Raw genomic sequence first — 111,140 nt, 5'->3', positions numbered from 1 at the left:
TGCAGATCAGCAGCTCCATCAGGTTGTCGTTGGCCGGGAAGCTGGTGGGCTGCACCACGAACACGTCCTCGCCGCGCACGTTCTCGTGGATTTCGACGAAGATCTCCTCGTCCGCAAAGCGGCGCACGCTGGCATCGGTCAGCGGCACTTCCAGATAGGCGGCAATCGCGCGGGCCAGCGGCAGGTTGGCGTTGCCGGACATGATCTTCATGGGAAACGGGCCTCTTGGTCGGGTCGCAACGGGCGTAGGATTCGCAGAGGCAGGCTCTAGCCAAGCGTCACGCGATTGCAACCTGCGCCCGGTTCCCGCTTGGGGATAGGAATGCCGGTTCGGCTTTTCCGGGGGTGGCTCACCTTGGCCGCGCTGCGGCGGCCCCATACTCGAACCCAAGCGCCCTGGGGGATATCACCTGGGCGGCAAGGGGAAACGGGGCCGCAATGTCGACAGCCAGCAGCCAGGGCACGACCGCGCAGCCGGACCTGCGGGTGATCATGCCCGTGTTCAACGACTGGGAATCGGCCGAGCGCCTGCTGGCCGATATCGATGCCGAATTTGCCGGCGATGACGTAACCATCGAAGCGATCCTGGTGGACGACGGATCGATCCAGCGTCCGCCCGCCAGCCTCGCCGCAGGCCAGCGGATTCGTCGCGTCACCTGCCTGAAGCTGGGCACCAACGTGGGTCACCAGCGCGCCATTGCCATCGGCCTGGCCGACGCATCGCGCAGCGCCACCAGCGGGCACCATGGCCTCCCCAACTGGGCTACCACGGTGCTGGGCTTTGCCATCGTCATCTCGTTCCAGGCGCTGATGATGCCGATCCTGATGGTCTTCATGCTGCTGAACGCGCGCGGCCAGATCCAGCCGCCGCCGGAGCGGGTGGTGCTGGATTACCTGGCCGAACGGATCGAGCTGGCCGGCCCGGCGGCAACCCCCGCGCCCGTCCCCGCCTCGGCCGCCTGAGAACTCTCAGCCCAGGCGGTGTTCCGCCTGGACCCAGCGCACCGTTCCGCTGGAAGCGCGCATCACCACGCTGTGCGTACAGTGGACCATGGTCCCGTCGGCCCGGCGGCGCTGGCTGACGCCGCGCAGCAGCGAGCCATCGGTCACCCCGGTGGCGGCAAAGATGCAGTCGCCCCGCGCCAGGTCGTCCAGCCGGTAGATGCGCTCGCTGTCGGTGATGCCGCAGTCGAAGGCGCGCCGCCGGTCGGCCTCGTGGCGGAACATCAGGCGGCCCTCGAACTGCCCGCCGGTGCAGCGCAGCGCAGCCGCCGCCAGCACGCCTTCGGGCGCGCCGCCGCTGCCCATGTAGAGGTCCACCCCGGTGGCCGGATCGGTGGTGGCGATCACTGCGGCAATGTCGCCATCGGGCAGCAACTGGATGCCGCAGCCCATGGCCCGCAGCCGGCCGATCAGTTCGGCATGGCGCGGCCGGTCAAGCACGCAGACCATCAGGTCTGCCGGCGCGACGCCCTTGGCTGCGGCCAGCGCGGTGACGTTCTCCTCCGGGCTGTTCGCCAGGCTGACCACGCCCTCCGGATAGCCCGGGCCGACGGCGATCTTTTCCATGTAGATGTCGGGCGCGTTGAGCAGGCAGCCGTGGCCGGCGATGGCCAGCACGGCCAGGGCATTGGCCCCGGCCTTGGCGGTGATGGTGGTGCCTTCCAGCGGATCGACCGCGATATCCAGTGCCGGGCCCTTCCCCGCCCCCAGCTTCTCGCCCACGTAGAGCATCGGCGCATGGTCGCGCTCGCCCTCGCCGATCACCACGGTGCCGGTGATGGCGAGGCGGTCGAAAGCGGCGCGCATGGCAGAGACAGCGGCCTCGTCGGCGGCGGTCTCGTCACCCCGGCCCACCAGCCGCGCGGCAGCGGTCGCGGCGGCCTCGGTCACGCGGACCAGCTCCATCACCAGCACCCGGTCGAGCGGGGAGCGCTCGTCCCGAACCTGCGCCTCTTCACCCTCATTCATCGGCAATTCACTCCCGCCCACGAAGGGTGCGGGGCTTAGGACGGGGATGTTGCAATGTCGATACGGTTGGCCTTCGGCACACTGCTGACCGCCCTTGCGCTACTGGTCCCCGCCGATCCCGCCGCCGCGCAGGATGCCACCTACGGTCCGGCCGATGAACGCGAGGCGAGCCCGGCACAGCAGGCCACCAGCCCCTATCTTGCAGGGCGCAGGCGCGAGCGGCCGCGCGAATGCGACCAGGCCAACCCCGATCCCGACACGATCGTGGTCTGCCGCGAATGGGAGGACGGCGAGCGCTATACCTTCGACAGCCCCGTGGAAGCCGACATCGGCGTGACCGGCAGCGGCGTGCCGCGCGCGCCGGACGTGTTCGGGATGCCGCCGTGCAGTTCCTACACCGTGTGCGTCGGCGGGCTGGGCAGCGTGCCGCCGCCCGCGATCATGGTAGACTTCAGCGAACTGCCCGAAACCCCGCCCGATTCCGAGGCCGCGCGGCTGTACGACGGGCCGGTGGCAGAGGGGGAAGCGAAGATCGAGGAACCTTAACCGATCAGGCGCATCACGAGCGGCGGCTCGCTGATCGAAGGCGAGCCTTCGAGCAGTTGCAACGCCGCGCTCACCGCGCTTTCCGGGCCTTCATGGCTGACGATGGCGACCAGCACCGATTCGGACTCTGGGCCACCCTCCTCAGCCCGGCCCTGCTGGATCAGGCTCTCGATGCTGACCCCGGCATCGCGCATGGCGGCGGTGATCTCGGCCAGCACGCCGGGCCGGTCAGCCACGACAAAACGCATGTAGGCGCGGGCCTTGCGGTGGCCGGCATCGGCGGGGGCAGCAGCGCTCAGCATGCCCACCGGCACGCCGAAGGCCGGGGTGGCATTGCCGCGGGCGATATCGATCAGGTCGGCCACCACGGCGCTGGCGGTGGGACCATCGCCCGCGCCGCGCCCCACGAACAGCAGGCGGCCCACGTGGTTGCCTTCGGCCACCACGGCATTGGTGGGGCCGTCTACGGATGCCAGCGGGTGGCTCTTGGCCACCAGCACCGGGGCCACGCGCTGGAACAGGCGGCCATCGGCCTGCAGCTCGGCCTGGCCGACCAGGCGGATCTTGTGGCCCAGCGCGTCGGCCTGCGCGATATCCGCCGCACGGATGCGGGTGATGCCGGAAATGTCGAGCGCGGCAAAATCCACCGCCGTGCCAAAGGCCAGCGCCGCCAGGATGGCCAGCTTGTGGGCCGCGTCCACGCCCTCGATGTCGAACGCCGGGTCGGCCTCGGCATAGCCCAGGTCCTGCGCCGCCTTCAGCACCACGCCGAAGTCAGCGCCGGTCGATTCCATCTGGCTGAGGATGTAGTTGCAGGTGCCGTTGAGGATGCCGAACACGCGGTCGATCCGGTTGGCGGCAGCGCCCTCGCCCAGCCCCTTGATCACCGGAATGCCCCCGGCCACCGCCGCTTCGTACTTCAGCGCCGCGCCGTGCTGTTCGGCCAGCGCCGCCAGCTCCATGCCGTGGTGCGCGATCATCGCCTTGTTGGCGGTGACCAGTTGCTTGCCGCCAGCCAGCGCGGTGCGCGCCAGGGTCAGCGCGGGGCCATCGCTGCCGCCGACCAGTTCCACCACCACGTCCACGTCATCGCGGGTGGCCAGCGCGGTCATGTCGTCTTCCCAGGCGAAGGCGGACAGGTCCACGCCCCGGTCCTTGGTGCGGTTGCGGGCGCTGACAGCGACCACCTCGATCGGGCGGCCGGCGCGCGCGGTCACCAGCGCGTGGTTCTCGGCCAGCAGGCGGACCACGCCCGCGCCCACGGTACCCAGGCCCGCAAGGGCGATGCGAAGCGGTGCAGTCATGAAAGTCCCCGTCCGGCTAGAATCCTGCCGGCGCACCTAGATGGTGCGGGCGCAATTGCCAAGCTCGCGGCGGACGAAGGCATAGTCTTCCCGCGCCCGGGTGCGCGAAGCGGGATCGCTCTGCAGGAAGGCGCTCTCGGGCAGCGAATCGGGCAGGCGGCAGGCGAGCGCGAACCACTCCAGCGTCTCGGGCTGCGGCGGGCGGGCCGACTGGTCGACGATCTCGCTCCACGAGACGCCCCAGGCGGGCGGCATGCCCGGGCGGCGCACCACGCTGAGCGAAACCGGCTGGCCACCCTGCGTGGCCAGGAACACCTGGGTCTCCGATTCGCCCGCCAGGTTGCCGGGCACCGAGATCGCCTCGCGCACGCCTTCGATCACCGGCGGGACAGTGCTCTGCACCAGTTGCGTCAGCACGGTGCGCAGGCGCTGTTCCAGCAGCGGATCGGCCACCTGCATGGCCCCGCGCCCCACCAGCACCAACTCGCCCGGGCGGCCGGGCACACGGTTGGCGAACAGCAGGTACACGCCGCGCTTCAGGTTGGGCCGGCGGCCGCGCGCGTCAAGCGGCACATCGGTCAGGAAGGCGCTGTTCTCGCCCACCGGCCCGGCCCCGGCCAGCAGGGCCTGTGTACGCGCTTGCAGGTAGAGCCGCGCGTGGCCCGGCGCCAGGCCCGGCGCGCGCTCTACCGGAACATTGCGCTGGTCGCGGATCTCCACCCGCAGCACCAGCTCGCTCGCCTGCGCCAGGCTCACCAGGTCGGCATAGGTCAGCGGATCGGGCGCCGGGGTTGCCGCCGGGGCAGCCGGCGCGTTCCGGTCACGGAACATGCCCGCCGGATCGTTGGCATCGCGTTGCTGCGCCGTGGCGGGTTGCGCCAGCCATGCAAGCGCTGCCATGATCGCCCCGGCGGATCGCCAGGAGAGATTCGCCGGGGGGGAGATTCGTACCTTTGGAGCCATGGCTCGATCCTCGGAAATACGCCGAATTGCGATTGGGCAATGTCACATTTCGACGCACAATGCAGCCGCAAAGGGGGCCACGGGACGTGAATCGTATCTGAACGGACAAAGCGGATTGCCCACACGTTAGTGTGTCGTTAAGACCCGGCCCGAACGGGTCTGCTGCCATAACACAACAGGCGGTCCCGGGAACGAGGGGTGCGCTGGACCGGTATCCCCCTCAGGCCGCTCTTGAAATTCGGGGTGGACAAATCTTCGCTGCGGCAGGCAGACTCCCCGGTCTGCAATCTGCCGCGATGGCCGGACATCGTCCGGCGAATGGAAATGGAGTGATGGGACTGGATGGCTTACGCTGACCAAGAGATGAGCGGCAGTCGGATTGTTTCGATTGTCATCGTTGCCCTCATCCACCTTGTGATTGGGTACCTGCTGGTGACCGGCCTCGCCATAAGCGCGGTCAAGGAGGTCGTGCAGCGGGTGACCACGGTGGATGTGACTGAGCCGGAACCCGAAGAAGAGGAACCGCCGCCACCGCCGCCGGACCAGGAAGTGGCTCCGCCGCCGCCCGTGGCTCCGCCGGCACCGATCAACATTGCCCCGGCCCCGCCGCCGATCCGCACCGTGGACAGCATCCCGCCGCCCGCACCGCCGGCTCGCATCGTGCCGCCGCCGGCCCCGCCGGCCCCTCCCGCCGCACCGCCGCCGCCCTCGCGGGCCCGTGCCGCGCAGCGTGATGGCCAGAACCGCTGGGCCGCCCGCATCCAGAGCAACTACCCCCGTCGCGCCGTCCAGCGCGAGATCGAGGGCAACGTTGGCGTGGCCGTGACGGTGGGCCCCGACGGGCGCGTGACCGCCTGTTCGGTGACCGCCAGCTCGGGCTCGGAAGATCTCGACCAGGCAGCTTGCGAGGGCATGCAGCGCTATGCCCGCTACGAGCCTGCGCTGGACGATGCCGGCAACCCCACCTCCGGGCGCGATTCGATGACCATCGTCTATCGCCTGGGCGAATGATTTTTCACCTATTTACCTGATCTCTAAGAGAGGACGTTTCGCATGTTTATTGACCTTCTTGCCGCTGGCGCGGCCGGCGCTGAAGAAATCCAGAACCAGTTCGGCTTCAAGGAAGCCATGGAACAGGGCGGCCCCGTCGCCTGGACCATTCTGGCCATCCTGGTGATCCAGTCGGTCGGTTCGTTCTACATCATGATCACCAAGTGGATCGAGCAGAACAAGATCATGAAGCAGTATGCCGCCGGCCGCGCCAACTTCTGGCGTTCGGGCAGCATCTCGGAAGGTGCCGGCAAGTTCGAGAAGAACAGCGCCTGGCGCCAGCTGGTGGACGACGCCCTGACCGCCGAATCGCAGCACAAGCAGATGACCGACAGCCTGGAAGCCCATGACTGGCTGCACGGCACGCTGGCCCGTTCGGAAAGCGCCATCAACTCGAAGCTGGCTTCGGGCCTGCCGTTCCTCGCCACCGTGGGCGCCACCGCGCCGTTCGTGGGTCTGCTCGGCACCGTGGTCGGCATCTACCGCGCCATGATCGGTATCGCCATCGCCGGCTCGGCCCAGATCGACAAGGTCGCCGGCCCGGTGGGTGAAGCACTGATCATGACCGCCATCGGCCTGCTGGTCGCCGTGCCGGCCGTGTTCGCCTACAACTACCTGCAGAACCGCAACAAGAAGATCGCTGCCATGCTGTCGGGCTTCTCGGTGGAACTGCTGGCCAACCTGGCTTCGAACGGCGCGATCAAGCCGACGGTTGCCCCGGCCAAGGCTGCTGCCCCGGCCGCTCCGGCCAAGCCGGCCCCGAAGGCCTGAGGCTGATCTGGTTCATCGGCGGGGCCCGGCCATTGGCCAGCCCCGCCGCCAACCCAGCCAGCCCCATTTGAAACAGGACAAGTAACATGGCCATTGCATTGGGCGGAGACGGCGACGAAAAGCCGATGTCCGACATCAACACGACCCCGCTGGTGGACGTGATGCTGGTGCTGCTGATCATCTTCATCATCGCCGTTCCGGTGGCGATCCAGACGGTCGAGGAACTGAAGATCCCGATCATCCGGTCGATCGAATCGGACAACAAGGTGGAGAACCTCCTGATCACCATCACCACCACCGACGACGCCGGACTTGAGCCGGGGTTTACGGACACGGCCTATGCGGGCGCGTCGCGCAACGGTGAATGCCGGGTGTTCTTCAACAACGTGACCCCGGTGGACTCGCAGGAACTGTACGACAAGGCGTTCCAGCGGCTGGACCAGCTCGTGAAGCGCGCCGGCGGTGCCGAAGCCATGATGGCGAACCCGGACCTTATCCCGCAGGTTCACATCCGTGGTGACGTAAACGCCCCGTGGCGCTGCGTTGCCGGCACCATCTACAACATCCAGGCGGCCGGTTATCCCACGGTCGGCTTCATCTCGAACCCGATCGATCCGGGCAACTAAGCCCCGGTCGGATCGAGATAGTCTGAGGAGTAACACAACATGGCAATGTCAGGCGGCAGCGACGATGGCGAGCCGATGATGGAAATGAACACCACGCCGTTGATCGACGTGCTGCTCGTGCTCCTCATCTGCTTCATCATGTCCATCCCGATTGCTACCCACGCGGTCAACATCGACCTGCCCGCGCCGAGCCCGCCCCCGCTGGTTCCTCCGCCCGATCCCGTGATCAACAAGGTGGTGATCACCCCGGGTGGCGAGATCCTGTGGAACGGCAATCCCGTCAACCAGGGCGGTCTGGTCTACCAGCTGCAGCAGACGCTGACCTACTCGGTCGAGCCGGAACTGCAGTTCGAGCCGGAAGCCCAGGCCAGCTACGAGATCTCGTCGCAGGTGCTCAACATCATCAAGAGCTCGGGCGTGACCAAGTTCGGCTTCGTGGGTAACGAGCGGTATCGCCAGTTCGGCAAGTAAGCCTTCACCGGCTTTTCGCTGACAGCAAGATCAAGGGGCGGGTAACACCGCCCCTTTTTCTTTGGGCGGAAGGCGGCGTGGGGAGAACGGCACCAAGGCCCCGTCCCCGGCCTCATGCACAAGAGCGATGGTCCTTCCTCGGCAAGCCAGGAGGCCATCCAGGCTTGCCGCGGCGCTGCCCACCACCAGCGCCGCGTGCCTCCAACGCCTTCCCAACTTGTGGACTTGACAAAGCGCCTGGGTGGTGATGTTATCTTGTTACCTGTTGCACAAGACGGCAGGATCCGAGAGGAGGCATCGCCATGACTGTCCAGGCCCTTCCCCAACCCGTCCGCCGTTTCCGCCGCCCCTATCCGGCCTATCGCGCCGATGCCTACGGTGCCGCTGCCAGCAAGCCGATGATGGAGATGAACACCACCCCGCTGATCGACGTGCTGCTGGTGCTGCTGGTCATGCTGATCCTGGCAGTGCCGATCGCCACCCACCAGACGCCGGTGGACCTGCCGCAGGACGGCACATCGGTCAGCCGGGTGGAGCAGGTGAGCCTGACCGTCGATGCCGCCGGCCAGCCGTACTGGGATGGCCAGCCGGTCGACAGTGCCACCCTGCGCCAGCGCCTTGCCCGGGTGGCGGCGCAGGCCGAGCAGCCGGTGGTCGGCTTCGAGCCCGACCCGCAGGCCAGCTATAACGCGGTGGTCCACGTGATCGCGTTGACGGGCGAGGAGCGGATCGAAAATCTGGCCTTTATCGGCAACGAGCAGTTCCGCCAGTTCGGCAAGTGACCAGCCCGCCATCCCGAAGGCGGCGGCTGCGCCACGCCGTCGCCGTCTTCGATCATGGCCAGCCGATAAGGCGTATACAAATGGGTCCGCTCGCTGGTGTTCTGCTGCTGGCGATGGCGCTGGTTGCCGCAACCGACAAAACACCCACGCACACCCTGATGGTCAACCTGCCGCCGCCGAGCATACTCGACCATCAAGAGCGCCTGGCATTGGCCAGAACGCCCGTGATCCGGCTTTCGGTTACTGCTTATGGTGTCGTGCGATCGAATGGCATCCGGGTCTTGCCGGAAGAACTGGAAGACAGGCTGGACGAAACGCTGTCCCAACCTTTCGAACCCTTCATTGTCTTCGATCCCGATCCTGACGCGCCTTATGCCATGACCCTGTTGACCCTCGCGACAGTGGTCGAAAAGGTGGGCAGCAACCGGCGCTTCTGCTTCGGCGAACTCGAGCGCTTCAGGACCTACGAAGACCTGACGCCACGCCCCCGCGCGGTGAACCACCCGGGCGGCCTGCCCAGTGGCTGTGCGGATCCCAGCTGGGTGGAATAACCTTCAAACCCGCATCGCTGCCGCGCTCAGGCTCTCCGCCTCCAGCAACAGCTCCTCGTCTGCCGCGCCTTGCGGCACCGCCTCGCGCCCGATCATCACCAGCACCGGCACGGCCAGCGGGCTGACCCGGTCGAGCACCACGTGTTCCACACGCTGCGCGCTCGTCTCCAGCACCTGCGCCAAGCGGTCCATGTCAGTCAGCTTGGATCGCGCGTCGGCCCAGGCGGCCTCGATCAGCACGTGGTCGGGCTCGTACTTGCGCAGCACGTCATAGATCAGGTCGGTGCTGAAGGTGACTTGCCTGCCGCTCTTCTTCTTGCCGGGATGCTGGCGTTCCACCAGCCCGCCGATCACCGCCACCTCGCGGAACGCGCGGCGCAGCAGGTAGCTGTCCTGCACCCAGTCGACGAATTCCTCGGCCAGGATCGTCGGGCTGAGCAAGGGCCGGGGGTCCTCCACCGGCTTCAGGCCCCACACGGCCAGCGAATAGTCGTTGGCCACGAAGCCGCCCGGCATCAGCCCGGCATCCTCCATCCGCTTGGTCAGCAGCATCCCCAGCGACTGGTTGGCGTTCCACCCGCAGAAGGTGTAGTAGACCGTGTAGTGCACCCCGCCGTGGGGGAAGCTTTCCACCAGCAGGTTATCCGGCCCGGGCAGTTTCGAGCGCCAGTCCTGCACCTCCAGCCATTCGCGCACCTCGTCCGGCAGGCGGGCCCAGCCGGCGCGATCGACCAGCAGGGCGCGCACGCGGTCGGCCAGGTGGGTGGTCAGCGGCAGGCGCAGGCCGCCATAGCTGGGGATCATCGCCGCCTTGCTGCTGGCGCGGACGACCAGTTCCATGTCCTTCACGCTTTCCACCTCCAGGCCGAGGCCGGCAAACTGGAAGGTATCGCCAGGACGCAAGCTGGCGGCAAAGCGCTCCTCCACCTTGCCCAGCGACCTGCCGTTGCGAAAGCGCACGGTGAGCATCTCCGAATCGACGATGATCCCCGCGTTCATCCGGTGGCGCGTGGCCTGGTCAGGGTGGGCCAGCCGCCACACCCCTTCCCGGTCACGCACGATGCGGCGGAACCGGTCATAGGCCTTCAGCGCATAACCACCGGTGGCCACGAAGTTGAGCACGCGGGCCCACACGCCTTCGTCCAGCCACGAATAGGCGAGCGTGGAGCGCACCTCGGCCAGCAGCGCCTGTTCGTGGAACGGCGCGGCGCAGGCGCAGGCCATGAGGTGCTGGGCCAGCACGTCCAGCGCACCGGGGCGGAAGTCCTCGCCATCGCGCTGCCCGGCGTCCACCGCATCCTTGGCCGCCAGCGCCTCCAGGAATTCGAAGCGGTTGCCCGGCACCAGCAGCGCCTTGCTTGACTGGTCGAGCCGGTGGTTGGCGCGGCCCACGCGCTGGAGCAGGCGGCTGGAGCCCTTGGGCGCCCCCATCTGCACCACCAGGTCGATATCGCCCCAATCCACCCCCAAGTCCAGGCTGGCCGTGGCCACCAGCGCCCGCAGTTCGCCCCGCGCCATGGCCCCCTCCACCTTGCGCCGGCTTTCCGCAGAGAGCGAACCGTGGTGGACGCCAATCGGCAGGTTATCCTCGTTCACGTCCCACAATTGCTGGAACACGTATTCGGCCAGGAAGCGGGTGTTGGTGAAGACCAGCGTGGTCTTGTTGGCCTTGATCCGCTCGTAAAGCTGCGGGATCGCCCAGCTTGCCGCATGGCCGCCCCAGGGAACGCGGGCATCCTCGGCCTCAAGGATCTCCACCAGCGGCTCGGCTCCCGGCTCGCCCTCCACCAGCGTCACCGAATCGATCTCGCCATCGGGAGCCAGCCAGGCGCAGAAGCCTGCCGGATCGGCCAGCGTGGCGGACAGGGCCACGCGCTGCATGGCGGGCGCAATGGTCTGCAGGCGGGCCAGCGACAGGGCCAGCAGGTCGCCGCGCTTCTGGGTGGCGAAGGCGTGCACCTCGTCCACCACCACGCGCTTCAGGGTGCGGAACAGGTCCACACTGTCCGGGAAGCTGAGCAGCAGGCTGAGGCTTTCGGGCGTGGTCAGCAGCACGCTCGGCGGCCGGGCGCGCTGGCGCTTCTTGCGATCGGACGGGGTATCGCCGCTGCGCGTTTCCACCGTGACCGGCAGCCCCATGGCTTCCACCGGGGCGATCAGGTTGCGCTGCACATCGTGCGCCAGCGCCTTCAGCGGCGAGACGTAGAGCGTGTGCAGCCCTTCAGGCAAGGGCGCACCCTGCAGCACCGACGGGCAGAAGGCAGCGAGTGTGGGCAGAAACCCGGCCAGCGTCTTGCCCGCGCCGGTATCGGCCACCAGCAGCGCGTGCTGGCCCCCTTCGGCGGCGGCCATCATGTCCAGCTGATGGCGACGGATGGTCCAGCCGCGCCCTGCAAACCAGTGGGCGATCTCCGAGGGAACCCATGCAGCTCGAACGGGGGGGGCGGCGGCCATGGCTCAGAGATAGGGGGGCCAGACCCCCGCCACAACGGCGCGGGCGATCAGTTCACGCGTGGCGGCGGCCCTTCGCCCTGCGGCAAGTCCTGTGCCACCACGTGCTGGGTGCGGTTCTCGTGCGGGAAGCGGACCAGCAGCATCAGCACCACCATCGCGCCCCACAGCCCGGCCAGCAGCAGGTACATCAGCACCGGGTGGCCCGCCCCGGCGGTGGCCGCGGCAAGGCTGGCCCCCAGCGGGCGGCCGAAGTTGCCCAGCGCCATGAACACGGTGAACTGGGTGGCCGCCACCTTCAGGTCGCACATCCGCATCGACAGCGTGATGCCGCAGACGAAATAGACCATGGCGAACAGGTCCAGCGTCACCTGCGTGGTCATCAGGAACCAGGTCTCGCTCCACAAGTGGGGCAGCAGGGCCATCGCCAGGATCACCGCCGCACCGCCTGCCAAGGCAAAGATCAACGCCCGCTGCGCCCCGATCCGGGCGACCAGCGGCCCGCCGACGATCATGGCAAAGACACCGGAAATCAGGCTCTGGATCGAGCTGAAGCTGCTGTAATCGGTGGCGCTCCACCCGGCCCGTTCCTGGAACATCACCGGATGGAAGCTTTCAAAGGCACCCGCATGGAGCGAGCGGACCAGCAGGATCGGGATCAGGCACAGGCTGAGCGGCACGACCATCGCCTTGAAGCTGGCTTTCAGCAGCGGCCACCATGCTTCCACCTGCACCGCCAGGTTGTGCGGATGCGCACGCCCCGCAGTCCATGGCAGGCGGCGCTCGCCCTCGCGCTCGCGCAGCATCACGCCGAACAGCATCACGGCCGCCGGGATCACCGCACCCACGGCCAGGCACCCGGTGATGCCCGACAGCTCCAGCAGCCAGCCGCCGCCCGCCATGCTGGCCGACATGCCCAGCAGTTGCGCCCCGCCCATGATGCCGCCGGCCTTGGCGCGCTCATCCTCGGGCATGATGTCCACCGCCAGGCTGTCGATGCCCACGTCCTGGAAAGTCACCGCCACGTTGGCGCAGAACGCCAGGGCAGAAAGCACCGCCACGTCCAGCGGCAGCGGAGCGATCAGCGCACCCGCCAGCAGGGCCAGCACCAGCAGGCTCTGCGCGCCGATGATCCACACCCGGCGGCGGCCCATTGGCAGGAAGGTATAGCGATCGATGATGAAGCCGTTCACCAGCTTCAGCGACCACGGCAGGCTGGCCATGCCGACCACGGCGGCCACCTGCGTGGTATCGGCCCCGTTCGCCGCCATCCACGCGGGGATGGCATAGACGAACAGGCCGATGGGAAAGCCTTGCGTGAAGTAGAACACCAGCAGGGTGACGATCCGCAGCAGCGGGCTGCGCGTGAGGATCAGGCCCGAAGTTGCGCCCCTTGCCGCCGTGCTTGCCATGCCGTGCCCCTGCCCGTTGATGTCCGGGGCAGAGTGTGAACGAGCGCGGGGATTTGTCCAGCGCCCGCGATCGACCCTTACGCTATTCGGCGAAGGACGGGGTGGCATCCATCAGCGCGTATTCAAGATCCTCCGCCGCCACGCCCAGCCACTGGGCCAGCAGCTTGCGCTGGTTGGGCGTAAGGTCGGCATAATTGCGCTGACGGGGCAGATCCGCCATGGCCGCGTCCAGTTCGGCCTGGATCGATCCCATCTGGCCCATGGCTTCGGGCATCATACGCATCATCGTGCCCGCCAGCCGCGGGTCGCTGGCCATCTGGTAGGACTGGCGGGCATAGGCCGCGCCCGATGGGGTGGCGAAAAAGGCATCGATATCGGCCAGTTGCGCCTCGCTGAAATGGATCGCGTAAAGCTCGGCAATCGCCTGGCGGACCACCGGCTCCACCGCCTGCATCACCCGGCCCATCGCCTGTTCGGTAAATTCCCGGCTGCGCGTTTCACGCTCGCGCCAGGCGGGATCCAGCAGGTCGGCGATGCGGGTTGCCTGCTGGTCGGTGATGGCGTCAGTGTCGACGGAGAAAACACCCACCCGGCGGCTGATGACATCCCGCGCACTGGGCTCGCCATCGGTGCCAATGATCGCGCCGAACATGCCGCCCATCATGCCATCCATCATGCTGCCCAGCGATCCGGCTGGCACGACCTTGTCGGCGAGGGCCATGGCCAGCGGCAGGCGGGCCTGCTCCTCGGCAGTGAGCGGCGGGGGTGGAGCGAACAGTCCGGCCATCGCCTCGCCGAAGCCGGCCAGACCGGCATCGCTGTCCTGCGCTAGCGCGGCCGCCGGCGTCAGCGCCAGGATCACCGCTGTCAGTGCTGCCTTGAATCCCGCCATTTCAGCCCCCTTTGCCAGGAGGCGATTAATGCCCTGCCTGCGGCCCCCGCTCAAGCCCGCTGGCGGCCAGCTGGTCATCGATCTGCTTCAGCAGCCGGTCCAGGCCTTCCTGGGTATCGCTTTCGGCACGGGCGACCAGCACATCCTGCGTGTTGCTGGCGCGCAGCAGCCACCAGCCGTCCTTGCTGGTCACGCGCACGCCATCGGTGCCGTCGACCTGGTCGGGGCTGTTGGCAAGGCGGGCCTTCACCTCCTCGATCGCGGCAAACTTGCGGCTCTCGTCCACCTGGAAGCGCAGTTCGGGCGTGTTGAGCATGGCCGGCATCTCGCCGCGCAACTGCGTGACCGTCTTGCCCAGGCGGGCAGCGGCGGCGATCAGGCGAATCCCGGCATAGAGCGCGTCGTCGAAGCCATAGTAGCCATCGGCAAAGAACACGTGGCCGCTCATTTCGCCGGCAAGAGGCGAGGAAGCCTCCTTCATTTTGGACTTAATCAGCGAGTGCCCGGTCTTCCACATCAGCGGCTTGCCGCCGTGTGCGGTGACATGGTCGAACAGCGCGCGGCTGGCCTTCACATCGGCGATGATCGTCGCCCCCGGAGTTCTACTTAAGAGTTCTTCCGCATAGATCATCAGCAGCTGATCGCCCCAGATGATGCGGCCTTCGCCGTCGATTGCGCCGATGCGGTCGCCATCGCCGTCGAAAGCAACTCCGAAATCGAGGGACTTTGCGGAGACAAGGCTTCGCAAATCCTCAAGGTTTTCGGGGACAGTCGGATCAGGGTGATGATTGGGAAAATGACCATCAACGGCAGTGTACAGCAAGTGGTGTTCGCCGGGCAGGCGGGCCGCCAGCTTCTCCAGCGCGGGGCCGGCCGCGCCGTTGCCCGCGTCCCAGCCCACCTTGAGACGGGCCAGGACCTCGGGATCGATCCCGTCCAGGCCCTGCAGCAGCCGGTCGACATAGGCATCGATGATATCTACGTGCTCGGTCCCGCCGACACCGCTGTCCCAGTCGCCCGCCGCCGCCATCTCGCCCAGCTTCAGGATGTCGGCGCCGAAGAACGGTCGCCCCTGAAATACCATCTTGAAGCCGTTATAATCGGGGGGATTGTGGCTGCCGGTTATCTGAATGCCGCCCTGCACGTCTTCGGCTGAGGCTTCGGCATAATAGAGCATGGGCGTGGCCCCCAGGCCGATGCAGCGCACATCCACCCCGGTGGAGGTCAGCCCTTCCACCAGCGCATGTTCCAGCATCGGACTGGATACGCGGCCGTCATAGCCGACAACCACCTTGTTGCCGCCTGCCCGGCGCACCAGCGTGCCGAAGCCCTTGCCGATAGCGCGGGCATCGTCCGCACCCAGGGTTTTGCCGATGATCCCGCGGATGTCGTATTCGCGAAGGACGGTGGAATCGAAGGTGTGTGTCATCATCATCCCGGTCTTTGGCGCCGGAAGGTTACCGGCGCGTGGCTTTTCTGCACGCCAGCGATCAGCGATCGCCCGGCAACTCGTTCAGCAGCAGGTCGCGCGCGGCATTGGCCTCGTGGACCTGGCTGTTGGTGCCACCCTTGTCGGGGTGGACCAGGGCCACCAGCCGCCGGTGCGCCAGCACGATCTCGTCGCGCCCCGCCCGCGCATCGACACCCAGCAGGCTGCGGGCCTTCAGCACCGCCTGCTGGCGAGTGGAGACCTTCGGCTGCCACGGCCAGCGTCCGGTTATCATCCTGAATAACAGGCATATCACCCCGGCGGCGAACAGCAAACGGGTCATGGTTCAGGCGGTTCCCTCTGCCGCCAGCACCCGTTGCGGGGCGGCCTTGGGCACCACCAGGTTGAGCTGGGCGACCAGGCTGCGCAGTTCCTGCCGGGCGACCAGGTGGCTGGTGCCCAGTTCGCCCAGGTGGCCCTTGTCCAGCAGGGTCAGCCCGCTGGGGAACAGCTCGCGATAGATCACGCGTTCGGACAGGCCCTGGGCCACGCGGAAGCCCACCCGCTTGCTCAGTTCGCCCAGCGCCTGGTCAAGCCGGCGCTGGTTGCGGGCATCGGTGTGGCCGGTGCGGTTCCTGACCACCACCCAGTCCATCTGCCGGCGCTGCTGCTCGATCGTGGCGCGGCTGCGCTTCAGGCGCGCCTCCCAGATCAGTTCGGCATAGAAGCTGAGGCGGCGGACCTTGAAGCTTTCCGCGTCCACCTGCCCGATCAGGTCGAAATCGACGAAGCTGTCGTTCATCGGGGTGACCAGGGTATCGGCCTCGGTCGCCACGTGGCGGGCGAACGGATCATCACGGCCCGGGGTGTCGAAGATCAGGAAATCGGCGTTGCGGGCGAGGCGTATGGCCTGCTCCTCCAGCTCCTCTACCGTGGTGCCGCGGAACACCTCGCACACCGGGCCGGGCAGTTCGATCTTGCGGCGGGCGCGGGTTTCCTCGCGGTTCTCGATATAGCGGTGCATGGTCGCCTGCCGGGTATCGAGGTCGATCGCGGCCACCCGCGCGCCCTGGTAGGCGAGCGCCACGGCCACGTGCACCGCGGTGGTGCTCTTGCCGGTGCCGCCCTTCTCGTTGGCGAAGACGATGCGCTGGGCCGCATGGGGCGCGGAAAGGCTGGTCACGATCAGGCGGGCTTTCTCTGGCTGGCGAATGCGCTAAGGCGGCTGGGTTCGAACAGCATCTCTATCGGAGCCGGGCGCGCGTGCAAACCGTCAACACCCTCAATGCCCTGCGCGAAGCTGTGGATGACCTGCGCCGTTCGAGGGGCAGCGTGGCGCTGGTCCCCACCATGGGCGCGTTGCATGAAGGGCACCTGAGTCTGGTGCGCGAAGCGCAGGCCCGTGCGGATCACGTGGTCGTCTCGATCTTCGTCAACCCGCGCCAGTTCGGCCCCAAGGAGGACCTGGCCGCCTATCCACGCCAGCTTGCCGCCGACCAGGCGCGGCTGGAGGAAGCCGGGGTGGCCCTGCTGTGGGCGCCCACGGTCGATGTCATGTATCCTGAAGGGTTTGCCACCAGCGTCAGCGTGGAGCGGCTGACCGAGGGGTTGTGCGGCGCGGTGCGCCCGGGGCACTTCGCCGGGGTGGCCACCGTGGTGCTGAAGCTGTTCAACCAGGTGCGGCCCGATCTGGCAGTTTTCGGCGAGAAGGACTGGCAGCAACTGGCCGTGATCCGCCGTTTTGCGGCTGACCTCAACCTAACTTTCCCCGGTGTGGAAAACATCCTTGGCGCCCCGATCGTGCGCGAAGCGGACGGCCTGGCGATGTCCAGCCGCAACGCCTACCTTTCGGCAGACGAGCGGGCAATTGCCGGCCTGCTCAACCGCCTGATGGCCAAGGCCATCGGCTATATCGAGGGCGGCGAAGATGTGGGGCCGGTGCTGGCCGGCCTGGAATACGAGATCGTCGCCGCCGGCTTCTCCTCGGTCGACTATGCCGTGCTGGCCGATGCCGCCAGCCTGGAGCCGCTCGACACCGCGCCCAAGGCCCCCGCCCGCCTGCTGGTGGCCGCGCGGCTGGGCACCACCCGCCTGATCGACAACATGCCCGTGGGAGAGAGCGCCGCATGACCGAGGACGATTTCCGCAGCTATGTGGCGGCCTTCAACGCCAATGACTTTGCCGGCTTCGGCCGCTTCTACGCCGATGACGTGGTGTTCGAACTGGGCGGATCGAAGCGCATCGTGGGGCGCGACAACATCCTCGCCTTTTACCGGCAGGTGAAGGCGCACATCACCGAAGTGGTCACCCCGCTGGAGGTGATCGTTACCCCCACCCGCGTAGCCATGTACTGCCGCACCACCTTCGATACCTTTGCCGACTGGCCCGATTTCGAGATCTGGCCGACCATGGCGGGCGACCACCGAGAAGTGGAGACGATCGCCATGTACGAAGTGGTGGACGGGCGCTTCACCCACATCCGCGGGGCCCGGTTCAAGCCTTAGGGTTTCTCGCCTTAATAGTTCACCGTGACGGTGACCGTGTCGGAATAGCTGTCGGGCTGGACGTTGGTGTTGGGCACGCTGGCAAACACCGCATAATCCTGGTTGCCGCCGGTGCCCGTGCCGCCCACGCCGTTGCCCACGCTGGTCACCGTCGCGGTGTTGCCCCAGGCGGCTCCGCTACCGCTGTTGCGCCGCAACTGGTAACCCACCGTATCGGTGTTGCTTCCCGTCCCCTGCATCATCCCCGCGCCGCCCATGTTGCCGTTGGATGGCAGCAGGCCGATATTGTAGGCCGTGCCCGTGGGGCAGACCACGCGGATCGTGGTCGATCCCGGCGCGGGCGTGGAGCCTGCCACGACCGATCCCAGGCTGGCATTGGCCAGCGCATCCACCGTGCAGGCGTTGATCTTGGTGGCGGTGACCGGCAGGGTGAAATCGAGGCCCGAATTGCCCTGCCGGCTGGCCTGGCAATTGTTACCGCCGTTGTTCGCGATGCCCAGCAGGGTATTGTAGAAGAAAGCCTGGTAATTGCCTGCGGGCGATGACTGTGCAGCAGGAATGCGGCCGTAGAAGCTGAACGACCCCGTCACCGTGTTGCCGATGCCCGCGCCGATGGTGACCGACTGGGTCAGCGGCGTGCTCGCGGTCCAGATCGTGGTCGTTGCCGCGTTGCTGTAGAGATTGAAGGCCATGGTGCTCGACCCGTTCAGCAGTTGCGGCTGGCTGGCGGTGCCGGGCCAGCTTGGCGTTCCCAGCCGCAGGCACAGGACGAAACTGTTGGTGAAGGTATCATAGCCGGTGCAGGTCCAGTTGACGGTGCCCGTAGCCGTGCTGCCGCTCCCAAACGCGAGGCCCGAATTGACCACCGAGCAGACAGCCCCGGCCTTTGCCTCGCCCGGCGCCACGGCCGAGATTACCGGCGCGGCCATCAACAGGGCGCACAGGCGCAGCAGCAGCGCCACGGACAGCGTCAGGCCTTTCATTCACCCTCCCTGCGGCACACCTGCCGCCCCAGCACCCCGCCCGGGGCATCCGCCATGCTGTCCGGCAGGCGCACGGTGCAACGCCCTGCCTCTCCCGCCAGCGTCACCGTGGCCCCGGCAATCGCCCGTTCGATATAGAGCTGGCCGCCGAAGCCAACCATCAGCGGCGTGGCTTCGTCCCCGGCCGTGGTGCCCATGGTGCCCACTGGCAGTTCGGCCCCGGCCTCGTCCACCAGCGACAGCAACACCGCACTGCTGCGGACAATGGCGAAGCTGACCGCCACCCCGGCGCCTTGGGTGGGCACGGCCTCCTGGTCGAGCGAAGCCACGGTCAGTTCGGCGGGCAGGTTGGCGGCATCGATCGTGACGCGGTTGGCCTGGTAGGGGTTGAGGCCGGTGACCAGCAGCTTGCCCTTGCCATTGGTGCGCCCCACGGGCCGGTTGTGCACCAGCACCGGCACATCGGCCACGCCAGCCGTTTCGACCACGGCGAACCCGTCATAGACCTTGCGTGAGGCATAGACATCGCCCCCCAGCGCCACCAGCGCGCCCGAGGCCCCGGCATAGCCCGATGCCCGCCCGCCGGTCAGCCGCGCCCCGGCGGTCACCTGCCCCAGCCGGCCCAGGTGGTCCACCTGCCCGGCGGCCTGCACGCGGCTGCCGTCATAGGCGGTGTCGAGGGCCCAGGCAGTGCCGCCATCGGTCGGCAGCGAGCGGCGATAGCTGAGCGCGGCACTGGTCCGCCGCAGCCCGCTTTGCAGGTTGGCGGACACGTGGTCGCGGTCGTTCGGAACGTAGCTGACGGTCAGGAAAACGCCCCGCGCCGAACCGGGGCGCAGGCCCATGTTGCCCGTCAGGCTCAGCGCCAGGTTGCTGCCCAGCGTGTGCTGCCAGCTGGCGCTAAGGAAGGTCTCGCGCGGCTCGCCCGGATTGCGCTGGCGGATCAGGCTGGCGTTGAAAAAGCCAAGGCTCTCCGCGTTGTAGCCCGCATTCAGCACTTCGCGCGAACGCTGGCTGGTGGCGCCTTCCAACGTTGGCAAGTCGGCAAAACTGCCGCTGGCACGCTGCGCGCTGGCGGAAATGGTGAAGTTGGTATCGGTCCAGGAATAGCCGACCTCGCCGCGCAGGCCGGTCTTCCCGTCGTTGCGGCTGGCCGCCAGTGAGCCGGTCACCACCCCGCCAAAGGGCAGCAGCACCGTGGCTCCGGCCCCGCCGTTGACCAGGCCTGCGCCGCCCTCGCCATGGGCTTCCAGCGTCACGAAGTTCGACAGGCCCCGGCGCAGCGAGGCGGACAGCACCGGATCGCCGGCATAGGCGAACGAGCGGATGCCATAGTCGCGCCGCACCGTGCCCAGTTCCACCGCCCAGTCGGTCAGCCCACCGCGCAGCAGCAGCGGGGTATCGTAGAACGGCACGCTCAGCGTGGTTACCTGGCCCAGCGCATCGGTCACCACCAGTTGCGCCGTGCCCGCCCCGCTGATCTGGTTGCCGCCAGCCCCCAGCTCGAAGGGACCGGGAGCAACCGAACCCGAATAGCGCTTCAGCCCCTCGATATAGAGATCCACGGTGGAAGGCAGCGTGGCCTCGCCGAAGAAAGTGGGGATCGGCGCGGTGACCAGGTAGGGCTGCAGGGCAAAGTCCGTGCCCACGCGCACACCGCCCAGCCGCGTGGGGCGCGACCAGCTTGTGCTGCGGGTGAGGATGTCGCCGGCCCGCACGGTCAGCCGCCGCTCGGGCATCGACCACGAGAGCGTGCTGTCCAGCCGCCGCAGGCGGGCCTGCCCAAGGGCAAGCGCGCGCGAGTTGTACACGCCGGTCGATTCCAGCAGCACGTTGCCGGAAAAGGCCCGCAATTCGCCGAACCCGTCAAAGGCCAGCCGGCCGCCGGCGTAATTGGCATAGATGTCATAGTTAAGCAGCGCCCCGGTGGCGCTCTGGGCCACCGGCATGTCCTGCGCACTGGTGTTGAGGCGGTGGGTGCCCACGTCCAGCCTGGCCAGATCAACGTGCACGGCGAGGCGCTGGGCCGCCGCGTCATAGGCCATGCCGCTACCCAGTTCCTGGTCCAGCAGCAGCAGCGGATCGGTGGCGGGGTCGGCGGCCGATTCCAGCTTCAAGCCCATCTCGCGCAGCACGCTGAAATTGGCCCACAGGCGGTTATCGATCAGGCGGAAGGGCAACAGGCCACGGTTCACGCCGTTCACTTCGACATCGAGGATCAGCATGGCCTCCGCCGGAACTGCGGTCCGCAGGGCGGTGACCGGCGGCAGCGCCGATGCGGCCAGCGCGAGGCCGGGCTCAGCCTCGTCCCGGGCCTGGGCGGCACCGGGCGCGGTAGCCAGAAGGATCAGGGCAAGCCTACTGGCCCGAAGAGGCCAGTGCGACCGGCGCAACGACCCGCGAGCCATTGACCGATACCTCTACAGTGCCACCGGAAACGGCAGCGGAATTGAGCACGAAGTGACGCTGCTGGCCCGGCAGGACATAGCCGACGAGACCTCCCCCCAGGTCCGAGCGGGTACCGCCAGCGGCAACCAGCGACAGGTCGGCCAGTTGGGCGCGGACCTGCCCGGTATTGGCCACGACCAGCGCGGAACCTTCGCTGCCCTGCTCGATTCGCCAGGTGAGAACGGGGTCCAGCTCGGCACAGGCAGGCGTGGTCAGGTAGACCGGCACCGAGAACCTCAGCACGTATTGCAGGCCATCGCCGGCCTGCCGTTCGGCAGCGGGCAACTCGTCCACGACGATGCGGAACGTCTGCTCGCACGGCGCGGCGGGATCGGCGGCAGCGGCCGTGCGGACCAGCCGCACCACCTGCTGCGCGCCAGCCGGAATGGAGACGAACGGCGGACTGGCCACCAGATCGGTGGTTTCGGCCAGCACGTCCTCGCCGTTGTCCTGGCTCCAGCGGAACACGCGCACCTGGGCGCGCAAGGCTTCGCCGCCTTCATTGGTCAGCCAGACGGTTCCCGACCGTTCGGGAATCGTCACCGAGACCGGGGCCACCTGCAAACCTTCGGCCTGGGCGATGCCGGGAAGCATCGCCCAGGCCGAGAGGGTCAGCGCCACGCGGTGGAGGGAACGCGAGGCAGACATCGGATCAGTAGTTCACCGTGACGGTGACCGTGTCCGAATAGGTATCCGGCGCATAGTTGGCGCTGGCGGCCGTCGCATAGACGGTCAGCGTCTGGTCGGCGCCGGTGCCGGTGCCGGTCACGCCGTTGGAGCTGGTGTTGCCCCACACGGTTCCGCTCATGCCCGAGGCCGAGCGAAGCTGGTAGGGCACCGTGTCCGGGCTGGCGCCGACCGGGTCGAGCGAGCCGGCGCCGCCGGTATTGCCGTTCGACGGCGACAGGTTGACGCGATAGGGCACGGTGTTGGAGCACTTTACCGTGATGTCGCTGCTGGCCCCCAGGTCCGTCGCGGTCGACTGGTGCGTGCCCAGGTCGATGTCTGACGACGAGGCGTCGACCGAGCAGGCGGCGGTGATGGTCACGGAGACATCGAAGGTGTCGGTGGCCGTGGCGGCATTGGCGGCCGAAGCGCCGAAGGCGCCCGCGGCGACCGCAACCAGCAGGGCAGCCCGCTGAGCAATCTTGAACATGATACGTATCCCCAAATCAAAGTTACCCCTGTGGTAACCACAAGCGGCCTAGCGGTCCGGTCGCCAAGATTTGGTTAACGCAGCATGCCCCCACATATGTGAGGATGCCCCTATTTTCACCCCGAACTGATGGTTAACAGGCGCTCTCTGGCCGGACTGGTGACGCACTTCGACGGGTGTATCATGGCAAATAATACGGAAGGCCGACCGACCATAAGAGTGATGTAAACTTAGGGGACTTGCGCCACCAGGCAAACCTGCTCAGGCATTCGATAGCCCGCCGAACTCCTGATGCGCCTTCTGCCCCCAGCGGGTGCCTGCGTCGGGATCGCGTAGGCAGAGGAAAGGCCAAGCCCGATTTGTCGGCTGGTAAATTTTTGCGCCTCACGCGCCGATCAGGGGCGCTACCATAAATGGGTCAGCGGGGGCGCGTCACCAATTGCGGGGTGGTCCGCGCCGCATCGGGCGAAGAGAATCGTCGGGTAGTCTGCTGCGCGCCCGTCATCGTCTTCACGGGCCTTGCTGCGTAGAAAATAGCGACCACGAGGCTTCGGCAAGTAAGAAGCCAGCCCTCTGGCGCCTGATGGTGATCGCACCGTGCCCCCTTGGGTGGCCACTCCACCTCAAAGAGCAGCCCGATAGGCCCGCCCGGCCGCCGAAGCCGACCTGTGCTACCTGTAAGTCCAACACAGGGGCCTATCCGGACTCTCATCAGGAAGGAGGTGGAGCGGGTAGCGGGAATCGAACCCGCATAGCCAGCTTGGAAGGCTGGAGCTTTACCACTAAGCTATACCCGCCCAGGTGCCGAATTCGGGCAGAAGCGGCGCTTGCCATTGCCGGGGTGCCCTCGTCAAGCGGTAGCGCGCCGTGGCGGTGCTTGACCGCTCAGTGGCCGGCGAATTCCATTACCGCATCGGCGGCTACGCCCGCTGAACGCAGGGCAGCCGCGCCGCCGAGTTCAGGCAGGTCGATCACGAACAGCGCGGTATCGACGAGGCCGCCGGCCCGCCGCAGCAGGCTGGCGGCGGCAAGGGCGGTGCCGCCCGTGGCGATCAGGTCGTCGACCAGCAGCACGCGGCCACCCTGTGGGACCAGCGTGGGATCGATCTCGATCGTGGCCGCGCCGTATTCCAGTGCATAGTCCTCGCTGATTGTCTCTACAGGCAGCTTGCCGGCCTTGCGCACCGGAATGAAACCGGTGCCGAGCTGCATGGCCAGCGCCGCGCCGAAGATGAAGCCGCGCGCCTCGATCCCCGCAACGGCAGCGACATCAGGGGACGCGAGGTCCGCCAGATGCGCAACAGCCGAGGCGAGGCCCCGGCTGTCGGCAATCAGCGTGGTGATATCGCGGAACTGGATCCCGGCAATCGGGAAGTCCGGCACCGTGCGGACCAGCGACCTGAGCTCCTCGCGGGTCATGTCGCTGCTGCGCACAGCCGTCAGTCGTCGCGGCGGGTCTTGAGCTGCGACCAGACCGACTTCTTGGCGAGGTAGGCCAGGATCGTCAGGAAGATGAGGAAGCCCATGACCATCCAGCCCAGCCGCACGCGGTCCACCAGCGAAGGCTCGGCGGTCCAGGTGAGGAAGGCAGCCACGTCGGCCGACATCTGCTGCACGGTCGCCTCGGTACCGTCGTCATAGGTCACCTGCCCTGCGGTGTGCAGCGGCGGGGCCATGGCCAGGTTCAGGTTGGCGAACCACGGGTTGAAGTGCAGGCCCGTGCCCGGCATCGAATCCGGGAACGCCTGGGCCAGCGTTTCACCCTCTTCGTTGGTGTAGCTGTTCGGGTCACGATAGCCGGTCAGCAGCGAGTAGACGTAGGCGGTGCCGTGATGGCGGGCCTTGGTCATCAGCGAGAGATCCGGCGGGATGGCGTTGTTGTTCGCCGCAGCGGCTGCCGTGTTGTTGGCATAGGGCGCGGGGAAATAGTCGGTCGGCAGGCCGGGGCGCAGGTTCGCCTCGCCGGTCACCGGATCGATCCCCGGCACCTGCCAGGCGGCGGCTTCCGCCTTCACCTGGGCTTCGGAGTAGCCGAGCTGCTCCAGGTCGCGGAAGGCGACATGGTTCATCGAGTGGCAGGCGCTGCACACTTCCTTGTACACCTTGTAGCCGCGCTGCAGCTGGGCAACGTCCCACTGCGGGGCCAGGCCGTCGAAGGTGTAGCCGCCGGTGGGCAGGTGCGCTTCCATATGGAAGGCGTGCTCGGCCGTTTCCTCGGTCGGTTCCGTGAAGAAAGTGTAGGCGCCGGTCACGAAGGCCAGCAGCGCCACGAAGGCGAAAACCAGGCCGGTCAGAATTCCAACAAGGCGGATCATGATCTTGTCTTTCCCCTTAACCCGCGTCTCAAGCCGCCGAACCGGCAGGCAGAGCAGCCTTGTCGTCAGCACCCAGCACCGCCTCGGTAATCGAGAAGGGCAACGGTTCCGGCCGTTCGATCGACGAAATGATCGGCAGGATGACGAGGAAGTGCAGGAAGTAATAGGCCGTGGCGATCTGGCTGAGCATCACATAGGGCTCCTCCGCCGCGGCGCCGCCGAGGTAGAACAGCAGCGCCATGTCGGCCACCAGCACCCAGAAGAACTTGCGGAACAGCGGGCGGTAGTGGCCGCTGCGCACCGGGCTCTTGTCCAGCCAGGGCAGGAAGAACCACACCAGGATGGCCGCGAACATCGCCAGCACGCCCCACAGCTTGGCCGGCAGGATGAAGTCGAAGGTGAAGGCGCGCAGGATCGCGTAGAACGGCCAGAAGTACCATTCGGGCACGATGTGCGCCGGAGTGGAGAGCGGGTTGGCCGGGATGTAGTTGTCCGGGTGGCCCAGCGCGTTCGGCATGAAGAATACGAAGGCGCAGTAGATCACCAGGAACACCGCCAGCCCGAAACCGTCCTTCGCCGTGTAGTACGGGTGGAAGGGCACGGTGTCGCTCTCGGTCTTCACTTCCACGCCGGTCGGGTTCGACGAGCCGGGGATGTGCAGTGCCCAGATGTGCAGGATCACCACACCGGCAATCACGAAGGGCAGCAGGAAGTGCAGCGAGAAGAAGCGGTTGAGCGCGGCGTTATCCGGCGCATAGCCGCCCAGCAGCCAGATCTGCAGCGGTTCGCCCACCAGCGGGATCGCGCCGAACAGGCCGGTGATCACCTTGGCACCCCAGAAGCTCATCTGGCCCCAGGGCAGCACATAGCCCATGAAGGCGGTGGCCATCATCAGCAGGAAGATGGTCACGCCGATCAGCCAGATCATCTCGCGCGGGGCCTTGTACGAGCTGTAGAAGAAGCCGCGGAAAATGTGCAGGTAGACCACCACGAAGAAGGCCGAGGCGCCGTTGGCGTGGGCATAGCGCATCAGCCAGCCCCAGTTGACGTCGCGCATGATGTGCTCGACCGAATCGAAGGCGACGCCCGCGTTGGCGGCATAGTGCATCGCCAGGATCACGCCGGTGACGATCTGCAGCACCAGGCAGAAGCCCGCCAGCACCCCGAAATTCCAGGCATAGGACAGGTTGCGCGGCACCGGATAGCCGGCACCCACGGCGTTGTAGACGAGGCGCGGCAGGGGCAGCTTCTCGTCAAGGAACTTCGTCACCGCATTGGTGGGTTCGTATTGCTTGGCCCAGGGGAAGCTCATCTCTTCTCTCTCTCGCCTCAGCCGATCACGATCGTGGTGTCGGAGGTGAATTCGTAATCCGGAACCACCAGGTTCGTCGGGGCCGGGCCCTTGCGGATGCGCGCGGCGGTATCATAGTGCGAACCGTGGCAGGGGCAGAAGTACCCGCCGAATTCGCCCTTTACCTCGCCCTCGCCCGCGCCCAGCGGCACGCAGCCCAGGTGGGTGCAGACGCCCATGGTGACCAGGATGTTCTCCTTGCCGGGCTTGGTCCGCTCGGCCAGGGTCTGCGGATCGCGCAGGTCGCCCACGTCCACCGCCTCGGCGGCGGTCATCTCTTCCGGCGTCAGGTTGCGCACGAAGACCGGCTGCTTGCGGAACACCGCCTTCACGGCCTGGCCCGGCTCGATTGCGGAAATGTCCAGCTCGGTGGTGCTTTCGGCCAGCACGTCCTTGGACGGGGCCATCTGGCTGACCAGCGGGATGAGGACGAAGATCGCCCCGGTGCCGGCTGCGGCCGTTGCAGCGATTTCGATGAAGTCGCGGCGGCGCACGCCGCCTTCGGCCACCTGTTCCGTATGCGCGGTATCAGTGGTGCTTGCCATTATCCTGCCTTGCTGGCCCCGATCTGCCGGTTTGACCATGGGGACGAACGCCCGTGGCCGAACCTCAAAAAGACTAAAGACAAGCCGCGAACCCCTGAATCCACCCCTTGGGACGAGAACGTGGGGGCGGCGACTTGGCGCGGCTGATAGACGAGCAAAACGCCCCTGCCAACCCGCCTTTTGGCCCTTAGGCTGCCCCTGCGGAAATGGCCATGCCGTCGGGGCACTTTTCCGGACCGATTCTACAGCGAAATAAGCGCAAATTGGCGGCCATAGGTCGGCTCGGCCCGGTGGGTGGCGCGCCGGAAGGAATGGAAGCGGCCTGCCCCTGCATAGGTATCGAGCGCCAGGTCCTCGACCTGTCCCACGCCCGCTTCGCCCAGGCGGGCGACAACATAGGCCGGCAGGTCGAACTGCCAGTGGCCGGTGCGGCCGGGGGTGAAGAAGCGCGCATTCTCCGGTGCGCCGTGAAGCAGGCGGGCGTGGAAGCCCTCGTCCACCTCGTAACTGGGGCGGGCGATGGTGGGGCCGACCACGGCGACGATGCTGGCGGGGCTGGCCCCCAGGGCCACCATGGCCGCCACGGTCGCCTCCAGCACGCCGCCGACCGCACCGCGCCAGCCGGCATGGGCCGCGCCGATCACGCCCGCCGTCGTGTCGGCCAGCAAGACGGGCGCGCAATCGGCCGTGCGGATGGCCAGCGCCAGGCCGGGCGTGGCGGTGACCAGGGCATCGGCTTCCGGCGGATCGCCGGCAAAGGGCTCGCTGACAGTCACCGCCAGTGCCGAATGGACCTGCTTCAGGAACACCGGCCCCGCCCGGTGCGGCACCAGGTCGAAGGCCTCGGCATCGCTTTGCGCGGCGTCGAGAAAGCCGTGCGCCACGCCATCCAGCGCCGCGCTGCGAATCACCTCACCCCCCATGTCAGCCAAGGCTGCGGCCCACCTGCTCGGCGGTGTCGCGCGACAGGCCGGGGGTGGCAGCAATCCGCTCCAGCTCGGCGCGCATCAGCGCGGCGCGCCTGGGCTCGATCCGCCGCCAGCGGCCCAGCGGCGGCACAAAGCGCGCCGCAGTCTGCGGGTTGACCGGATCGAGCGCGATGATCAGGTCGGCCAGCATGCGGTAGCCCTCGCCATCCTCGGCGTGGAAGGCCGCGGGGTTGGCCGCGAAGACCATGTACAGGCTGCGCACGCGGTTGGGGTTCTTCAGGTTGAAGTCCGGATGGGTGGCCAGCGCCTTGACGTGCTCGATCGCGTGGGGGTGGAGCGAGCCCGCCTGCAGGCCGAACCACTTGTCCACCACCAGCGGGTTGGAGCGATAGCGCTGGTAGAAGTCGAGCAGCTTGTGCGTGCGCTGCGGGCCTTTCAGCCCGGCCAGCACCATCAGCGCGCCCTGCCGGTCGGTCATGGTATCTGCGGCATCGTATTGTGCGGCGGCCATCTGTTCGGCGAGGTCCGGGTTGCCTTCCGCCAGGTAGACCAGCGCCTGCGTCTTCACCTTGCGCGCCCCGCGTGCGGCGGCGTTGAGGCCGCCGGGCACCGCGCTGGCGCGCTGGTGCAGGGCCACGAATTCACCCTCCAGCGCCCTGGCCAGCGCGCCGCGCAGGGCCTGACGCTCGTGATGGATCGTGCCGGGATCGGCAATCAGCATCTGTTCGGCGATATAGGTCTGGCTGGGCAGGATCAGCAGCTCGCCGCGCATCAGGTCATCCAGCGCGGGATCGGCGATCACCGCAGCCAGCGCCCCGGCAATGGCGGCGCGGCCGGCGTCGCGCTCGGACGCCGACAGCTTGCCGTCAACCACGTCCTTCAGGTGGCCGACCACCAGTTCCTGCATCGCCTCGTAACGGGCGAAGGGATCGTCGTCGCGCGCGGCCAGGAACACCAGGTCCTCCACCGGGGCGGCGTGCTCGATGGAGACCGGCGCGGTGAAGCCGCGGTTGATCGACAGCACGGGCCGCGTGGCAAAGCCGGGGAAGCTGAAGCTCTGCTGCGCCCGGTCCAGCACCACCAGTTGCTCGCCCGCGTGGATGCCGCTGGCACGATCGAACAGCGCCACCTTCAGCGGAATCGGCATCGGCCGCTTGTCCGGCTGGCCGGGCGTGGGCGGTACCACCTGGGCCAGGTGCAGCGTGGCCACGTCGCCCGCGTGGTCCAGCCGCACGGTCACGCGCGGGGTGCCGGCCTGCGCATACCACAGGCGGAACTGGTTGAGATCCAGCCCGGCGCCGTCTTCTATGGCTTTCACGAAATCCTCGCAGGTCGCCGCCTCGCCATCGTGACGGTCGAAATAGAGGTCGCACCCGGCGCGGAACCGCTCCTCGCCCGCCATCACCCGCATCATGCGGATCACCTCGGCTCCCTTGTTGTAGACCGTGGCGGTGTAGAAATTGGAGATTTCGCGGTATTCGTCAGGCCGGATGGGGTGGGCCAGCGGGCCCGAATCCTCGGGGAACTGGGCCCCGCGCAGCACCCGCACGTCCTCGATCCGCTTGACCGGGGCACTGCCCATGTCCTGGCTGAACAACTGGTCGCGCAGCACGGTGAAGCCTTCCTTGAGGCTCAACTGGAACCAGTCGCGGCAGGTGACGCGGTTGCCCGACCAGTTGTGGAAGTATTCATGGGCGATCACCCCTTCCACCGCGTCGAAATCGCCATCGGTGGCGGTCTCCTCGTCGGCCAGCACGTACTTGGTGTTGAAGACGTTGAGGCCCTTGTTCTCCATCGCCCCGGCGTTGAAATCGCTCACCGCCACGATGTTGAAGGTATCGAGGTCGTACTCGCGGCCGAACTGCTCCTCGTCCCAGGTCATCGAGCGCTTGAGGCTGGCCATGGCATGGGCGGTGCGCGGGAGGTCGTCCTCCTCACCCGCCCCGGCTTCGCGGACGTAGATGGCAAGATCGACCTTGCGGCCCGAACGGGTGGTAAAGGTGTCGCGATTGGCCACCAGCCGCCCCGCCACCAGCGCGAACAGGTAGCTCGGCTTGGGCCAGGGATCGTGCCACTCGGCCCAGTGGGTGCCATCGCCATTGTCGCCCCTGGCGGTGAGGTTGCCGTTGGACAGCAGCACCGGGAAGGCATCGGCATCGCCGCTCATCCGCACCGAATAGATGCTCAGCACGTCGGGCCTGTCCGGGAAGAAGGTGATGCGGCGGAAGCCTTCCGCCTCGCACTGGGTGCACAGCATCCCGCCCGAGGCATAGAGGCCCGAAAGCTGGGTGTTGGCGGCGGGATCGATCCGGGTGACGAGGCCGATGGTATGCGCCGTGCCCGGCAGGTCCAGCACCAGGTCATCCCCCGCCATGCGCCACAGGCTGGTGGGCTGGCCGTCCACCGTCACCTCCAGCGGAGCAAGCCCTTCGCCGTTGAGGCGGATCTGCCCCGTGGGGGTGGCGGCGGGGTTGCGCTCCACATGCAGCGTGGCGGCGACGCGGGTATCGGTGAGGCCAAGCTGGAAATCGAGCTCCAGCCGCGGGACCAGCCAGCCGAACGGCTGGTAATCCACCCGCCGGATCACCGCCGGGGCAGGCGGCGGGACGGCGGCATCGGCCATTTCGGGATTGCCATCGGGTGCGGAGGGGTTGCGGATATCCATGCCTGAGGCTTTAGGACCTTTCCCGCCCGCGTCCAACCGCTAGGAAAGCCCTGATGGCGCATCTTTTCATCTTCGGACTGGGTTACAGCGCGCAAGCGATCGCCGCGCTGGCGCGGGCGCGCGGCTGGCAGGTCAGCGCCACGGGGCGCGCGGGCGACATGGCCTTTGCCGATGCGGAGCGGGTGCGCGCTACGCTGGCCGGTGCCAGCCACGTGCTCTCCAGCGTTCCCCCGGCGGAAGGCGCAGGGGATCCGGTGCTGGAAACCTATGGCGATGCGCTGGGCGGTAAGCGCCTCGCCTATTTGTCCTCCACCGGGGTCTATGGCGACACCGGCGGGGCCTGGGTGGACGAAAGCGCCCCAGTGGGCACCGGCCGCCGCACCGCGCGGGCACAGGCGGATGCGCGGTGGCTGGCGCTGGGTGCCCACGTGCTGCGCCTGCCGGGCATCTACGGGCCGGGAAGGAGCGTCTTCGACCGCCTGGCCGATGGCCGCGCGCAGCGGATCGCCCTGCCGGGGCAGGTGTTCAGCCGCGTGCATGTGGATGATATCGCCAGCGGAACCGTGCTGGCGCTGGCGGGCGATGCGCCGCCGGGCGCGTACAACCTGGCCGATGACCTGCCGTGCAGCCAGAATACGGTGATCGAGCACGCCTGCCGCCTGTCAGGCCTGCCCTTGCCGCCCTTGCAGACGCTGGAGGAAGCGCAGCTCAGCCCGATGGCCCGCGCCTTCTATGCCGAGAACCGCCGCGTGGCGAACGGCAAGGCCAGGCGGCTGCTCGGCTGGCGCCTGCGCTATCCGACCTACCGCGAGGGGCTGGCGGCCGTCTTCTCCGGCACCTGACGCGCCCGCAGCGCTACCATCAGGCCGGCCATCGACAGGATCGCCCCGCCGATCGCCAGCGGGGTCCACTTGTACCCTTCCAGCAGGGTGGAAATCACCATGGCGATGACCACCACCAGCACCCCGTTGTAGGCCGCGCGCCCTGCGCCCAGCTTGCGGACCAGGTCATAATAGAGCGGGAAGGTGACCACCGAGCCCACCACCGCCAGCCACGCCGTGCCCAGCCAGTAGGCGGTGCCCGTGGGCAGCACCGGCGGCCCGTCGATCGCCCAGGCCAGCGCGAAATCGAGACCGGTGCCATAAAGCATGGCCCAGGCCAGCAGGCTCACCAGCGGCACGACCTTGCCCGCCGGCCCCGCCTGGATCACGTTGGCGATGGATGCCGCCAGCATGGCCACCAGCGCCAGCAGCGTACCCAGTGCCACGTTGCCGTCGATCGGTGCCACCTGCGCCTCGTTCACCAGCAGCAGGGCAATGCCGGCGATGGCCACGGCGCTGGCCAGGATGAACCGTTGCGTGATCGGCTCGCCCAGCAACAGCTTGCCCAGGATGGCGTTGGGCACCAGCATCAGCCCGATCAGCAGGGCGACGATGCCCGACGTCAGGTGCAGTTCGGCCAGGTAGACGAAGCTGTAGTTGCCGCAGAACTGGAACAGCCCCATCAGCGCCGCCAAGCCGTGCGAACGGCGCGGCATGGCCAGCGGCAGGCGCATGATTGCGGCCAGCACGAACATGGCCGGGGTGGCCAGCGCGAATCGCCAGGCCACCGACCAGTGGGCCGAGACCTCTGGCCCGATCTGCCCCTTGATGACGAACCAGGTGGAGCCCCAGATCAGCGCCACCGCCACGAAGGGAATGGCGACAGCGGGGCGCAGCAGCGCGTGGGGCGGGGGGGGGTCGCTCACGGGTCCGTTCACAGGGCCGCCAGGGCGCGGGACAGGGCGCGCGCATCCTCTTCGCGCGTATCCCACGCGGTCACGAACCGGACACAGGCTTCGTCCCAGTCGTAAAAGGCAAAACCCTGTGCGCGCAAAGCGGCGCGTTCTGCCGCGGTCAGCCGCGCGAAGACCTCGTTCGCCTGCGGGCGATAAACCAGCCGTTCGCTCGCCCCCCAGGCCACCTCGGCGGCAAGCGCATTGGCGTGCCCCGCCAGCTCTAGCCACAGGCCGCCCTCCAGCAGCGCCACCACCTGCGCGGCCATGAAGCGGCCCTTGGAATGGAGGTGGCCGGCGCGCTTCCTGCGCCACCGGGCGAGGTCTGCCTTTGCCGGATCAAAAAACACGATCACCTCGGCATCCATGCCGCCGTTCTTGGTGAAACCGAAGCTCAGCGCATCGACCGGTCCGGCGGCCTCGGCGGGGGAACAGCCCAGAAAGGCCACGGCATTGGCAAACCGCGCCCCGTCCATGTGCAGGCCCAGCCCGCGATTCGCGGCCAGCGCGCCCAGCGCCCGCAACTCGTCCGGCGTATAGGCCTGGCCGTATTCGCTTGCCTGCGTGACGCTGATGGCATGGGCCTGCACCTGGTGCACGCCACGGGTGATGCCGGCCAGCACCTGCTCCACCGCTGCCACGCTCAGCTTCGCCCCCGCCCCTTCGGCCAGCAGCAGCTTGGCCCCGTGCAGGTAGAAGCCGGGCGCCCCGCCCTCGTCCATCTCGATGTGCGATTCGCGGTGACAGATCACCCCGCCGTGCGGCTGCACCAGCGTGGCCAGCGCCAGGCAGTTGGCCGCCGTGCCGGTGCCTGCCCAGACCACGGCGCAATCCCGTCCGAACAGATCGGCAAACACCGCGTCCAGCCGGCGCGACAGGGCATCGCCGTCATAGGGCGCATCGGGCGCATCGGCGGCCTGCATGGCCTGCCACACCCGGGGGTGCACGCGCGCCGCATTGTCGGACAGGAATTGCATCTTACATTGGTCCTTGAGGGGAAATCGCAATGGCCGCAGGGCCGGTTTGTGGCAAGGTGGCACAAAGGAGCAGCCTCATGTCGTCCGATGTCGAAATCAAGCGGGTCGAAACCACCAACGGCGGCGAATACACCATCATGGTGGAAGGCAGCGCCCGGCCGGCCGTGTTGACCTGGCAGCGGCGCGAGAAGGACGGCACCCCGGTACGCCTGGTCGATCACACCTTCACCCCGCCCGAAGCGCGCGGCCAGGGCCTGGCCGGCAAGCTGGTGGAAGCCATCGTGGCCGATGCCCGCGAACACGGCTTCAGGATCGCCCCGCAGTGTCCCTACGTCGTCAGCGCCTTCGCGCGGCACCCCGAGTGGGTTGATGTGAAAGCCTGAGGAACCTCGCCTACTGCCGCTGACTGGCCGGAAGGCCCGCAAGCGCGAACGCGCGCCCGCAGATGCCGCGAAACGAAGTGAAGCGATCAGCATCGAAGGATCGTCAACCCGGATGGGTGCACGGAAAGAAATGGTGCGCGACGCAGTGAGGGGCGGACTGGTCTTTGGTCCCGAATTCCCTGATAATGCCCGATTAACAGGGAATTTCGCTAAAATCGCGCGAATCGGCGATCTTTACCGTCGCGGAAACGGCAGAATTGCGGGCCTTTCCGCCCAAATTCCCTGCTTAGGATAACAGGGAATTTCGATGATCGGATCAGGGAATATTTTCAAAGGAACAGCGATCTGCATCTGACGAACAGGGATTCAACTTTGGCGTCCTCGGTCGGGAGTTTTCACAAGCCATCAAACCTCCAGATCTCTCTCGCCTGCCAATGAATGAACATGGGCCAGTGCTTGTTGGAGGCCTTGCTCGATGATCCGCAATTCCAGTCCGAGCTCGAGGTCGTCATGGCCGGTTAGCTTCAGCAGAACCGACATCACGGTATCTGAGTTCGCTGCAAGAGCGATCAAATGAATGCCGCTTGGACTGGCGCGGCCCTGCAACCAGGCTCGTGCCGTCGTGTCGCTAACGCTAGTCCAGCGCATCACGGTTTTTGTAGCTCGGCGACTCGCACCCAGCTCAGCCCGAAGCGCCGCTCCGATTTGTGCTCCCAGCTCGGAATCCGAAAGCCCAAAGGGTGAATCCCGAAGTTGACTTACGCTTTTACGAACCATCCTTCGGCCCCTCATACTGTACATGAAGGTTTCGGCGTGGACACAGCGACAGACGTCAGTCGGGACCGTGATGGTAATACGATGGTTGGATCCGAAGGAGCCTGAAGGCGAGGACGAACCGCCCAAGCAACGGGCGGCAGAATACGTCCGCATGTCGACCGAGCACCAGAAGTATTCGACGGACAACCAGTCCGAAGCCATCCGCCAATACGCCGACAAGCGCGGCTATCAGATTGTTCGGACCTACGCTGATGAAGGCAAAAGTGGCCTCAACATCGGTGGGCGCCTGGCGCTGCAGCAATTGATCGATGACGTGAAAACCGGACGCGCCGATTTCACCGCGCTGCTGGTTTATGATGTCAGCCGCTGGGGACGCTTTCAGGATCCGGACGAGGCAGCCAGCTACGAGCTCCGCTGTCGCCGAGCGGGGGTCCAGGTTCATTACTGCACCGAGCAATTCGAGAATGACGGCAGCATTGGCTCGTCGATCATCAAGACCGTGAAACGTGCGATGGCCGGCGAATACACTCCAGCGCAAAGCAGCAAAAGGTGATGTCGCGGCAAGCCGACATCTTGCGAAGCTGCGCGAGCAGGCAGGCCACCAGGGGCCGGTATGCCCCATCCCCGGCGGCGGCGCTAAGCGCTCTGCGCAATCGGCTAGGTGGCATGGCTGAAGAAGCGGCGCTTGAGCCGCTCCTGTTCGATGGAGACGAGGGTCAATTTGCCGACACCGACGTCGAACCAGCAACGGCAGTAGAATGCGAAGAGATCGCAACGCTGAAGGACCTGATCGGCAAGGCCGAAGTTCTGGCAGGCCGCTTCAGCGAGGATCCCAAGCTGCGCGAACTGGTGGCGCAAGTGAAGGATCTAACCGCCAAGAAGGGTGCCCGGCCGGTGATCTTCTGTCGCTTCATCAGCACGGCCGAAGCTGTCGGCGAGGCGCTGCGTGCACAGTTCAAGAAGCATACCGTCGAGGTTGTTACCGGCCGCCTCACTCCTGAGGACCGCCGCGCGCGCGTGGAGGCGATGTCCGATCATCCAAACCGTATCCTAGTAGCCACCGATTGCTTGTCGGAGGGTATCAACCTCCAGGCACTGTTCAACGCAGTGGTCCACTACGATCTCAACTGGAACCCCACGCGACACCAGCAGCGTGATGGACGGGTGGACCGCTTTGGCCAGCATGAGGACAATGTCTGGTCGGTGATGATGTTTGGGGCCAACTCGATCATCGACGGTGCGGTGATCAAGGTGATCACGGAGAAGATGAAGCGTATCCAGAAGGAAACCGGCGTCGTCGTCCCGGTGCCTGAAGATTCTGCCAGCGTCTCCAACGCGCTGATGCAGGCCATGCTGCTCCATTCCAGCAAGCCGCGCGCACAGGGCATGTTCGATTTCGGCGATGCCGAGGCGGCCTTGGAAACGCAGTGGCGTGATGCGGAAGAGAACGCCCGCAAGAGCCAGACCCGCTACGCCCAGACCGCCCTCAAGCCCGAGGAGGTTTTGCCAGAATGGCGCAAGCTTCGCGATCTGCTTGGAGGACCGGAAGAGGTAGGCGCGCCCGGCAACGGCCGCGGGTCCACTAGCCCGCACGCATTTATCGCATCTCGGTGCATTCGAAAGTCCGCTTTGGGGCAAGTATGCCAACTGCAAGAACGACCACTTAGAAGGCGCAATGCAGACATTAGGCTTTGCCCTTTGCCTTGTCTTTGGTCCCCACATTCCATTGGACTTCTGGCGCACCGCAAGCATTGGTGCAGTCATTGCATCGCGGCCTATGCATGAGGCCGCAGCCCTGACCGGTGCGACCGGCAGGGCCTTGGGTGGTGGAAGCAGCGAATTGTCGCTGCTCCCGCAAGGAGATCCACCCATGACTGATACCAACGAAGCTGCCGTCGTTACCAAGCCCGTGACGAAGCGTCCGCGCCGGATGGCCCGGGATCCCATGATTGCAACCGCGGATCGACTCGCCGCGCCAGTTCCGACCAAGCGCGCCAGCAAGTCAGACCTAGTCCTCGGCCTGCTCCAACGACCAGAAGGCGCGACGATCGACCAGCTGGTCGCTGCAACCGGCTGGCTGCCGCATACCACTCGCGCAGCGCTCACTGGCCTCAGGAAGAAGGGGCACTCTGTAACCAGCGAGAAAGTCGAGGGCCAGCGTCACTACCGCATCGTTTACGGGGCTAGCTAATGGGCTGGCTGCCAAACGACCTTGAACGGATTACGACGATGAGCGGCGACACCTTGGCATCTGTATGGGCGGAGACATTCGCTGCGCCGGTGCCGGAGGTGGCTCCTTCGCTGTTGCGCCGCGCGCTCGCCTATGAGCGGCAGGAACGAAAGTTCGGCGGGCTACCGGTGGTGATGCGCAAGCACCTCGAGTCCATCTCGGCCGATCAGACCGCCGCCATGCCCGAACCGCCGCTCAAGCTGAAACCCGGCACCCGCCTGGTACGCGAGTGGAACGGCACGATCTATACGGTGCTGGTCATGGCGGACGGCTTCGAGTTTGCAGGCCGATCCTGGCGCTCGCTCTCGATGATCGCGCGGCACATCACCGGTGCGCAATGGTCGGGTCCGCGCTTCTTCGGGCTCAAGCGATCAGGCAAGGCATGAGCCGGTCTACCCCGCCACTGGTGCGATGCGCGATCTATACCCGCAAATCGACCGAGGAAGGCCTGGAGCAGGCCTTCAACAGTCTCGATGCCCAGCGAGAGGCCTGTGCTGCTTATGTCATGTCGCAGCAGCACGAAGGCTGGACCTTGTTGCCAGACCACTACGACGACGGGGGGATTTCAGGAGGAACCATGGACCGCCCGGCGATGCAGCGATTGCTCGCCGATGTCCGCGAGGGCAGGGTCGATGTCATCGTCGTCTACAAGGTCGATCGGCTGACCCGGCGCCTCGTCGACTTCGCCAAGATAGTCGAAGTGCTCGACGAAACGGGCGCCAGCTTCGTCAGCGTGACCCAGGCGTTCAATACCACCAATTCAATGGGTCGGCTGACTCTCAATGTCCTCTTGTCCTTCGCTCAGTTCGAGCGCGAGGTAACCGGCGAGCGGATTCGCGACAAGATCGCGGCATCAAAGCGCAAGGGCATGTGGATGGGTGGACCCGTGCCGATCGGCTACGATGTTATCGACCGGAAGTTGGTAATCAGTCCGACCGAGGCGGAGATGGTCCGGCTAATCTTCGCCCGATATCTGACTTCGCCATCGATCGAGATCCTTGCCGGGGATCTGGCCAAGCTCGGCTTCCGGTCCAAGCAGCGCGTGACCCGCAATGGCCGACCCTTTGGCGGAACGCCATTCCGGCCCGGCGGTCTTCGGCACATTCTCGGCAACCGCATTTACCTCGGCGAGGTCAATCACAAGGGTCAGATTTATCCCGGCGAGCATGAGGCAATCATTGATCGTATGCTCTGGGAAAAGGTGCAGTCCCGGTTGAGCGGCGTAGTGAAGCGCCCGCGCACGGGCAAGGTCAGCGCGCTTGCGGGACGAATCTTCGACACCGATGGCCTGCGCCTCTACAGCACTCACTGCAAGAAGCGTGGCAAGCGCTACAACTACTATGTCAGCAGCACTCGCGACAACCGCAACGGTTGGCGTCTGCCTGCAGGCGACGTCGAAGCCCTCGTCCAGCAGTCCCTTGCAAACTTCCTTTCCGAACCCGACCGGCTCAATGCCGAACTGGGCGCGCCTGGCCTGACGGACGCCAACGTTTCGAGAGCCGCAATGCTCGCGCCACCATCCGATGACAGCAAGGGACTTTGGGAAGCCCTCCAGCAGCTCGATGTCCGGGTTTCGGTTGAGACCCATGCGCTCAGGATCGAGCTGGATCGCAGCCTTCTTGCCGAAGCCATGTTGGTCGCCACATTAGATGCGCTGCTCCGGGATCGTGTCGTCCTGATCACGCCCGTCTCGCTCAAACGTCGCGGGATCGAACTTCGCCTGGTTTACGCCACTCCCGATGCGCGACGCGCCAACCGCGATCCGCACCTTATCGATCTGATCCGGCGAGGCTGGGCTGCATGGAAGAAGCTGACCACCGAGCAACGCCCCGCCAATCCGGTCGAGCGCAGCCATCTGGTTCGCCTGGCACGGCTGCGCTTCCTGGCGCCGGACATCACCATGGCGATCGTCGAAGGCCGGCAGCCGGTCGAATTGACGGCGCGGTCGCTGCTTCGTTGCGGCGAGCTTCCGCTTGATTGGAACGACCAGCGCAAGGCGCTCGGCTTCGTATAAGCCTCGCGGCCCCGCGAATCGCCTCAGAACCATCTCAGGACAGGAAAAGCGGCTTCCGAGAAGGGCGGCGAGATCTGGCCGCGAGCAGCCTCTGATCTAGGCGTCTCAGTCCTCAACCCGAATGCACAAGGCTTGAAACGGCGCAGAACTGCGCCGTTTTTGGCAGGTCGATTTCCGAGGTGCCGTTTTGCCGTCCATACGACAGTGGAATGGTGCTTCGCAACATGATTGAACTTGCGACCTCAATCTCCAACACAGGACACCAAAATCGCCTTCAGAGAGTCGCTGCCCCAGATGCTCTCTCTCTCGGCCGCAAGTCACCCCTTCTCAGTCCTGAGCCCAGAAAATCAGGCCGCAAAGTGCGCGGTTTCCCGCCCTTCCCGCGAGGGGCGGCGAAAAATCCTTTTTAATCAAGTATTTAGGAGTGTAATGGTGCTGCTGGGGAGGATTGAACTCCCGACCTCACCCTTACCAAGGGTGCGCTCTACCACTGAGCTACAGCAGCAGGACCATCGCGCCGCCCGTGATGGGGCGGCTGGCAGGCGCGCGCTATTGTCGGGGACGCTGCCAAAGTCAAGCACGGCTTGAGTGCCGGCCGGTTTAACGGCATGGATTTGTCCATGACCCAAAAGCCCAGCCGCGAAGAAAGACTGGCCGCCAAGCTGCGCGAGAACCTGCATCGTCGCAAGGCCCAGGCCCGCGCCTTGAGCGAACAGGGGTCCCGCGCCTTGAATACCAGCGATCGGCCCCCCGCCCTTCCCAAGGGCGATTCGAGCGGCTAACGGCGGGCCGCAACCGCAATTCGGGAGACGACATGCCCAGCCTGATCCTCGTCCGCCACGGCCAGAGCCAGTGGAACCTGGAAAACCGCTTCACCGGCTGGTGGGACGTGGACCTGACCGACAAGGGCGTGGCCGAAGCCACTGCCGCAGGCGAACTGCTGGCAGCCAAGGGCCTGCTGCCCACGGTGGCCTTCACATCGGTCCAGAAGCGGGCGATCAAGACGCTGCACCTGGCGCTGGAGGCCTGCGGCCGCCTGTGGATCCCCGAAACCAAGGACTGGCGGCTGAACGAGCGCCACTATGGCGGCCTGACCGGCCTCGACAAGGCCGAGACTGCCGCCAAGCACGGCGACGAGCAGGTCAAGGTGTGGCGTCGCAGTTTCGACGTGCCGCCGCCGCCGCTTGAAGCCAATGGCCCGTTCGACCTGGCATCGGACCCGCGCTATGCCGGGATCGCCATCCCCGCAACCGAAAGCCTGAAGCTGACGATCGAGCGCGTGCTGCCCTACTGGGAAAGCACGATCCTGCCGCAGCTTGGCGCGGGCGAGACGGTGATCGTGGCGGCGCATGGCAACAGCCTGCGCGCCCTGGTGAAGCACCTGTCGGGCATTTCGGATGCGGACATCACCGAGCTGGAAATTCCCACCGGCCAGCCGATCGTCTATGACTTTGATACGCAGCTCGTCCCCGGCGAGCGGCACTACCTGAAGGACCGGTAAGCGAATGGGGGCACCCGTAGCCATCGTCATGGGCAGCCAGAGCGACTGGCCGACCATGAAGCGCGCCGCCGAGGTGCTGGACAAGCTGGGCGTGGCCCATGACAGCCGCATCGTCTCGGCCCATCGCACGCCCGACCGGCTGCACCAGTTCGGCCACGGCGCGGCAGACGAGGGCTTCAAGGTGATCATCGCGGGCGCGGGCGGCGCGGCGCACCTGCCAGGCATGGTTGCCAGCCTGACCCACCTGCCCGTGCTGGGCGTGCCGGTGCAGAGCCGCGCGCTGTCCGGCCAGGACAGCCTGCTGTCCATCGTGCAGATGCCCGCCGGCATTCCCGTGGGCACGCTGGCCATCGGCGAGGCGGGGGCCACCAACGCCGGGATCCTGGCCGCCTCGATCCTGGCGCTGACCGATCCCGCGCTGGCCGAACGGCTGAAAGCCTTCCGCGCCGCACAGACCGAGGCCGTGGCCGAACGGCCGGTGGACCAGTAAGGCGCGAGACGGGGATGAGCGCGACCGCCCTGCCTGCAGGCAGCACCATCGGCATCCTGGGCGGCGGGCAGCTTGGCCGCATGATCGCGGTGGCCGCCGCGCAGCTTGGCTATCACTGCCACATCTACACGCCGGAAAAGGACAGCGTGGCCGCCGAAGTGGCGGCGAAGTTCACCTGCGCCGGCTGGCATGACAAGGCGGCGCTGGCCGGTTTTGCCGCCGCCTGCGACGTGGTCACCTATGAATTCGAGAACGTGCCGGTGGCCCCGCTGGCGGTGTTCGTGGGCGGCCAGCTTGCCCCCGGCGTGGCTGCGCTGGAAGTGGCGCAGGACCGGTTCCGCGAAAAGCGCTTCGTGGAACAGCTTGGCGGCACCACGGCCCCCTATGCCCCGATCGACCACGAGAGCGAGATCGAAGCCGCGCTGCTGAAAGTGGGCATCCCCGGCATCCTCAAGACGCGGCGCGACGGGTATGACGGCAAAGGCCAGTGGAAGGTTGCCAGCCCGGCCGATGCCCTGGGCCTGCGGATGCCCGAAAGCGGGCTGGTCTATGAAGGGCTGGTCCACTTCGTCTGCGAATTCTCGGTGATCCTGGTGCGCGCCCGCAACGGCGAGGTGCGGTTCTGGGATTCGGCTCACAACACCCACGAAAACGGCATCCTGGCGCACAGCGTGCTGCCTGCGCCGGCCATCGTGGCCGAGCAGGTGGGCGAGGCGCGCGCAATGGCCGCCCGCGTGGCTGAGGCGCTGGGCTATGTCGGGGTGATGACGGCGGAGTTCTTTGCCACCCGCGGCGGCCCGGTGCTGAACGAGCTGGCGCCGCGCGTCCACAATTCCGGCCACTGGACCATCGAGGGGGCCGTCACCAGCCAGTTCGAAAACCACGTGCGCGCCATCTGCGGCCTGCCGCTGGGCGATACCGCCAGCACGGCGGACCGGATCGTGATGGACAACCTGATCGGGGAAGGCTCGCTCGATATCGCGCGCCACCTGGCCGATCCGAAAGCGCGGCTACACCTCTACGGCAAGGCAGAGGCGCGCGCCGGGCGCAAGATGGGGCATATCACCCGTGTCGGGTGAGGCGCGCCCAATGGAGCGCGAGGTTCCCTTCGTGGTCGCCCGCGCCACCAACGGCTGCATCGCGGCTGGCGGTGACGTGCCGTGGAAGATCCGCGAGGATTTGCAGCGGTTCAAGGCGCACACCATGGGTATGCCAATGGTGATGGGCCGCAAGACCTTCGAGAGCCTGCCCGGCCTGCTGCCGGGCCGCCGCCATATCGTGGTCACCCGCAACCCGGGCTGGAACGCGCCTGGCGCGGAGGTGGCCCATGACGAGGGGGGCGTGCTGGCGCTGGTGGGCAACGGTGACTTCTCGGTGATCGGCGGAGCGGAAATCTTCGCCATGCTGGACCACCTCGCCACCCGCTGGGAAATCACCGAGGTGTTCGAGGATACGGCGGGCGACGTGTTCATGCCGCTGCCCGATTCCGCCCAGTGGGAAGAGGTGGCGCGCGAGCACCGCCCCGCCGCCCACGGCTGGCCGGCGCACGATTTCGTCACCTACCGGCGGCGCGCGCGGTGATCCGCTGGGCCCCGCTGTGGTCGCTGGCGCTGGTCGCCGCGCTGCTGGCGGCCTTCTTCCTCCTGGCCCCCGGCATCGCCGAGCGGCAGATGAACGTGGTCGACGGCGGGCCCCTGCCGGAGGTTTCGGATGAAGCCCGCGCTCTTCATGCCAGCCTGACCGTGGTGGACCTGCACGCCGATACCCTGCTGTGGCAGCGCAGCATCCTCGACCGGGCGGACAGGGGCCATGTGGACCTGCCGCGCCTGAAGGATGGCAACGTGGCGCTGCAGGTGCTTTCCAGCGTGACCAAGAGCCCCGCCGGCCTCAACAACGAGACCAACAGCGCCGAGGCGCGCGACGATATCACCCTGCTGGCCGTGGCCCAGTTGCAGCCGGTGCCCACCTGGACCTCGCTGCTCCAGCGCACCCTGTTCCACGCCGCCAAGCTGGCGCAGGCGGTGGAGCGGAGCGAAGGCGCGCTGGTGCCAGTGACCGACAATGCCGGGCTGGCCGCGCTGCTCGATGCGCGCGCCACAAGGCAGCGGCCCGTGGGCGTGATGCTTTCGGTCGAAGGCCTGCATGACCTGGAGGGCGATGTGGCCAACCTGCCGCGCCTTTACGATGCGGGAGTGCGGATGGCGGGGCTGACGCATTTCTTCGACAACGAGCTGGCTGGATCGATGCACGGCGAGGCCAAGGGCGGCCTCACCCCGATGGGGCGTGACGTGGTGCGGCAGATGGAACGGATGGGCATGATCGTCGACATCGCCCATTGCAGCCACGCCTGCGTGGCCGAGGTGCTGGCCATGGCCCGCCGCCCCGTCGTCTCCAGCCACGGCGGGGTGCAGGCGACCTGCCCCGGCAACCGCAACCTGACCGATGACGAGATCAGGGGCGTGGCGGCCACCGGCGGGGTGATCGGCATCGGCTATTGGGACAGCGCCGTGTGCGATATCTCGCCGGCGGGAATCGTGCGGGCGATGGTCCACGTGCGGAACCTGGTGGGCATTGCCCACGTGGCGCTGGGCAGCGATTTCGACGGCACGGTGACCACCCGGTTCGATACCGCGCACCTGGTGCAGATCACGCAAGGCTTGCTGCGCGCAGGGTTCTCCGAAGGCGAGATTCGCGCGGTGATGGGCGGCAATGCGCTGCGGGTGATCGGGGCGGGAATCGTGCCGCAGCCGGAGTTGCCAGCGTGACCCGTGCCATGATCCGTATCGACCATCGCGATCAGGTTCCCGAGCACCTGCGCGGCGCGGTGCTGGCGCTGGGCAATTTCGATGGCTTCCACCTGGGCCACCAGGCCGTGGTGGCCGAAGCGGTGAACTGGGCCAGGGCCGAGGGCCGCCCCGCCATCGTTGCCACCTTTGACCCCCACCCCGTGCGCCACTTCGCCCCGCACGTGCCGCCCTTCCGCCTGACCACGCTGGACCAGCGGCAGGAACTGTTCGCTGCGGCGGGCGCCGATGCCATGCTGGTGTTCCACTTCGATGGCGACCTTGCCAGCATGAGTGCGGACAGCTTCGTGGCCGATCTCCTCTGCCGCCATATTGGCGCGGGCGGCGTGGTGACGGGCGAGGATTTCAGTTTCGGCGCGCGGCGCGGCGGCAACGTGCAGGTGCTGCGCGACATTGGCGCGCAGCACGGCATGGCCGCCCGCGCCGTGGGGCCGGTGAAGGTGGACGAGCAGACCGTCTCCTCCAGCCGCATCCGGGTCCTGCTGAAGGCGGGCGACTGCGAGGGGGCCGCAGCCCTGCTCACCCGCCCCTTCGCCATTCGCGGCGAAGTGATTCACGGCGACAAGCGCGGGCGGACCATCGGCTATCCCACGGCCAACCTCGACATGGGCACCTACCTGCGCCCCCGCTATGGCATCTACGCTGTCAGCGGCCGCGTGTTGGCGACCGGCGAGCCGTTGCACGGGGCGGCCAACCTGGGCATTCGCCCCACCTTCGATCCGCCCAAGGAACTGCTGGAGCCGTTCTTCTTCGACTTTGCGGGTGACCTCTACGGGCGGGCAATCGAGGTGGAACTGCGCCACTTCCTGCGGCCCGAGGCGAAGTTTGCCGACCTGCCCACGCTGGTGGCGCAGATGGAGGCGGACTGCGTGAAGGCGCGGGCGCTGCTCGGCTGAACCAAGAAAATTGCGCGAAGCCGCCCCCACGGCTAAGGCCCGCGGCGATGACTGAAAATCGTGATTACAGAGACACGGTGTTCCTGCCGCAGACCGACTTTCCGATGAAGGCCGGCCTGCCCGAAAAGGAACCGCACATCCTGGCCCGCTGGCAGGAGGCGGACCTCTATGCCCAGTTGCGCGAAGCCCGCAGCGGCCGCGAGAAATTCATCCTCCACGATGGCCCGCCTTATGCCAATGGCGACATCCACATCGGCCACGCGCTGAACAAGGTGCTGAAGGATGCCGTGGTCCGCAGCCAGACGCTGCTGGGCAAGGACGCACCCTATGTACCCGGTTGGGATTGCCACGGCCTGCCGATCGAGTGGAAGGTGGAGGAAGCCTACCGCAAGAAGAAGCTCAACAAGGACGAGGTCCCCGCCGAGGAATTCCGCGCCGAATGCCGCGCCTATGCCGCGCAGTGGGTGGAGGTGCAGAAGGCGCAGTTCCAGCGGCTGGGCATTTCCGGCAAGTGGGACCAGCCCTACCTGACCATGGCCCCCGAGGCCGAGGCGGCGATCGTGGCCGAACTGCTGAAGTTCGCCGAAACCGGCCAGCTTTATCGCGGGGCCAAGCCGGTGATGTGGTCGCCGGTGGAGAAGACCGCGCTGGCTGAAGCCGAGGTGGAATACGAGGACATCACCTCGACCCAGATCGACGTGACGTTCGAGATCGTGGAATCGCCGATTGCGGAACTGGTGGGCGCGCACGCGGTGATCTGGACCACCACGCCGTGGACGATCCCCGTGAACCAGGCTTTGGCTTATGGGCCTGAGGTTGACTACATTCTGATCGAAGCACTCGACGAGTTCGCTGAGCCTACCGGGCAGCGATACCTGGTGGCAACCGAACTTTACGACAGCTTCCGATCGCGCATTCGCGGACAGGGAAACCCGAACCAGAATTATGCCACGGTGGACTTCTTCGTGGGGGAAACTCTCGCCGGCACGATCTGCCGCCACCCGATGCACCATCTCGGCGGGTTCTACGCCGAGCCGCGCCCGCTGCTGCCCGGCGATTTCGTCACCACCGACAGCGGCACGGGCCTTGTCCACATGGCGCCCGATCATGGCGAGGACGACTTTGCCCTGTGCAAGGCGCATGGCATCAACCCCAAGTTCGTGGTCGAGGCCGATGGCCGTTATCGCGAGGACTGGCTGTGGCTGCCGCGCACCGATGCGCGCAACATGTCGGTCATCAACCCCAAGTTCAACGCGCCCGACGGGCCGATCTGTTCGGACCTGAAGGAAGCTGGAGCCTTGCTGGCCGCGTCCACAGACTATCAACACAGCTATCCACATTCGTGGCGCTCGAAAGCCAAGGTGATCTACCGCTGCACCCCGCAGTGGTTCGTACCGATGGACAAGCCGGTGGCCCCGTTCGACTATCCCGTCGCCCCGCTGGGCGGGATCGGCGGCGCCGTGGCGCTGGCGGTTTCGGCGAGCAAGACGGCCACCCTGCGTGAAACCGCGATCAAGGCCATCGCCGATACGCGCTTCGTGCCGGAAAAGGGCCGCAACCGCATCGGCAGCATGGTGGAGGGTCGCCCGGACTGGGTGCTGAGCCGCCAGCGCGCCTGGGGCGTGCCGATCACGCTGTTCGTGGACCGCAAGACCGGCGAATACCTGGTCGATCCCGAAGTGAACGCCCGCATCATTGCCGCCGTGCGCGAAAAGGGCGTAGATGCCTGGAGCGACGAGGCCGCGCCTGCCCTGCTGGGGCCGGATTACAACGTGGACGACTACGAGCGCGTGGTCGACATTCTCGACGTGTGGTTCGATTCGGGCAGCACCCACGCCTTCGTGCTGGAATCGGGCGTGTGGCCCGAACTGCAATCACCGGCGGACCTCTACCTTGAGGGTTCCGACCAGCATCGCGGCTGGTTCCAGTCGTCCTTGCTGGAATCCTGCGCCACCCGCGGCCGCGCGCCCTACAAGGCGGTGCTGACCCACGGCTTCACCATGGACGCCAAGGGCATGAAGATGTCCAAGTCGCTCGGCAACACGGTCAGCCCGCTGGACGTGATGCGCGATTACGGCGCGGACATCATCCGCCTGTGGGCACTTTCGGTCGACTATACCGAGGATCACCGGATCGGCCCGGAAATCCTGAAGGGCGTGGCCGACCAGTACCGCAAGCTGCGCAACACCTTCCGCTACCTGCTGGGCGCGCTGGATGGCTACACCGAGGCGGAAGCCCTGCCGGTGGACCAGATGCCCGAGCTGGAGCGCTACATGCTGGCGCTACTGGGGGAGCTGGACGGCAAGATGCGCGCGGCGGTCGATGCTTTCGATTTCAACACCTATACCCGCAGCCTGATCGATTTCTGCAACGAGGACCTGAGCGCCTTCTTCTTCGATATCCGCAAGGACTGCCTCTACTGCGACCATCCGGCAGACCCGAAGCGCCGCGCCTATCGCACGGTGCTGGATACCATGTTCCACGCCCTGATCCGCTACGCCGCGCCGGTTCTTGTGTTCACCAGCGAAGAGGTGTGGGCGAGCCGCTATCCGACAAGCGGCAGCGTGCACCTGCTGGAGTGGCCGGTGGTGCCGGCAGTCGAAACAGACGCCTCTCGTTGGAATGCGCTTCGCGAGCTTCGAACCCAAGTGACCGAAGCGATTGAACCCCTGCGTAGAGAGAAAACTGTTCGGTCCAGTTTGGAAGCCGAGGTCACAGTCTCGGATATCGATGGCGTTCTCCGCGAGTATCGAGATCTTGGACCGGATTTCCTCGCAGAGATTTTCATTTCTGGTCCAGTGGCCTTCGTGAAGACGACTGATGGACCCGGCATCAGCCGCACTGAGCACCACAAGTGCGGCCGCTGCTGGCGCCACCTGCCCGAAGTGGCCGAGGATGGCGACCTGTGCGCCCGGTGCGACGATGTCGTGACCAAGCTGGACGCCGAAGCATGATGGGCATGGCCTTCACCCGCGACCGGCTGGCCGCCTTCGCCCTGGCGCTGGTGCTGTTCGTAGCCGACCAGTGGAGCAAGGACTTCGTGGTCAACACGCTGGGGCTGAAGCGGGTGGGCGACCACTATCCGGTGCTGCCGTTCTTCGATTTCACCCGCACCAACAACTTCGGCATCTCGCTGGGCATGTTCGAGGCGACCAGCATCGAGATGCGCTGGGGCCTGGTCCTGATAACCGGGCTGGTGGCCTGCGGCATCGCCGTGTGGATCCTGCGCGAGGTGAACCGCTGGGACCTGGCATCGCTGGGCATGATCCTGGGCGGGGCTCTGGGCAATATCGTCGACCGCTACCAGTATGGCTACGTGGTCGACTTTGCCGATTTCCATATCGGCGACTTCCGCCCCTTCCTGATCTTCAACCTGGCCGATGCCGCCATCACGATCGGCGTGGTGATTCTCCTTGCCCGTGCCTTGTTCATCGGCGAGAAACCGGCCAAAGAGCAGGACGAACCAAAAGGCGGCGAGACCGCTGCCGGAGATTGACCGCATGCGCATTTCGACCACCGCCATCCTTGCCACCGGCCTGCTGGCCCTGCTGCCCGCCTGCTCCAGCGGCCTGATCGCCAACCGCGATTCGCCGGACGAGTTTGCCGTGCAGCGCCAGGCGCCGCTGGTGGTGCCGCCCGATTTCGCGCTGGTCCCCCCGGCCCCCGGCGCGCCGCGCCCCAGCGATTCGTCGGCCTCGCAACAGGCGCTGGACGCACTGTTCCCGCCGCAGAGCCGTTCCGCCGTGGAAACCAACACCCTGAACCGCGCCGGCACGGCGGAAGTCTCGATCCGCTCCACCGTGGGCGATCCGGGCACCTATACGGTGAACAAGGGCACCACCACGCGCACCATCCTGGCCGCACCGGAAGGTGACGGGCAGGCGGCAAGAGCCGTCATCTGATTTTTTGCGAAGGGCCATCCGGCCCTTCGTCCTCGCTAAGCGGGCAGGCAAGCTGCCCCCGCTGCGGGCGGCCTGTCGGCCTTGCGGGCTGCTGGTCGCAGCCCGGACAGCGCTGCACGGCAAGGCGGGATCAGCACGACATTCGCTGACCGCATGTGATCGGGCTGCAGGCCCGCAAGCGCAACCACGCGCCCGCAGGTGCCGCGCAGCGAAGCGGAGCGGACAGCACCGAGGACGAAGGCCCGGATGGGCCTTCGAAACTCAGGATACCTTGCTGATCAGCAATTTATCGATCCGCCGCCCATCAAGGTCGACCACCTCGAACCGCCAGCCCTGTTCCTCGAACGATTCGCCCTCACCGGGCAGCTTCTTCATCTGGTAGAGGACAAAGCCCGCTGCCGTCGCGAATTCGCGCTGTTCGGGCAGGATGATTTCCAGGCATTCGGCCAGTTCGTCGGCCGGCAGGCCGCCGGCCACCAGCAGGCTGCCATCTTCGCGACGCACCACCATCGGCTCGTCGTCATCGTCCTTGTGGCTGGCAAAGCCGCCGGCGATGGCCTGCAGGATGTCGGCCGTGGTCACCACGCCATCGAGGTGGCCGTATTCGTCATGCACCATCGCCATGGAGGTGCCCGATTGCTGCAGCAGACGCAGGGCATCCATCGCGTCGAGCTGGTCGGGCACCACCTCGGCCTTCTTCACCAGCTCGGCCAGCACCACCGGCCGCCCGGCCAGCTTGCAGGCCAGGATATCACGCACCTTGACCACGCCCAGCACCCTGTCGGGCGAGCCATCGGCCACCGGCAGCAGCGAGTGCGGCGTTTCCCCGATCACCTGCCACATGGCCTCATCGCCCTCCTCGGCGTCGATCCAGTCGAGCTCGGTGCGCGGGGTCATCAGTTCGCGCACCGGCTTGTCGGCCAGCCGCATGATCCCTGAGAGCATGTCGCGCTCCTGCTCGGCAATCACGCCGCTGCGGGTGGCATCGGCAAACACCATGTGCAGCTCTTCCGCCGTCATCCCGTGCTCGCCCTTGTGGCGCACGCCGATGGCCCGCATGATCGCGCTGGAACTGGTATCCAGCAGCCAGACGAAGGGGGCTGCCACCCGCGCCAGCATGGCCATGGGTCGCGCCATCACCAGCGCAATCGGCACGGCGGCGCGCAGGGCCAGTTGCTTGGGCACCAGTTCCCCCACCACCAGGCTGAAATAGGTGGTCAGCCCGATCATGATCACGAAGCCCAGGTTGTCCGCCAGATCCGGCTTTACGCCCCAGGCGGCCAGCCGCTGGCCCATCGGCTCGCCCAGCGTGGCACCCGATACCGCACCGGCGATGATACCGATCAGGGTAATGCCGATCTGCACAGTGGAGAGGAACTTGCCCGGCTCCTCCGCCAGCTTCAGGGCAATCTGTGCGCTGCCGCTGCCGTTCTGTGCCGCCACGCGCAACTGCGCCGGGCGGGCCGACACGATCGCCAGCTCCGACATCGAGAACACGCCGTTGAGGACGATGAGGGCAGCCAGCGCCGCCGCGTAATGCCAGGGGAATGGGTCCATGGGGCCGCCACTGCTAGCAGATTTGCCGCGCCTGTCGAAGGCTATTGCGGTTTCGTTCAGGAACGCGCAGCCATCAGGGGCGTTACAAAGCTGAACAACCCCGGGTCGCACCGTTTCGCACGAGAGGAATTCCTCATGAACAAGTCCCGCATTCTCGTTTCCGCCTTGGCCGCCGTGTCGCTCGTTTCGCTGAGCGCCTGCGTGACCGATCCCAACACCGGCGAACGCACCGTTTCGCGCACGGCCATCGGCGGCGTGGGCGGCGCGGGCCTTGGCTACCTGTTGGGCGGCCTGATCGGCGGCAAGACCGCGCGCATCGTGGGCGCGGGCATCGGTGCGGCTGCCGGCGGCTATGTCGGCTATCGCATGGACGAACAGATCCGCGAGCTGGACGAAGCCACCGCTGGCACCGGCGTGGACGTGGGCACCACCCCCAATGGCGATGGCATCCTGGTCAACCTGCCGGAAGTGACCTTCGCCGTCGATTCCACCACCATCAGCCCGCAGATGCGCGACGTGCTGGGCCGTGTGGCCGAAAGCATGATCCAGTATCCCAACTCGCTGATCGACGTGATGGGCCATACCGATTCGACCGGCAGCGACAGCTACAATCTGGACCTGTCGCGCCGCCGCGCCGAAGCCGTCACCAACTTCCTGGTGTCGCGCGGGGTTGCCCGCAGCCGGATCGAGAGCATCGGCTATGGCGAGCAGTACCCGGTGGCCGACAACACCACCGAAGCGGGCCGCGCGCAGAACCGCCGCGTGGAAATCCGCATCACGCCCGTCACCGAACAGGACGTGCGCGCAGCGTATTGATTGGGGCGAGGGGCCATCCGGCCCCTCGCTTCCTCGCTAGCGGCCAGCAAAAGCTGGCCTTCGCTGCGGGCGCCCGTTCGGGCTTGCGGGTCGATCCTCTGGATCGGCCCGTTTCCATTTCACGGTCAACAACTGGTTCGGTTTGCGACCAGCAAACCGCAAGGGCAACTGCCCACCCGCAGGTGCCCCGCAGCGAAGCGGAAGGAACAGCCGAGGATGTGGCCCCGGACGGGGCCACTCAAGACAAGAGATTCGCCCGCGGTGCGAGGCGCTCGACCGCCTCCTGGTGGATGGCCGGCGCGCTGACCAGCAGACCGAAGGCGCGCGGATCGCGCTTGTTGTAGGCCAGCGGCTGGCCGAAAGCGTCGGTCACCTGGGCGCCGGCCTCGCGCGCGATCAGGGCGGCAGCGGCCACGTCCCATTCGTAGCCCCAGCGCAGCGTGGCCACCAGGTCGGCCCGGTCATCGGCCACCATGGCGATCCTGAGCGCGATCGAGTTGGGCTTGTCCACCACCGTCAGGTCATGGTCCTCGCGCGGCAGGCTGTCGGCCGGCACCCGCGCGCCGGGGAAATAGCGGCGCTTGCTGGCGCTGATGTCCACCCCGTTGAGCCGCGCGCCCGCGCCTGCCGTGGCAGTCCATACCTCGCCCCGCGCCGGTGCCACCAGCAGGCCCAGTAGCGGCCGCCCGGAGCTGACCAGCGCCACGGAAACCGCCCAGCCGGTGCGCCCGCGGATGAAATCGCGCGTCCCGTCGATCGGATCGACGACCCAGATCAGGCCGCGCTCCAGCCGCGCGGGGTCGTCCGCCGTTTCCTCGCTAAGCCAGCCTGCGGAAGGGAGCAGGCGGCCCAATTCTGCTTTCAGGAAGGTGTCAACCGCCAGGTCTGCCGCGCTGACCGGGCTGGCATCGCCTTTGTCCCAGCTTTTCACCCGGTGCCCGTCACCCGGCCACATGCGGCGGGCAATCTGGCCTGCCTCCACGCAGATATCCCTCAGGCGAAAGCGGTCGATCATCGCTGGGCAACTTGGGATGGCGGTTCCCGCATTGCAAGCGCGACGCGTTAGTGCTTTAGGCCGCAGCGACTCTCAACTCTCTCTCCCGAAGGTCACCTCCACATGAACATCCACGAATACCAGGGCAAGGAACTGCTGGCCAAGTTCGGCATCGGCATCCCCGCAGGCGTTGCCGCGCTGACGGTGGAGGAAGCGGTTGCCGCCGCCAAGACGCTGCCGGGGCCGCTTTACGTGGTGAAGGCACAGATCCACGCCGGCGGGCGCGGCAAGGGCAAGTTCAAGGAACTTGGCCCCGATGCCAAGGGCGGCGTGCGGCTGGCCTTCTCGCTGGACGAGGTGGAAAGCAACGCCCGCGAGATGCTGGGCAACACTCTGGTCACCGTGCAGACGGGTGAGGCCGGCAAGCAGGTCAACCGCCTGTACATCACCGACGGGGTGGATATCGCCGCCGAATACTACCTGTCGATGGTGGTTGACCGCGCATCGGGCCGCGTGGCCATGATCGTCTCCACCGAAGGCGGCATGGACATCGAGACCGTGGCGCACGACACGCCGGAGAAGATCACCACCATTACCATCGATCCCGCCACCGGCTTCATGCCGCACCACGGACGCGCCGTGGCCTTCGCGCTGAAGCTGACGGGTGAGCTGAACAAGCAGGCGCAGAAGCTGGCCGCCCAGCTCTACACCGCCTTCACCAGCCTCGATTGCGCCATGCTGGAGATCAACCCGCTGGTGGAAACCAAGGATGGCCGCCTGCTGGTGCTCGACACCAAGATGAGCTTCGATAGCAATGCCATGTTCCGCCACAAGGACGTGGAAGCGCTGCGCGACGAGACCGAGGAAGACCCGATGGAGGTGGAAGCCTCCAAGTACGACCTGGCCTACATCAAGCTGGATGGCGACATCGGCTGCATGGTCAACGGCGCAGGGCTCGCCATGGCGACGATGGACATCATCAAGCTGAACGGCATGTTCCCGGCCAACTTCCTGGATGTGGGCGGCGGCGCCAACAAGGAAAAGGTGACCGCGGCCTTCAAGATCATCCTCAGCGATCCGGCCGTGAAGGGCATCCTGGTCAACATCTTCGGCGGCATCATGCGCTGCGACACCATCGCGGAAGGCATTGTCGCGGCGGCCAAGGAAGTGAACCTGTCCGTGCCGCTGGTGGTGCGCCTGGAAGGCACCAACGTGGACGCCGGCAAGGCGATCCTCGCCAACTCGGGCCTCGCCATCGTGCCGGCGGACGACCTGGGCGATGCCGCGCAGAAGATCGTGGCCGAGGTGAAGAAGGCCGCCTGAGACTGCAGCGCCGGAAAACAGAAGGGGCCGCGCGGGAGCAATCCGGCGCGGCCCTTTTGCTGTCCGCCGCGCGACACTTGTTACAAATTGCCTGATTGATTTTGTCCGGTTGGCGGATAGCTTGCCCGTGGGGAAACACGGGGGAGAGCCATGATCCGCACACTGACCGCGCTGGCCTGCGCCAGCATGATGCTGGCTGCCAGCACCAAGCCCGCCATGGCGCAGGATGCCGTGCCAACGGTGTTCACGCGCACCGGCCAATGGCAGCTTGAGGCGGCGGACGAGGAATGCCGCATCGCCCGTGTATTCACCAATGGCGGCCGGCAGATCGCCCTGGCGCTGGAGCGCAACCGGGCCGATCCGCTGGTGCGCGTGGTGCTGGTGACCGATGCATTGAGCTTCTACCGCACGGCTGAGGAGCTGGGCTTCACCTTCCAGCCATCGGGCGAGCATCGTTCGGCACGCTATATCACCGCCGAAATGGGCGGGGGTCAGCACTACTACAACCTTGGCAATGTGCTGCTGGCCGCCCCGCCCGCTGCGGGAACGACGCCGCCAGCGCCCGGCACGCCGCAGCCGGTCTATGACCGCGCCGCCGAACAGGCCTATGCTGCCGGCATCACGGCGATTGAATTCAACGATGGACTGACCCAGCCGGTGCGGCTGGAGACCGGCAGCCTGCGGGCCGCCATCACCGCGTTGCAGGCCTGCCAGGATGACCTGTTGCGCACCTGGGGCCTTGACTGGGAAAGGCACCAGACGATGACCCGCCGCGCCGCTCCCGATGGTCCTGCATCCGACTGGATACCAGACGGGGCGATCGGCTTTGGCGATTTCGCTTCGCTGTCAGCCGGGCGCAATCCGTTCCGCGTGATGGTGAGCGCCGAAGGCCGGCCCACGGCCTGCAGCGCCTTGTGGGTCTCGCTGGACGCAGCGAAGAACGAGCGGGTGTGCAACGCCATCATGGAGAACGGACGCTTCCTGCCCGCACTGGATGCTGCCGGGCAGCCGATGGCAAGCTACTGGATCGTCGACTTTCTTTTTGGCCTGACCCCGCCCCCGCCGCGCCGATAAAGGGGCGCTAGACCACCAGCGTCAGCGCGTGGATGGCCAGGCCCACCAGCCCGCCCACCAGCGTGCCGTTGATGCGGATGAACTGCAGGTCGCGGCCCACGGCGCGTTCGATGCGGGTGGTGATGGTCTGCGCATCCCAGCCCTTCACGGTCTCGGACACCAGCCGGACGATCTGTTCGCCGTGGCGGCTGGCAATGCCCACCACGGTGCGGCGGACCAGCCGGTTGATCTGCAATTGCAGCGCCGGATCGGCCTTCAGCGTCTCGCCCAGTTCCTTCAGCGCCTGGCCGAACTGGCCGCCCAGCGCGCCATTGGGATCGCGCGCCATGTCGATCAGGCCCAGCCGCAGCCGTTCCCAGATGCCCATCCACCAGTCGCCCACGGCGGGGTTGCTGAGCAGATCGTTCTTCAGTTGCTCCACCTTGGCGCGCATGGCGGGGTCGGCCTGCAAGTCTGCCGCCAGCCCGGCCAGGCCCGCTTCCAGCTTGCCCCTTAGCGGATGGCCGGGATCGACCAGCACTTCGGCCAGCAGGCGGTAGAGCCCGTCGAGCACCGAATTGGCCAGCCGCTCGTCCAGCCCGGTCCACCGCAGCACGGCGTTGGCGCGGTTTTGGATCATGGCGCGGACCATGTCCTCGTTGGCTTCCAGCGTCTCGCCGGTCCAGCGGATCATGCCATCGACCAGCGGGCGGTGGCGCTGGTCGGCAATCGCAGCATCCAGCATCTTGCCGAGCAGGGGGGACACCTCCACCTTCTCGATCTGCCGCGCCAGCCCCGCCTTCACCTGGTTGCCCAGCCGGTCAGGATCGAGCGATTGCAGCAGGTCCACCGCAAGCTGGATCACGCCGGCGCGCAAGCGGCCTGCTTCACCTTCGCGCTGCTGCACCAGGAACTCGCCGGCAGCGCGCGCCACGTTCACCTCGCGCATGCGGCGGGCGACCACCAGTGGGGTGAGGAAATTCTGCCGCAGGAAGCCGGCCATCGAATCGGCGATGCGGTCCTTGTTGGTGGGGATGATCGCAGTGTGCGGAATCGGCAGGCCCAGCGGGTGGCGGAACAGCGCGGTCACCGCGAACCAGTCGGCCAGGCCGCCCACCATGGCGGCCTCGCTGAAGGCCAGCACCCAGGGCCAGGCGGGATGGCTGTCCTCGAAATGCAGCGCGAAGCCGAACAGGCCCGCCATCGCCACCAGCAGCAGCGTGGCGGTAATCCGCATGCGGCGTCCGCGGTCGGGCGGCAGGCCCGGGGCCAAACCGGCGAGGCTTGCGCCCGGGGATCCCCGCGTGCTCATCCGCAAGGCCCCGTCACTCGGCCGGGGCCGGCTCCGTGGGGGCGGCATCGCCCGGCTTGTAGGACAGCAGGTTGTCGCGCAGCCACGGACCCAGGCGCTTCTCCAGCCCGTCGGCCAGGCTGAAGCCCGCCGGCACGATCAGCAGGGTGAGCAGGGTGGACAGGATCAGGCCGCCGATCACCACCGTGCCCATCGGCGCCCGCCAGGCGGAATCGCCCGCCAGCGACAGCGCCGTGGGCACCATGCCCGCCACCATGGCCACCGTGGTCATCACGATCGGCTGGGCGCGCTTGTGGCCGGCTTCCACGATGGCATCGCGCTTGGAAGCGCCGGTGGCCATTTCCTCCAGCGCGAAGTCGATCAGCAGGATCGAGTTCTTGGCCACGATGCCGAACAGCATCAGGATGCCGATGAACACCGGCAGCGAGAGCGGCTGGCCCAGCGCCCACAGCAGCAGCAGGCCGCCCAGCGGGGCGAGGAACAGCGAGCCCATGTTGACCAGCGGGGAAACCAGCCGGCGGTAGAGCAGCACCAGCACCGAGAACACCAGCAGGATCGCGGTGAGCAGGGCCATGCCGAACGAGTTGATCATCTCGGCCAGCCACTCGTCCTCACCCACGGGGGTGTTGGTGACGCCGGTGGGCAGCTCGGCCATTGCCGGCAGGCGGTTGATCGCGTTCATCACGTCACCCTTGGCGGTGCCGGGGGCAAGGTCGGCCGAAACGAACACGCGGCGGTTCTGGTTGTAGCGCTCGATGCTGGTCGGGCCGCTGCCCAGGGTGATGGTGGCCACGCGTTCCAGCGGCACCGAGCCGCCGGAGGACGTGGGCACCGGCAGGTTGCGGATCACCGAGAGGTTGCGCCGGTCACCCTCGGCCAGGCGCACGCGGATGGGAATCTGCCGGTCCGACAGCGAGAACTTGGCGGCGTTCTGGTCGATATCGCCCAACGTGGCGATGCGGATCGCCTGGCTCAGCGCCTGGGTGGTCACGCCCAGGCTGGCGGCCAGGTCCTCGTTGGGGGTGATGATCAGTTCGGGGCGTTGCAGGTCGATCTCGATCCGCGGGCCCACCGCGCCTTCCACGCCCTGCATCTGTTCGACCAGCGCATTGGCGGCCTGTTCCAGCGCCACGGGGTCAGAGCCGGACAGCATGATCGAGATCGCACGGCCGGTGCCCCCCTGCGCGCCGGGGCCCGATTCCTGGAAGTTGGCCCGGGCATCGGGCACCGATTGCAGGTAGGGGGTCAGCTCGCGCTGGAAGGTCAGGCTGTCCCGCTCGCGGTCGGGCTTGAAGACGATGCGGATCATGCCGCTGCCTTCGTTGGCAATGCCCAGCGCCAGGCTGACTTCCTGCTCTTCCTGCATGCGCGCGGCGATAGTGGAGATGACCTCGTCGGTCTGCTCCAGCGTGGTGCCGGGCACCATCGACACGCGGATCATCGCGAAGTCGCTGTCGGCATTGGGGAAGAACTGCTGCGGGATCTTGGTAATGACAAAGCCGGTGAAGCCCAGGGCAACCAGACCCACGCCCATCATCCACAATCGATGGTCAAGGAAGCGCGCCGCCAGGTAGCGGCTGCGGGCAACAAAGGCATTGGCATCGTAGCCGATGAACCGGCCCGCGATCAGGCCGAGGATGAAGTTGACCACGCCGCCGATCAGGTAGGCGAGGATTGCCGTGCCCAGTACGCTGCCGATGGACCATCCGCCCTCCTCAGCGCTGTCACCACCGAACCAGCCCATTGCCGCCAGCACCAGCGCGCCTGTGACCAGCGCGGCGATGTGGAAGGCCAGGCGCGACCCGGTCTTGCCGATGCGCGCGCGCATGGCGCGGAAGCCGCTGTCATCCAGCGACCAGCGCAGCACCGCCATGTACATGTCCATCATGCGGCCTTCGCCGTGCGCCGCCTCGCCCTTGGCTTTCAGGAAGTAGGCCGCCACCATCGGCGTGATCATGCGGGCCACGGCAAGGCTCATCAGCACCGAGGCGACCACGGTGAGGCCGAAGTTCTTGAAGAACTGGCCCGAAACGCCCGGCATCAGGCCCACCGGCAGGAAGACCGCGACGATCGAGAAGGTGGTTGCCACCACGGCCAAGCCGATCTCGTCAGCCGCGTCGATCGATGCCTGGTAGGCGCTCTTGCCCATGCGCATGTGGCGCACGATGTTCTCGATCTCCACGATCGCATCGTCCACCAGCACACCGGCCACCAGGCCCAGCGCCAGCAGGCTCATGGTGTTGAGCGAGAAGCCCAGCCATTCCATGAAATAGAAGGTGGGAATGGCCGACAGCGGGATGGCCAGCGCGGCGATGATTGTCGCGCGCCAGTCGCGCAGGAACAGGAACACCACAATCACCGCCAGGATGGCGCCTTCGACCATGGCGGCCATGCTGCTTTCGTACTGGGCCTTGGTATAGTCCACTTCGGTGAACAGGCGGGTGAAGTGCAGGCCGGGGTTTTCCTCCTGCAACTGCTCCAGCACCTCGACCGCACCGTCATAAACGGTCACGTCGCTTTCGCCGCGCGCGCGGGTGATGCCGAAGATCACCACCTGGCGGCCGCCGATCTTGGCCTGGCTGCGGATTTCGCCATAGGCATCGCGGACCGTGGCAATATCGGCCAGCTTGACCGCGCGCCCGCCGCCGATGGACACCTGGGTCTGCGACAGTTCGTAGGCCGTGGCGGCATTGCCCAGCACGCGCACCGACTGGCGCGAGCCGGCAATTTCCGCCTGCCCGCCCGCGGCGTTCACGTTGGTCTGCCGCAGCGTCTGGTTGACCTGCGAGGCGGTGACGCCCAGCGCCTGCATCTTCGCCGGGTCGAGGATGACCAGGATTTCCCGATCCACCCCGCCGCTGCGGTTGACTTCCGCCAGGCCGGGCACGGTCAGCAGGGCCTTGGTGATGGTGTCGTCGATGAACCAGCTCAGTTCCTCCACCGTCATGTCGTCGGCGGTAACGCCGAAGTAGACGATCGGCTGGCTGCTGGTCTGGTTCTTGAACACCCGCGGTTCGAGGATGCCATCGGGCAGTTCGCCGCGGATCTGGTCCACCGCGCTCTTCACCTCGTTCACCGCCTCGGCGATGTCGGTGCCCAGGGCGAATTCGATCTGCGTGCTGGAGCTGCCCTCGGACGCGGTCGAGCGGATGTTCTCGATCCCGTCCAGCGTCTGCACGGCGGATTCCACCCGCTGGGTGATCTGGTTCTCGATCTCGCTGGGGGCGGCGCCCGGCTGCGAGATCTGCACGTTGACCTGCGGAAACTCGATATCCGGCCGGTCCTGCACGTCCATTCGCTGGAAGGCCATGATACCCGCGAGCATCAGCCCTAGGAAAGCCAGCAGCGGGACGATCGGGTTGCGGATCGACCAGGCGGAAATGTTGCGGAAATCCATCGGCGGTTACTGGCCCGAACCCTGGCCCGCGCCCTGGACGACCGGCTTCACTTCCTCGCCCACGGTCAGGAAGCCACCCGCCCGGGCGACCACCCGCTCATTGCCGCTCAGGCCCGAGGAGATGACGATGCCCTCGTCGCTGATCATGCCCAGTTCCACCGCGCGGCGTTCCACCTTGTTGCCCTCGCCGACCACATAGACATAGCTGCCCTGGTCATCGTTCATCACCGCGCTTTCGGGCAGGCGGGTGGCGACCATGGTGCCTCCGGCCAGCGCGATCGTGGCAAAGCCGCCGGGCCGCAGCGCGGCATTGTAGGACATGGCGCAGCGCGCCGTGCCCTGGCGGGTCTGCTGGTTGATCACCGGGCTCTTCTGCCACACCTGGCAGGTGAAGCTCTGGTCGCTGCCCGCCGGGGTAACCTGGCCGGTCGCGCCCACGGGGATCGAGCCCAGCTCCGCCTCGCCGATCTGCGCCAGCAGTTCCATCTCGCCGCCTCGGGCGATCGAGAACAGCACGCCCGAGCCCGCGCCCACCACTTGGCCGGGTTCGACCTCGCGGGTCAGCAGCAGGCCGGCCGCAGGGGCGACGATGTTGAGCTGGGCATTGCGCGCCTGCCGTTCGCCCGCCTGGGCCTGGGCCACGCGCACGCGGGCCACGGCGGCATCGCGGGTGGCGGTCAGCCGGTCCACGTCGGCACGGCTGATGAACCCGCGGTCAACCAGTTGCAACGCCCGGTCAAGGTTGGCCTGGGCCAGGTCGGCATCGGCCTGGGCCACGGCAATCTGCGCCGTGGCGCTGGCGGCCTGCTGGCTCTGCACCGAGCGGTCGATCACGGCCAGCACCTGGCCTGCACGGACCCACTGACCCGGCTCCACCGGAACCGAGACCACGCGCCCGCCTTCGCCCACCACGCCCACCGGCATCTCGCGCCGGGCAGCCAGGGTGCCGGTGGCGTTGATCACCCCGGCATAGGTGCCCTGGCGCGGCACGATCACGGTGACCGAGGGGATGCTGGCTTCGGCACCGGTGAACGGCTCGGGCTCTCCGCCGCGGGTCAGCATCACGGCGGCGGCGATCACCGCCAGCACCAGCACGCCGGCCACGATCCACTTGCGCTTCTTCGCGGCGCGCTGGTCCATGTCCGCGTCCTCGCCGGCCGGGATGCCGTGCGTCACGTCTAGTCGCGTTTCGTAGTTCATGCGCCGCTTCTGCCTGGTTCCATGCCTTGTTCCGCATGCGCGCCCGGGTCCTGACCCGACTGTGCCGCCCGCCTTGGCACGCGTGGTGCCCGCAGGATATGCGGTTTTTCTGCCGTATCGCCCATATACGCTTGTCGCACGGGCCGCAATCGAACCATCGGCGGGGACACGTCCGGCACCGACCGGCAGCATGGCCGGAAACGCAAAAAAGGCCGGAAACTCGCAGGTTTCCGGCCTTTTCCAGCCAATTGTAACATTTTGTCAGTCGCCCCGCCAAGCGGGACGACCGGCGCCGGTTAGCGCACCCGGCCGCGCTGGATCAGGTTGACGATCGCCAGCAGCACCACGGCGCCGACGATGGCGATCAGCAGGCCGGAGAGCGAGAATTCCTGCACCGAACCGCCAACGCCGAGCAGCGGGCCCAGCAGCAGGTTGCCCAGTACCGAACCGATACAGCCAACGATCACGTTGAGCACTACGCCCATCGATGCGTCACGGTTCATCAGCTTGCTGGCCAGCCAGCCGGCGATGCCGCCCACGATGATTGCGATAATCCACCCCATTCGATTTCTCCTTGCCAACGGCGACGAACGCCACTGCCCATCTGAACGTGCCGCAGGCGAGGATGTTCCTGCAAACGCACCCCACGGCGCAGGCGTGATCATGCGCCGGCACCGTGCGGGAGTCGAATCGGAGATGTAGGTGGCTGTACGCGGGGGATTAATCGCGTCCGGCGGCAATCAATACTTGAGCTGCCGCTCGTACAGGTCGCGGTAGTGCTGGATGCGGGTGACGCGCAGGCCCTGCATGCCCGAGCGGTCGACCGCGCGCTGCCAGCCGGCAAATTCCTCCAGCGTCAGATCATAGCGTTCGAGCACCTCGTCGATGGTCAGCAGGCCGCCATTGACGGCCGCAACCACCTCGGCCTTGCGCCGGACCACCCAGCGCCGGGTGGACGGCGGGGGCAGGTCGGCCACCGTCAGGGGCTCGCCAAGCGGGCCGATGACCTGCGCCGGTCGGATGTTCTGGTTCTCGATCATTTAATTCCTCAAGGGCTGATAAAGGCTGCCATCGTGCGACGCAGCCGGTGTGCCACCGATCCCTTTGCCATTGGCTAAATCACTAGGGTTAACGACCTCTTTGCCATTATCCAGCCCATGCTCCAGCGCTGCCACCTGGCGGGCCACGGGGGCATCGAAGCTGGCCGCCTCGCGGACGGCTTCGCGGGCCAGCGACAGGCGCAGGTCACGCGCGGCTGCCAGCCGCAGGCGCAGGTCGCCCCAGGTCAATTCGCGCAGCGAATCGCCCTCGACCAGGCTGGCCGCCGGCCCCGTTTGCGGGGCAGTCAGGGGTGGTTTTCCCTCGAACATGCCGCGGTCATAGGCCTGCAACCGTCAAAAAGCGGTAAAGGCCGCCTTAACCGCCCGTTACCCCGGGGTCGGCGCATGTGGGGCGGCGGCACAATTGGCGCAAGGCGCTGCGGCGTGTATGGGCCGGGCACGATGACCACGGCTCCCGCCCCTGCAATTACCGTTAACGCCGAAGCGCTGTTCGACCTGCCGCGCCCGGCCGGCCAGTGCCGCATCGTGGTCGCCATGTCGGGCGGGGTGGACAGCAGCGTGGTCGCGGCCCTCGCCCATGCCAGCGGGGCCGAGGTGATCGGCGTGACGCTGCAACTGTACGACTATGGCGCTGCCACGGGCCGCAAGGGCGCCTGTTGCGCGGGCGACGACATCCGCGATGCCCGCGCCGTGGCCGATCGGCTGGGCATCGCCCACTATGTCTTCGACCATGAGAGCCAGTTCCGCGAGGAAGTGGTCGACCGATTTGCCGACGATTACCTGGCCGGCCGCACCCCCATCCCCTGCATCCGCTGCAACATGGGGCCTAAGTTCACCGACCTGTTCCGCATGGCGCGCGAACTGGGGGCCGCTTGCCTGGCGACGGGCCATTATGTCCGCCGTGTGACCGGGCCTGAGGGGCCGGAACTTCACCGCGCGCTGGATCCGGCACGCGACCAGTCATACTTCCTCTATGGCACCACCGAGGCGCAGCTCGATTTCCTGCGCTTCCCGCTGGGCGGGCTGCCCAAGCCGGAAGTGCGCGCACTGGCGGAAGCCTTCGGCCTGCGTAACGCCGCCAAGCCCGACAGCCAGGACATCTGCTTCGTGCCCGATGGCGACTATGCGGGCCTGGTCAAGAAGCTGCGGCCACAGGGCGCGCGGGCGGGCAGGATCGTCCATGCCGCCACCGGCGCGGTGCTGGGCGAGCATCAGGGCATCGTCCACTTCACCGTGGGCCAGCGGCGTGGGCTGGAAATCGGCGGCCAGGCCGAGCCGCTCTATGTGGTGGCGCTGGACGCTGCCAGTGCCGAAGTGCGCGTGGGCCCCAAGGCCATTCTGGCGGTGGGCGCGGCGCACCTTGTCGAGACCAACCGCATCGGCCCGCTGCCTTCCGGCGGGATCACCGCCAAGGTCCGCAGTCTGGCAAAGCCTGTGCCGGTTACGCTGGAGGGCCCGCTGGGTGACGGCGCGGCCACCACGATCCGCTTTGCCACACCCGAATTCGGCGTCGCTCCCGGCCAGGCGGCCGTGCTCTACCACGGCGAGCGGGTGCTGGGCGGCGGCTGGATCGAGGGGACCGAGCAGGGCTAGGCCCTAATCGTTCCAGCCGTCCAGAACGCAGCCATAGCCCTCGCGATAGCGGGCGGTCTGCGCGGACACCAGCGGCACCCAGGCGGTGACCGAACGCTCGTCCTCGTCCTCGGAGATGAAGACGGCCTGCATCCCCGGCTCGAAATCGGCCTTGCAACTGCCCATGTCGCGCCCGCCGATATAGCGGCACGAACACATCATGTGTGCGCCATAGCTGGTGCCGGCCACCGCGTAGCCGTCGATCGGTTCGCGCCACATCCAGTAGGCCGCGCCGACCACCGCCACGGCCAGCAGCAGCAGCGAAAGCCAGCTTGTGCGGCGGCGCGAGGGGCCGTTGCGGGAGCCGGTCTTTGCGGTTGCCATTCGAAGTCGCCTGCCTGATTAGTGCGCCGCCATGACGCGCCGGACCTTCCCTAGCCTTGCCCTTCGCCTGACGCCAAGCCTGATTGGCCTGGCCCTGCTGGCAGGCTGCGGCGAGCCGGGGCCGCCCGAGCTGCCGCCCCTGCCCGAAGGCGCGCTGGAGGCGGTGGACGTGGAACCGGGCGTCCCGCGCGAAGACCTGGCGCGCGCGGTTGACGCACTGTTTTCCCGCGAGGACATCGGCGAGACGCGCGCCGTGATCGTGATGCACGGCGGGCGGATCGTGGCCGAACGCTATGCCGAGGGGTTCGACGAGGACACCCGCTTCATCGGCTGGTCGCTGTCGAAGACCGTCACCGCCGTCCTCATCGGCATGATGGTGGCCGACGGGCGGCTGGCGCTGGATAATTCACCCCCGATCGACCAGTGGCGCCGCGCCGGCGATCCGCGCGGCGAGATCACCCTGCGCCAGCTCCTGCAGATGCGCAGCGGCCTGCGCCACGAAGAGGGGGCAGAGCCGGTCTATGCCAGTTCCGAAGTGCGGATGATGTACCTCGACGGGCGCGATGACATGGCCGCCTGGGCTGAAGCCCAGCCGCTGGACCATGCGCCGGGCGCGGTGTTCCGCTATTCCACCGCCACCAGCGTGATCCTGGGTGACGTGATGGCCCGGCTGCTGGCCCCCGAAGGGGATGGCGATGCCCGCCAGCAGGCGGTGGCCCAGTTCCTCGATGCGCGGCTGGTGGTGCCGTTGGGCCTGCAAACGATGCGCGCCGAATACGATGCCGCCGGCACCATGCTGGCGGGCAGCGCCGTGTGGGCCAACGCCCGCGACTGGGCCCGCTTCGGCGATTTCCTGCGCAGCGGCGGGGCGGCGCGCGGGGTGCAGGTGGTGCCGCGCGGGTGGATCGACTTCATGAAGAGCGAAAGCCCCCGCGCCCCGGATTACGGCGCGCAACTGTGGCTCAACCGCCCGTCCGGCACCGATCGCGACAACCTGCTGGCAGGCAAGGCGCCCGACAGTGCCTTTGGCGCGCTGGGCCACGGCGGGCAGGTGGTCTTCGTCTCGCCTGCCCAGAAGCTCACCGTGGTGCGGCTGGGCATGGGCAGCGACGAGCAGCAGCGCGCGATGCTGGACACGCTGGGCGAGCTGGTGGCGCTTTACCCCGAACGCTGAGGAGACGCGCCGGGCAGCAGTTCCTCTGCCGCCGTCCCTTCCTCGTTCACCAGGCCATCGGGATCGGGGTGGATCAGCACTTCCACGCCGGGAAACTCGGCCTCGATGCGCTCTTCCAGTTCGTCCATCAGGCGGTGGGCTTCGGCCACGGTCATCTGTCCATCCACACTGGCATGGAACTGCACGAAATCGTCCGCCCCGCTGGTGCGGGTGCGCAGGTCATGCACGCCGCGCAGTTCCGGATGGCGGGCGAGCACTTCAAGGAAGGCCGCGCGCCGCTCTTCCGGCCATTCGCGGTCCATCAGGTGGTCGATCGCCTCGCCCGCCGCGCGCCACGCACCCCAGCCCAGCCACCCGGCGATGGCCAGGCCAAACAACGGATCGGCCCCCGGGACGTTCAGGTAGCGGTCGAGCACCAGCGCGGCGATCACCGCCAGGTTCAGGGCCAGGTCGCTCTTGTAGTGCAGGTGATCGGTGGCGATGGCGAGCGAGCCGGTGCGCGCCAGCACGCGGCGCTGCCACCACAGCAGGACGAGCGTGGCGACGAAAGCCACGGCGGAAACAAGGATGCCCTCGTCCGCCGAGGCAACCTGTTCGCCCGCGATCAGTTGCATCACCGCCCGGAACGCCAGCCCCGCAGCGGACAGCGAGATCAGCACCACCTGGAACATGGCCGAAAGCGCCTCGGCCTTGCCGTGGCCGAAGCGGTGCTCCGCATCCGCCGGCTGCGCCGCGATCCATACGCCGGCCAGCGTGGCCAGGCTGGCGACAAGGTCCAGCCCGGTATCGGCCAGGCTGCCCAGCATAGCGGTGGACTGGGTCTGGATCACCGCCCACAGCTTGGTGGTGACAAGGAACAGCGCCATCGCGATCGAGGCATAGGCCGCGCTGCGGTTGAGCGCTCCGCGCTGGTGGGCGGCCTCGCTCACGGATAGAGCAGGCTGCTGGTCCAGCCGCCGTCCGCCGCGCGCTCGAACCGGCGGCGTTCGTGCAGGCGGTTGGGCCGGTCGGTCCAGAATTCGATAGCCTGCGGAGCGAGGCGGAAGCCGGTCCAGTGCGCGGGGCGCGGCACTTCGACCGTGTGTTGCGCTGCCAGCGCCTCCACCCGGTCAAGGTAGGTTTGCCGCGTATCGAGCGGGCGCGACTGGTCGCTTGCGGCAGAACCGATCTGCGACTTCAGCGGGCGCGAGTGGAAATAGGTGTCGGCCTCTTGCGGGGTGACCTCGGCCAGCGGGCCTTCGATGCGGATCTGGCGGCGCAGGCTCTTCCAGTGGAACAGCAGCGCGGCGCGCGGATTGGCCAGGATTTCCCCGCCCTTGCGGCTCTGCGCATTGGTGTAGAACACGAAACCGCGTGCATCGTGCCCCTTCAGCAGCACCATGCGGACCGAGGGAAAGGCATCGGGCGTGGCCGTGGCCAGCGCCATGGCGTTGGGATCGTTCGGCTCGCTCTCGAAGGCCTCGGCAAACCAGGCATCGAACAGGGCGAAGGGGTCGGTATCGGGGATGGCGTTGTCGGCGTCGTTCATGCGATCGGCCTAGCCCAAGCGCGTCACGCTTGCCAGCCCACGATGCCTTACCTAACTAACACACCATGAGCGATCCCTATGCCACCCTGGGCGTTGCCCGCAATGCCGACGAGGCGGCGATCAAGTCGGCCTATCGCAAGCTGGCGAAAGAGCTGCACCCGGACCGCAACAAGGACAATCCCAAGGCTTCGGAACGGTTTTCCGAGGTCACCCGCGCCTATGACCTGCTGTCCGACAAGGACAAGCGCGCCCAGTTCGATCGCGGCGAGATCGATGCCGAGGGCAACCCGCGGATGCCGTTTGGCGCCGGTGGCGGCTTTGGCGGAAGGCAGGGCGGGCCGCAGGATTTCGGCGGCTTCGGCGGCGAAAATGTGGACCTGGGTGACCTGTTCGAAGGCCTGTTCGGCGGCCGTGCCGGGGCGCGAGGTGGTTCGGCCGGCTTCGGACGCAGAGGTCCGCCGCCGCCGCAGCGCGGGGCCAATGCCGCCTATCGCCTGAAGGTTTCGTTCACCGACGCCGCCACCCTCACCCCGCAGCGGATCACGCTGGGCGATGGCAAGACGATTGACCTCAGCCTGCCCGCAGGCGTGGAAGACGGCACGCAAATGCGCCTGAAGGGCAAGGGGCAACCGGGCCCCGGCGGGCCGGGCGATGCGCTGGTGACGATCGAGGTAGACAGCCACCCCTTCTTCCGCCGTGACGGCGACGATATCCGCCTGGACCTGCCGGTGACGCTGGACGAGGCGGTCAACGGCGCCTCGGTCAAGGTCCCCACGGTGGACGGGCCGGTGATGCTGAAGGTGGCTCCCGGCTCCGGCTCGGGCAAGGTGCTGCGGCTGAAGGGCAAGGGCTTCAGCAGGAAGGGCGGCGGCCGGGGCGACCAGTTCGTTGCGCTGGAAATCCAGTTGCCGCAAGACCTTGCGGCGCTGGCCGAACGGCTGGGCGACTGGCGCGACGAAGGGAACCCGCGCGCACGGCTGGGCGTCTAGGGGTTGGCTCGCTCGACTTGGGCGCGCAGACTGGTAAGGCTGCCCTCATGGTCGTGGAAGCACCCGCAGACGATCCCCTCCCCGGGCCCCCACCCGGCCTTGTCCGGCGCTTCCTGGCGAGCCCGGCGTGCAGCATCGTCAGGCGCATTGCCGTGGGCGTTTACGAAGACGGGCTGATCCACGCGGGCAACCTGGCCTACATGTCGCTGCTGGCGATCTTTCCCTTCTTTGTCACCGGTGCCGCCGCCGTCACCCTGCTGGGCGAGGAGGCGGACCGCGCCGCCGCCGTGCGTGCGCTGCTCTCCGCCCTGCCCCCGGTGGTGGATGACGTGATCCAGCCGGTGGCGATCCACGTGATCGAGGCGCGCACCGGCTGGCTGTTGTGGGTTGGCGGGCTGGTGGGCCTGTGGACCGTGGGCAGCCTGATCGAGACGATCCGCGATATCCTGCGCCGCGCCTATGGCGCACCCGCCACCCGCGCCTTCTGGCAATACCGGCTGTTTTCCACCGGCATCATCATCGTGGCCGTGCTGCTGCTGATCCTTTCGCTGTTCCTGCAGGTGACAGTGAACGCCGCCACCGAGGTGATCGGGGCCTATTTCCCGCAATTCACCGAAGCACTTTCACGTTTGGCGTGGACCCGCATCGTCTCCGGCGTGGGGCTGTTCGGGTCGATCTACCTGCTGTTCTACACGCTGACCCCGGCCCGCTATCGCAGCCGCCGCTATCCCAAGTGGCCCGGCGCGGTGCTGGTAACGGGCTGGTGGGTGCTGGTTTCGATGGCCCTGCCGTGGGCAATCCGCATGCTGTTTGCCTATGACCTGACCTATGGCTCGCTGGCCGGGATCATGATCGCGCTTTTCTTTTTCTATCTGGTCGGCTTAGGGATGGTAGCAGGGGCGGAACTGAATGCCGCCCTGGCCGGACCGCAGACGCGAGGCAGGATCGGGCGCGAGGCGGACATGGCGATGGGTTTGCAGGAGAATAGCTAATGAGCGGGCTGATGGCGGGTAAGCGCGGTCTCATCATGGGGCTGGCGAACGACAAGTCGCTGGCCTGGGGCATTGCCAGAAAGCTCCACGAGCACGGGGCGGAAATGGCCTTTTCCTACCAGGGCGATGCGCTGAAGAAGCGCGTTGGCCCCCTGGCAGAGCAGGTGGGCAGCGATTTCCTGATCGATTGCGACGTCAGCGACATGGCGGCACTGGATGCCGCCTTTGCACAGATCGAGGCACGCTGGGGCAAGCTGGACTTCCTGGTCCACGCCATCGGCTTTTCCGACAAGAACGAGTTGCGCGGCAAGTATGTCGATACCAGCCTCGAAAACTTCCTGATGACGATGAACATAAGCGCCTATTCGCTGGTGGCCGCCGCCAAGCGCGCCCGCCCGCTGATGCAGGACGGCGGCAGCATCCTGACGCTGACCTATTACGGCGCGGAAAAAGTGGTGCCGCATTACAACGTGATGGGCGTGGCCAAGGCGGCGCTGGAAACCAGCGTGAAGTACTTGGCCAATGACCTGGGGCCGGAAAACATCCGCGTAAACGCCATTTCGGCCGGCCCGATCAAGACGCTGGCCGCCAGCGGCATCGGCGATTTGCGCTATATCCTCAAGTGGAACGAGCTGAATTCCCCCATGCGCCGCAATGTCACCATCGAGGATGTGGGCGGATCGGGCCTCTATTTCCTGTCCGACCTCGCCAGCGGGGTGACGGGCGAGGTGCACCACGTGGACGCGGGCTATCACGTGGTTGGCATGAAGCAGGAAGACGCGCCGGATATCGCGCTGGCCTGACCCATGCGTTCATGATACGTTCCATCCCGATTCTGGCTTGAGGAGGCGGGACATGGCCGATCTGGGTGCGGGCGGATGCCGCTGCGGCGCGGTGCGCTATGCGATTGCGGGCGAGGCCGAACGGCATGGCCTGTGCCATTGCCGCGATTGCCAGATGGCCAGCGGCGCACCGATGGTGGCCTGGCTGGCAGTGGGGACGGACCAGTTCCGCGTGACGCAGGGTGAGGCAAGCTGCTTCACCGGCGAAAGCGGCTCGCAACGCTATTTCTGCGGCCAGTGCGGCACCCCGCTCTATTTCGTGAACGAGACCATGCTGCCGGGGATCGTCGACGTGCAGTCAGTCACGCTGGACCACCCCGATGCCACCCGCCCCACCATGCACATCCAGGTGGCCGAGCGGCGCGCGTGGATGGACGGGGCGGAAAAGCTGCCCTCGTTTGAACGCTGGCCGGAGTAAGCCTTCCCGGTACGGGGAGGATCGGAGTATTCACCCCGCCTTGCGCAAGGCCCCTTCGTCCTGGTCCACCACGGCACGCGGCTGGTCGGGCCAGACGCCGCGGGTATCGTAGACCTGCTTGTCGGCCCGCTCTGCCAAGGGGACGGAGCGGAACACGTCATGGTCCACCAGCAGGACCAGCACGTCGCAGGTCTCCAGCGCGGTATCGATGTCGGTCAGGCTGGCACCGGTGCCCTCGAATTCGCGCGGCAGCTCGGCGGCATAGGGCTCCACGATGGAGATGCGGCTGCCATAACGGCGGGCCAGCGTGGCCGCCACCAGCCGGGCGGGCGATTCGCGGAAGTCGTCGATGTTGGCCTTGAAGGCCAGGCCCAGGCAGGCGACCCGCGCCGTGGGGCTGGCATCGATCAGCGCGGCGGCGCGGGCGATGGTGTGGTGGATCTTGCCATCGTTCACCCCGCGCGCAGTCCGGATCAGCGGGGTTTCCTGCGGCGCGGCGGCCACGATGAACCACGGGTCCACCGCGATGCAGTGCCCGCCCACGCCGGGGCCGGGGGTCAGCACGTTCACGCGCGGGTGCCGGTTGGCGAGGCGGATCACCTCCCACACGTCCATGCCCAGCTTGTCGCAGACCATGGAAAGTTCGTTGGCAAAGGCGATGTTCACGTCGCGGAACGAGTTTTCGACCAGCTTGGTCATCTCGGCGCTGCGGGCATCGGTGGTGACGCAGGTGCCGCGCACGAAACGCTTGTAGAAGGCCAACGCCTTGCGGGCACAGCGCGGGGTTATGCCGCCGATGGAGCGGTCGTTGTTGGTCAGTTCCTCCAAGATGCGCCCCGGCAGCACGCGCTCCGGGCAATAGGCGATCGAGACATCGGGCGTGCCGCCGGTGATGCCGGGCAGCTTAAGGTCCGGGCGCTGGGCAGCGATCATATCGCGCATCTGTTCGGTGGTGCCCACCGGAGAGGTTGATTCGAGGATCACCGTGTCGCCAACCTTAAGCACGCGGGCGACGTTCTTGGCGGCATCGAGCACATAGGTGATGTCCGGCGTGTGCTGGCCATCCTTGTGGAAGGGCGTTGGCACCGCGATCACGAACACGTCAGCGGGGGCGACATCCAGCGAGGCTTTCAGCAGCCCGCGCGAGACCACGCCCTGCACCAGCCCGTCGAGGTCCACTTCCTCGATATGGATTTCGCCCCGGTTGATCGTCTCGACCACGGAGGGGGTCACGTCCACGCCATGCACCCGCATCCCCGCCCGCGCGATCACCGCGGCGGTGGGCAGGCCGATGTAGCCAAGGCCGATAACGGAAACGGTGGGCAGGTTTTCGCCGCGCATGGAATGCCTTCTCGCTGATAGTCAGCAGCGGCATTGCCGGAAATTGGTTGATAATCGGGTAATGATCGGAAGGTCGTTGGCTGCCGACTATCAGCCGCTGAAGACAGATAATCCATGCGTAAGGGGCCTTCGAGTCCAGATTGAAGCTGACAGATGGCATTGCATATTGCCACCCAAATTCAGCCATGCCCCATCCCCGGCAATCACCTCACAAGATCATCCAGCCAGCAATTCGCAAATCCGCGCCGCGCTGTGCCCATCCCCGAACGGATTATGCGCCCGCGCCATGGCCTCGTAGGCCGCGCGGTCATCCAATAGCCGCGTAGCTTCCGCCAGGATCCGGTCCGCGTCCGTGCCCACCAGCATGGCCGTGCCGGCATCGATGCCTTCGGGCCGCTCGGTCGTCTCGCGCATCACCAGCACCGGCTTGCCCAGCGCGGGAGCTTCCTCCTGAACGCCGCCGCTATCGGTCAGCATCAGGTCGGCCAGCGAGAGCAGCCTCGCGAAGTGCGGGTAGTCGAGCGGTTCGATCATCGCCACGTTGGCGATGCCGCCCAGCGCGCCGTCCATCACCGCGCGGACATTGGGGTTGAGGTGGACGGGGAAGATCACCGCCACATCGGGTCGCGCGGCCAGGCGGCGGACGGCATCGGCAATCGCCTCCATCCCGCCGCCGAAATTCTCGCGCCGGTGGGTGGTGACGCCAATGATGCGTTTGCCCTTGAAGCGTTCCTCAAGCTCAGCCAGCCCGCTGGCCAGCGAGGGATCGGCTTCGATCTTGGCAGTGATCCGGTGCAGTGCATCGATCACCGTGTTGCCGGTGACGTGGACCGTGGCGGGATCGACATTCTCCTTGAGCAGCGCCGCCTGGCTCACCTCGGTGGGCGCGCAATGGAGCGCGGCGATGGAGCCGATGACCTTGCGGTTAACCTCCTCCGGCCACGGGTGGTAGATGTTGCCTGACCTGAGGCCCGCCTCCACGTGGCACACCCTGATCTTGCGGTAATAGGCAGCCAGCGCGCCGCACATGGCGGTGGCGGTATCGCCCTGCACCACCACCCAATCGGGCTTCTCGGCATCCATCACCGCGCCAAGGCCGGTGATGAGGCGTGCAGTCAGCTGGTCGAGCGACTGGTCGGGCTGCATCAGGTCAAGATCGTGGTGCGGGACCACGCCGCTGATCTCCAGCACCTGGTCGAGCATCCCGCGATGCTGGCCGGATACGCAAACCCGCGAATCGAACCGCGCATCCGCCTCCAGCGCATGGACCAGCGGGAACAGCTTGATCGCTTCGGGCCGCGTGCCGAAGATGGTGAGGATGCGCTTGCTCATGCCCGCGCCATAGCGTGGCAGGGGTTAACCTTGAACTAGCACCGCGCTTACGGGCGCGGCGTGGTCAGCGGGCGATCGGGGATGGCGGCGGGATCGGCCACTTCGGCCGGAGCAGCCGCTTCCTCGCCCGGCAGCGGGGCGCTGCTCTGGGCGTTCTCGCGCTCCATGTACTCGCGCTCGATCGCTTCCACGCGCGACTGGGTCATCGCGGCATCGGCATCGATGGTGGACAGGCGCTCGGCCCGCTGTTCGGCAATCTGCTCGCTATAGCGGCGCTGCGGGCCGTTCTGCCGTTCCTCCACGTTGTCGGCAATGAACTGCGCGGTGCAGCCCAGTTCCGATCCGCCGCCGATGTTGGTGCACGAACCTGGCCCGAAAGCGCCCACCCGCTCGTTGGCGCGCACCCGCTCGGCCCAGCTCTGGTTTTCCGGGCTGCGGCCCTCGCGCAGGGCGCTGGGGATGCGATAGGGATCCTCGATCTCGTCACACACCACGATGGTATCGGGTTCGGGGCTTTCCGGGCAGGCTTCGCCCGGGCGGATGGTGACCATCATCACCCGCTCTCCGCTCGCATCCTGGGCGGCGGCGGGCACGGCGCAAAGGCCGGCGGCGAGAGCGCAGGTGGCGAGGAGGAACTGGCGCATCATCGGATCGGTCCTTCGGTAATCCCGGCCTATATAGGGCACGCTGCGCCCTGAACCATAGGTGAAGCGCCCGCAGGCACACTGACCTGCGTCAAATCCGCTCGGACAGCCGGATGGCCGCGCGGCAGCCCAGGCGGATGGCCATGCTGAGCAGCGGATAGGCGGGCGCGCGTTCGGCCCCGGCGGCAAGGGCGGCCTCCTTGTGCTCGCGCTCGTCATCGCGGAACTCGGCGATCATGGCGGCGAGTTCGGGATCGTCCCCGTCGCGCTCCAGCTCCGCGAGCTGCTTGCTGTAGTGCGCGTCGATCTCGGTCTCCACCGCGGCGGTGCAGGCCATCGCCGCTTCCGGGCCCAGCAGCGCGGTGCCCGCGCCCAGGGCAAAACCAGCCACGTGCCAGAACGGCTGGAGAGCCGTGGGCCGCACGCCGCGCCGCGCCATCAGGGCATCGAAGCGGGCGCGGTGGTCCTCCTCCTGCCCGGCCATGGCGCGGATTTCCGCCGAATGGGGTCCGCGATCGCCCATCACCGCCAGTTGCCCGGCATAGATGCGGGTGGCGCCGAATTCGCCTGCCTGGTCCACGCGGATCATGCGGTGCCGGTCAATGGTCATGCTGCCTCCTTCCGGCGCAGCAGGGCGAAAATGGCCAGTGCGCCGCCGATGGAGAAGATGGCGTTGAACCCGGCCAGCGAAATGCCGGCAAAGGTCCATGCCGCCTCGTCGCACCGGGTGATCGGCTGGGCCAGCACGGCGGCCAGCGGATCGGCGCTGGCGCTGGGCGGCAGGGTGCAGGCCGACAGCCCCTCCCACAGCTTGTATTCAACGCCCGCGTGGAACACCCCGATCAGGCCGGAAACCAGGATCGCCAGCGCGGCCAGCATGACGAGCGGGCGCCTGGGCGGCAGCACGAAGGCGGCCAGCGCCAGCAGCACGGCCACGAAATGCGGGTAGCGCTGCCACCAGCACATCTCGCACGGGTAGAGGCCAAAGCCGTATTGCGAGACATAGGCCCCGCCCAGCAGTAGCGCGGGCAGCGCCAGGGCCAGCAGGCGGGCCTTCTGCGTGTTGGTGGTCATGCCCCCGCCAGCCCTCAGCGGCGGGCCATGGTGGCGCTGGTGCGGCGCAGGGTGCGCAGCGCGTAATCGAGCTGGAAGTCCTCGATGCCCTGCTCCTCAAGCTGGGCGGCGGTGAGCTGGAAGCGGGGATCGTCGTTCCGGTCACGCTCCAGCGATTCGTCCTCGCGGCCCAGTTCGTTGACCAGGTGGCCGCGCAGGTCGCTTTCGCGCAGGGCATAGCGCTGGCGGCGCTCGGCATCCGGATCGGACAATTGCGGCACGCGAATGTCCGGATTGATGCCGCCTTCCTGCACCGAGCGGCCCGAAGGCGTGAAATAGCGCGCCGTGGTCAACTTCAGTGCGGAGTCGCGGCCCAGCGGGAGCAGCGTCTGCACGCTGCCCTTGCCGAAGCTGCGCTCGCCCATGATCAGCGCCCGGTTGTGGTCCTGCAGCGCGCCGGCCACGATCTCGCTGGCAGAGGCGCTGCCTTCGTCGATCAGCACGATCATCGGGGTGCCCTGCAAGGCATCGCCGCGATAGACCGTCTCGGCATCGTAGTAGATCGTATCGCGGCTGGACCGGCCACGCTGGGACACGATCTGGCCTTGCGAAAGGAACAGGTCGGACAGGGCCACCGCCTCGTCCAGCGAACCGCCGGGGTTGCGGCGCAGGTCAAGCACCAGACCATTCAGGCGGCCGCCCGCCTCGCGCCGCAGGGTGGCGATGGCCGTGGCCACGTCACGCCCCACGTCGGCGGAGAATTCGTTGACGCTGATGTGGCCGATGGCACCGTCCTTCAGTTCAGAGGTGACCGGCTCCAGCTCGATCACGCCGCGCGTCACGGTCACTTCCACCGGCTCGTCGCGCCCGGCGCGGAACAGGGTGAGGTTGACGCTGGTGCCGGCGGGGCCGCGCATCTGCTGCACCGCCTCGTCGATCTCCAGGCCATAGATCAGCCGCCCGTCGATATGGGTGATGAAATCGCCCGCCTTGATCCCGGCCTGGTCCGCCGGGCTGCCACGGAACGGGCTGACCACCTTGACCGCGCCGTCGTCCATCTGGATCGAGATGCCCAGGCCCTGGTAGTTGCCGTCGATCATCGTCTCCAGACGCTGCAACGCGGAACCATCGAGATAGCCGCTGTGCGGATCGAGCGAGGCGAGCATGCCATCGATCGCGCCGCGGAACAGCACCTCGTCTTCCACCGGCTCGACATAGCTCGCCTTGATCCGCTGGTAGACCGCATAGAGGCGGGCGAATTCGGGCGAAGCGTTGCCTTCCACCTGGGCGAAAGCGGCGGTGGTCAGCGGCAGCACGGCCACGGCGGTGCTGAGAGCGGCAGCGCGCAGCAGGGAGGCGAATTTCATGTGGACAGGTCTTCCTCGGCAAGAGTCCCGGTGCGCTTCTATCGCAGGCGGGGGCTTAACGCCAGATGAGGACTGGCACGCTGCCGTTCAACGGGTCAGGTCCAGCGGATTGACCGGCTGGCCCCCGCGCCGCAGTTCCAGCGTGATGGTCGGGCGGCCCGGCCCTGCCACGCCGATGGGTGCGCCGCCCACCAGTTCTGCCCCCACCGCCACGTCGCTGCGGGCAAGGCCGGTGACCAGGCTGGTCCAGCCGCCGGGATGTTCCACGATGACGATCTGGCCATAGCCGCGATAGGGCCCGGCATAGGCCACGCGGCCCGCCGCCGGGGCCACCACCTGGGCATTGGCTGCGGGGGCCAGCGTGAGCCCCTGGCTGAGCGTGCCGTCGATCTCCGCGCCGAACCCCGCCAGCGTCCGCCCGGTAACCGGCATGATGTAGGGCGCAGGGGCAGAGGCAGGAGCAGAGGCACTGGCGGAAGGAGCGGCCAGCGCCGGGCCATCCTCACCCGCGCCACCCGATCCGGGCCGCAGCACCGGCCCCGGCAGCGCGGCAAGCTTGGCCCGCAGGGTGGCGGCCTGCTCCATCTCGTCCACCAGCGAATCGAGGTCGCGCGCCTGTTCGGCCAGGGCCAGCGCCCGCTCGGCCTCGCGGTTGGCGCTGCTGCCGACGGCGCGGGAGGCCAGCCGCTGGCGGGTCTCCAGCGCGGCCAGTTGCTGGCGGCGCTGGGCTAGTGCGGCCTGTTCCTGTTGCAACACCGTGGCGGCCTGGCGCGCGGCAAGGGCCAGTTGCTGCGTGCGGTCGATCTTGCGGCGCAGGGACACGGTGCGCTGCTGCACCTGCGGCACCGCCTCGGCCATCACCGCGCGCAGGTAGACGAGGTCGCGGATCTCGCCCGGGCGCAGCAGGCCCAGCACCACGGGCCGGCGGGCGAACTGTTGCAGCGCGGCGGTGAGCGAGACGATCGGGCGCTGCTCGCGGCCAAGTTCCGCCTGCAGGCGGGCCTGCTCGCGGCTGACCAGCGTGGACCGGGCGCGGGCGGCGGCGATGCCGGCCTCGGCCTGCTGGATGCGCGCGGCAAGGGCAGCAGCCTGGCGGGCGGTTCGCTCGGCCTCGTCCTCGGTCTGGCGCGCCTGGGCTTCCAGCACCTCGCTGCGGGCGGCGGCAGCCTCGCGTCCGGCAAGAGCCTGTTGCAGGGCCTCGCGGGTCTCCCCGGCATCGTCATAGACCACTGGCGCCTGCGCCAGCGCGGTCCAGCCCAGCAGGGCGGCGGCAAGGGCGATGGGGGCGAAGCGGCGCATAAGGCCTATCCTGCCCTGTGATAGGGGTGCCCGGCAAGGATGGCGGTGGCGCGAAACAGCTGTTCCAGCAGCATGGCGCGCACCAGCAGGTGGGGCCAGGTGGCCTTGCCAAAGGCGATCAGCAAGTCCGCCCCGTCCCGCTCGGCCTGGCTGTGGCCATCGGCAGCACCGATGAAGAAGCAGCATTCGCGGATACCGCCATCGCGCCATTTCTCGAGGATTTCAGCCAGGTGTTCGGAAGAAAGGTCCTTGCCCTTCTCGTCCAGCAGCACCGTGCGGCATGGCGTCAGCGCCTCGGCCACGCGCCCGCCCGTTTCAGGAAGCTCGGTCAGCTTCAGTGGCCAGGCAATGCGCTTTTCATAACGCGCCACCAGTTCCGCCTCGGGCGAACGGGCAATCTTGCCGCGGGCGATGACGTGGAGGAGCATATGTGTTTCGCCTCAAGCGCCGGCGGGGCCATCCGGCCCCTTGGCTATCCTCGCTCCCGGCCTGACGGCCTTCGCTGCGGGCGCGCATTCGCGCTTGCGGGCTTTTGGCCCGATCAGCCTTTGCGGGCAAGCTCTGGCACGGTCCGCGACCAGTGGACCGCAAGGGCGCCAGAGTGATTGGGCGCCCGCCCGCAGGTGCCGCGTAACGTGGTGGAGCGAACAACACCGAGGACATCGGCCCGGATGGGCCGATGCAATCAGGAAGCCTTCTCTTCCCCGAAACCCCACATGCGTTCCAGGTTGTAGAAGCTGCGCACTTCGGGGCGGAACAGGTGGACCACCACGTCGCCCGCGTCGATCAGCACCCAGTCGGCAGCCGGCAGGCCTTCGATCCGCGCGGGGCCATAGCCGCCCTGCTTCAGCTTCTCGGCCAGCTTCATCGCCATCGAGGCGACCTGGCGGGTGGAGCGGCCCGAGGCGACGATCATGTGATCGGCGATCGAGGTCTTGCCGGCGAGCGGGATCGACACGAGGTCCTGCGCCTGGTCTTCATCGAGCTGGTCGAGGATGAAGGCGTGCAGCGAGCCGGGTTCGGCATTGATCGCGGCGCTGGCCGGGACGGGGGCGGTGTGGTCTGGATTGCTGGTCATGGTGAAAAAGGTTGCGGTTCCGGTGCTTGCCATCAGGCCGTGGGCCTGGCTGATCTGGACAGAACTCATCGCGACGTTTTCTGCTCCGTGCTTGGGGAATGAAGGTCAGCCTGGCCACAACCGAAAGGGCGGCAGGATGGCTTCATGCGCCCCTGCCCTCCGTGCCGTCGTGGATGAGTGAATGCGTCACATGATCCCGGGTAAGCACGCCCTTGTAGCGGCTTGCCCAATCTGGATCCGCCTGTCGCAGGGCCGTGGCCGAGCGCGGATCGGGATCGAAACGCAGTTCTATCAGCGCAGGTGCGCTCCATTCGCCCCGGTTGCGAAACGCGGGTGCGGCCAACCGGTAACGCCGCAACCAGGCCATGGCAGGACTTGCCAAAGCGGCGTCATCATACCCGGGGCGGGCGATTACGGCAATCGGCATTTCACGGGCGATCTGCCGCCAGGCCTTCCAGCGGTGGAACTGGGCGAGGTTATCAGCCCCCATCAGCCACACGAAGCGGCGGCGCGGAAAGCGGCGTTTGAGCGCGCGCAGCGTGTCGACGGTATAGACCGTGCCAAGCTGCCGCTCGATCGCGGTGACGCGGATTCGCGCACCTTTGGCCTGGCGCTGGGCGGACCGGACGCGGGCCGCCAGCGGGGCCATGCCAGCTTTCGGCTTCAGCGGGTTGCCGGGGGACACCAGCCACCACACCTCGTCCAGCCCCAGTGCCCTGGCGGCAAACAGGCTGACGCGGCGGTGCCCGCCGTGCGCCGGGTTGAAGCTGCCGCCCAAAAGTCCCGTGGGCAGGCCGGTGAGCGGGCCGCCGGTCACTTGGCCGTGCGCGGCGGGGTCAGGCGGAAGCCGTGGCGCGTGTCTTGCGCCTTGATCGCCCAGACGGGATATTCGTCTTCCAGCGGGGCAACGGCGTCCAGCGTGGCCATCTCTGCGGCGGTCAACTCCACGTCGCTGGCGGTCAGGTTCTGGGCCAGTTGCTCGGGCCGCCTGGCCCCCACGATCACGGACGAGACCACCGGCTGGTGCAGCAGCCAGGCCAGGGCAATTGCCGCCACCCCCACGCCCCGCGCCTCCGCCATCGGCCGCATGGCTTCCACCGCCGCATGGGCCAGCCGCTTGTCGGCGCGCGGGAAATCCAGCGTGGCGCGGCGGCCTTCGCCCGACAGCGTGCCATCGGCGGCGAAATCGTACTTGCCCGAAAGGAGGCCGCCGATCAGCGGGCTCCACACCATCAGGCCCAGCCCTTCGGATCGCATCATCGGCACCAGTTCGCGCTCAAGGTCGCGACCGGCAACGGCATAGAAGGCCTGGTTGGACACGAACCGGTCCCACCCGCGCCGTTCGGCAATGCCCAGTGCCTTGGCAATCTGCCAGGCGGCCCAGTTGGACACGCCGACATAGCGCGCCCGGCCCGAGCGGACGATGTCCTCCAGCGCGCGCAGCCCTTCCTCCATCGGGGCGACCGGGTCCCAGCCGTGGATCTGGTAGAGGTCGACATGGTCCAGCCCCAGCCGCGCCAGGCTGGCGTCGATCTGGGCCAGCAGGTGCTGGCGGCCATAGCCGCTGTCGTTGGGGCCGGTGCCCATCGGGCCCATGCCCTTGGTGGCGATCACCACCTGGTCGCGCGCCACGCCCAGATCGCGCAGCGCCTGGCCGACGAACTGCTCGCTCTGGCCCTCGGTATAGTTGTTCGAGGTGTCGATGAAGTTGACCCCGGCGGCGAGCGCCTGCTTCACCAGCGCGGTCGAACCCGCCTGGTCCAGGTCATGCTGGAAGAAGCCGCTGGGCCTGTTGCCGAAGGTCATCGCCCCCAGGCACAGCTCGGATACGACGAGGCCGGTGCGACCAAGGGTGTTGTAGCGCATCGGTTCTCTCCCCCGGCGCAATCGCCGGAATGTAACGGGTTACGCCCTCGTCTGGCCCGTGCCCAGCACCTGCCACTTGTAGGTGGTGAGGCCTTCCAGCGCCACCGGGCCGCGCGCGTGCAGGCGGCCTGTGGCGATGCCGATTTCCGCGCCCAGCCCGAACTCGCCGCCATCGGCAAACTGGGTGCTGGCGTTGTGCATCACGATGGCGCTGTCCACTTCGGCCAGGAAACGGTCGGCCACCTGCTGGTCTGCCGTGACGATGGCATCGGTGTGATGGCTGGAATGGCGGGCAATGTGGTCCATCGCCGCATCCACCCCGTCGACCACGGCGACCGAGAGGATCGCATCGAGGTATTCGGTGTCCCAGTCGTTCGCGCTGGCGGGCTTCACCCGTGGGTCGAGCGCCTGGGCGCGGGCATCGCCGCGCACTTCGCAGCCGCCGTCGAGCAGCGCCTGCACCACCTCCACGCTGGCGGGGAAGGCGGCATCCAGCAACAGCGTTTCCATCGATCCGCAGATACCGGTGCGGCGCAGCTTGGCGTTGACCGCCAGCGCTTTCGCCATCGCCGGATCGGCGGCGGAATGGACATAGGTGTGGCAGATGCCATCGAGATGGGCCAGCACGGGCACGCGGGCATCGTTCTGCACCCGCTCCACCAGGCTCTTGCCGCCGCGCGGCACGATCATGTCGATCAGGCCCGCAGCCTTCAGCATGGCGCCCACCGCCGCGCGGTCCTGCGTGGGGATAAGCTGGATTGCTTCTGCAGGCACGCCCGCCGCTGCCAGCCCCTCGCCCATCACTTTCGCAATCGCGCGGTTGGAATGGACCGCCTCGCTTCCCCCGCGCAGCAGGGCGGCATTGCCGCTCATCAGGCACAGGGCGGCGGCATCCGCCGTCACGTTGGGGCGGCTTTCGTAGATGATGCCGATCAGGCCGATGGGAATGCGCCGGCGCACCAGCGTCATGCCCGCAAGCGCCTGCGAACGGTCGATTTCCTGGCCCACGGGATCGGGCAGCCCGGCCACGTTCTCGATCGCGGCGGCAATGCCTTCCAGCCGCTTGTCGTCCAGCCTCAGCCGGTCGAGCAGGGCGGCGGTGAGGCCGTTCGCTTCGCCGTTCGCCAGGTCTGCCGCGTTGGCGGCAAGGATCTGCGGCGCGGCGGCGCGCAGGGCGTCCGCGGCGGATTGCAGCGCGCGCGCCTTGTCCGCCGTCGGCATCCCGGCCAGCACCCGCTGGGCCTTGCGGCCGGCGCGGGCGAGGTCCTCCACCAGGGTGGTGACATCGGTGGTCTGCTGTGCTGCTGCCTGTTCCATGGGGCGGGCGGATACCACTGCACGCCCGCCTTGTCAGGCAGGAATCGGTTGCCGCCGGCAGGCGATTCGCCCCGGCGGGCAAGCGATTCCGGAAAGGGTCCAACGACTCGTCGCAGGCCGCCTTCGTTTCGCCCCAAAGGTAAACGGCCCGAGTCGACTCTCGGGGTGGGACCGCTAACGGACTTCGCGGGGTCGAACGATACAAACCTGAAGGGGTCGTTTTGGACAAGCTTTTCGCCGGCGGTTTCATGAACCGCCTGCGCACCATGTTCCCGGAGCGTGAATTTTTCATGCGGTCCGACGGGCAGGTGCGTTTCATCAAGATTTCCTCGCGCATGCAGATGACCGCTGCCGGCCTCGCCGCCGCCGTGCTGCTGGGCTGGGGCGTGTCGATGGGCGCGATGGCCTTCAGCCAGTACCAGGCCAGTGCCGAGCGCGCCGACCTGCTCAGCCGCGAGGCACAGGTGGCCCAGGCCGAGGACCGGCTGGCCGACTATGGCGATGACCTGGCCGCCACCACCGCCGACCTCGAACGCCGCCAGGACGTGCTCGACCGCATTGCCGAGATGCTGCCCGAGGATGCCGTGGCCCCGGTGGAAGCCGAAGGCGCCAGCGCCGTGGGCGCGGTGTCCGATTCCAGCAAGGAATCCGATGAGCTGATCTCGCTGATCGAGCGCGAGATTCCCGGCGCCGCCGGCCTCGCCCGGATCGAGGCCCGCCAGCTGGCCTTCGTGGAACGCGTGACCCGCTATGCCGACCGCCGCGCGCAGAGCGCGGAAAGCGCCATCCGCCGCCTGGGCCTGAACCCGCAGATGATGATGGTGGCCGACGAGGAAGCGATGGGCGGCCCGCTGGAACAGCTCGTCACCGGGCGTGACGGCAGCCTGGACCCACGCTTCGAGCGCATGGTACTCAGCCTCTCGCGCATGGCCTCGCTGGAACGCGGCCTGCAGGAAATCCCGCAGGTTATGCCGGCCGATATCCGCTCGATCTCCTCGGGCTTCGGCTATCGCCGCGATCCGTTCAATGGCCATGCTGCGATGCACGCGGGCCTCGATTTCCGCGCCCCCCATGGTGCACCGATCCACGCCGCCGCCGATGGCACGGTCAGCTTCGTGGGCGTGAAGTCGGGCTATGGCAACGTGGTGGAAGTGAGCCACGGCAACGGCATGATCACCCGCTATGCCCACATGTCGCGCTTTGCCAGCCGCGTGGGGCAGGACGTGAAGGCGGGCGACGTGATCGGCCGCATCGGCAATTCGGGCCGCTCCACCGGCCCGCACCTGCACTTCGAAGTGCGTATCAACGGGCGCGCGGTCAACCCGCGCCCCTTCCTGGAGACCGCCCCCGATGTTCTCGAAGAAGCCCGCGCGGACTTCATCGCCAATCACGGGAACGCGACCCGTGGCTAACGGCGCGACCTTCTCGGTCATCGGCCCGGACGTGACCATCACGGGCAATATCGAGGCTTCGGCCGACCTGCACGTGGACGGCCGCGTGGTGGGCGATGTTACCTGCGCCAGCCTGGTGCAGGGCGAGAAGAGCATGATCGAGGGCGCCATCACCGCCGAGCGGGCGCGCCTGTCCGGCCAGATCAAGGGTACGATCAGCGCGCGCGAACTGGTGGTGCTGAAGACCGCCCGGATCGAGGGTGACGTGACCTACGAAACGCTGACCATCGAGCAGGGTGCCGCCGTCAACGGCCGGTTCGCCCCGCGCGGCGAGACGGCCGAACCGAAGCTGACGCTGGCGGTCTGAATTCCGCCCATCGCGCAAAGAGAAAGGGCGGCCCGCGAAGGCCGCCCTTTTCGTTTGGGTTTAATGGGAAGCCACCCCGCTACGACTAGGCTCGCTCCCCTCCCGCTTGCGGGAGGGGTTGAGGGTGGGATGTCCGATCAGCCCTCGTTCGCCTCGGCGGCGCGCTTGGCCTGCAGCCAGGCTTCGGCCTCGGCTTCCTGCGCGGCTTCGCTGGCGGCGCGGGTGGCGGCTTCGCGCTGGGCCTTCAGTTCCTCGATCAGCGCCTCGCGGTCGTCGCGGCGCGGGGCCACCACTTCCTCGGTCGCATCATCGGCATCGGCCTGGACAACGCCCTTCTTGGCGGCGCGGGCCACGGCGGCGTCCAGCTCGCGCTGGCTGCACAGGCCCAGCGTCACCGGATCCTTGGCGACGATGTTCTGGATGTTCCAGTGGCTGCGCTCGCGGATCGCGTTGATCGTGTTGCGGGTGGTGCCGATCAGCTTGCCGATCTGCGCATCGGAGATTTCCGGGTGGTTGCGGATGATCCAGGCGATGCCGTCCGGCTTGTCCTGCCGCTTGGACACCGGCGTATAGCGCGGGCCCTTGGTGCGGCTGACATCCACCGGGGCCTTCTGCATGCGCAGCCGGTATTCCGGATCGTTCTGGCCCTTCTCGATCTCGGCATGGGTCAGCTCGCCCGAGTGGACCGGATCGCGGCCCGTATACTTGGAGCTGGCGAGATCGTCCGCCATCGCCTGCACTTCGAGGATGTGCAGCCCGCAGAACTCGGCAATCTGCTCGAAGCTGAGGGCGGTGTTGTCGACCAGCCACGAAGCGGTGGCGTGGGGCATCAGAGGGGTGGGCTGGGCCACTTGCGAATCTCCGGCATGAAATAAAAGGGCCGCCCCTTGCGGAGCGGCCTGCTGGGGCACGGTCTAGTCCCTTTACCCCTCTACGGCAAGCGATTCACACTAGGCCGCCGCGCGCAGGGCCGGGGGCTCGCTTGCCGGCGACGCGGTGACCGGATGCAGCGCGGCCACGAACTGCCGTGCGCTGGCGGCCCAGCTGAAGCTGCGGCCATGAGCCAGGCACTGCGCCCGATCCAGCGCGAGCGCGCGGGCAATGGCGCGTTCCAGCACCTCGTCCATCGCGCCCGCCTGGGGCACCAGCACGTCCAGCGGCCCGGCCACTGGATAGGCCGCCACCGGCGTACCGCAGGCAAGCGCCTCCACCAGCACCAGCCCAAAGGTGTCGGTGCGGCTGGGGAAGACGAACACGTCGGCCGCGGCATAGCAGGCGGCCAGCGCCGGGCCGCTCTGCGCGCCCAGGAAGTGGGCCTGCGGATAGCGGGCCTTCAGCGCCGCCAGCGCCGGCCCGTCACCCACCACCACCTTGGATCCCGGGTGCGTGTTGCCCAGGAAAGCGTCGAGGTTCTTCTCCACCGCCACCCGGCCGACATAGAGCTGGATCGGGCGCGGCAGGCGCAGGAACAGTTCCGGCGGCAGATGATCGGGGTGGAACTGCGCGGTATCCACGCCCCGGCTCCACGGGCGGATGTGTTGCAGGCCGTGCTCCTCCAGTTCCCCGGCGATGGTGGGGGTGGCCACCATGATCGCCGAGGCCCGGCGGTGGAAGCGGCGGATCACCGGCCAGAACAGGCCCGCGGGCAGGCCCGTGCGCCGCGCCAGGTATTGCGGGAACTGCGTGTGATAGGCGGTGGTGAACGGCCGCCCCTCGTCCATGCACCAGCGGCGCGCCGCCCAGCCCAGCGGGCCTTCGGTGGCCACGTGGATGGCGTCAGGGCGGAAGGCCGCCAGCTTCGCGCCCACTTGCCGTGCGCCGGCCATCGCCAGGCGGATTTCGGGATAGCCGGGACAGGCCATGGTGCGGAACTGATCCGGGGTCACCAGCAGCACCTCGTGCCCCATCGCCCGCAGCTCGCCCGTCACCATCGCCAGGGTGCGGACCACGCCGTTGACCTGCGGCGTCCAGGCATCGGTGATGATCGCGATCCGCACCTCAGGCCGCCTGCCGCAGGGCCGGTGCCTGCCCTCGAGTCCCTGCCCCCTCGCGGGCCGCAGCCTCGCGCCTGATCACTTCCTGCGGCCAGTGGAGGATCTCCATGCGCCCGTCGAAATGCTCGACCAGCGCGGTGCACCCTTCCACCCAGTCGCCATCGTTCCAGTATTCCACGTCACCGAACATCCGGTGCTCGGCGGTGTGGATATGGCCGCAGACCACCCCGTCGATGCCGCGCTCGGCAGCGGCGCGGGCCACCACTTCCTCGTACTGGGAAATGAACTCGACCGCGTTCTTGACCTTGTGCTTGGCCATTTTGGACAGCGACCAGTAAGGCAGGTCCAGCCGCCGGCGCACGGCGTTGACCCACAGGTTGAGGGCCATCAGCGCGTGGTAGGCGGCATCGCCCACGAAGGCGAGCCAGCGGTGGGCCAGCATCACGGTATCGAACTCGTCGCCGTGCAGCACCATCAGGCGGCGGCCATCGGCGGTATCGTGGAAGGCCGCGCGCCGGATTTCCACCCCGCCGAAGCTGAGGCCGGTGAACTGGCGGAACATCTCGTCATGGTTGCCGGGGATATAGACCACCCGCGTGCCGCGCCGGGCCCGCTTCATGATCCGCCAGACGATGTCGTTGTGGGCAGATGGCCAGTAGAACTTCTTCTTCAGCCGCCAGCCATCGATGATGTCGCCCACCAGGTACATCGTCTCGCTGTCGGTATGGTCGAGGAAGTCGATCAGCAGCCTCGCGTTGCACCCGCGCGTGCCCAGGTGGACATCGCTGATCCAGATGGTGCGATAGCGGCGGCGCTCGCCCCCGGTCGATCCGGGGGTGGGTTCGGGATGGGCTGGCTGGTGCCGGTCCGGATCGGGCAGGCGCACCTTGCGCGCGAAGGTATTGCCCAGCGGGCCGTCGAGATAGTCGCCGAACATGGGTGGGACCCCTTTGGCTGCGGTTCCTGCTAGTGGCCTATGGCGGGCAATTGTTGCAGGAGAGTCTCGGTTTGGCGTCGGTTTGGGGACAGTGTGACGGGGGTGTGACGCTTCGTGCGCCGCTTGCGTGGCACACCCCCACCCAACCCTCTCCCTCAAGGGAGAGGGCTTTTGCGCAGAAAACACTTTCCTACAGCACCAAATCTAGTGCAGCCCGATTCGCGTCCACGGTGTCTGCAGCGGCGTGGATGGGCCATCCTCCGGTTCTTCGGAATGCGGAGGAAATGACCGGCGCGGGCGTCCCGGCATCTAGCCGAACGTTCGCACCAGGCATGGCCGCCACGCGAGTGCTGGCTCCCGTCGCATCTGAAGCTGGGGGTTGGCCGCGGGCCGGCGGCAACAAATCTCGACGCGAATGAAAGTAATCTAGCTACCCAAAGCGTCGTCGAGTCCGGGCACAGAATGCGGCAACTCCGCGCCGGTCATTTGCTCTCCCGCCTCCCCCGCGGCCTTTCGGCCAGCCGGGACAGAGGTATTTACAGAGAAATTATCCCTCGATTACATAGGGTTGTGGCTTCACCCAGGGCGAGACCATGTTGTAGGGCACGGTCACGAACACCGCCTCGACTTCCGCAATCTTGCCGCCGACGATCTTGAACAGTTCCAGCAGCACGAAGCTGTGCGGGAAGTGGAAGATCGACTTGTGCACGCTGCCATCGGTCCAGGTCACATCGATCACCTTGCCGGCGTGGTCGATGAAGCCGGCGGCACAGACGATGCCCTTCTCCTCGTCCACCAGCGGATAGCGCCGGTCGCGCAGGCGGTCGTCATAGATGTATTGGCCCAGGCGGAACTGGTCCGCCGTGCCCATGCGGGCGATGGGATAGCCCTCGATTTCGGTATTGGTGGTCTGCAGGCCGTTTTCGATGCGGTTGCAGTCATCGGTGAATTGGGTGTGCAGCGTACCGTCGTTCAGCTCGATGGTCTCGAAATAGCCGTTGGCAATGCGGATCAGCTCCTCGCGGCTGGAGCGTTCGCCTTCGGGCACATCGGCCAGCAGCAGCGGGCGCGGCTTGTCGTAACCTTCGAAGTTGGGGAACGGGCCGTATTCGTGCTCGCGGCAAATGATCGTCTCGATCTCGCTCAGCGCGCCATCGGGCGTGACGGCCAGGCGCATCATCATGATGGCGGGATGGCCGCGCTCCTCGATCACGCCGATCCAGCTCACCTGCCCGGTTGTGAGGTCGGCACACTTCAGGTCATACGAATCGCGCCGCGCGGTCACCGTGTTCCACTGGCCATCGCCCAGGCGGATCTGCACGTTGTTCTCGGTAAATACCACGCCGGGGGCCAGCTTCAGCCGCGCCACGTCGTGCGCCACCAGCGCATCCAGGTAATTCTCGGCGGCGGCATAGAGCCCCTCGCGCGTAAAGGTTGCCATCAGTTCTCTCTCCCGATCGCGAGGACGATCTTGCCGATCACCTCGCCCGCTTCCATGGTCCGGTGCGCCTGCGCCGCCTCCTCAAGCGGCAGCACCCCGTGGAGCAGCGGCCGCAGCGAGCCATCGGCCACCAGCGGCCAGGCCTCGCGCGCGATTTCCGCTGCCAGGGCTGCCTTGAAGGCTGCGCTGCGGGGCCGCAAGGTCGATCCGGTGAGTGAGAGACGGCGCACCATCAGCTTGCCCACGTTGATCTCGGCCTTGAATCCCCCTTGCGTGGCGATGGTCACCAGTCGCCCGTCCACGGCCAGGCAATCGAGGTTGCGCTGGGTATAGGGGCCGGCCACCATGTCCAGCACCACGTCCACCCCGCGCCCGCCGGTCAGCTCGTGTACGCGGGCGACGAAATCCTCGGTGCGGTAATTGATCGCGTGAGCCGCGCCCAGGTCCAGCGCCACGGCGCACTTTTCCGCACTGCCGCAGGTGGCGATCACCGTCAGGCCGAATAGCGCCCCCAGCTTCACCGCCAGCGAACCGATGCCGCTGGTGCCGCCGTGGACCAGCAGCAACTCCCCATCGCGCACGCCGCCGCGCTGGAACACGTTGTGCCACACGGTGAAGAGCGTTTCGGGTAGCGCCGCCGCTTCGGCCAGCGAGAGGCCGGCGGGCACTTTCAGGCACTGCCCGGCGGGAACCACGCAATACTCGGCATAGCCGCCGCCGTTGCACAGGGCGCAGACCTGCAGGTCCAGCCATACGGGATCGACTCCCTCGCCCAGCGCCACCACGGTGCCGCTGATCTCCAGCCCCGGCAGGTCGCTGGCATCGGGCGGCGGGGGATAGGCACCGGCGCGTTGCAGGCAATCGGGCCGGTTGACCCCGGCATAGGCCACGCGGACCAGCACCTCGCCCGGGCCCGCCATGGGCAGCGGTCGCTGTTCGGGCTGGAGCATGTCCGGCCCGCCGGGCGCAGAAATGGCCATGGCCGTCATTGCGGCCGGCAGTTGCAGATCCACCACGTCGTTTCCCCAAGAAAGTCGCCCACCAGCCTTAGGGTCGCGCCCCATTGACAGCAAGCGGCGGCAGCGCAATGCTGCACTGCAATGGAAGACGATCTTCCCCGCCCCCGCAGCGATGCGGCATCCTTGCTGGGCAAGGAGGTGCTCGACAGCTACTCGCAGGCCGAGCTGCTGGAGCGTATTGCCCTGCTGGAAGCCGAGATTGCCCGGGTGAAGGCGCACCACGCCAGGGCGGCCGATCACCGCAAGCTGGCCGAATCGCTGTTCAGCAAAAGACCGCCAACGGGGCAGGGCGACTGATGGCGGGGGGCAAGCCTTTTGCCACCCTCGCAATAGCGCCGCGGCGCCCTATATCTGTTGCAACCAGTCCGGATATCCATCCTGCTTCAAGGGCAAAGCCCGTGGCCGATGGCGCTGTTCGCACATTGGCACCCCCCGGGGTTTACCACCCCTATTGAACGGACGCAGGACACATGCCCAGTTTTGCCCAGAACCTGGAAAAGACCCTTCACAACGCGCTGCAGCACGCCACCGACCGGGCGCACGAATATGCCACGCTGGAACACCTGCTGCTGGCGCTGATCGACGACGAGGATGCCGCCGAGGTGATGACTTCGTGCGGGGTGGACCTGTCCGAACTGGCCACCGTGGTGCGCCAGTACCTGGACCAGGAATACCAGAGCCTGAAGACCGAGGACAATTCCGATCCCCAGCCCACCGCCGGGTTCCAGCGGGTGATCCAGCGCGCCATCCTGCACGTGCAGAGCAGCGGGCGCGATACCGTTACCGGCGCCAACGTGCTGGTGGCGCTGTTCTCCGAACGCGATTCCTATGCCGTCTACTTCCTGCAGCAGCAGGACATGAGCCGGCTGGATGCGGTCAGCTATATCAGCCACGGAATCGGCAAGGGCGGCCGCCAGATCGAAAACCGCACGCCCACCGGCACCGAGGAACCGGAGGCCAAGGCCGAGGAAAAGCCGGAGAAGAACAAGAAGGATTCCGCGCTCGACCAGTTCTGCGTCAACCTCAACCAGAAGGCGCTGGACGGGAAGGTCGATCCGCTGATCGGCCGCGGGCCGGAAGTGGACCGCACGATCCAGATCCTCTGCCGCCGGTCGAAGAACAACCCGCTCTACGTGGGCGATCCCGGCGTGGGCAAGACCGCCATCGCCGAAGGCCTGGCGCGCAAGATCGTGGAGGGCGACGTGCCCGAAGTGCTGGCCGACGCGGTGATCTACTCGCTCGACATGGGCGCGCTGCTGGCCGGCACCCGCTATCGCGGCGATTTCGAGGAACGCCTGAAGCAGGTGGTCAACGAACTGGAAAAGATGCCCGAGGCGGTCCTGTTCATCGACGAGATCCACACCGTGATCGGCGCCGGGGCCACCAGCGGCGGGGCGATGGATGCATCGAACCTGCTGAAGCCGGCCCTGTCCAACGGGGCGATCCGCTGCATCGGCTCCACCACCTACAAGGAGTTCCGCAACCACTTCGAGAAGGACCGCGCCCTGCTGCGCCGGTTCCAGAAGATCGACGTGAACGAGCCCACGGTGGAAGATACGATCAAGATCCTCAAGGGCCTGCGGACTGCCTTCGAGGAGCACCACAAGGTCAAGTACACGCCCGAGGCGATCAAGACCGCGGTGGAGCTGTCGGCCCGCTACATCAACGACCGCAAGCTGCCTGACAAGGCGATCGATGTGATCGACGAAGTGGGCGCGATGCAGATGCTGGTGCCCCCCAGCCGCCGCCGCAAGACCATTACCGCGCGCGATATCGAGGCGGTAATCGCCACCATGGCGCGCATTCCGCCCAAGTCTGTCAGCAAGGACGACAAGGCGGCCCTCGCCAGCCTTGAGCGGGACCTGAAGCGCGTGGTCTTCGGCCAGGATGAGGCGATCGAGAAGCTCAGCACCGCGATGAAGCTGAGCCGGGCGGGCCTGCGCGATGCGGACAAGCCGATCGGCAGCTTCCTGTTCTCCGGCCCCACCGGCGTCGGCAAGACCGAAGTGGCCCGCCAGCTGGCCGAGATCATGGGCATCGAGCTCAAGCGCTTCGACATGTCGGAATACATGGAGCGGCACTCCGTCTCCCGCCTGATCGGCGCGCCTCCGGGCTATGTGGGCTATGACCAGGGCGGCCTGCTGACCGATGCCATCGACCAGCACCCGCATTGCGTGCTGCTGCTGGACGAGATCGAGAAGGCCCACCCGGACCTGTTCAACATCCTGCTCCAGGTGATGGATAATGGCCGCCTGACCGACCATCACGGCAAGACGGTGGACTTCCGCAACGTGGTGCTGATCATGACCACCAACGCGGGTGCATCGGATGCCGCCAAGCAGGGCATCGGCTTTGGCGCGGGCGTGAAGCACGAGGCACAGGAAGAAGCGGTGAAGAAGATGTTCACCCCCGAATTCCGCAACCGGCTGGATGCCGTGGTGCCCTTCGGCTATCTCGGCACCGATACGGTAAGCCGCGTGGTCGACAAGTTCGTGCTGCAGCTGGAACTGCAACTGGCCGACCAGAACGTGCACATCCAGTTCGATAGCGATGCCCGCGAATGGCTGGCCAAGCGCGGCTATGACAAGCTGATGGGTGCCCGCCCGATGGCCCGCCTGATCCAGGAGAAGGTCAAGCAGCCGCTGGCCGAGGAGCTGCTGTTCGGCAAGCTGGCTGGAGGCGGCGAGGTTCACGTGAGCGTGAAGGACGACAAGCTGGCCTTCGAACTCACCCCCGCCGCGCCCCGGGCGCAGAAACCGAAGAAGGCGAAAGGCGCGCCCCAGCCGCAGCCCTCGCCCGACGAGGCGCAGGAGGACTGAGCGTCCAGATCTGCCCCCCGCCCTGTCAAACTATGCGGCAGGGCGGGGGAGGGATACGGCGAAATGTCTGTATTGACTTGTCAATTATCGGGAACATCGGCACTGCCGGGGCATTCGGGTGCCGGGCGGGTTCCGGCGGATTGCAGCTTGGGGGCTGTACTTGATCGCTTGTGATCGGAACCCCATGCCCTGCCCATAAGGACAGGAAAACAATGGTCGATCTGAAGAAGCGCTATGCGCGCCCCGTTCTTCGCAAATTGGGCACGCGCGATGAAGCCGCTATCGGCAATCGCGCAGGCGCGCTGGAGCAGGCGATGGACGAAATGGCCGAGGAAGCTCTGGCGATTGCGCGCGCCAGGAAGCGGAGCATTCCTGGCAGGGACTGACCGCAGGATACCGCCCGCGAGACGGGCTGGAACTCCCGGGTAGCCCGGGCCATTTAGGCTAGCGATGGCTGCCGCCTTTTCCTGGATCAGGCCCGAACCGCACGGGATTCACATCGTCCCCGCCGATGCGTGGATTGATCCCGCGCGCCCCGTGCCGCGCGCGCTGGTGACCCACGGCCATGCCGACCACGCCCGCGGCGGCCACGGGCAGACCATCGCCACCCCCGAGACGCTGGCCATCATGGACCTGCGCTACAACACCCGCGAAGGCACCCAACCGGTGGCCTATGGCGAGACGATCCGGCTGGCGGGCGGGGTGGAGGCCACCTTCATCCCTGCCGGTCACGTGCTGGGCAGCGCGCAGATCCTGCTGGAACACGCCGGCGAGCGGGTGGTCATCACCGGTGATTACAAACGGCGGCACGATCCCACCTGCGTGGCCTTCGAAGTGACCCCGTGCGATGTGTTCATCACCGAGGCGACCTTCGGCCTGCCGCTGTTCAGGCACCCCCCGATCACCGGCGAACTGGCGAAGATCCACCAGCGCCTGGCCGCCGAGCCGGACCGCTGCGTGCTGGTAGGGGCCTATGCCCTGGGCAAGGCGCAGCGGGTGATCGCGGAACTGCGCGACATGGGCTACCACGACCCCATCTGGCTGCACGGCGCGATGGAGCGGATGTGCCGCCTGTACCAGGGCTGGGGCGTGGACCTGGGTGACCTGCGGCTGGTAGCCGACGCGAAGAAGGACGAGCTGCGCGGCCAGGTGGTGGTGTGCCCGCCAGGCGCGCTGGGCGACCGGTGGAGCCGCCGCCTGCCCGATCCCGTCACCGCCATGGCCAGCGGCTGGATGCGCGTGCGCCAGCGCGCCCGCCAGCGGGGCGTGGAACTACCGCTGGTGATCTCCGACCATGCCGACTGGGACGAGCTGACGGCCACCGTGCAGGAGGTGAACCCGGCGGAAACGTGGATCACCCACGGCCGCGAGGAAGCCCTGCTGCGCTGGCACCAGCTCAACCAGCGCAAGGCCCGCGCCCTGGCGCTGGTAGGGTATGAGGATGAGGACGACTAAGTGGAACGCTTCGCCGCCCTGCTCGATGCCCTGGTCTACACCACCAGTCGCAATGCCAAGCTGCGGCTACTGGCCGACTACCTGCGTGAAACTCCCGATCCCGATCGCGGCTGGGCGCTGGCCGCGCTGACCGACGGACTGGATTTTCCGGCGGTCAAAGCCAGCACGGTGCGGGGCCTGATGCAGGAACGGGTGGACCCGGTGCTATGGACGCTCAGCCGCGATTTCGTGGGCGATACGGCGGAGACCGCCAGCCTGCTTTGGCCCGAGCCGCCGGTGCCCGCTGACGTCACGCCGCCACCCACGGTTGCCGAGGCCGTGGCGCAACTGGCCGCGATGACCCGCGCCAGCGCGCCGGGGGAACTGGCGGCCATGTTTGACCGGCTCGATTCCTCGGGCCGCTATGCGCTGATCAAGCTGGCCACCGGCGCGATGCGCGCGGGCGTATCGGCCCGCCTGGCCAAGACAGCCTTTGCCCAGGCCTTCGATGTCAGCGTGGAGCAAGTGGAGGAATACTGGCACGCCCTCGCCCCGCCCTATGCCGAGCTGTTCGCCTGGGCCGCGCACGGGCAGGAGCCGCCCGATACCGCCTCTATGCCGCTGTTTCGCCCCTTCATGCTGGCCCACCCGCTGGAAGAGACGGTGGTGGACCTCACTGACTATGCCGCCGAGTGGAAGTGGGACGGGATCCGCGTGCAACTGGCCCACGTGGGCGGCGAGACGCGGGCCTATTCGCGCAGCGGGGATGATATCTCGGCCACCTTCCCGGAGATGATTGCCGCCTTGCAGGTGCCCTGCGTGGTCGATGGCGAGCTGCTGGTGCGCGGCTCGCATCAAGGGGGTGAAGAGGGCGGCGCGGCCAGCTTCAACGCCTTGCAGCAGCGGCTGGGGCGCAAGACGGTCAGCAAGGCCATGCTGGCCGACTATCCCGCCTTCGTGCGCCTCTACGACGTACTGATGCTGGACGGCACGGACCTGCGGGAAATGCGGTGGACCGAGCGCCGCCTGCGGCTTGAGGCGCTGATGGCCCGCCTGCCCGCCAGCCATTTCGACATCAGCCAGGTGCTGGAGGCCGACACCTTCGATGCCTTGGCAACCATCCGCGAAGGCGCGCGCGACGAGGCGATCGAGGGGCTGATGCTGAAGCGGCGCGATTCGCCCTACATCGCCGGCCGCCGCGTGGGCCTGTGGTACAAGTGGAAGCGCGATCCGCTGCTGGTGGATTGCGTGCTGATGTATGCCCAGCGCGGCAGCGGCAAACGATCGAGCTTCTATTCCGACTACACCTTCGGCTGCTGGGATGGCGATCCCGATGCGGGCGCGGAACTGCTGCCGGTGGGCAAGGCCTATTCCGGCTTTACCGACGAGGAGCTGAAGCGGATCGACCGCCACGTGCGCCAGCACACCACCAACCGCTTCGGCCCGGTGCGCGAGACCGACCGCAGCCTGGTGTTCGAGGTGGCCTTCGATTCGGTCCACACCAGCAAGCGCCACAAGAGCGGCCTGGCCATGCGCTTCCCCCGCATCCACCGCGTGCGCTGGGACAAGCCGGTGCACGAGGCAGACCGGATCGAGACGCTGAAGGCCCTGATCAAGGACTGACTTGCGCCAGATCAAGGCGCTTGCCGGTCCCGCCCTTAGGGACAAGGCATGGACACTTCTGCACCCGAGCTTCTCAGCCCCTACGACCAGATCGGCGGGGCGGATGGCATCCGCCGGATCGTAGACCGGTTCTACGACCTCATGGAGCAGGACCCGGCCTATGCCGAGCTGCGCGCCATGCATGCCGATGAGCTTGGCCCGATGCGCGCCGCGCTGGCCGGGTTCCTCGGCGGCTGGGCCGGCGGCCCGCGTGACTGGTTCGATGCCAACCCCGGCAAGTGCATGATGTCGATGCATGGCGGCCTCGCCATCACACCCGGAACCGCGCGCCAGTGGGTACAGGCGATGGAACGCGCCTTTGCCGATTGCGGCATGGCCGACCATCCGGTGGCCCTGCTGATGAACGAGCGCTTCCGCATGATGGCGGGCGGCATGGCAGCTACCGACCTTGACGGCTGAGGCCGGCGAGGCCTAGCCCTTCCGCCATGCAGCCCAAGATCCTCACCACGCTGAAGGGTTATGACGCCCGCCAGGCGCTGGGCGATGCCTTGGCCGGGTTGACCGTGGCACTGGTGGCCATTCCCCTCTCCATCGCCATTGCCATCGCCAGCGGGGCAGACCCCGCCACCGGGCTGGTGACCGCCATCATCGGCGGCCTGATCATATCGCTGCTGGGCGGCAGCCGGGTGCAGATCGGCGGGCCGACCGGGGCCTTCATCGTGGTGGTCTATGGCGTGATCGCTACCCATGGGTTCGACGGGCTGGTGCTGGCGACCCTGATGGCGGGGGTGATTCTGGTGCTGGCCGGATGGTTGCGGCTGGGCAGCCTGGTGGCCCATGTGCCCGAACCCGTGGTCAACGGCTTCACCATCGGCATCGGCGTGATCATCGGGGCCAGCCAGTTGAAGGATTTCCTTGGCATCGGCGGCCCGGCCCTGCCGGCAGACTTCGTGCCCAAGGTGGCGGCGCTGTGGGACGCACGCGGCGACATCAACCCCACGGCAGTCGGCGCCGGCCTGGGCGCGCTGGTGCTGATCGTGGCGCTGCGGCGGCTGGCGCCGCGCTTTCCCGGGCTGGTGGTGGCGGTGGGCGTGGTCTCCGCTGCCGTGCTGCTGGCGAACCTGCCGGTTGACACCATCGCCAGCCGCTATGGCGAACTGCCGCGCAGCCTGCCCATGCCCGCCCTGCCCGAAGTGACGCTGGAGCGCCTGCGCGAGCTGTTCCCCTCCGCCCTGGTGATCGCCTTCCTGGCCGCCATCGAATCGCTGCTGTCCGCGATGGTGGCCGACAGGATGATCGGCGGCAGCCACCGGCCCAATGCCGAGGTAGCCGCGCAAGGCTGGGCCAATATCGGCAGCGCGCTGTTCGGCGGCCTGCCCGCCACCGGCGCCATCGCCCGCACTGCCACCAATGTCCGCGCAGGCGGCAAGACGCCGGTGGCGGGCGTGCTGCACGCGCTGTTCATCCTCCTTATCATGCTGCTGGCCGCCCCGCTGGCAGGCTACATGGCCATGCCCGCGCTCGCCGCCCTGCTGCTGCTGACCGCATGGAACATGACCGAGCCGCACAAGTGGCGCGAGTACATGTCTGCCCCGCTGGAAGACCGGGCGCTGTTGCTGCTCACCGCCGTGCTGACCGTGCTGGCCGACCTGACCGTGGCGATCGGCGTGGGCGTGGCGCTGGGCCTGGCCCTGCGGCTGCGCCGGCGGCAGGAACCGAGCGACTGGAAGACGCCTGACCGCTAGGGAAGCTGCACCAGTTTCTGGCGCGAAGTTGCGCCGCGCAACAAATGGAGCTGCGACGGCGCGCAATCCAGCGCCTCGGCCAGCAAGGCCAGTACGGCGTCGTTGGCTGCCCCGTCCTGCGGTTTGGCGCGGACTTTCACCTCCACCTGCCCATCGGACAGGGCGATGCCCTGCATCCGCGCCCCCGGGGTCACGCGCAGGGCCAGCCGCCCCTGCCCGTCGGCAAGGGCGTGGATCGCCTCGGCAGCAGGGAGGTCAGCCTTCGGCCGTGCCAAGGATGGCCGCCTTGTGCCGCCGCGCCAGCTCGACATAGCGCTGGCACTGGAAGGCGATCTTCGCCTCCTGCTCCGGCCCCTGGGCGCGCAGGAGTTTCGCCGGGCGGCCGATCCACACCTCGCCCGGCGGGATCGCCTTGCCCGGGCTGAGCAGCGCGCCTGCCCCCAGCATGGCCCCGGAACCGACGCGCGCGCCGTCCATCGCCGTGGCATCCATCCCCACGAAGGCACGGTCCTCCAGCACGCAGCCGTGGAGGATGGCGGAGTGGCCGATCAGGCAATCCTCGCCGATCAGGGTCGGCAGGCCATCGGTGGGCACCGAGTTTTCCGGGCGTGGGCCTTCCACATGGATCACCGTGCCATCCTGCACGTTGCTGCGCGCGCCCACGACGATGCGGTTGATGTCGCCGCGCAGCACGCAGTTGTACCAGACGCTGGCATCCGGCCCCACTTCCACATCCCCGATCAGCCGCGCGCCCGGTGCGATGAAGGCGCTGACGTGGATGCGCGGGGTCTTGCCGCCAAACGGCAGGATCGTGGCACCGGGAAAGCGGGGGTCATGCATCGCGCAGGTAATCCTCTCTGCTCAGGCCCCAGACCATCGCCGGGTTGTCCTCCGGCGGATAGGCGGGATCGCTGTAGTCGAGCTCCGCCCGCCGGGTCATGCCCAGCTTCTTCATCACTGCCCAGGAACCGGTGTTGCGTTCGCTGGTCTGCGCCCACAGGGTATCCAGCCCCAGTGGTCCGAAGGCATGGGGCAGGAAAGCGCGCGCGGCCTCGGTGGCATAGCCCTGGCCCCACATGTCGGCGCGGATCTGCCAGCCGATCTGCAGCCCGCTGGCGAGCGGTTCGGGGGCGGGTTCGTCATACACGCGGTTGATGCCGCAGGTGCCCACGAAAGCGCCATCGGCCAGCCGCTCCACGGCCAGGAAGGAAAAGCCGTCCTCGTCCCACCCGCGGCGCATCTGTCCGAACGTCTCGGCCACCTTCCGTTCGCTCTGCACCCCGCAGATGTAGCGGCGCACGGCGGGGGTGTTGAGATGCTCCAGCCACAGCGCCAGGTCCCCCTCGCGCCACTTGCGCAGCGTCAGCCTTGGCGTGGTGAAAAGCGTGTCAGCCACGCTCCGCCTCCCAGGCGGCGCGATCGATGCCATAGACGATGATCAGGCCACCCTCCGGACCGAAGTCGGTACTGGCAAAATCCAGGTCGGCCCGCCGCGCCATGCCCAGCCGCAGCATCAGGCCCCAGCTTGGCGCATTGCCTTGTACCGTCAGGGCAATCACCTCGTCAGCAGCGAAGCGATCAAAGGCGAGGTCCAGCGAAGCAGCGGCAGCCTCGCGGGCGTAGCCCTGTCCCCAGGCGTCTTCACGCAGGCGCCAACCCACCTCCATCAGGCCTTGCGGTCCACCCGGCTGATTCGAGCGCTTGAGCCCGCAGAACCCCAGCAGCGCACCATCCGCCTTGCCTTCCACGACCCAGAAGGTGTGCCCGTGGTCACGGTTGTAGGCGAGCAGCCGGTCCTGCGTTGCTTGGCGCTTGGCGGGATCGCAGACACCGCCCAGCCAGCGCATCACGGCAGGGGTATTGGTGGCTTGCCAGAACGGCTCCCAATCATCGTCGCGCCAGTCGCGCAGCACCAGCCGCGCGGTTTCCTGCCGGAAAGCGGGCAATGTCTCAGCCATTGAGCAGGCGCGCGGCGTGGGCGGCGTGGTAGGTCAGCACCCCGCTGCACCCGGCGCGGCGGAAGGCCAGCAGCGTTTCCAGCACCAGCGCATCGCGCTCCCCCGCACCCGCCGCCACAGCCGCCTCGATCATCGCGTATTCGCCGCTCACCTGGTAGGCGAAGACCGGCACCTCGAACCGCGCCTTCACGCGTGCCACGATGTCCAGATAGGGCAGGCCCGGCTTCACCATCACGCTGTCGGCCCCTTCGGCAATGTCGAAGGCCACCTCGCGCAGGGCCTCCTCGGTATTGGCCGGGTCCATCTGGTAGCTCTTCTTGTCGCCCTTCAGCAGGCCGCCGCTGCCCACGGCATCGCGGAAGGGGCCGTAGAAGGCGCTCGCGTACTTCGCGGCATAGGCCATGATCTGCACGTTGGTGTGGCCGTTCATCTCCAGCGCCATGCGGATCGCGCGGACGCGGCCGTCCATCATGTCGGAGGGCGCGATGATGTCGGCCCCGGCATCGGCCTGGTTCACCGCCTGGTCCACCAGCACGGCCACGGTCTCGTCGTTCAGCACGTAGCCGGCATCGTCCACCAGCCCGTCCTGCCCGTGCGCGGTATAGGGATCGAGCGCCACGTCGGTCAGCACGCCGATATCGGACCCGCAGGCATCTCTGATGGCCCTGATGGACCGGCACATCAGGTTGTCGGGGTTGAGCGCCTCAGCCCCGTCATCGCTGCGGTGCCCCAGCGGTGTATTGGGAAACAGCGCCAGGCACGGGATGCCCAGCGCCACCGCCTCCTTCGCGCGGGCGGCGATCAGGTCCACCGACCAGCGCGATACCCCGGGCAGGCTGGCCACGGGCTCCTCCACCCCCTTGCCCCCGGTGACGAACAGCGGCCAGATCAGGTTGGCCGGGGTCAGCACGGTCTCGCGATGCATGGCGCGACTCCACGCGGTGGCGCGGGTGCGGCGCAGGCGGGTGTTGGGATAGCTTGCGGTCATGGCCCCAGCGTCTGCCGCAAATGGGGCAGCAGGGCAATCGGGGAGAAGCGCCGCGTCAGGTGGTCTGGCGGCGCTGGTCCAGCCGGTCGATCTCGCGCACCGGCTCGTCCTGCTGGGCAGGATCGGGCGCCAGGGGAGCAAGTGCCGCGCCGGGGGCCACGCGCTGCAACAGGTCAAGCCGCGCGCGGAACTCGGTCAGCTCGCGCCCGGTCAGTTGCGCGCGGGTGACGAAGCGGACCGACGAGGGATCGACCGTGCGCCCGCCGCGATACATCTCGTAATGCAGGTGCGGGCCGGTGGAGAGGCCGGTGGAACCGACATAGCCGATGATCTGCCCGCGCCGCACGCGCTGGCCACTGCTCACCGCGATGCGGCTCATGTGGGCATAGCCGGTGCCCAGCCCGCCTTCGTGGTTCAGGCGCACATAGTTGCCGTGGCCGCCGTGCCGCCCGGCAAAGCTGACCGTGCCGTCGGTAACGGCATAGATCGGCGTGCCATAGGAGGCGCGGAAATCGAGGCCGGCGTGCAGCCGGGTATAGCCCAGAATCGGATGGCGGCGCATGCCATAGCGCGAGGAAACCGCGCCCGGCACCGGCTGCAACAGGCCTTCGCGCTGCTCGCCCACGCCCGATGCTTCGTAATACCGCCCCTCGCGGCCCCAGCGCATCAATCGCTTCTTCGGCTGGCCATTGCGGATGATGGCGGCATAGAGCAGCTCGCCCGCCTCCACCTCGCCGGTGGCGGCACGCTTGTAATCCACGATCAGGTCGATCTCGTCGCCCGGGGCAATGTCGCGCTCCACGTCCAGCTCGTTGCTGATCACGCGCAGGAACTGCTGCACCGAGCGGGCCGGGGCCCCGGCGGCGCGGGCCGAGCGGTAGAGGCTGTCGCCCACCTGGGCCTTGATGCGCAGCGGCGTGGCATCCACCCGGATCGGGCGCGGATCGAGCGCCAGCGAACCGTTGCGCCGTTCTACCCCCAGCTCCAGGTCGAAGCGGGCGCGGAAGGCCAGGGCATCGAGCGGGCGCGGCTGGCCGGCGGCAAGGCGGCGGCCCAGTGTGATATCGACCTGTGTGCCGGACGCGATCTGGTCCAGCGGCACGGCGGCGGCGACCATGCGGGCGACCTGCCCGGCCTCGGCCTCGCTCACCCCGGCACGGCGCAGCATGCGATCGAAGCTGTCGCCCTGGGTCAGCGTGGCGACCACGTCCAGCCGCGGCCGCTCCGGCGCGCTGGCCAGCGGCGTGACCACGGCGGTGGAGCCCATCTTGCGACCGCTGTCCGCCCCAAGGGCCAGCGGCATGATCATCTGGCTGCGCATCTCGTCGCGCACGCCATCGTCGATCGCCATCGCCGGGGCGGCTTCGACGGGGGAGAAGCCGGGCCAGGCCAGCAGCGTCATGGTGGTGAGGCCGATCAGCGTGGCCGCCCCGCGCAACCAGCGCTTCGAGCCGATGTCCACGGCCAGGTCGGGTGCCAGGTCCAGCCCGGAAAGCCACAGCGAGGCATGCTCGCGCCATTCGTGATAGCGGTCGGCAAAGCTGGCCACGCGCGCCTGCCGGTGGACCGTGATTCCCTCGGCCGCGCCGATCACGTGGGCCACGGAGAGTTGCGCCGGCGGAAAGTCCCCGCCTGCACCATCATCCTGCCGGTATGCCGGATCCTTGAACAAGCGCATTCCCATCTTCGGCCTCGCGCCCGCAGAACCCTGCGTCCGATCCCGGTATGGCGCGACCCCTTAACCCAGGGGTTGTCTGGCCTGTGGATGTGCCCGCATAAAGTAAATTCCGGCTTAATGGCGACCAGCCGAGTCCCCTGCGCGGCGAACTGCATTCAGCGCTTTCCCCTAGGTCCTTGCCGACTCCCCGCTTGGCAGGCAGGCAGGCGCGCGATAGCGGGGGGGCATGAGCACGATACTGCCCGGTACCGAGGATGGCCTGGCTCGCGCGGCAGACCTGCTGCGCGCCGGCCATGTCGTCGCCGTGCCGACCGAGACGGTCTATGGCCTGGCCGCCCGCGCCGACAGCGCCGGGGCCGTGGCCGCCATCTACCGCGCCAAGGGCCGCCCCGCCTTCAACCCGCTGATCGTCCACGTGGGCTCGGTGGAACAGGCGCGGCAGCTGGCCGTGTTCGACCATCGGGCAGAGCTGCTGGCCCGGAGGTTCTGGCCAGGCCCCCTCACCCTGGTGCTGCCGCTGCATGAGGCGAGCGGCATCGTGCCCGCGGTGACGGCAGGATTGGGGACCGTGGGCCTGCGCCTGCCGGCCCACCCGCTGATGCGGGCCCTGCTGGATTGCGTGGAGTTTCCGCTCGCCGCGCCATCGGCCAACCGCAGCCTCGGCGTCAGCCCGACCACGCCCGAACACGTGGCGGCCTCGCTGGGCGACGTGGTTCCGGCCATCCTCGATGGCGGGGCCTGCACGCAGGGTCTGGAATCGACCATCGTCGCCCTGCGCCCGGAAGGCACGTGGAGCCTGCTGCGCGAAGGGCCGGTAACGCGGGCGGAGCTGGCGGCCCTGCTGGGCAGCGAGCCTGTCGAGGCCGGTGGCGGTATCGAGGCCCCGGGGCAGATGGCGCGGCACTATGCCCCCGGCAAGCCGGTGCGGCTGAATGCCGGCGAAGCGCAAGGCGACGAGTTCCTGATCGGCTTTGGTCCCGTTGGCGGAGATTGCACGCTGTCCGAGGCAGGCGACCTGGCCGAGGCCGCCGCGCGGCTCTACGCCTGCCTGCACCTGGCCGCCGCAGCCCCGCACCGGCGCATTGCCGTGGCTCCGGTACCGCAGGAGGGTATCGGCGCCGCGATCAACGACCGGCTGCGCCGCGCTGCGGCCTAACCAGTCGCGGGTCTGTCAGTAGGGGTTATCAGTCAGGCGGGCCGGCAACATTGCCGCCGCCGCCTTCGCAACGCACTTCGCCGCTGCCCACCTGGGTCACCGAACACACGGCGCTGCCGCTGATGTCAACTTCGGCGCTGCCCATGATAGCCACCTCGGCGGTTTCCAGCGCGGTCAGGTCCACCTCGCCCGAACCGGAGATGTCGACCGTGGCCCTGTCCGCACGGAGGCCTTCAGCGTGGACCTGGCCCGAGCCGTTGATCGTGACCGCCACATCGCCTGCCGTGCCCTCGGCATCAAGGTCACCTGCGCCGTTGACGGTCAGGCTGGCGCGGGTCACTTCGAGCTGGGCGATGACAAGCGTGCCGCTGCCACCGATGGCGCCTTCGAAGCTGTCGCCCTGCGCCCGGTCGAGCGTCACGTCGCCCGATCCGTCCACGCTGACGCGGGTGATGGCGGGCAGGGTGACGGCGAAGCGCACGTCCTCAAGCGATTCGCCGAAGGAAATGCCGTCACGCGGGCGCAGCATCAGCACCCCGTCCTCCACCACGGCTTCGACCAGGTTCAGGCCGTCAGGGTCGCCATAGGCGGTTACGGAAAAACCGTCGCCCAGCGTGATCTCCACGTCCTGCGGGCCGGCCACGGCAACCTGGGTGAAATCGCGCAGGTTGAAAGTGATCTCCTCCGCGCCACGCTCCTCGCGCCTTTCTTCGCGGTCGGGGCCGATCTGGTCGTCCAGGACCAGGGCGGCACCGCCTGCTGCCAGGGCCCCGGCGGCAAGGGCAAAGGCAATCTCGCGCGGGCTCAGGCGCGGGCGTTCACGTGGCAATGGTCGAGTCCCCCATTCTTGGCGTCAATCAGTCATCATAGGCGGCATCCCTGCCAGCCAGCAGTTCATCCATCTCGCGGCGGGTATCGCGCGAGCGTTCGCATGCCCGCCGGTCACCCTCGCCGCAATCCTCGGCCTGTTCGCGATAGCGGCGTTCCAGCCGGCCCAGCCGCTCCTCGCGCTCGCGCAGTTCGCGGCCGCGTTTCTCGTCAGCCTCGGACTGGCTGGTAGTGGCCAGGTCCACCGCACCGCTGACCACGCGGACCGGAGCGGTGACCACATCGGCCACGGTGCTGACGCAGCCGCCCAGAACCAGCGGGAGGGCGAGGGCGCAGAGAATCGGGCGGAAGGACATGGCAGGCCTCTTGCGGGCAACGGAACCAGTCCATCATGGCGGCAAGCGCCTTTGCGTGCAATGAACGCCGGTCCGGTCCTGCCGGATCAGTCGACCACATCGTCCCCGCTGTCTTCGCGCCGTTCGCAGACCAGGCGTCCGGTCCCCATGCCCTTGACCTCGCACCGGGCCGAGCCGCGCACGGTGACCGTGCCCGATCCCATCAGCCGGGCGCTGACCTCGCCATCGCTGGCAAAGACCGCACGGCCCGATCCGGCGATGGTTACGCAGGCTTCCTCCACCATCACCGCGCCCAGCTTGGCCCGGCCGCTGCCGGCCACATTGAGGTTGAGCTGCGCCACGCGGCCGCTGGCCTTGAACCGGCCAGATCCGGCGATCGACACGTCGAGTTCGGTCAGGGCCACTTCCTGCACCTCTATCCGTCCGGCCCCGGCGATGATCACTTCGGCAAATTCGGCCAGCTTTTCCAGTTCGATCCGCCCCGCCCCGGCAATGGTCACCTTGGCGGGTGCGGGCATGGTGACCGTGATCGTGGCCACGCCTTCGCCGCCGTTGCCGGTGTTGCGGCTGGCGATCTGGAGTACATCGTCCTTCAGGCGGAAGCGCAGGGTATCCTTGGCTTCGTCGTCGCCCTGGACGGCCACGGCGAACTCCTCGCCCTCGCGCACCACCAGGGTATCGGCCCCGGCAAGGACCAGACCGGTCGGCACATCGCCGTCCATGTCGAACTCCGCAAACGGCACGCCGCCAGCCGTGCCGAAACCGGCGGGCCCGAAACCCTTGGCTCCGCCCTTCTCGTCATCCCAGTCGAATTCGAACTTTCCGCTTTTGCGCGCCGCCGCCATTGCCCCGCCCATGGCTGCCATCGCCACGAACGGACCAATCGCGCGGAACATCCTGTCGAAGCCACCGGCTCCATGCCTGCCAGTCATCACACGACTCCTGTATCTGTGTATTAACGCGGCAATACAGGATCGGACGGCGGCGCGCAAATGCCTCCGTCGAGCGGAGTCCGCCCCTCGCCGCATAGCAAATGGGCCGCCCCGGCATTATCCGGAGCGGCCCCTTTGGCTTGCGGCAGGCTTCAGATCAGGCGTCTTCAGCCGTCTCGTAATACTGCGGGGCATGCTCCTTGAGCACGCCAAGGATCTTCTGCAGTGCCGCGGGCTCGTCGGTCTTTTCCATCGCCGCCAGTTCGCGGGCGAGGCGGCTGGAGGCCGCTTCGAAGATCTGCCGTTCGGAATAGGACTGTTCCGGCTGGTCTTCCGGGCGGAACAGGTCGCGCGTCACTTCGGCAATCGAGACCAGGTCACCCGAGTTGATCTTGGCTTCGTATTCCTGGGCGCGGCGGCTCCACATGGTGCGCTTCACCTTGGGCTTGCCCTTCAGCGTGTCCATCGCTTCCTTCAGCGTCTTGTCGCTGGACAGCTTGCGCATGCCGATGGCTTCCACCTTGTTGACCGGAACGCGCAGCGTCATGCGTTCCTTCTCGAACCGCAGGACATAGAGTTCGAGCTGCATGCCGGCGATTTCCTCGCTCTGCAATTCGACCACGCGGCCAACACCATGCTTGGGATAAACAACATAATCGCCAACATCGAAGGCGGGGGCACTGGATGCCATGTATTGTCCTTTCTCTGCCGGTCAGATCTCCGCTTCAGCGACAGGAAAAGCCCGGACCGCGCGACCCATCGGCGGCCATCACTTGCCTGCTAGACATCGCTGAGAGGGGGGAAACCTGCCTTCCTTTATGCCCGGAAGCGCGAAAGCTGCCGAGTGGTGACGGATTATATAGCAGAGTCGCAACAAAATTTCCACCCCTGCCCGATTCGCGGGCAGGGAGGACAATCAGGACCGTGAATGTGGGGAAAAATCAGTCCCCTTCGCCGGGCTCCGGCGAGAAATAGGCGTCGAACTTGCCGCTCTTGCCCTTGAACTCGTCGGCATCGGCCGGCGGGTCCTTCTTCTCGGTGATGTTGGGCCATTCGGCCGAGTACTGGGCATTCAGCTCCAGCCACTTCTCGGTGCCGCTCTCGGTATCGGGCAGGATCGCCTCGGCCGGGCATTCCGGCTCGCACACGCCGCAGTCGATGCATTCCGACGGGTTGATGACGAGCATGTTCTCGCCTTCATAGAAGCAATCGACCGGGCAGACCTCGACGCAGTCGGTGTACTTGCACTTGATGCAGGCGTCGGTGACGACATAGGTCATGTGAGCGTATTCCTTCGATCCGTGGCGGCCCTTTGCTGGCCGCTGCCCCGTTTACGATTCTGCTATGGCGAATGATCCGCCAGCGTCAAGCACCCGATAGCAGCTACGCGCTTCAGCCGGCGGTCCACGCCGTTCCGGCAGGCTGACGATCTGGACCACCTGCACCGAAGGCCCCAGCGGCAGGGTCAGCACGTCGCCCACGGCCACAGCCCTGTCGCGCGCCAGCAGCCGCTGGCCGTTCAGGCGCATGTGCCCTTCGGCAATCCGCGCCTGCGCCAGGGCCCGGCTCTTGGCCAGGCGCAGGCGGAACAGCAGCAGGTCGGCGCGCAAGAGGCCCCTAGTTGAACAGCCCCGCCAGGCTGGCGAAGGCGTTGTTGGCGGGAGTAGCGGTCTCGCGCACCGGTTTGTCCTGCCGGGGCCGATCCTGCCGTGGCTTCTCGTCGCGGGGCTTCTGGCCCTGCGACTTCCTGCGCCTGGGCTTGCCCTTGACTTCCTGCCCGTCAGCGCCGCGCGGCTGGCGCTGGTCGCGGCGTTCCGGACGGGGAGCGGAGTCGGCCCGGGTATCGGTGCGCGCGTCTGTCCGGGGCGGGCGCCAGGTCCAGCGCAGCGGTGCGGGCGGGCCGAAAGCACCCTCGGCCAGGGCACGCTGTTCCAGCGGGCGGAACCCGGCCTCGCGCAGCAAGGGCGCGAAATTGTCGGCCGCCAGCCCCATCGAGGTGGCAAGCGCCGCATCCAGTGCAAACTGCCTGCCACCCGCTTTGGTGCGCTGGTCATGCGCGGCGCGGAACAGCTTTTCGGCCAGGTCCAGGCGGATCGCCTGCTTGCCAGCACGGCGATAGCCGGCGGGCACCTGGCGGCCACCCTCGATCACCGCCTGCATTCCGGGATGGAGCGGGCGCTTGTCGATCCCCAGCCGGTGCAGCAGTTCGCGCGGAGCGGGCTTGAGCAGCGCGGGCACGAACAGGTCCAGCGCGCCGATGGTGACGCCGAGGCGGCGCAGCAGCGGGCGCTTCTCCTTGGGGATCTGGGCCAGCCGCGCATCCTCGCGCCGCACCGCGCCGTGATGGTCGATCAGTGTCAGCAGCAGGGCACGCACTTCGGTGCCGGCATCCGGGTCAAGCGCACCGTCTTCCAGCGCGCGCAGGGGGGCCAGCGGGGCAAGCTGGCCTTCCAGCCAGTGCTCCAGCGCCTCGGTCAGGCGCTGGCGGCCTGCATGGTCAAGCGCACCCAGCGCCCGTTCCAGCACCACGCGGAAGCGGGTGGGCGATTTGGTGGGCTCCAGCCGCGCAACGGTCTGGTCGCCACGCATGATCGCGCCGGGAGCCAGCGACAGATCGCCAAGCTCCCGCGTCACCAGCGCATCGGCGCGGGCGGCAAGCAGCGTGGGCAGGTGTTTCTCTGCCGCCGCCAGCATCAGCTTGCGGTCCTCGTGCCCCGCCGTGGCATCGACCACGAAGCGGAAGCCCTCCAGGTGGCCGATTTCCTGGCCTTCGACCAGCACCCGGCCATCATCTTCCAAAGTCACGCGCAACAAACCGGCATCCTTCCCCTGGGCCTTCATCAGCACCGCCGTGCGCCGGTTGACGAAGCGTTCGGTCAGCCGCTGGTGCAGCGCGTCCGACAGCTTCGCTTCCACCGCGCGGGCACGGGCGGCCATCTCGTCGCGCGCCAATACCCAATCGGGGCGCTGGCAGATATAGGCCCAGCTGCGAATTGCGGCCAGACGCCCCTGGAGTGTGTCGATATCGCCACGCACCTCGCCCAGATCAGCAATGCGCGCGGCCACGAAATCGGCCCCCAGATGCCCTGCCTTCAGGTCGCTCCACAAGCGGGCGACGAAGCGGGCGTGCATCTCGGCGCCCTGCTGGCGGAAGTCGGGTAGCTGGCAGACCTCCCACAGGCGGCGGACCTGGCCGGGGGTGCGGGCATCGGCGCGGATCGCGGGATCCTCGGCCAGCCGCTTCAGCACGGCGAGGTCGATGGCCTCCGGGGCAGCCGCAAGGTGGGGGGAATTGGGCTTGCGCTCCAGATCGTCGATCAGCGTTTCGACAGACGTGAACCGCGGCTCCGCCTCGCGCCAGAACAGCCTGGTCAGCGGAGCAAACCGGTGCTGCTCGATGGCGTAGATCTCCTCCTCGGTGAAGGACAAATCCTGCGCCCGACCACCCGAAAGAACGCCGAAGGTGCCATCCTGGTGGTGCCGCCCTGCCCGGCCGGCGATCTGCGCCATTTCCGCCGGCCACAGCCGTCGCTGCTTGATCCCGTCGAACTTGCTCAACGAGGCAAAGGCCACATGGGTGACATCGAGGTTGAGGCCCATGCCAATGGCATCGGTGGCAACGATGTAGTCCACCTCGCCAGACTGGAACAGTTCCACCTGCCGGTTGCGGGTCTCCGGACTCAGTGCCCCCATCACCACCGCCGCCCCGCCCCGGAAACGGCGCAGCAGCTCGGCCACGCGATAGACCTCCTCGACCGAGAAGGCGACCACGGCGCTGCGCGGCGGCAGGCGACTAAGCTTGGCGGAACCGGCGTGGGTCAGCGTGGAGAAGCGCGGGCGGCCTGCCACCTCCACGCCCGGTACCAGAGCTTTGACCAACGGCTCCACCGTGGCGGAACCCAGCAGCATCGTCTCCTCGCGCCCGCGGGCGTGGAGCAGCCGATCGGTAAAGATATGCCCGCGCTCGCGGTCGGCGGCGATCTGCACCTCGTCCAGCGCCACGAAGGCCCGCTCTCCGGCGGAGCGCGGCATCGCCTCTGCCGTGCACAGCAGATAGCGGGCGCCGGGTGGTTCGATCCGCTCCTCGCCGGTAATCAGCGCCACCTGGGCATCGCCCTTGATCGCACGCACCTTGTCGTAAACCTCGCGCGCCAGCAGCCGCAGCGGGAAGCCGATGGCGCCGCTTGAATGGCCGCACATCCGCTCGATCGCGAGGTGGGTCTTGCCGGTATTCGTCGGCCCCAGGACCGCGCGAACCCTGCTGTCTGATGCACGCGAGGTCACAATACCTGCAATGTGGCAACGGGATGGGGCAGGTGCAACCGGTTACCCACAGGGCAGTTGGCGGCAGCAAGCGCCTTGACGGCACGGCGACAGGCGGCGCACTTGGCCGGCATGACCGCCAACGATGACATCCTGCACCGCATTGCCACCGCGCTGGAGCGGCTGGCCCCGCCGCCCGCCCCGCCGTGCGACTGGCTGGCGGCCCCCGCCTATGTCTGGACCGGCGCGGGCCAGCCGGTGGCGGCGATCGAGGCCCCGGCCCTCGCCCGCCTGACGGGAATCGACCAGCAGAAAGAGCGGGTGGTGGCCAACGTCACCCGCCTGGCCCGGGGCCACGCCGCGCATGACATGCTGCTGTGGGGCGCGCGCGGCATGGGCAAGTCCGCCCTGGTGCGCGCGGCGGTGAGGCAGGCGCAGGCCGATGGCGGCAGCCTGGCGCTGGTGCAGGTGGCCAGCGATGCCATCCCCTCCATCTCCGCGCTGTTCGCCCAGCTTGCCAGGGTTGCGCGCAACTTCCTGGTGTTCATCGACGACCTGGGTTTTGCCGAGGGTGATACCGTGGGCCCGCGCCACCTGCGATCCTGGCTGGACGGCGGGGTGGAAGCGCGGCCCGCCAACGTGCGGCTGGCCGTTACCAGCAACCGCCGCGCCATCGTGCCGCGCCACGGGGCCGAGCAGGACGATCCGATCAACCCGCGCGATGCAGTGGACGACAATCTGGCCCTGGCCGACCGCTTCGGCCTGTCGCTGGGGTTCCATGCCTGCTCGCAGGACGATTACCTGGCGATCGTCCACGGCTATGCGGCCGACCTGGGGCTGGCGGTGGACGAAGGCGCGGCGCTGGAATGGTCCAAGCGCCGCGGCGCGCGTTCGGGCCGGGTTGCCTGGCACTATGTGACCGAGCTGGCCGGGCAAGCGGGCCGGCAGACCGGCTGAGGCGCGCCGCTCCCTATTGGTTCTCAAGCAACTGCTGCATCACCTCTTCCGGCACCTCGTCGAAAGCGCGCGCCGGATCACCGTTCAGTTCGCGCTGCGGCGGCAGGCTGGTGCCGCTGTTGCGCGCGTGGGCCACTGTGGGCTGCGCTGCGGGGTTGATCACCCGCCAGATGATGTTGCCCGTATCGTCGCTGACCAGCAGCGCCCCTGTCTGGTCCCAGGCCAGCCAGGTGGGACGGCCGCGTGTCTCGTCCTCGCTGGCCAGGAAGCTGTTTAGCACCGGCACCGGCTTGCCCACCGGATTGCCCAAATCATCGAAGGCCACATAGACCACGTCATACCCACCCAGCGGACGGCGGTTCCACGATCCGTGGCGGGCAATGAAGGCCCCCTGCTGGAACGGCGCACCAAGGCGGCTGCCGGCCTGGGTGAAGACCACGCCCAGCGCCGCCACGTGTGCGCCCATCGCGAATTCCGGCTCGCGGGTGTACTGCTCCAGGAACTGCGGCTGCGGCAGTTGCACCCGCTCGTCATAGTGGCTGCCATAATAGGTCCACGGCCAGCCATACTGTGCGCCGAGCGGCACGTTGGTGAAGTAGTCGGGCACCAGATCACTGCCCAGCATGTCGCGCTCGTTCACCGTGGTCCACAGCTCGCCGCTCCACGGGCTCCAGGCGAGGCCGTTGGGATTGCGCAGGCCGGCAGCCCACTGGCGGGCGCGGCCGGTGGTCAGGTCCAGTTCGTGGATGGCGGCGCGGTCAATCTCGGCATCCAGCCCGCCTTCCGCGATGTTGGAAGCCGAACCCACGGCAATGAACAGCGATGTGCCGTCTTCCGACAGCAGGATGTTGCGCATCCAGTGGTTGCCTGCAGGGGGCAGGTCCATCAGCTTGGTCGGTTCGCCCGGCAGGCTGGTGGCACCGGGCTCGAAATTGAAGCGTAGCACCTCGTCATGGTTGGCGACGTAGAGCTTGCCATCGCCCCACGCGATGCCCGAAGGGCTGTCGAGATCGTCGCGCAGCACGAACTGCGCTTCGGCCCGGCCATCTTTGTCCGCATCGCGCAGCAGCACCAGCTTGTTGGGCGATGGCACATCGGCCCCGGCGGCCGAGAACAGGAAGCCGGCCACCAGGTTGGTCAGGAAACCGCCGGCCAGCGGGCGCTCTGGCGCATTGGACAGGGTGACCAGCACGTCGCCATTGGGCAGGGTGTAGAGCACGCGCGGATGCTCCAGCCCCTCGGCAAAGCGCGTTACCTGCAGGCCCTGCGCGGCATCGGGGGTGCCGTCAGCGCCCCAGCCAATAGGCTTGGCCACGCCGACAGTGGGGAACACCTGCTCGTCAGGTTCGACCAGGACCGGATCGGTGCCGGTGGTATCCTCCAGGCTGACCGTGGCAGGCACGGGCCGGGTCATCCACCACAGCACCCCTCCCCCCACCAGCAGGATGACGACAAGGGCGATGGCGAGCTTCTTGAGAATGCGCATCCCGGCAAAATAGGCGGGGCTGACGCTTGCGGCAATCGCTTTGCAGCCTACCTTTGCCGCCATGTACGATTTCCGCGCCGATCCCGCCCTGCCCAAGCCAGAGCTTTACCGAGAATTGCTGGCTGCAGCCGACGCCCTGACCGCAGGCGAGCCGGACTCGGTGGCGAACATGGCCAATGTGGCCGCCCTGCTGGGAGAGATGGTGCCGGATCTCAACTGGGCCGGGTTCTACCGCATGAACGATGGCGAACTGGTGCTGGGGCCCTTCACCGGCCGTCCCGCCTGCATCCGTATTCCGCTGGGCCGCGGGGTATGCGGCACGGCAGCCCAATCCGGTCAGACGCAGCTGGTGGAGGATGTGCACGCCTTCCCCGGCCACATCGCCTGTGATGCCGCTTCGGCCAGCGAACTGGTGGTGCCGGTTATGCGCGACGGCGCGGTAGTCGCGGTGATCGATCTCGACAGTCCGCTGAAGGCTCGCTTCGACGGGGCCGACGCGGTCGGGATCGAGGCACTTGCGGCCATGCTCTCCAGCCGGATCTGACCGGAGCTCATCGCCCCGTTTCGGGACAGCGCGCGCGGCGGGCTTGGGATTTGCCTGCAAGCGCATAGTAAATACCGGGTAAATGCGCCGCAATCGTGCGTGCTGCACCTCGGGGGCCGATTCGATGTCCATGCGTCTTGCTCTGTTCGCCGCCGCCAGCCCGCTGGCGCTGATCGCCCTGCCCGCCCAGGCGCAGGTGGATGACCGCTATGCAGGAGTGGAAGAGGTGATCGAAACCTACTCCGAACCGGTGGTGCAGGACATCGGTGAATGGGAAAGCGAAGAGGCTGCGGCGGGTGCCAGCTATGCCCACGGCGATCGCGGGTCCTACGGCAGCGAAGACTACGTGGAGTGGGAGGAAGAGCCCGCCCGGCCGATGCACCGCATGCGCCACGGCGGGCATCGCCAGCACATGGCCCCCGGGCAGCCACGCCAGCTCGCCTACTCGCCCGAGGAGCGGGCTGAGTGGCTGCGCCAGTGCCGCGCACTGCACACAAGCCATGACGAACCGGTCTATGTCGACCGTGACGGAGACGGTGATGCCGACATCATCGGCGGCGTGATCGGTGCCGTAGCAGGCGGCGTGATCGGCAACCGCGTGGCCAACCGGGGTGATCGCCTCGCCGGGACCTTGATCGGAGCCGGCCTTGGCGGCCTGGCCGGCGCGGTTGTCGGCGCGGTGATCGACGGGATCGACGATGACGACGACTATCACGAAGTAGCCGCCCCGCAGGATCCCGGCTTCGATTATTGCGAGGCCTACCTCATCAACTACGAGCGCGGCTATGGCGTGCCGCAACAGATGGCCTATGCGCCGGTGATGATGGTGCCGGTGGCGCAGGGCATGGCCACGCCGCGCCACGGCGCACGCCGGATCATCGAGGAAGAGATAGAGGTTGAGGCAGAAGCGCCGCGGGGGCCGCGCCGCCACACCGCCCGCCGCGTGATCCACCGGCAGGCTGCCGACGACAAGCGCACGCCAATCAACTAAATAGCTGCTGAGAAAGGAAAACGTCGCGCGGAGCGAAGCTGCTCTGCGCGACTTTTCATTTCAGATCCCGCCGCCGGTCAATCGCTGGCAGATCAGGTCAAGCTGGTCGAGGGTATGATAGCGGATCGTCACCGCACCAGAACGCGGGTCTTCGTCGCTGGCGATCTTTACGGGCAGGCCGAGAAATTCCTCGAGGTGATTCTCGACTGCGGCGATATCTGCATCGTGGGCCGGATCGCGCGGAGTCCGGGCAGTGCGGCGTTCGCGCGGGGGATTGGCCGGATCGCCTGCCCGCACCAGCCGCTCAACCTCGCGCACAGACAGCTTGCGGGCGATCACCTCCTCAGCCAGCACGGCGGCGTTGACGTGACCGATCAGGGCACGGGCGTGGCCCATGTCCAGCCGCCCAGCCGCCAGGTGATCGAGCACGCTCTCCGGCAGGGCCAGAAGGCGCTGCAGGT

The 111,140-nt window shown here is 67.4% G+C and carries 115 protein-coding genes and 2 tRNA genes (2 of these 117 running past the window's edge); 49 read left to right on the top strand and 68 right to left on the bottom strand.

What is annotated here, in order from left to right:
• A protein-coding gene (locus GRI99_RS03210) for a ribose-phosphate pyrophosphokinase (RefSeq protein WP_160770529.1) crosses the window boundary here: on the bottom strand, positions 1–211 show its start. The gene continues 725 nt to the left of window position 1, outside the view; only the first 211 of its 936 coding nucleotides appear in the window; it begins with the start codon at positions 209–211; its stop codon lies off the left edge, out of view.
• 227 nt (positions 212–438) lie between these two features.
• Between GRI99_RS03210 and GRI99_RS03205 the strand changes: the two genes are divergently transcribed.
• Positions 439–963 (top strand): glycosyltransferase, encoded by a 525-nt coding sequence (locus GRI99_RS03205; protein ID WP_160770528.1) that lies wholly within the window; start codon positions 439–441, stop codon positions 961–963.
• Positions 964–969: 6 nt separating this feature from the next.
• Here GRI99_RS03205 and glpX read toward each other — a convergent pair whose 3' ends face one another.
• Entirely contained in the window at positions 970–1,971 is a 1,002-nt protein-coding gene (glpX, locus tag GRI99_RS03200; RefSeq protein ID WP_160770527.1) for a class II fructose-bisphosphatase, read from the bottom strand.
• A 54-nt stretch (positions 1,972–2,025) separates the two neighbouring features.
• Here glpX and GRI99_RS03195 point away from each other — a divergent pair, with 54 nt between their 5' ends.
• Positions 2,026–2,517 (top strand): hypothetical protein, encoded by a 492-nt coding sequence (locus GRI99_RS03195; protein WP_160770526.1) that lies wholly within the window; start codon positions 2,026–2,028, stop codon positions 2,515–2,517.
• On the opposite strand, the gene GRI99_RS03190 is transcribed toward GRI99_RS03195, so the two are convergent.
• Together GRI99_RS03190 and GRI99_RS03185 are read right to left on the bottom strand one after the other, a co-directional pair.
• On the bottom strand, positions 2,514–3,821 hold the full coding sequence (locus tag GRI99_RS03190) for a homoserine dehydrogenase (protein WP_160770525.1): 1,308 nt from the start codon (positions 3,819–3,821) through the stop codon (positions 2,514–2,516). The two genes, GRI99_RS03195 and GRI99_RS03190, sit on opposite strands and share 4 nt — an antisense overlap.
• A 36-nt stretch (positions 3,822–3,857) precedes the next feature.
• The gene (locus GRI99_RS03185) at positions 3,858–4,721 is read right to left on the bottom strand and encodes a hypothetical protein (protein ID WP_160770524.1); all 864 of its coding nucleotides are present in this window, start codon (positions 4,719–4,721) and stop codon (positions 3,858–3,860) included.
• A 405-nt stretch (positions 4,722–5,126) separates the two neighbouring features.
• On the opposite strand from GRI99_RS03185, the gene GRI99_RS03180 reads away from it, so the two are divergent.
• From GRI99_RS03180 to GRI99_RS03155, 6 genes are all read left to right on the top strand, one after another.
• A complete protein-coding gene (locus GRI99_RS03180; RefSeq protein ID WP_160770523.1) occupies positions 5,127–5,795 on the top strand; it encodes an energy transducer TonB in 669 nt (222 codons plus the stop codon).
• Between the two features lie 42 nt (positions 5,796–5,837).
• The gene (locus GRI99_RS03175; RefSeq protein ID WP_160770522.1) at positions 5,838–6,605 is read left to right on the top strand and encodes a MotA/TolQ/ExbB proton channel family protein; all 768 of its coding nucleotides are present in this window, start codon (positions 5,838–5,840) and stop codon (positions 6,603–6,605) included.
• An 86-nt stretch (positions 6,606–6,691) separates the two neighbouring features.
• Positions 6,692–7,231 carry an ExbD/TolR family protein gene (locus GRI99_RS03170; protein ID WP_202392900.1) on the top strand — a complete coding sequence of 180 codons (540 nt, stop codon included), beginning with the start codon at positions 6,692–6,694 and terminating at the stop codon, positions 7,229–7,231.
• 39 nt (positions 7,232–7,270) lie between these two features.
• Positions 7,271–7,702: an ExbD/TolR family protein gene (locus tag GRI99_RS03165; protein ID WP_160770521.1), complete on the top strand. Its 432-nt coding sequence runs from the start codon at positions 7,271–7,273 to the stop codon at positions 7,700–7,702.
• A gap of 302 nt (positions 7,703–8,004) precedes the next feature.
• Positions 8,005–8,484 carry an ExbD/TolR family protein gene (locus GRI99_RS03160; RefSeq protein ID WP_160770520.1) on the top strand — a complete coding sequence of 160 codons (480 nt, stop codon included), beginning with the start codon at positions 8,005–8,007 and terminating at the stop codon, positions 8,482–8,484.
• 80 nt (positions 8,485–8,564) lie between these two features.
• Positions 8,565–9,035, top strand: a complete 471-nt coding sequence (locus GRI99_RS03155) for a biopolymer transporter ExbD (RefSeq protein WP_160770519.1) — start codon at positions 8,565–8,567, stop codon at positions 9,033–9,035.
• Between the two features lie 3 nt (positions 9,036–9,038).
• Here the strand turns inward: GRI99_RS03155 and GRI99_RS03150 are convergent, their stop codons facing one another.
• The 6 genes from GRI99_RS03150 to GRI99_RS03125 all read right to left on the bottom strand — a co-directional run bounded on the left by GRI99_RS03150 (position 9,039) and on the right by GRI99_RS03125 (position 16,402).
• Positions 9,039–11,489 (bottom strand): ligase-associated DNA damage response DEXH box helicase, encoded by a 2,451-nt coding sequence (locus GRI99_RS03150; RefSeq protein WP_160770518.1) that lies wholly within the window; start codon positions 11,487–11,489, stop codon positions 9,039–9,041.
• Between the two features lie 47 nt (positions 11,490–11,536).
• Complete coding sequence (locus GRI99_RS03145) at positions 11,537–12,898, bottom strand: MFS transporter (protein WP_160770517.1); 1,362 nt, start codon at positions 12,896–12,898, stop codon at positions 11,537–11,539.
• A gap of 82 nt (positions 12,899–12,980) precedes the next feature.
• Positions 12,981–13,790: a DUF2059 domain-containing protein gene (locus GRI99_RS03140; protein ID WP_160770516.1), complete on the bottom strand. Its 810-nt coding sequence runs from the start codon at positions 13,788–13,790 to the stop codon at positions 12,981–12,983.
• A gap of 25 nt (positions 13,791–13,815) precedes the next feature.
• Positions 13,816–15,219 (bottom strand): phosphoglucomutase/phosphomannomutase PgmG, encoded by a 1,404-nt coding sequence (gene pgmG / locus GRI99_RS03135; RefSeq protein WP_160770857.1) that lies wholly within the window; start codon positions 15,217–15,219, stop codon positions 13,816–13,818.
• Positions 15,220–15,280: 61 nt separating this feature from the next.
• On the bottom strand, positions 15,281–15,562 hold the full coding sequence (locus GRI99_RS03130) for a J domain-containing protein (protein WP_160770515.1): 282 nt from the start codon (positions 15,560–15,562) through the stop codon (positions 15,281–15,283).
• Positions 15,563–15,565: 3 nt separating this feature from the next.
• Positions 15,566–16,402, bottom strand: coding sequence for a division plane positioning ATPase MipZ (locus tag GRI99_RS03125; RefSeq protein WP_337192842.1), 837 nt, complete (start codon positions 16,400–16,402; stop codon positions 15,566–15,568).
• An 80-nt stretch (positions 16,403–16,482) separates the two neighbouring features.
• On the opposite strand from GRI99_RS03125, the gene panC reads away from it, so the two are divergent.
• Both panC and GRI99_RS03115 read left to right on the top strand, forming a co-directional pair.
• Positions 16,483–17,349, top strand: coding sequence for a pantoate--beta-alanine ligase (gene panC / locus GRI99_RS03120; RefSeq protein WP_160770514.1), 867 nt, complete (start codon positions 16,483–16,485; stop codon positions 17,347–17,349).
• A complete protein-coding gene (locus GRI99_RS03115; RefSeq protein ID WP_160770513.1) occupies positions 17,346–17,723 on the top strand; it encodes a nuclear transport factor 2 family protein in 378 nt (125 codons plus the stop codon). The genes panC and GRI99_RS03115 overlap by 4 nt, the downstream gene beginning before the upstream one ends.
• Before the next feature lie 11 nt (positions 17,724–17,734).
• On the opposite strand, the gene GRI99_RS03110 is transcribed toward GRI99_RS03115, so the two are convergent.
• The 11 genes from GRI99_RS03110 to pepN all read right to left on the bottom strand — a co-directional run bounded on the left by GRI99_RS03110 (position 17,735) and on the right by pepN (position 30,115).
• Entirely contained in the window at positions 17,735–18,706 is a 972-nt protein-coding gene (locus GRI99_RS03110) for a spore coat protein U domain-containing protein (RefSeq protein WP_160770512.1), read from the bottom strand.
• Positions 18,703–21,114 (bottom strand): fimbria/pilus outer membrane usher protein, encoded by a 2,412-nt coding sequence (locus tag GRI99_RS03105; protein ID WP_160770511.1) that lies wholly within the window; start codon positions 21,112–21,114, stop codon positions 18,703–18,705. Before GRI99_RS03105 ends, GRI99_RS03110 begins: the two co-directional genes overlap by 4 nt.
• The gene (locus tag GRI99_RS03100; protein ID WP_160770510.1) at positions 21,065–21,802 is read right to left on the bottom strand and encodes a fimbrial biogenesis chaperone; all 738 of its coding nucleotides are present in this window, start codon (positions 21,800–21,802) and stop codon (positions 21,065–21,067) included. Before GRI99_RS03100 ends, GRI99_RS03105 begins: the two co-directional genes overlap by 50 nt.
• A 4-nt stretch (positions 21,803–21,806) precedes the next feature.
• On the bottom strand, positions 21,807–22,310 hold the full coding sequence (locus GRI99_RS03095) for a Csu type fimbrial protein (protein ID WP_160770509.1): 504 nt from the start codon (positions 22,308–22,310) through the stop codon (positions 21,807–21,809).
• A gap of 723 nt (positions 22,311–23,033) precedes the next feature.
• Positions 23,034–23,107 (bottom strand) — tRNA-Gly (locus tag GRI99_RS03090).
• A gap of 88 nt (positions 23,108–23,195) precedes the next feature.
• The gene (locus GRI99_RS03085; RefSeq protein ID WP_160770855.1) at positions 23,196–23,729 is read right to left on the bottom strand and encodes an adenine phosphoribosyltransferase; all 534 of its coding nucleotides are present in this window, start codon (positions 23,727–23,729) and stop codon (positions 23,196–23,198) included.
• A 20-nt stretch (positions 23,730–23,749) separates the two neighbouring features.
• Positions 23,750–24,625: a cytochrome c1 gene (locus GRI99_RS03080; RefSeq protein ID WP_160770508.1), complete on the bottom strand. Its 876-nt coding sequence runs from the start codon at positions 24,623–24,625 to the stop codon at positions 23,750–23,752.
• A gap of 28 nt (positions 24,626–24,653) precedes the next feature.
• On the bottom strand, positions 24,654–25,937 hold the full coding sequence (locus GRI99_RS03075; RefSeq protein WP_160770507.1) for a cytochrome b: 1,284 nt from the start codon (positions 25,935–25,937) through the stop codon (positions 24,654–24,656).
• Between the two features lie 17 nt (positions 25,938–25,954).
• Entirely contained in the window at positions 25,955–26,521 is a 567-nt protein-coding gene (petA, locus tag GRI99_RS03070) for a ubiquinol-cytochrome c reductase iron-sulfur subunit (RefSeq protein WP_202392899.1), read from the bottom strand.
• A 242-nt stretch (positions 26,522–26,763) separates the two neighbouring features.
• A complete protein-coding gene (gene pgeF / locus GRI99_RS03065; RefSeq protein WP_160770853.1) occupies positions 26,764–27,444 on the bottom strand; it encodes a peptidoglycan editing factor PgeF in 681 nt (226 codons plus the stop codon).
• A 1-nt stretch (position 27,445) separates the two neighbouring features.
• Positions 27,446–30,115 (bottom strand): aminopeptidase N, encoded by a 2,670-nt coding sequence (gene pepN / locus GRI99_RS03060; protein ID WP_160770506.1) that lies wholly within the window; start codon positions 30,113–30,115, stop codon positions 27,446–27,448.
• Between the two features lie 53 nt (positions 30,116–30,168).
• Between pepN and GRI99_RS03055 the strand changes: the two genes are divergently transcribed.
• Positions 30,169–30,957, top strand: coding sequence for a Rossmann-fold NAD(P)-binding domain-containing protein (locus GRI99_RS03055; protein ID WP_202392898.1), 789 nt, complete (start codon positions 30,169–30,171; stop codon positions 30,955–30,957).
• Here GRI99_RS03055 and GRI99_RS03050 read toward each other — a convergent pair.
• Both GRI99_RS03050 and GRI99_RS03045 read right to left on the bottom strand, forming a co-directional pair.
• Entirely contained in the window at positions 30,918–31,862 is a 945-nt protein-coding gene (locus GRI99_RS03050) for a DMT family transporter (protein WP_337192841.1), read from the bottom strand. The two genes, GRI99_RS03055 and GRI99_RS03050, sit on opposite strands and share 40 nt — an antisense overlap.
• Positions 31,863–31,870: 8 nt before the next feature.
• Positions 31,871–32,866 (bottom strand): threonine aldolase family protein, encoded by a 996-nt coding sequence (locus GRI99_RS03045; RefSeq protein ID WP_160770505.1) that lies wholly within the window; start codon positions 32,864–32,866, stop codon positions 31,871–31,873.
• 77 nt (positions 32,867–32,943) lie between these two features.
• On the opposite strand from GRI99_RS03045, the gene GRI99_RS03040 reads away from it, so the two are divergent.
• On the top strand, positions 32,944–33,249 hold the full coding sequence (locus GRI99_RS03040) for a GNAT family N-acetyltransferase (RefSeq protein ID WP_237438081.1): 306 nt from the start codon (positions 32,944–32,946) through the stop codon (positions 33,247–33,249).
• 405 nt (positions 33,250–33,654) lie between these two features.
• On the opposite strand, the gene GRI99_RS18830 is transcribed toward GRI99_RS03040, so the two are convergent.
• On the bottom strand, positions 33,655–33,789 hold the full coding sequence (locus GRI99_RS18830) for a hypothetical protein (protein ID WP_272917374.1): 135 nt from the start codon (positions 33,787–33,789) through the stop codon (positions 33,655–33,657).
• A 322-nt stretch (positions 33,790–34,111) separates the two neighbouring features.
• On the opposite strand from GRI99_RS18830, the gene GRI99_RS03030 reads away from it, so the two are divergent.
• The 5 genes from GRI99_RS03030 (at position 34,112) to GRI99_RS03010 (ending at position 38,270) form a co-directional block, all read left to right on the top strand.
• Positions 34,112–34,579, top strand: a complete 468-nt coding sequence (locus GRI99_RS03030; RefSeq protein ID WP_337192840.1) for a recombinase family protein — start codon at positions 34,112–34,114, stop codon at positions 34,577–34,579.
• Between the two features lie 113 nt (positions 34,580–34,692).
• Complete coding sequence (locus GRI99_RS03025) at positions 34,693–35,811, top strand: C-terminal helicase domain-containing protein (protein ID WP_237438080.1); 1,119 nt, start codon at positions 34,693–34,695, stop codon at positions 35,809–35,811.
• Positions 35,812–35,896: 85 nt separating this feature from the next.
• Positions 35,897–36,217 (top strand): DUF3489 domain-containing protein, encoded by a 321-nt coding sequence (locus GRI99_RS18605; RefSeq protein WP_237438079.1) that lies wholly within the window; start codon positions 35,897–35,899, stop codon positions 36,215–36,217.
• Positions 36,217–36,642, top strand: coding sequence for a DUF2924 domain-containing protein (locus tag GRI99_RS03015; RefSeq protein ID WP_160770502.1), 426 nt, complete (start codon positions 36,217–36,219; stop codon positions 36,640–36,642). Before GRI99_RS18605 ends, GRI99_RS03015 begins: the two co-directional genes overlap by 1 nt.
• A complete protein-coding gene (locus tag GRI99_RS03010; protein ID WP_160770501.1) occupies positions 36,639–38,270 on the top strand; it encodes a recombinase family protein in 1,632 nt (543 codons plus the stop codon). The genes GRI99_RS03015 and GRI99_RS03010 overlap by 4 nt, the downstream gene beginning before the upstream one ends.
• A gap of 430 nt (positions 38,271–38,700) precedes the next feature.
• Here GRI99_RS03010 and GRI99_RS03005 read toward each other — a convergent pair.
• Positions 38,701–38,775: transfer RNA gene (locus GRI99_RS03005), tRNA-Thr, on the bottom strand.
• Between the two features lie 115 nt (positions 38,776–38,890).
• Here GRI99_RS03005 and GRI99_RS18440 point away from each other — a divergent pair.
• From GRI99_RS18440 to GRI99_RS02960, 10 genes are read left to right on the top strand one after another with little or no spacing between them, the layout of a single operon-like run.
• Positions 38,891–39,052, top strand: a complete 162-nt coding sequence (locus tag GRI99_RS18440) for a hypothetical protein (protein ID WP_202392950.1) — start codon at positions 38,891–38,893, stop codon at positions 39,050–39,052.
• A 32-nt stretch (positions 39,053–39,084) separates the two neighbouring features.
• Positions 39,085–39,771, top strand: a complete 687-nt coding sequence (gene gpmA, locus GRI99_RS03000) for a 2,3-diphosphoglycerate-dependent phosphoglycerate mutase (protein WP_160770500.1) — start codon at positions 39,085–39,087, stop codon at positions 39,769–39,771.
• 4 nt (positions 39,772–39,775) lie between these two features.
• Entirely contained in the window at positions 39,776–40,261 is a 486-nt protein-coding gene (gene purE, locus GRI99_RS02995; protein WP_160770499.1) for a 5-(carboxyamino)imidazole ribonucleotide mutase, read from the top strand.
• A gap of 14 nt (positions 40,262–40,275) precedes the next feature.
• On the top strand, positions 40,276–41,340 hold the full coding sequence (locus GRI99_RS02990; RefSeq protein ID WP_160770498.1) for a 5-(carboxyamino)imidazole ribonucleotide synthase: 1,065 nt from the start codon (positions 40,276–40,278) through the stop codon (positions 41,338–41,340).
• A 10-nt stretch (positions 41,341–41,350) separates the two neighbouring features.
• A complete protein-coding gene (locus tag GRI99_RS02985; RefSeq protein ID WP_160770497.1) occupies positions 41,351–41,842 on the top strand; it encodes a dihydrofolate reductase in 492 nt (163 codons plus the stop codon).
• Positions 41,839–43,026 (top strand): dipeptidase, encoded by a 1,188-nt coding sequence (locus GRI99_RS02980; RefSeq protein ID WP_337192839.1) that lies wholly within the window; start codon positions 41,839–41,841, stop codon positions 43,024–43,026. The genes GRI99_RS02985 and GRI99_RS02980 overlap by 4 nt, the downstream gene beginning before the upstream one ends.
• Before the next feature lie 8 nt (positions 43,027–43,034).
• Positions 43,035–43,961, top strand: a complete 927-nt coding sequence (locus GRI99_RS02975; RefSeq protein ID WP_160770496.1) for a bifunctional riboflavin kinase/FAD synthetase — start codon at positions 43,035–43,037, stop codon at positions 43,959–43,961.
• Between the two features lie 47 nt (positions 43,962–44,008).
• Entirely contained in the window at positions 44,009–46,915 is a 2,907-nt protein-coding gene (gene ileS / locus GRI99_RS02970) for an isoleucine--tRNA ligase (protein ID WP_160770495.1), read from the top strand.
• The gene (gene lspA, locus GRI99_RS02965; protein ID WP_337192838.1) at positions 46,912–47,457 is read left to right on the top strand and encodes a signal peptidase II; all 546 of its coding nucleotides are present in this window, start codon (positions 46,912–46,914) and stop codon (positions 47,455–47,457) included. The genes ileS and lspA overlap by 4 nt, the downstream gene beginning before the upstream one ends.
• A gap of 4 nt (positions 47,458–47,461) precedes the next feature.
• Positions 47,462–47,863, top strand: coding sequence for a DUF3035 domain-containing protein (locus GRI99_RS02960; protein WP_160770494.1), 402 nt, complete (start codon positions 47,462–47,464; stop codon positions 47,861–47,863).
• Between the two features lie 261 nt (positions 47,864–48,124).
• Here the strand turns inward: GRI99_RS02960 and GRI99_RS02955 are convergent, their stop codons facing one another.
• Positions 48,125–49,420 (bottom strand): hemolysin family protein, encoded by a 1,296-nt coding sequence (locus tag GRI99_RS02955; protein WP_160770493.1) that lies wholly within the window; start codon positions 49,418–49,420, stop codon positions 48,125–48,127.
• 135 nt (positions 49,421–49,555) lie between these two features.
• Between GRI99_RS02955 and GRI99_RS02950 the strand changes: the two genes are divergently transcribed.
• Positions 49,556–50,236, top strand: a complete 681-nt coding sequence (locus GRI99_RS02950; protein WP_160770492.1) for a YiaD family glycine zipper/OmpA-like lipoprotein — start codon at positions 49,556–49,558, stop codon at positions 50,234–50,236.
• 238 nt (positions 50,237–50,474) lie between these two features.
• On the opposite strand, the gene GRI99_RS02945 is transcribed toward GRI99_RS02950, so the two are convergent.
• Positions 50,475–51,251 carry a 3'(2'),5'-bisphosphate nucleotidase CysQ gene (locus GRI99_RS02945; protein ID WP_160770491.1) on the bottom strand — a complete coding sequence of 259 codons (777 nt, stop codon included), beginning with the start codon at positions 51,249–51,251 and terminating at the stop codon, positions 50,475–50,477.
• A gap of 102 nt (positions 51,252–51,353) precedes the next feature.
• Here GRI99_RS02945 and sucC point away from each other — a divergent pair, with 102 nt between their 5' ends.
• Positions 51,354–52,553 (top strand): ADP-forming succinate--CoA ligase subunit beta, encoded by a 1,200-nt coding sequence (gene sucC / locus GRI99_RS02940; protein ID WP_160770490.1) that lies wholly within the window; start codon positions 51,354–51,356, stop codon positions 52,551–52,553.
• A gap of 150 nt (positions 52,554–52,703) precedes the next feature.
• Positions 52,704–53,627, top strand: coding sequence for a hypothetical protein (locus GRI99_RS02935; protein ID WP_160770489.1), 924 nt, complete (start codon positions 52,704–52,706; stop codon positions 53,625–53,627).
• A 7-nt stretch (positions 53,628–53,634) separates the two neighbouring features.
• Here the strand turns inward: GRI99_RS02935 and GRI99_RS02930 are convergent, their stop codons facing one another.
• The 6 genes from GRI99_RS02930 to GRI99_RS02905 all read right to left on the bottom strand — a co-directional run bounded on the left by GRI99_RS02930 (position 53,635) and on the right by GRI99_RS02905 (position 60,885).
• The gene (locus tag GRI99_RS02930) at positions 53,635–54,843 is read right to left on the bottom strand and encodes a DUF445 domain-containing protein (protein WP_160770488.1); all 1,209 of its coding nucleotides are present in this window, start codon (positions 54,841–54,843) and stop codon (positions 53,635–53,637) included.
• 88 nt (positions 54,844–54,931) lie between these two features.
• Positions 54,932–58,315, bottom strand: coding sequence for an efflux RND transporter permease subunit (locus GRI99_RS02925; RefSeq protein ID WP_160770487.1), 3,384 nt, complete (start codon positions 58,313–58,315; stop codon positions 54,932–54,934).
• Between the two features lie 6 nt (positions 58,316–58,321).
• Positions 58,322–59,515: an efflux RND transporter periplasmic adaptor subunit gene (locus tag GRI99_RS02920; protein WP_160770486.1), complete on the bottom strand. Its 1,194-nt coding sequence runs from the start codon at positions 59,513–59,515 to the stop codon at positions 58,322–58,324.
• Between the two features lie 296 nt (positions 59,516–59,811).
• Positions 59,812–60,078, bottom strand: coding sequence for a GlsB/YeaQ/YmgE family stress response membrane protein (locus GRI99_RS02915; RefSeq protein WP_160770485.1), 267 nt, complete (start codon positions 60,076–60,078; stop codon positions 59,812–59,814).
• 177 nt (positions 60,079–60,255) lie between these two features.
• Positions 60,256–60,555 (bottom strand): CtrA inhibitor SciP, encoded by a 300-nt coding sequence (sciP, locus tag GRI99_RS02910; RefSeq protein WP_160770484.1) that lies wholly within the window; start codon positions 60,553–60,555, stop codon positions 60,256–60,258.
• Complete coding sequence (locus tag GRI99_RS02905; protein WP_160770483.1) at positions 60,556–60,885, bottom strand: hypothetical protein; 330 nt, start codon at positions 60,883–60,885, stop codon at positions 60,556–60,558. It lies immediately after the preceding gene.
• 132 nt (positions 60,886–61,017) lie between these two features.
• Here GRI99_RS02905 and mnmA point away from each other — a divergent pair, with 132 nt between their 5' ends.
• A complete protein-coding gene (gene mnmA, locus GRI99_RS02900) occupies positions 61,018–62,169 on the top strand; it encodes a tRNA 2-thiouridine(34) synthase MnmA (protein WP_202392896.1) in 1,152 nt (383 codons plus the stop codon).
• A gap of 3 nt (positions 62,170–62,172) precedes the next feature.
• Here the strand turns inward: mnmA and GRI99_RS02895 are convergent, their stop codons facing one another.
• Positions 62,173–62,532: a hypothetical protein gene (locus GRI99_RS02895; protein WP_160770481.1), complete on the bottom strand. Its 360-nt coding sequence runs from the start codon at positions 62,530–62,532 to the stop codon at positions 62,173–62,175.
• Between the two features lie 31 nt (positions 62,533–62,563).
• On the opposite strand from GRI99_RS02895, the gene GRI99_RS02890 reads away from it, so the two are divergent.
• Positions 62,564–63,706, top strand: a complete 1,143-nt coding sequence (locus tag GRI99_RS02890; protein ID WP_160770480.1) for a serine hydrolase domain-containing protein — start codon at positions 62,564–62,566, stop codon at positions 63,704–63,706.
• Here GRI99_RS02890 and GRI99_RS02885 read toward each other — a convergent pair.
• Both GRI99_RS02885 and pdxH read right to left on the bottom strand, forming a co-directional pair.
• Positions 63,691–64,635 (bottom strand): cation diffusion facilitator family transporter, encoded by a 945-nt coding sequence (locus GRI99_RS02885; protein WP_337192837.1) that lies wholly within the window; start codon positions 64,633–64,635, stop codon positions 63,691–63,693. The two genes, GRI99_RS02890 and GRI99_RS02885, sit on opposite strands and share 16 nt — an antisense overlap.
• Complete coding sequence (pdxH, locus tag GRI99_RS02880; protein WP_160770479.1) at positions 64,632–65,234, bottom strand: pyridoxamine 5'-phosphate oxidase; 603 nt, start codon at positions 65,232–65,234, stop codon at positions 64,632–64,634. Before pdxH ends, GRI99_RS02885 begins: the two co-directional genes overlap by 4 nt.
• A 65-nt stretch (positions 65,235–65,299) precedes the next feature.
• On the opposite strand from pdxH, the gene GRI99_RS02875 reads away from it, so the two are divergent.
• Genes GRI99_RS02875 through GRI99_RS02860 form a run of 4 tightly spaced genes read left to right on the top strand, consistent with a single transcriptional unit; the run spans position 65,300 to position 68,475 of the window.
• The gene (locus GRI99_RS02875) at positions 65,300–66,223 is read left to right on the top strand and encodes a DnaJ C-terminal domain-containing protein (protein ID WP_160770478.1); all 924 of its coding nucleotides are present in this window, start codon (positions 65,300–65,302) and stop codon (positions 66,221–66,223) included.
• A gap of 47 nt (positions 66,224–66,270) precedes the next feature.
• The gene (locus GRI99_RS02870) at positions 66,271–67,215 is read left to right on the top strand and encodes a YihY/virulence factor BrkB family protein (protein WP_160770477.1); all 945 of its coding nucleotides are present in this window, start codon (positions 66,271–66,273) and stop codon (positions 67,213–67,215) included.
• Complete coding sequence (fabI, locus tag GRI99_RS02865; RefSeq protein ID WP_160770476.1) at positions 67,215–68,018, top strand: enoyl-ACP reductase FabI; 804 nt, start codon at positions 67,215–67,217, stop codon at positions 68,016–68,018. The genes GRI99_RS02870 and fabI overlap by 1 nt, the downstream gene beginning before the upstream one ends.
• A 52-nt stretch (positions 68,019–68,070) precedes the next feature.
• Positions 68,071–68,475: a GFA family protein gene (locus tag GRI99_RS02860; protein WP_202392895.1), complete on the top strand. Its 405-nt coding sequence runs from the start codon at positions 68,071–68,073 to the stop codon at positions 68,473–68,475.
• 30 nt (positions 68,476–68,505) lie between these two features.
• On the opposite strand, the gene wecC is transcribed toward GRI99_RS02860, so the two are convergent.
• The 12 genes from wecC to GRI99_RS02800 all read right to left on the bottom strand — a co-directional run bounded on the left by wecC (position 68,506) and on the right by GRI99_RS02800 (position 79,772).
• Positions 68,506–69,816: a UDP-N-acetyl-D-mannosamine dehydrogenase gene (wecC, locus tag GRI99_RS02855; protein ID WP_160770475.1), complete on the bottom strand. Its 1,311-nt coding sequence runs from the start codon at positions 69,814–69,816 to the stop codon at positions 68,506–68,508.
• Between the two features lie 216 nt (positions 69,817–70,032).
• Positions 70,033–71,148, bottom strand: coding sequence for a non-hydrolyzing UDP-N-acetylglucosamine 2-epimerase (wecB, locus tag GRI99_RS02850; RefSeq protein ID WP_160770474.1), 1,116 nt, complete (start codon positions 71,146–71,148; stop codon positions 70,033–70,035).
• A 47-nt stretch (positions 71,149–71,195) separates the two neighbouring features.
• Complete coding sequence (locus tag GRI99_RS02845; RefSeq protein WP_160770473.1) at positions 71,196–71,795, bottom strand: hypothetical protein; 600 nt, start codon at positions 71,793–71,795, stop codon at positions 71,196–71,198.
• Positions 71,796–71,883: 88 nt separating this feature from the next.
• Positions 71,884–72,402, bottom strand: a complete 519-nt coding sequence (locus tag GRI99_RS02840; RefSeq protein ID WP_160770472.1) for a demethoxyubiquinone hydroxylase family protein — start codon at positions 72,400–72,402, stop codon at positions 71,884–71,886.
• Entirely contained in the window at positions 72,399–72,866 is a 468-nt protein-coding gene (locus GRI99_RS02835; RefSeq protein ID WP_160770471.1) for a disulfide bond formation protein B, read from the bottom strand. The genes GRI99_RS02840 and GRI99_RS02835 overlap by 4 nt, the downstream gene beginning before the upstream one ends.
• 14 nt (positions 72,867–72,880) lie before the next feature.
• Entirely contained in the window at positions 72,881–74,212 is a 1,332-nt protein-coding gene (locus GRI99_RS02830) for a S41 family peptidase (protein WP_160770470.1), read from the bottom strand.
• Between the two features lie 87 nt (positions 74,213–74,299).
• Positions 74,300–75,511, bottom strand: coding sequence for a murein hydrolase activator EnvC family protein (locus GRI99_RS02825; protein ID WP_160770469.1), 1,212 nt, complete (start codon positions 75,509–75,511; stop codon positions 74,300–74,302).
• Positions 75,512–75,516: 5 nt separating this feature from the next.
• Positions 75,517–75,939 (bottom strand): 23S rRNA (pseudouridine(1915)-N(3))-methyltransferase RlmH, encoded by a 423-nt coding sequence (locus GRI99_RS02820; protein WP_160770468.1) that lies wholly within the window; start codon positions 75,937–75,939, stop codon positions 75,517–75,519.
• 257 nt (positions 75,940–76,196) lie between these two features.
• Positions 76,197–76,589 (bottom strand): ribosome silencing factor, encoded by a 393-nt coding sequence (rsfS, locus tag GRI99_RS02815; protein ID WP_160770845.1) that lies wholly within the window; start codon positions 76,587–76,589, stop codon positions 76,197–76,199.
• Between the two features lie 142 nt (positions 76,590–76,731).
• Positions 76,732–77,406, bottom strand: coding sequence for a nicotinate-nucleotide adenylyltransferase (locus GRI99_RS02810; RefSeq protein ID WP_337192836.1), 675 nt, complete (start codon positions 77,404–77,406; stop codon positions 76,732–76,734).
• A complete protein-coding gene (locus GRI99_RS02805) occupies positions 77,403–78,455 on the bottom strand; it encodes an aldo/keto reductase (RefSeq protein WP_160770467.1) in 1,053 nt (350 codons plus the stop codon). Before GRI99_RS02805 ends, GRI99_RS02810 begins: the two co-directional genes overlap by 4 nt.
• 39 nt (positions 78,456–78,494) lie before the next feature.
• Entirely contained in the window at positions 78,495–79,772 is a 1,278-nt protein-coding gene (locus tag GRI99_RS02800) for a glutamate-5-semialdehyde dehydrogenase (RefSeq protein ID WP_160770466.1), read from the bottom strand.
• A 221-nt stretch (positions 79,773–79,993) separates the two neighbouring features.
• On the opposite strand from GRI99_RS02800, the gene GRI99_RS02795 reads away from it, so the two are divergent.
• A complete protein-coding gene (locus tag GRI99_RS02795) occupies positions 79,994–81,184 on the top strand; it encodes a M23 family metallopeptidase (protein ID WP_237438078.1) in 1,191 nt (396 codons plus the stop codon).
• Positions 81,177–81,530 carry a bactofilin family protein gene (locus tag GRI99_RS02790; RefSeq protein ID WP_337192835.1) on the top strand — a complete coding sequence of 118 codons (354 nt, stop codon included), beginning with the start codon at positions 81,177–81,179 and terminating at the stop codon, positions 81,528–81,530. Before GRI99_RS02795 ends, GRI99_RS02790 begins: the two co-directional genes overlap by 8 nt.
• A 137-nt stretch (positions 81,531–81,667) precedes the next feature.
• On the opposite strand, the gene GRI99_RS02785 is transcribed toward GRI99_RS02790, so the two are convergent.
• From GRI99_RS02785 to GRI99_RS02765, 5 genes are all read right to left on the bottom strand, one after another.
• Positions 81,668–82,360, bottom strand: a complete 693-nt coding sequence (locus GRI99_RS02785; RefSeq protein ID WP_202392894.1) for a DUF1013 domain-containing protein — start codon at positions 82,358–82,360, stop codon at positions 81,668–81,670.
• Positions 82,361–82,480: 120 nt separating this feature from the next.
• On the bottom strand, positions 82,481–83,527 hold the full coding sequence (locus GRI99_RS02780) for a glycosyltransferase (protein WP_160770463.1): 1,047 nt from the start codon (positions 83,525–83,527) through the stop codon (positions 82,481–82,483).
• 1 nt (position 83,528) lies between these two features.
• Positions 83,529–84,461 (bottom strand): UDP-2,3-diacylglucosamine diphosphatase, encoded by a 933-nt coding sequence (locus GRI99_RS02775; RefSeq protein ID WP_160770462.1) that lies wholly within the window; start codon positions 84,459–84,461, stop codon positions 83,529–83,531.
• Positions 84,462–85,008: 547 nt separating this feature from the next.
• On the bottom strand, positions 85,009–85,902 hold the full coding sequence (locus GRI99_RS02770) for a DUF8021 domain-containing protein (RefSeq protein ID WP_160770461.1): 894 nt from the start codon (positions 85,900–85,902) through the stop codon (positions 85,009–85,011).
• Complete coding sequence (locus tag GRI99_RS02765) at positions 85,902–86,915, bottom strand: NAD(P)H-quinone oxidoreductase (protein WP_337192834.1); 1,014 nt, start codon at positions 86,913–86,915, stop codon at positions 85,902–85,904. The genes GRI99_RS02770 and GRI99_RS02765 overlap by 1 nt, the downstream gene beginning before the upstream one ends.
• Before the next feature lie 87 nt (positions 86,916–87,002).
• Between GRI99_RS02765 and GRI99_RS02760 the strand changes: the two genes are divergently transcribed.
• The 7 genes from GRI99_RS02760 to GRI99_RS02730 all read left to right on the top strand — a co-directional run bounded on the left by GRI99_RS02760 (position 87,003) and on the right by GRI99_RS02730 (position 94,542).
• Positions 87,003–87,218 carry a DUF1192 domain-containing protein gene (locus GRI99_RS02760; RefSeq protein WP_160770460.1) on the top strand — a complete coding sequence of 72 codons (216 nt, stop codon included), beginning with the start codon at positions 87,003–87,005 and terminating at the stop codon, positions 87,216–87,218.
• A gap of 173 nt (positions 87,219–87,391) precedes the next feature.
• A complete protein-coding gene (clpA, locus tag GRI99_RS02755) occupies positions 87,392–89,740 on the top strand; it encodes an ATP-dependent Clp protease ATP-binding subunit ClpA (protein ID WP_160770459.1) in 2,349 nt (782 codons plus the stop codon).
• A gap of 212 nt (positions 89,741–89,952) precedes the next feature.
• Positions 89,953–90,126, top strand: a complete 174-nt coding sequence (locus GRI99_RS02750) for a hypothetical protein (protein WP_160770458.1) — start codon at positions 89,953–89,955, stop codon at positions 90,124–90,126.
• 64 nt (positions 90,127–90,190) lie between these two features.
• Positions 90,191–91,195, top strand: coding sequence for a ligase-associated DNA damage response exonuclease (locus tag GRI99_RS02745; RefSeq protein ID WP_160770457.1), 1,005 nt, complete (start codon positions 90,191–90,193; stop codon positions 91,193–91,195).
• On the top strand, positions 91,196–92,797 hold the full coding sequence (locus tag GRI99_RS02740) for a cisplatin damage response ATP-dependent DNA ligase (RefSeq protein WP_160770456.1): 1,602 nt from the start codon (positions 91,196–91,198) through the stop codon (positions 92,795–92,797).
• A 48-nt stretch (positions 92,798–92,845) separates the two neighbouring features.
• Complete coding sequence (locus tag GRI99_RS02735) at positions 92,846–93,256, top strand: group II truncated hemoglobin (RefSeq protein WP_160770455.1); 411 nt, start codon at positions 92,846–92,848, stop codon at positions 93,254–93,256.
• 26 nt (positions 93,257–93,282) lie between these two features.
• Positions 93,283–94,542: a SulP family inorganic anion transporter gene (locus GRI99_RS02730; RefSeq protein ID WP_160770454.1), complete on the top strand. Its 1,260-nt coding sequence runs from the start codon at positions 93,283–93,285 to the stop codon at positions 94,540–94,542.
• Here GRI99_RS02730 and GRI99_RS02725 read toward each other — a convergent pair.
• From GRI99_RS02725 to GRI99_RS02700, 6 genes are read right to left on the bottom strand one after another with little or no spacing between them, the layout of a single operon-like run.
• Positions 94,539–94,817, bottom strand: a complete 279-nt coding sequence (locus tag GRI99_RS02725) for a DUF167 domain-containing protein (protein WP_160770453.1) — start codon at positions 94,815–94,817, stop codon at positions 94,539–94,541. The genes GRI99_RS02730 and GRI99_RS02725 overlap by 4 nt on opposite strands.
• Positions 94,798–95,382, bottom strand: a complete 585-nt coding sequence (locus GRI99_RS02720) for a gamma carbonic anhydrase family protein (RefSeq protein WP_160770452.1) — start codon at positions 95,380–95,382, stop codon at positions 94,798–94,800. Before GRI99_RS02720 ends, GRI99_RS02725 begins: the two co-directional genes overlap by 20 nt.
• The gene (locus GRI99_RS02715; RefSeq protein ID WP_160770451.1) at positions 95,375–95,938 is read right to left on the bottom strand and encodes a GNAT family N-acetyltransferase; all 564 of its coding nucleotides are present in this window, start codon (positions 95,936–95,938) and stop codon (positions 95,375–95,377) included. Before GRI99_RS02715 ends, GRI99_RS02720 begins: the two co-directional genes overlap by 8 nt.
• Entirely contained in the window at positions 95,931–96,500 is a 570-nt protein-coding gene (locus GRI99_RS02710; RefSeq protein WP_160770450.1) for a GNAT family N-acetyltransferase, read from the bottom strand. The genes GRI99_RS02715 and GRI99_RS02710 overlap by 8 nt, the downstream gene beginning before the upstream one ends.
• Positions 96,493–97,488, bottom strand: coding sequence for a porphobilinogen synthase (hemB, locus tag GRI99_RS02705; RefSeq protein ID WP_160770449.1), 996 nt, complete (start codon positions 97,486–97,488; stop codon positions 96,493–96,495). The genes GRI99_RS02710 and hemB overlap by 8 nt, the downstream gene beginning before the upstream one ends.
• A gap of 55 nt (positions 97,489–97,543) precedes the next feature.
• The gene (locus GRI99_RS02700) at positions 97,544–99,166 is read right to left on the bottom strand and encodes a M23 family metallopeptidase (RefSeq protein ID WP_160770448.1); all 1,623 of its coding nucleotides are present in this window, start codon (positions 99,164–99,166) and stop codon (positions 97,544–97,546) included.
• Between the two features lie 226 nt (positions 99,167–99,392).
• Here GRI99_RS02700 and GRI99_RS02695 point away from each other — a divergent pair, with 226 nt between their 5' ends.
• Positions 99,393–100,322, top strand: coding sequence for an L-threonylcarbamoyladenylate synthase (locus tag GRI99_RS02695; protein ID WP_160770447.1), 930 nt, complete (start codon positions 99,393–99,395; stop codon positions 100,320–100,322).
• Between the two features lie 28 nt (positions 100,323–100,350).
• Here the strand turns inward: GRI99_RS02695 and GRI99_RS02690 are convergent, their stop codons facing one another.
• The 7 genes from GRI99_RS02690 to GRI99_RS02660 all read right to left on the bottom strand — a co-directional run bounded on the left by GRI99_RS02690 (position 100,351) and on the right by GRI99_RS02660 (position 106,722).
• Positions 100,351–101,151 (bottom strand): head GIN domain-containing protein, encoded by an 801-nt coding sequence (locus GRI99_RS02690; protein WP_160770446.1) that lies wholly within the window; start codon positions 101,149–101,151, stop codon positions 100,351–100,353.
• Between the two features lie 28 nt (positions 101,152–101,179).
• The gene (locus GRI99_RS02685) at positions 101,180–101,506 is read right to left on the bottom strand and encodes a hypothetical protein (RefSeq protein WP_160770445.1); all 327 of its coding nucleotides are present in this window, start codon (positions 101,504–101,506) and stop codon (positions 101,180–101,182) included.
• Between the two features lie 86 nt (positions 101,507–101,592).
• The gene (locus GRI99_RS02680) at positions 101,593–102,438 is read right to left on the bottom strand and encodes a head GIN domain-containing protein (protein ID WP_160770444.1); all 846 of its coding nucleotides are present in this window, start codon (positions 102,436–102,438) and stop codon (positions 101,593–101,595) included.
• A gap of 157 nt (positions 102,439–102,595) precedes the next feature.
• Entirely contained in the window at positions 102,596–103,129 is a 534-nt protein-coding gene (locus GRI99_RS02675) for a CarD family transcriptional regulator (RefSeq protein WP_160770443.1), read from the bottom strand.
• A 250-nt stretch (positions 103,130–103,379) separates the two neighbouring features.
• Positions 103,380–103,718 (bottom strand): ferredoxin FdxA, encoded by a 339-nt coding sequence (gene fdxA, locus GRI99_RS02670; protein WP_160770442.1) that lies wholly within the window; start codon positions 103,716–103,718, stop codon positions 103,380–103,382.
• A 51-nt stretch (positions 103,719–103,769) separates the two neighbouring features.
• A complete protein-coding gene (locus GRI99_RS02665) occupies positions 103,770–104,048 on the bottom strand; it encodes a S4 domain-containing protein (protein WP_160770441.1) in 279 nt (92 codons plus the stop codon).
• 7 nt (positions 104,049–104,055) lie between these two features.
• Complete coding sequence (locus GRI99_RS02660; protein WP_439098417.1) at positions 104,056–106,722, bottom strand: helicase-related protein; 2,667 nt, start codon at positions 106,720–106,722, stop codon at positions 104,056–104,058.
• 111 nt (positions 106,723–106,833) lie between these two features.
• On the opposite strand from GRI99_RS02660, the gene GRI99_RS02655 reads away from it, so the two are divergent.
• On the top strand, positions 106,834–107,658 hold the full coding sequence (locus GRI99_RS02655; protein WP_160770440.1) for an ATP-binding protein: 825 nt from the start codon (positions 106,834–106,836) through the stop codon (positions 107,656–107,658).
• A gap of 13 nt (positions 107,659–107,671) precedes the next feature.
• Here the strand turns inward: GRI99_RS02655 and GRI99_RS02650 are convergent, their stop codons facing one another.
• A complete protein-coding gene (locus GRI99_RS02650) occupies positions 107,672–109,144 on the bottom strand; it encodes a PQQ-dependent sugar dehydrogenase (RefSeq protein ID WP_160770439.1) in 1,473 nt (490 codons plus the stop codon).
• A gap of 61 nt (positions 109,145–109,205) precedes the next feature.
• Here GRI99_RS02650 and GRI99_RS02645 point away from each other — a divergent pair, with 61 nt between their 5' ends.
• Entirely contained in the window at positions 109,206–109,688 is a 483-nt protein-coding gene (locus tag GRI99_RS02645; RefSeq protein WP_160770438.1) for a free L-methionine (R)-S-oxide reductase MsrC, read from the top strand.
• 124 nt (positions 109,689–109,812) lie between these two features.
• Entirely contained in the window at positions 109,813–110,679 is an 867-nt protein-coding gene (locus GRI99_RS02640) for a glycine zipper 2TM domain-containing protein (RefSeq protein WP_237438076.1), read from the top strand.
• Between the two features lie 60 nt (positions 110,680–110,739).
• On the opposite strand, the gene GRI99_RS02635 is transcribed toward GRI99_RS02640, so the two are convergent.
• On the bottom strand, positions 110,740–111,140 hold the end of the coding sequence (locus tag GRI99_RS02635) for a ParB/RepB/Spo0J family partition protein (RefSeq protein ID WP_160770436.1). 562 nt of this gene lie beyond the right edge of the window; 401 of the gene's 963 nt are visible here — the last part of the coding sequence; its start codon lies off the right edge, out of view; its stop codon occupies positions 110,740–110,742.

Origin of the sequence: Alteraurantiacibacter buctensis, from assembly GCF_009827655.1 — a bacterium.
In the GTDB taxonomy this organism is placed as follows: Bacteria; Pseudomonadota; Alphaproteobacteria; order Sphingomonadales; family Sphingomonadaceae; genus Alteraurantiacibacter; species Alteraurantiacibacter buctensis.
This window is presented reverse-complemented; position numbering and strand designations above follow the sequence as displayed.

Coding starts and splice junctions, on each gene's coding strand:
- hemB (WP_160770449.1), bottom strand. CDS start 97,488: ATGACCGCAAGCTATCCCAACACCCGCCTGCGCCGCACCCGCGCCACC.
- GRI99_RS03105 (WP_160770511.1), bottom strand. CDS start 21,114: ATGGCTCGCGGGTCGTTGCGCCGGTCGCACTGGCCTCTTCGGGCCAGT.
- GRI99_RS02760 (WP_160770460.1), top strand. CDS start 87,003: ATGGAAGACGATCTTCCCCGCCCCCGCAGCGATGCGGCATCCTTGCTG.
- GRI99_RS02775 (WP_160770462.1), bottom strand. CDS start 84,461: ATGTTCGGCGACTATCTCGACGGCCCGCTGGGCAATACCTTCGCGCGC.
- GRI99_RS18605 (WP_237438079.1), top strand. CDS start 35,897: ATGACTGATACCAACGAAGCTGCCGTCGTTACCAAGCCCGTGACGAAG.
- GRI99_RS02975 (WP_160770496.1), top strand. CDS start 43,035: ATGATCCGTATCGACCATCGCGATCAGGTTCCCGAGCACCTGCGCGGC.
- GRI99_RS02840 (WP_160770472.1), bottom strand. CDS start 72,402: ATGACCATTGACCGGCACCGCATGATCCGCGTGGACCAGGCAGGCGAA.
- GRI99_RS02695 (WP_160770447.1), top strand. CDS start 99,393: ATGAGCACGATACTGCCCGGTACCGAGGATGGCCTGGCTCGCGCGGCA.
- GRI99_RS02735 (WP_160770455.1), top strand. CDS start 92,846: ATGGACACTTCTGCACCCGAGCTTCTCAGCCCCTACGACCAGATCGGC.
- GRI99_RS02730 (WP_160770454.1), top strand. CDS start 93,283: ATGCAGCCCAAGATCCTCACCACGCTGAAGGGTTATGACGCCCGCCAG.
- GRI99_RS03130 (WP_160770515.1), bottom strand. CDS start 15,562: ATGACCCGTTTGCTGTTCGCCGCCGGGGTGATATGCCTGTTATTCAGG.
- petA (WP_202392899.1), bottom strand. CDS start 26,521: ATGGCAAGCACCACTGATACCGCGCATACGGAACAGGTGGCCGAAGGC.
- fabI (WP_160770476.1), top strand. CDS start 67,215: ATGAGCGGGCTGATGGCGGGTAAGCGCGGTCTCATCATGGGGCTGGCG.
- GRI99_RS02750 (WP_160770458.1), top strand. CDS start 89,953: ATGGTCGATCTGAAGAAGCGCTATGCGCGCCCCGTTCTTCGCAAATTG.
- GRI99_RS03015 (WP_160770502.1), top strand. CDS start 36,217: ATGGGCTGGCTGCCAAACGACCTTGAACGGATTACGACGATGAGCGGC.
- sciP (WP_160770484.1), bottom strand. CDS start 60,555: ATGATCGAGAACCAGAACATCCGACCGGCGCAGGTCATCGGCCCGCTT.
- GRI99_RS02990 (WP_160770498.1), top strand. CDS start 40,276: ATGAGCGCGACCGCCCTGCCTGCAGGCAGCACCATCGGCATCCTGGGC.
- GRI99_RS02830 (WP_160770470.1), bottom strand. CDS start 74,212: ATGAAATTCGCCTCCCTGCTGCGCGCTGCCGCTCTCAGCACCGCCGTG.
- GRI99_RS02890 (WP_160770480.1), top strand. CDS start 62,564: ATGACGCGCCGGACCTTCCCTAGCCTTGCCCTTCGCCTGACGCCAAGC.
- GRI99_RS02845 (WP_160770473.1), bottom strand. CDS start 71,795: ATGATGCGCCAGTTCCTCCTCGCCACCTGCGCTCTCGCCGCCGGCCTT.
- purE (WP_160770499.1), top strand. CDS start 39,776: ATGGGGGCACCCGTAGCCATCGTCATGGGCAGCCAGAGCGACTGGCCG.
- clpA (WP_160770459.1), top strand. CDS start 87,392: ATGCCCAGTTTTGCCCAGAACCTGGAAAAGACCCTTCACAACGCGCTG.
- pgmG (WP_160770857.1), bottom strand. CDS start 15,219: ATGACACACACCTTCGATTCCACCGTCCTTCGCGAATACGACATCCGC.
- pdxH (WP_160770479.1), bottom strand. CDS start 65,234: ATGAACGACGCCGACAACGCCATCCCCGATACCGACCCCTTCGCCCTG.
- GRI99_RS03080 (WP_160770508.1), bottom strand. CDS start 24,625: ATGATCCGCCTTGTTGGAATTCTGACCGGCCTGGTTTTCGCCTTCGTG.
- GRI99_RS02710 (WP_160770450.1), bottom strand. CDS start 96,500: ATGGCTGAGACATTGCCCGCTTTCCGGCAGGAAACCGCGCGGCTGGTG.
- GRI99_RS03075 (WP_160770507.1), bottom strand. CDS start 25,937: ATGAGCTTCCCCTGGGCCAAGCAATACGAACCCACCAATGCGGTGACG.
- rsfS (WP_160770845.1), bottom strand. CDS start 76,589: ATGACCAGCAATCCAGACCACACCGCCCCCGTCCCGGCCAGCGCCGCG.
- GRI99_RS03115 (WP_160770513.1), top strand. CDS start 17,346: ATGACCGAGGACGATTTCCGCAGCTATGTGGCGGCCTTCAACGCCAAT.
- GRI99_RS03010 (WP_160770501.1), top strand. CDS start 36,639: ATGAGCCGGTCTACCCCGCCACTGGTGCGATGCGCGATCTATACCCGC.
- glpX (WP_160770527.1), bottom strand. CDS start 1,971: ATGAATGAGGGTGAAGAGGCGCAGGTTCGGGACGAGCGCTCCCCGCTC.
- wecB (WP_160770474.1), bottom strand. CDS start 71,148: ATGAGCAAGCGCATCCTCACCATCTTCGGCACGCGGCCCGAAGCGATC.
- GRI99_RS02805 (WP_160770467.1), bottom strand. CDS start 78,455: ATGCGCTACAACACCCTTGGTCGCACCGGCCTCGTCGTATCCGAGCTG.
- GRI99_RS03085 (WP_160770855.1), bottom strand. CDS start 23,729: ATGACCCGCGAGGAGCTCAGGTCGCTGGTCCGCACGGTGCCGGACTTC.
- GRI99_RS02800 (WP_160770466.1), bottom strand. CDS start 79,772: ATGGAACAGGCAGCAGCACAGCAGACCACCGATGTCACCACCCTGGTG.
- GRI99_RS18830 (WP_272917374.1), bottom strand. CDS start 33,789: ATGTCGGTTCTGCTGAAGCTAACCGGCCATGACGACCTCGAGCTCGGA.
- GRI99_RS02870 (WP_160770477.1), top strand. CDS start 66,271: ATGGTCGTGGAAGCACCCGCAGACGATCCCCTCCCCGGGCCCCCACCC.
- wecC (WP_160770475.1), bottom strand. CDS start 69,816: ATGCGCGGCGAAAACCTGCCCACCGTTTCCGTTATCGGCCTTGGCTAC.
- GRI99_RS03180 (WP_160770523.1), top strand. CDS start 5,127: ATGGCTTACGCTGACCAAGAGATGAGCGGCAGTCGGATTGTTTCGATT.
- GRI99_RS02935 (WP_160770489.1), top strand. CDS start 52,704: ATGATCCGCACACTGACCGCGCTGGCCTGCGCCAGCATGATGCTGGCT.
- gpmA (WP_160770500.1), top strand. CDS start 39,085: ATGCCCAGCCTGATCCTCGTCCGCCACGGCCAGAGCCAGTGGAACCTG.
- GRI99_RS03055 (WP_202392898.1), top strand. CDS start 30,169: ATGGCGCATCTTTTCATCTTCGGACTGGGTTACAGCGCGCAAGCGATC.
- GRI99_RS03145 (WP_160770517.1), bottom strand. CDS start 12,898: ATGGCAAGCACGGCGGCAAGGGGCGCAACTTCGGGCCTGATCCTCACG.
- GRI99_RS02905 (WP_160770483.1), bottom strand. CDS start 60,885: ATGTTCGAGGGAAAACCACCCCTGACTGCCCCGCAAACGGGGCCGGCG.
- GRI99_RS02685 (WP_160770445.1), bottom strand. CDS start 101,506: ATGTCCTTCCGCCCGATTCTCTGCGCCCTCGCCCTCCCGCTGGTTCTG.
- GRI99_RS02720 (WP_160770452.1), bottom strand. CDS start 95,382: ATGCATGACCCCCGCTTTCCCGGTGCCACGATCCTGCCGTTTGGCGGC.
- GRI99_RS03175 (WP_160770522.1), top strand. CDS start 5,838: ATGTTTATTGACCTTCTTGCCGCTGGCGCGGCCGGCGCTGAAGAAATC.
- GRI99_RS02945 (WP_160770491.1), bottom strand. CDS start 51,251: ATGATCGACCGCTTTCGCCTGAGGGATATCTGCGTGGAGGCAGGCCAG.
- GRI99_RS03205 (WP_160770528.1), top strand. CDS start 439: ATGTCGACAGCCAGCAGCCAGGGCACGACCGCGCAGCCGGACCTGCGG.
- GRI99_RS03155 (WP_160770519.1), top strand. CDS start 8,565: ATGGGTCCGCTCGCTGGTGTTCTGCTGCTGGCGATGGCGCTGGTTGCC.
- GRI99_RS02875 (WP_160770478.1), top strand. CDS start 65,300: ATGAGCGATCCCTATGCCACCCTGGGCGTTGCCCGCAATGCCGACGAG.
- fdxA (WP_160770442.1), bottom strand. CDS start 103,718: ATGACCTATGTCGTCACCGACGCCTGCATCAAGTGCAAGTACACCGAC.
- GRI99_RS03045 (WP_160770505.1), bottom strand. CDS start 32,866: ATGCAATTCCTGTCCGACAATGCGGCGCGCGTGCACCCCCGGGTGTGG.
- GRI99_RS02675 (WP_160770443.1), bottom strand. CDS start 103,129: ATGGCATCCAGTGCCCCCGCCTTCGATGTTGGCGATTATGTTGTTTAT.
- GRI99_RS03040 (WP_237438081.1), top strand. CDS start 32,944: ATGTCGTCCGATGTCGAAATCAAGCGGGTCGAAACCACCAACGGCGGC.
- GRI99_RS02745 (WP_160770457.1), top strand. CDS start 90,191: ATGGCTGCCGCCTTTTCCTGGATCAGGCCCGAACCGCACGGGATTCAC.
- pepN (WP_160770506.1), bottom strand. CDS start 30,115: ATGGATATCCGCAACCCCTCCGCACCCGATGGCAATCCCGAAATGGCC.
- GRI99_RS02645 (WP_160770438.1), top strand. CDS start 109,206: ATGTACGATTTCCGCGCCGATCCCGCCCTGCCCAAGCCAGAGCTTTAC.
- GRI99_RS03165 (WP_160770521.1), top strand. CDS start 7,271: ATGGCAATGTCAGGCGGCAGCGACGATGGCGAGCCGATGATGGAAATG.
- GRI99_RS02655 (WP_160770440.1), top strand. CDS start 106,834: ATGACCGCCAACGATGACATCCTGCACCGCATTGCCACCGCGCTGGAG.
- GRI99_RS02650 (WP_160770439.1), bottom strand. CDS start 109,144: ATGCGCATTCTCAAGAAGCTCGCCATCGCCCTTGTCGTCATCCTGCTG.
- GRI99_RS03185 (WP_160770524.1), bottom strand. CDS start 4,721: ATGGCAGCGCTTGCATGGCTGGCGCAACCCGCCACGGCGCAGCAACGC.
- GRI99_RS02860 (WP_202392895.1), top strand. CDS start 68,071: ATGGCCGATCTGGGTGCGGGCGGATGCCGCTGCGGCGCGGTGCGCTAT.
- GRI99_RS02895 (WP_160770481.1), bottom strand. CDS start 62,532: ATGGCAACCGCAAAGACCGGCTCCCGCAACGGCCCCTCGCGCCGCCGC.
- GRI99_RS03170 (WP_202392900.1), top strand. CDS start 6,692: ATGGCCATTGCATTGGGCGGAGACGGCGACGAAAAGCCGATGTCCGAC.
- GRI99_RS03190 (WP_160770525.1), bottom strand. CDS start 3,821: ATGACTGCACCGCTTCGCATCGCCCTTGCGGGCCTGGGTACCGTGGGC.
- GRI99_RS02770 (WP_160770461.1), bottom strand. CDS start 85,902: ATGGCAACCTTTACGCGCGAGGGGCTCTATGCCGCCGCCGAGAATTAC.
- GRI99_RS02960 (WP_160770494.1), top strand. CDS start 47,462: ATGCGCATTTCGACCACCGCCATCCTTGCCACCGGCCTGCTGGCCCTG.
- GRI99_RS03095 (WP_160770509.1), bottom strand. CDS start 22,310: ATGTTCAAGATTGCTCAGCGGGCTGCCCTGCTGGTTGCGGTCGCCGCG.
- GRI99_RS02955 (WP_160770493.1), bottom strand. CDS start 49,420: ATGGACCCATTCCCCTGGCATTACGCGGCGGCGCTGGCTGCCCTCATC.
- GRI99_RS03195 (WP_160770526.1), top strand. CDS start 2,026: ATGTCGATACGGTTGGCCTTCGGCACACTGCTGACCGCCCTTGCGCTA.
- GRI99_RS03100 (WP_160770510.1), bottom strand. CDS start 21,802: ATGTCTGCCTCGCGTTCCCTCCACCGCGTGGCGCTGACCCTCTCGGCC.
- mnmA (WP_202392896.1), top strand. CDS start 61,018: ATGACCACGGCTCCCGCCCCTGCAATTACCGTTAACGCCGAAGCGCTG.
- GRI99_RS02680 (WP_160770444.1), bottom strand. CDS start 102,438: ATGACTGGCAGGCATGGAGCCGGTGGCTTCGACAGGATGTTCCGCGCG.
- GRI99_RS03140 (WP_160770516.1), bottom strand. CDS start 13,790: ATGGCGGGATTCAAGGCAGCACTGACAGCGGTGATCCTGGCGCTGACG.
- GRI99_RS18440 (WP_202392950.1), top strand. CDS start 38,891: ATGACCCAAAAGCCCAGCCGCGAAGAAAGACTGGCCGCCAAGCTGCGC.
- GRI99_RS03160 (WP_160770520.1), top strand. CDS start 8,005: ATGACTGTCCAGGCCCTTCCCCAACCCGTCCGCCGTTTCCGCCGCCCC.
- GRI99_RS02820 (WP_160770468.1), bottom strand. CDS start 75,939: ATGCTCCTCCACGTCATCGCCCGCGGCAAGATTGCCCGTTCGCCCGAG.
- GRI99_RS02985 (WP_160770497.1), top strand. CDS start 41,351: ATGGAGCGCGAGGTTCCCTTCGTGGTCGCCCGCGCCACCAACGGCTGC.
- GRI99_RS03025 (WP_237438080.1), top strand. CDS start 34,693: ATGGCTGAAGAAGCGGCGCTTGAGCCGCTCCTGTTCGATGGAGACGAG.
- GRI99_RS02925 (WP_160770487.1), bottom strand. CDS start 58,315: ATGGATTTCCGCAACATTTCCGCCTGGTCGATCCGCAACCCGATCGTC.
- GRI99_RS03150 (WP_160770518.1), bottom strand. CDS start 11,489: ATGGCCGCCGCCCCCCCCGTTCGAGCTGCATGGGTTCCCTCGGAGATC.
- GRI99_RS02785 (WP_202392894.1), bottom strand. CDS start 82,360: ATGCCCCACGCCACCGCTTCGTGGCTGGTCGACAACACCGCCCTCAGC.
- GRI99_RS02950 (WP_160770492.1), top strand. CDS start 49,556: ATGAACAAGTCCCGCATTCTCGTTTCCGCCTTGGCCGCCGTGTCGCTC.
- ileS (WP_160770495.1), top strand. CDS start 44,009: ATGACTGAAAATCGTGATTACAGAGACACGGTGTTCCTGCCGCAGACC.
- pgeF (WP_160770853.1), bottom strand. CDS start 27,444: ATGGGGGGTGAGGTGATTCGCAGCGCGGCGCTGGATGGCGTGGCGCAC.
- GRI99_RS02915 (WP_160770485.1), bottom strand. CDS start 60,078: ATGGGGTGGATTATCGCAATCATCGTGGGCGGCATCGCCGGCTGGCTG.
- GRI99_RS02835 (WP_160770471.1), bottom strand. CDS start 72,866: ATGACCACCAACACGCAGAAGGCCCGCCTGCTGGCCCTGGCGCTGCCC.
- GRI99_RS02825 (WP_160770469.1), bottom strand. CDS start 75,511: ATGCGCCGCTTCGCCCCCATCGCCCTTGCCGCCGCCCTGCTGGGCTGG.
- lspA (WP_337192838.1), top strand. CDS start 46,912: ATGATGGGCATGGCCTTCACCCGCGACCGGCTGGCCGCCTTCGCCCTG.
- GRI99_RS03110 (WP_160770512.1), bottom strand. CDS start 18,706: ATGAAAGGCCTGACGCTGTCCGTGGCGCTGCTGCTGCGCCTGTGCGCC.
- sucC (WP_160770490.1), top strand. CDS start 51,354: ATGAACATCCACGAATACCAGGGCAAGGAACTGCTGGCCAAGTTCGGC.
- GRI99_RS02640 (WP_237438076.1), top strand. CDS start 109,813: ATGTCCATGCGTCTTGCTCTGTTCGCCGCCGCCAGCCCGCTGGCGCTG.
- GRI99_RS02930 (WP_160770488.1), bottom strand. CDS start 54,843: ATGCGGATTACCGCCACGCTGCTGCTGGTGGCGATGGCGGGCCTGTTC.
- GRI99_RS02700 (WP_160770448.1), bottom strand. CDS start 99,166: ATGCGCTTGTTCAAGGATCCGGCATACCGGCAGGATGATGGTGCAGGC.
- GRI99_RS02920 (WP_160770486.1), bottom strand. CDS start 59,515: ATGAACTACGAAACGCGACTAGACGTGACGCACGGCATCCCGGCCGGC.